The 112,648-nt window shown below is 69.6% G+C and carries 106 protein-coding genes (2 of these 106 cut by a window edge); 51 read left to right on the top strand and 55 right to left on the bottom strand.

Annotated elements, in window-relative coordinates; all coding sequences use genetic code 11:
• A protein-coding gene (locus tag ASF52_RS19450; RefSeq protein WP_056175718.1) for a DUF1236 domain-containing protein crosses the window boundary here: on the top strand, positions 1-312 show its final stretch. Its footprint begins 558 nt before the window's first position; the window shows 312 of its 870 coding nt (coding positions 559-870); the start codon falls outside the window, past its left edge; its stop codon occupies positions 310-312.
• Positions 313-387: 75 nt separating this feature from the next.
• On the opposite strand, the gene hrcA is transcribed toward ASF52_RS19450, so the two are convergent.
• Positions 388-1,446: a heat-inducible transcriptional repressor HrcA gene (gene hrcA, locus ASF52_RS19445; RefSeq protein WP_200918873.1), complete on the bottom strand. Its 1,059-nt coding sequence runs from the start codon at positions 1,444-1,446 to the stop codon at positions 388-390.
• A gap of 290 nt (positions 1,447-1,736) precedes the next feature.
• Between hrcA and ASF52_RS22750 the strand changes: the two genes are divergently transcribed.
• The 3 genes from ASF52_RS22750 (at position 1,737) to rdgB (ending at position 3,556) form a co-directional block, all read left to right on the top strand.
• Positions 1,737-2,057 (top strand): hypothetical protein, encoded by a 321-nt coding sequence (locus ASF52_RS22750; RefSeq protein ID WP_056175610.1) that lies wholly within the window; start codon positions 1,737-1,739, stop codon positions 2,055-2,057.
• Positions 2,058-2,165: 108 nt separating this feature from the next.
• Positions 2,166-2,924, top strand: a complete 759-nt coding sequence (gene rph, locus ASF52_RS19435) for a ribonuclease PH (protein ID WP_056175606.1) — start codon at positions 2,166-2,168, stop codon at positions 2,922-2,924.
• Entirely contained in the window at positions 2,921-3,556 is a 636-nt protein-coding gene (gene rdgB, locus ASF52_RS19430) for an RdgB/HAM1 family non-canonical purine NTP pyrophosphatase (protein WP_056175603.1), read from the top strand. The genes rph and rdgB overlap by 4 nt, the downstream gene beginning before the upstream one ends.
• A gap of 138 nt (positions 3,557-3,694) precedes the next feature.
• On the opposite strand, the gene ASF52_RS19425 is transcribed toward rdgB, so the two are convergent.
• Positions 3,695-4,882, bottom strand: a complete 1,188-nt coding sequence (locus ASF52_RS19425; protein WP_056175601.1) for a DUF2778 domain-containing protein — start codon at positions 4,880-4,882, stop codon at positions 3,695-3,697.
• A gap of 308 nt (positions 4,883-5,190) precedes the next feature.
• Here ASF52_RS19425 and hemW point away from each other — a divergent pair, with 308 nt between their 5' ends.
• A complete protein-coding gene (hemW, locus tag ASF52_RS19420) occupies positions 5,191-6,369 on the top strand; it encodes a radical SAM family heme chaperone HemW (RefSeq protein ID WP_056175598.1) in 1,179 nt (392 codons plus the stop codon).
• A gap of 100 nt (positions 6,370-6,469) precedes the next feature.
• On the opposite strand, the gene ASF52_RS19415 is transcribed toward hemW, so the two are convergent.
• Positions 6,470-7,738, bottom strand: a complete 1,269-nt coding sequence (locus ASF52_RS19415; RefSeq protein ID WP_156630238.1) for a penicillin-binding protein activator — start codon at positions 7,736-7,738, stop codon at positions 6,470-6,472.
• A 120-nt stretch (positions 7,739-7,858) separates the two neighbouring features.
• Between ASF52_RS19415 and rsmI the strand changes: the two genes are divergently transcribed.
• Both rsmI and ASF52_RS19405 read left to right on the top strand, forming a co-directional pair.
• Positions 7,859-8,824: a 16S rRNA (cytidine(1402)-2'-O)-methyltransferase gene (rsmI, locus tag ASF52_RS19410; RefSeq protein ID WP_056175713.1), complete on the top strand. Its 966-nt coding sequence runs from the start codon at positions 7,859-7,861 to the stop codon at positions 8,822-8,824.
• Entirely contained in the window at positions 8,811-9,206 is a 396-nt protein-coding gene (locus ASF52_RS19405; protein WP_056175710.1) for a YraN family protein, read from the top strand. The genes rsmI and ASF52_RS19405 overlap by 14 nt, the downstream gene beginning before the upstream one ends.
• 3 nt (positions 9,207-9,209) lie before the next feature.
• On the opposite strand, the gene ASF52_RS19400 is transcribed toward ASF52_RS19405, so the two are convergent.
• Positions 9,210-9,599, bottom strand: coding sequence for a response regulator (locus ASF52_RS19400; RefSeq protein ID WP_056175593.1), 390 nt, complete (start codon positions 9,597-9,599; stop codon positions 9,210-9,212).
• Between the two features lie 296 nt (positions 9,600-9,895).
• Here ASF52_RS19400 and ASF52_RS19395 point away from each other — a divergent pair, with 296 nt between their 5' ends.
• From ASF52_RS19395 to ASF52_RS19385, 3 genes are read left to right on the top strand one after another with little or no spacing between them, the layout of a single operon-like run.
• Complete coding sequence (locus tag ASF52_RS19395; protein WP_056175590.1) at positions 9,896-10,840, top strand: glycine betaine ABC transporter substrate-binding protein; 945 nt, start codon at positions 9,896-9,898, stop codon at positions 10,838-10,840.
• Complete coding sequence (locus ASF52_RS19390; protein ID WP_056175587.1) at positions 10,837-12,024, top strand: ABC transporter permease subunit; 1,188 nt, start codon at positions 10,837-10,839, stop codon at positions 12,022-12,024. The genes ASF52_RS19395 and ASF52_RS19390 overlap by 4 nt, the downstream gene beginning before the upstream one ends.
• Positions 12,021-12,749 carry an ABC transporter permease subunit gene (locus tag ASF52_RS19385; protein ID WP_056175584.1) on the top strand — a complete coding sequence of 243 codons (729 nt, stop codon included), beginning with the start codon at positions 12,021-12,023 and terminating at the stop codon, positions 12,747-12,749. The genes ASF52_RS19390 and ASF52_RS19385 overlap by 4 nt, the downstream gene beginning before the upstream one ends.
• Here ASF52_RS19385 and ASF52_RS19380 read toward each other — a convergent pair.
• Both ASF52_RS19380 and ASF52_RS19375 read right to left on the bottom strand, forming a co-directional pair.
• Positions 12,736-13,971, bottom strand: coding sequence for a L,D-transpeptidase family protein (locus ASF52_RS19380; protein WP_056175581.1), 1,236 nt, complete (start codon positions 13,969-13,971; stop codon positions 12,736-12,738). The genes ASF52_RS19385 and ASF52_RS19380 overlap by 14 nt on opposite strands.
• Before the next feature lie 87 nt (positions 13,972-14,058).
• Entirely contained in the window at positions 14,059-14,931 is an 873-nt protein-coding gene (locus tag ASF52_RS19375) for an extensin-like domain-containing protein (RefSeq protein WP_056175707.1), read from the bottom strand.
• A 273-nt stretch (positions 14,932-15,204) separates the two neighbouring features.
• Here ASF52_RS19375 and ASF52_RS19370 point away from each other — a divergent pair, with 273 nt between their 5' ends.
• Positions 15,205-17,277, top strand: coding sequence for a M3 family metallopeptidase (locus ASF52_RS19370; protein WP_244473006.1), 2,073 nt, complete (start codon positions 15,205-15,207; stop codon positions 17,275-17,277).
• Between the two features lie 81 nt (positions 17,278-17,358).
• Positions 17,359-18,279 carry a hypothetical protein gene (locus ASF52_RS19365; protein WP_056175576.1) on the top strand — a complete coding sequence of 307 codons (921 nt, stop codon included), beginning with the start codon at positions 17,359-17,361 and terminating at the stop codon, positions 18,277-18,279.
• Between the two features lie 150 nt (positions 18,280-18,429).
• On the opposite strand, the gene ASF52_RS19360 is transcribed toward ASF52_RS19365, so the two are convergent.
• The 8 genes from ASF52_RS19360 to recQ form a co-directional block, all read right to left on the bottom strand.
• Entirely contained in the window at positions 18,430-18,645 is a 216-nt protein-coding gene (locus ASF52_RS19360) for a hypothetical protein (RefSeq protein WP_056175574.1), read from the bottom strand.
• Between the two features lie 303 nt (positions 18,646-18,948).
• Complete coding sequence (locus ASF52_RS19355) at positions 18,949-19,848, bottom strand: NAD(P)/FAD-dependent oxidoreductase (protein WP_056175572.1); 900 nt, start codon at positions 19,846-19,848, stop codon at positions 18,949-18,951.
• Between the two features lie 122 nt (positions 19,849-19,970).
• Positions 19,971-20,315 carry a Grx4 family monothiol glutaredoxin gene (grxD, locus tag ASF52_RS19350; RefSeq protein WP_056175569.1) on the bottom strand — a complete coding sequence of 115 codons (345 nt, stop codon included), beginning with the start codon at positions 20,313-20,315 and terminating at the stop codon, positions 19,971-19,973.
• A 44-nt stretch (positions 20,316-20,359) separates the two neighbouring features.
• Positions 20,360-20,869 (bottom strand): DUF29 domain-containing protein, encoded by a 510-nt coding sequence (locus ASF52_RS19345; protein WP_056175566.1) that lies wholly within the window; start codon positions 20,867-20,869, stop codon positions 20,360-20,362.
• Positions 20,870-20,912: 43 nt separating this feature from the next.
• Positions 20,913-21,149, bottom strand: coding sequence for a BolA family protein (locus ASF52_RS19340; RefSeq protein ID WP_056095688.1), 237 nt, complete (start codon positions 21,147-21,149; stop codon positions 20,913-20,915).
• A 26-nt stretch (positions 21,150-21,175) separates the two neighbouring features.
• A complete protein-coding gene (purL, locus tag ASF52_RS19335; RefSeq protein WP_056175563.1) occupies positions 21,176-23,401 on the bottom strand; it encodes a phosphoribosylformylglycinamidine synthase subunit PurL in 2,226 nt (741 codons plus the stop codon).
• A gap of 131 nt (positions 23,402-23,532) precedes the next feature.
• Entirely contained in the window at positions 23,533-24,693 is a 1,161-nt protein-coding gene (locus tag ASF52_RS19330) for a hypothetical protein (RefSeq protein ID WP_056175705.1), read from the bottom strand.
• A gap of 159 nt (positions 24,694-24,852) precedes the next feature.
• Entirely contained in the window at positions 24,853-26,706 is a 1,854-nt protein-coding gene (recQ, locus tag ASF52_RS19325) for a DNA helicase RecQ (protein ID WP_056175561.1), read from the bottom strand.
• A 104-nt stretch (positions 26,707-26,810) separates the two neighbouring features.
• Between recQ and ASF52_RS19320 the strand changes: the two genes are divergently transcribed.
• Both ASF52_RS19320 and ASF52_RS19315 read left to right on the top strand, forming a co-directional pair.
• A complete protein-coding gene (locus tag ASF52_RS19320; RefSeq protein ID WP_056175559.1) occupies positions 26,811-27,050 on the top strand; it encodes a type II toxin-antitoxin system VapB family antitoxin in 240 nt (79 codons plus the stop codon).
• On the top strand, positions 27,050-27,454 hold the full coding sequence (locus tag ASF52_RS19315) for a type II toxin-antitoxin system VapC family toxin (RefSeq protein WP_056175557.1): 405 nt from the start codon (positions 27,050-27,052) through the stop codon (positions 27,452-27,454). Before ASF52_RS19320 ends, ASF52_RS19315 begins: the two co-directional genes overlap by 1 nt.
• Here the strand turns inward: ASF52_RS19315 and ASF52_RS19310 are convergent.
• The 5 genes from ASF52_RS19310 to rpsT all read right to left on the bottom strand — a co-directional run bounded on the left by ASF52_RS19310 (position 27,405) and on the right by rpsT (position 32,909).
• The gene (locus ASF52_RS19310) at positions 27,405-28,070 is read right to left on the bottom strand and encodes a LysE family translocator (RefSeq protein ID WP_082515399.1); all 666 of its coding nucleotides are present in this window, start codon (positions 28,068-28,070) and stop codon (positions 27,405-27,407) included. The two genes, ASF52_RS19315 and ASF52_RS19310, sit on opposite strands and share 50 nt — an antisense overlap.
• Before the next feature lie 14 nt (positions 28,071-28,084).
• Positions 28,085-29,275 (bottom strand): DNA replication/repair protein RecF, encoded by a 1,191-nt coding sequence (gene recF, locus ASF52_RS19305; protein WP_443136705.1) that lies wholly within the window; start codon positions 29,273-29,275, stop codon positions 28,085-28,087.
• Positions 29,275-30,396, bottom strand: a complete 1,122-nt coding sequence (gene dnaN, locus ASF52_RS19300) for a DNA polymerase III subunit beta (RefSeq protein ID WP_056175554.1) — start codon at positions 30,394-30,396, stop codon at positions 29,275-29,277. The genes recF and dnaN overlap by 1 nt, the downstream gene beginning before the upstream one ends.
• Before the next feature lie 213 nt (positions 30,397-30,609).
• The gene (dnaA, locus tag ASF52_RS19295; protein WP_056175698.1) at positions 30,610-32,112 is read right to left on the bottom strand and encodes a chromosomal replication initiator protein DnaA; all 1,503 of its coding nucleotides are present in this window, start codon (positions 32,110-32,112) and stop codon (positions 30,610-30,612) included.
• A gap of 530 nt (positions 32,113-32,642) precedes the next feature.
• Positions 32,643-32,909 carry a 30S ribosomal protein S20 gene (gene rpsT, locus ASF52_RS19290; protein WP_056095665.1) on the bottom strand — a complete coding sequence of 89 codons (267 nt, stop codon included), beginning with the start codon at positions 32,907-32,909 and terminating at the stop codon, positions 32,643-32,645.
• 275 nt (positions 32,910-33,184) lie between these two features.
• Here rpsT and speB point away from each other — a divergent pair, with 275 nt between their 5' ends.
• The 3 genes from speB to ASF52_RS19275 all read left to right on the top strand — a co-directional run bounded on the left by speB (position 33,185) and on the right by ASF52_RS19275 (position 35,314).
• Entirely contained in the window at positions 33,185-34,174 is a 990-nt protein-coding gene (gene speB, locus ASF52_RS19285) for an agmatinase (RefSeq protein WP_056175551.1), read from the top strand.
• A gap of 69 nt (positions 34,175-34,243) precedes the next feature.
• The gene (locus ASF52_RS19280) at positions 34,244-34,885 is read left to right on the top strand and encodes a glutathione S-transferase family protein (protein WP_056175549.1); all 642 of its coding nucleotides are present in this window, start codon (positions 34,244-34,246) and stop codon (positions 34,883-34,885) included.
• A gap of 27 nt (positions 34,886-34,912) precedes the next feature.
• Entirely contained in the window at positions 34,913-35,314 is a 402-nt protein-coding gene (locus ASF52_RS19275; protein WP_056175546.1) for a VOC family protein, read from the top strand.
• A gap of 5 nt (positions 35,315-35,319) precedes the next feature.
• Here the strand turns inward: ASF52_RS19275 and ASF52_RS19270 are convergent, their stop codons facing one another.
• From ASF52_RS19270 to ASF52_RS19255, 4 genes are all read right to left on the bottom strand, one after another.
• The gene (locus tag ASF52_RS19270) at positions 35,320-35,619 is read right to left on the bottom strand and encodes a hypothetical protein (RefSeq protein WP_056175543.1); all 300 of its coding nucleotides are present in this window, start codon (positions 35,617-35,619) and stop codon (positions 35,320-35,322) included.
• A gap of 263 nt (positions 35,620-35,882) precedes the next feature.
• Positions 35,883-37,169 (bottom strand): bifunctional phosphopantothenoylcysteine decarboxylase/phosphopantothenate--cysteine ligase CoaBC, encoded by a 1,287-nt coding sequence (coaBC, locus tag ASF52_RS19265; protein WP_056175538.1) that lies wholly within the window; start codon positions 37,167-37,169, stop codon positions 35,883-35,885.
• Positions 37,170-37,245: 76 nt separating this feature from the next.
• Complete coding sequence (locus ASF52_RS19260; RefSeq protein ID WP_056175535.1) at positions 37,246-37,779, bottom strand: ankyrin repeat domain-containing protein; 534 nt, start codon at positions 37,777-37,779, stop codon at positions 37,246-37,248.
• A gap of 81 nt (positions 37,780-37,860) precedes the next feature.
• Positions 37,861-38,919, bottom strand: coding sequence for an SDR family oxidoreductase (locus tag ASF52_RS19255; protein WP_056175532.1), 1,059 nt, complete (start codon positions 38,917-38,919; stop codon positions 37,861-37,863).
• Positions 38,920-39,092: 173 nt separating this feature from the next.
• Here ASF52_RS19255 and uvrB point away from each other — a divergent pair, with 173 nt between their 5' ends.
• The 3 genes from uvrB (at position 39,093) to ASF52_RS19240 (ending at position 43,070) form a co-directional block, all read left to right on the top strand.
• Positions 39,093-41,825: an excinuclease ABC subunit UvrB gene (gene uvrB, locus ASF52_RS19250; RefSeq protein ID WP_056175530.1), complete on the top strand. Its 2,733-nt coding sequence runs from the start codon at positions 39,093-39,095 to the stop codon at positions 41,823-41,825.
• Positions 41,826-41,926: 101 nt separating this feature from the next.
• Positions 41,927-42,283, top strand: a complete 357-nt coding sequence (locus tag ASF52_RS19245) for a hypothetical protein (protein ID WP_082502673.1) — start codon at positions 41,927-41,929, stop codon at positions 42,281-42,283.
• A 34-nt stretch (positions 42,284-42,317) separates the two neighbouring features.
• Positions 42,318-43,070 (top strand): YidB family protein, encoded by a 753-nt coding sequence (locus tag ASF52_RS19240; RefSeq protein ID WP_056175527.1) that lies wholly within the window; start codon positions 42,318-42,320, stop codon positions 43,068-43,070.
• A 37-nt stretch (positions 43,071-43,107) separates the two neighbouring features.
• On the opposite strand, the gene ASF52_RS19235 is transcribed toward ASF52_RS19240, so the two are convergent.
• The gene (locus ASF52_RS19235) at positions 43,108-44,532 is read right to left on the bottom strand and encodes a sensor domain-containing diguanylate cyclase (protein WP_082515398.1); all 1,425 of its coding nucleotides are present in this window, start codon (positions 44,530-44,532) and stop codon (positions 43,108-43,110) included.
• 137 nt (positions 44,533-44,669) lie between these two features.
• Positions 44,670-45,614, bottom strand: coding sequence for a bifunctional DNA-formamidopyrimidine glycosylase/DNA-(apurinic or apyrimidinic site) lyase (gene mutM, locus ASF52_RS19230; protein ID WP_056175524.1), 945 nt, complete (start codon positions 45,612-45,614; stop codon positions 44,670-44,672).
• A gap of 106 nt (positions 45,615-45,720) precedes the next feature.
• Between mutM and ubiE the strand changes: the two genes are divergently transcribed.
• From ubiE to ASF52_RS19195, 7 genes are all read left to right on the top strand, one after another.
• Positions 45,721-46,494, top strand: coding sequence for a bifunctional demethylmenaquinone methyltransferase/2-methoxy-6-polyprenyl-1,4-benzoquinol methylase UbiE (gene ubiE, locus ASF52_RS19225; protein WP_056175521.1), 774 nt, complete (start codon positions 45,721-45,723; stop codon positions 46,492-46,494).
• 70 nt (positions 46,495-46,564) lie between these two features.
• Positions 46,565-48,112, top strand: a complete 1,548-nt coding sequence (gene ubiB, locus ASF52_RS19220; protein ID WP_056175518.1) for a 2-polyprenylphenol 6-hydroxylase — start codon at positions 46,565-46,567, stop codon at positions 48,110-48,112.
• 124 nt (positions 48,113-48,236) lie between these two features.
• Positions 48,237-49,142 (top strand): alpha/beta hydrolase, encoded by a 906-nt coding sequence (locus ASF52_RS19215; RefSeq protein WP_056175692.1) that lies wholly within the window; start codon positions 48,237-48,239, stop codon positions 49,140-49,142.
• A 98-nt stretch (positions 49,143-49,240) separates the two neighbouring features.
• Positions 49,241-50,299 (top strand): OpgC domain-containing protein, encoded by a 1,059-nt coding sequence (locus tag ASF52_RS19210; RefSeq protein WP_244473872.1) that lies wholly within the window; start codon positions 49,241-49,243, stop codon positions 50,297-50,299.
• Between the two features lie 77 nt (positions 50,300-50,376).
• Entirely contained in the window at positions 50,377-52,161 is a 1,785-nt protein-coding gene (locus ASF52_RS19205) for a pyrroloquinoline quinone-dependent dehydrogenase (RefSeq protein WP_056175512.1), read from the top strand.
• Positions 52,162-52,222: 61 nt separating this feature from the next.
• Positions 52,223-52,642, top strand: coding sequence for an acyl-CoA thioesterase (locus tag ASF52_RS19200; RefSeq protein ID WP_056175509.1), 420 nt, complete (start codon positions 52,223-52,225; stop codon positions 52,640-52,642).
• On the top strand, positions 52,642-53,769 hold the full coding sequence (locus ASF52_RS19195) for an endo-1,4-beta-xylanase (RefSeq protein WP_056175506.1): 1,128 nt from the start codon (positions 52,642-52,644) through the stop codon (positions 53,767-53,769). The genes ASF52_RS19200 and ASF52_RS19195 overlap by 1 nt, the downstream gene beginning before the upstream one ends.
• A gap of 16 nt (positions 53,770-53,785) precedes the next feature.
• Here ASF52_RS19195 and ASF52_RS19190 read toward each other — a convergent pair whose 3' ends face one another.
• The gene (locus ASF52_RS19190; RefSeq protein WP_056175503.1) at positions 53,786-54,694 is read right to left on the bottom strand and encodes an alpha/beta hydrolase; all 909 of its coding nucleotides are present in this window, start codon (positions 54,692-54,694) and stop codon (positions 53,786-53,788) included.
• A 95-nt stretch (positions 54,695-54,789) separates the two neighbouring features.
• Positions 54,790-55,725, bottom strand: coding sequence for a lytic transglycosylase domain-containing protein (locus ASF52_RS19185; protein WP_443136704.1), 936 nt, complete (start codon positions 55,723-55,725; stop codon positions 54,790-54,792).
• Between the two features lie 131 nt (positions 55,726-55,856).
• Between ASF52_RS19185 and ASF52_RS19180 the strand changes: the two genes are divergently transcribed.
• From ASF52_RS19180 to ASF52_RS19130, 11 genes are all read left to right on the top strand, one after another.
• Positions 55,857-57,485 carry an ABC transporter ATP-binding protein gene (locus tag ASF52_RS19180; RefSeq protein WP_056175496.1) on the top strand — a complete coding sequence of 543 codons (1,629 nt, stop codon included), beginning with the start codon at positions 55,857-55,859 and terminating at the stop codon, positions 57,483-57,485.
• A gap of 8 nt (positions 57,486-57,493) precedes the next feature.
• A complete protein-coding gene (locus ASF52_RS19175; RefSeq protein ID WP_056175492.1) occupies positions 57,494-58,714 on the top strand; it encodes a phosphopentomutase in 1,221 nt (406 codons plus the stop codon).
• An 18-nt stretch (positions 58,715-58,732) separates the two neighbouring features.
• Complete coding sequence (locus ASF52_RS19170) at positions 58,733-58,924, top strand: DUF1192 domain-containing protein (RefSeq protein WP_056175489.1); 192 nt, start codon at positions 58,733-58,735, stop codon at positions 58,922-58,924.
• A 162-nt stretch (positions 58,925-59,086) separates the two neighbouring features.
• Positions 59,087-59,725 carry a TetR/AcrR family transcriptional regulator gene (locus ASF52_RS19165; RefSeq protein WP_056175487.1) on the top strand — a complete coding sequence of 213 codons (639 nt, stop codon included), beginning with the start codon at positions 59,087-59,089 and terminating at the stop codon, positions 59,723-59,725.
• Between the two features lie 283 nt (positions 59,726-60,008).
• Positions 60,009-60,485, top strand: coding sequence for a DUF2852 domain-containing protein (locus ASF52_RS19160; protein ID WP_056175483.1), 477 nt, complete (start codon positions 60,009-60,011; stop codon positions 60,483-60,485).
• Positions 60,486-60,639: 154 nt separating this feature from the next.
• The gene (upp, locus tag ASF52_RS19155) at positions 60,640-61,275 is read left to right on the top strand and encodes a uracil phosphoribosyltransferase (RefSeq protein ID WP_056175480.1); all 636 of its coding nucleotides are present in this window, start codon (positions 60,640-60,642) and stop codon (positions 61,273-61,275) included.
• Positions 61,276-61,765: 490 nt separating this feature from the next.
• Positions 61,766-62,929, top strand: a complete 1,164-nt coding sequence (locus ASF52_RS19150; RefSeq protein WP_056175477.1) for a dsDNA nuclease domain-containing protein — start codon at positions 61,766-61,768, stop codon at positions 62,927-62,929.
• 6 nt (positions 62,930-62,935) lie between these two features.
• Positions 62,936-64,675: a hypothetical protein gene (locus ASF52_RS19145; protein WP_156630236.1), complete on the top strand. Its 1,740-nt coding sequence runs from the start codon at positions 62,936-62,938 to the stop codon at positions 64,673-64,675.
• Positions 64,676-65,080: 405 nt separating this feature from the next.
• Positions 65,081-66,103, top strand: coding sequence for an NAD(P)H-quinone oxidoreductase (locus ASF52_RS19140; protein WP_443136703.1), 1,023 nt, complete (start codon positions 65,081-65,083; stop codon positions 66,101-66,103).
• 93 nt (positions 66,104-66,196) lie between these two features.
• A complete protein-coding gene (locus ASF52_RS19135) occupies positions 66,197-66,481 on the top strand; it encodes a hypothetical protein (protein WP_056175471.1) in 285 nt (94 codons plus the stop codon).
• 85 nt (positions 66,482-66,566) lie between these two features.
• Positions 66,567-67,148 carry a hypothetical protein gene (locus tag ASF52_RS19130; protein WP_056175468.1) on the top strand — a complete coding sequence of 194 codons (582 nt, stop codon included), beginning with the start codon at positions 66,567-66,569 and terminating at the stop codon, positions 67,146-67,148.
• Positions 67,149-67,167: 19 nt separating this feature from the next.
• Here the strand turns inward: ASF52_RS19130 and ASF52_RS19125 are convergent, their stop codons facing one another.
• The 8 genes from ASF52_RS19125 to ASF52_RS19090 form a co-directional block, all read right to left on the bottom strand.
• Positions 67,168-67,548 carry a hypothetical protein gene (locus ASF52_RS19125; RefSeq protein ID WP_056175465.1) on the bottom strand — a complete coding sequence of 127 codons (381 nt, stop codon included), beginning with the start codon at positions 67,546-67,548 and terminating at the stop codon, positions 67,168-67,170.
• Between the two features lie 25 nt (positions 67,549-67,573).
• Positions 67,574-68,455, bottom strand: coding sequence for a 3-hydroxybutyryl-CoA dehydrogenase (locus ASF52_RS19120; protein WP_056175461.1), 882 nt, complete (start codon positions 68,453-68,455; stop codon positions 67,574-67,576).
• 198 nt (positions 68,456-68,653) lie between these two features.
• Entirely contained in the window at positions 68,654-69,607 is a 954-nt protein-coding gene (locus ASF52_RS19115; protein ID WP_056175458.1) for an electron transfer flavoprotein subunit alpha/FixB family protein, read from the bottom strand.
• Positions 69,608-69,703: 96 nt separating this feature from the next.
• On the bottom strand, positions 69,704-70,453 hold the full coding sequence (locus ASF52_RS19110) for an electron transfer flavoprotein subunit beta/FixA family protein (protein WP_056175455.1): 750 nt from the start codon (positions 70,451-70,453) through the stop codon (positions 69,704-69,706).
• 477 nt (positions 70,454-70,930) lie between these two features.
• Positions 70,931-71,503 carry a cob(I)yrinic acid a,c-diamide adenosyltransferase gene (locus ASF52_RS19105; RefSeq protein ID WP_056175453.1) on the bottom strand — a complete coding sequence of 191 codons (573 nt, stop codon included), beginning with the start codon at positions 71,501-71,503 and terminating at the stop codon, positions 70,931-70,933.
• 128 nt (positions 71,504-71,631) lie between these two features.
• Entirely contained in the window at positions 71,632-72,246 is a 615-nt protein-coding gene (locus tag ASF52_RS19100; RefSeq protein WP_056175450.1) for an acyloxyacyl hydrolase, read from the bottom strand.
• Between the two features lie 151 nt (positions 72,247-72,397).
• Positions 72,398-72,583 carry a twin transmembrane helix small protein gene (locus tag ASF52_RS19095; protein ID WP_056175447.1) on the bottom strand — a complete coding sequence of 62 codons (186 nt, stop codon included), beginning with the start codon at positions 72,581-72,583 and terminating at the stop codon, positions 72,398-72,400.
• A gap of 291 nt (positions 72,584-72,874) precedes the next feature.
• Entirely contained in the window at positions 72,875-75,562 is a 2,688-nt protein-coding gene (locus tag ASF52_RS19090; RefSeq protein ID WP_056175444.1) for a TIGR02302 family protein, read from the bottom strand.
• A gap of 178 nt (positions 75,563-75,740) precedes the next feature.
• On the opposite strand from ASF52_RS19090, the gene ASF52_RS19085 reads away from it, so the two are divergent.
• A complete protein-coding gene (locus tag ASF52_RS19085) occupies positions 75,741-76,361 on the top strand; it encodes a tellurite resistance TerB family protein (RefSeq protein ID WP_244473871.1) in 621 nt (206 codons plus the stop codon).
• A gap of 137 nt (positions 76,362-76,498) precedes the next feature.
• Here the strand turns inward: ASF52_RS19085 and lysA are convergent, their stop codons facing one another.
• The 6 genes from lysA to ASF52_RS19055 all read right to left on the bottom strand — a co-directional run bounded on the left by lysA (position 76,499) and on the right by ASF52_RS19055 (position 81,509).
• On the bottom strand, positions 76,499-77,776 hold the full coding sequence (gene lysA / locus ASF52_RS19080; RefSeq protein WP_056175441.1) for a diaminopimelate decarboxylase: 1,278 nt from the start codon (positions 77,774-77,776) through the stop codon (positions 76,499-76,501).
• Between the two features lie 123 nt (positions 77,777-77,899).
• A complete protein-coding gene (locus ASF52_RS19075; RefSeq protein ID WP_056175438.1) occupies positions 77,900-78,268 on the bottom strand; it encodes a lipoprotein in 369 nt (122 codons plus the stop codon).
• Positions 78,269-78,446: 178 nt separating this feature from the next.
• Positions 78,447-78,719, bottom strand: a complete 273-nt coding sequence (locus ASF52_RS19070) for a hypothetical protein (protein ID WP_056175436.1) — start codon at positions 78,717-78,719, stop codon at positions 78,447-78,449.
• A 172-nt stretch (positions 78,720-78,891) separates the two neighbouring features.
• Positions 78,892-79,626 (bottom strand): hypothetical protein, encoded by a 735-nt coding sequence (locus ASF52_RS19065; RefSeq protein WP_056175433.1) that lies wholly within the window; start codon positions 79,624-79,626, stop codon positions 78,892-78,894.
• A 194-nt stretch (positions 79,627-79,820) separates the two neighbouring features.
• Positions 79,821-80,459 carry a DUF1134 domain-containing protein gene (locus ASF52_RS19060; protein ID WP_056175429.1) on the bottom strand — a complete coding sequence of 213 codons (639 nt, stop codon included), beginning with the start codon at positions 80,457-80,459 and terminating at the stop codon, positions 79,821-79,823.
• A 189-nt stretch (positions 80,460-80,648) separates the two neighbouring features.
• Entirely contained in the window at positions 80,649-81,509 is an 861-nt protein-coding gene (locus ASF52_RS19055; protein ID WP_082479211.1) for a 3'(2'),5'-bisphosphate nucleotidase CysQ family protein, read from the bottom strand.
• Between the two features lie 246 nt (positions 81,510-81,755).
• On the opposite strand from ASF52_RS19055, the gene chpT reads away from it, so the two are divergent.
• From chpT to ASF52_RS19025, 6 genes are all read left to right on the top strand, one after another.
• A complete protein-coding gene (gene chpT / locus ASF52_RS19050) occupies positions 81,756-82,496 on the top strand; it encodes a histidine phosphotransferase ChpT (protein ID WP_056175424.1) in 741 nt (246 codons plus the stop codon).
• A 237-nt stretch (positions 82,497-82,733) separates the two neighbouring features.
• A complete protein-coding gene (locus ASF52_RS19045; RefSeq protein WP_056175421.1) occupies positions 82,734-85,538 on the top strand; it encodes a hybrid sensor histidine kinase/response regulator in 2,805 nt (934 codons plus the stop codon).
• Between the two features lie 37 nt (positions 85,539-85,575).
• Complete coding sequence (locus tag ASF52_RS19040; RefSeq protein ID WP_056175682.1) at positions 85,576-86,067, top strand: chemotaxis protein CheW; 492 nt, start codon at positions 85,576-85,578, stop codon at positions 86,065-86,067.
• A 48-nt stretch (positions 86,068-86,115) separates the two neighbouring features.
• The gene (locus ASF52_RS19035) at positions 86,116-86,517 is read left to right on the top strand and encodes a response regulator (RefSeq protein WP_056175413.1); all 402 of its coding nucleotides are present in this window, start codon (positions 86,116-86,118) and stop codon (positions 86,515-86,517) included.
• A 175-nt stretch (positions 86,518-86,692) separates the two neighbouring features.
• Complete coding sequence (locus ASF52_RS19030; protein WP_056175680.1) at positions 86,693-87,787, top strand: protein-glutamate methylesterase/protein-glutamine glutaminase; 1,095 nt, start codon at positions 86,693-86,695, stop codon at positions 87,785-87,787.
• The gene (locus ASF52_RS19025; RefSeq protein ID WP_056175412.1) at positions 87,784-88,683 is read left to right on the top strand and encodes a CheR family methyltransferase; all 900 of its coding nucleotides are present in this window, start codon (positions 87,784-87,786) and stop codon (positions 88,681-88,683) included. The genes ASF52_RS19030 and ASF52_RS19025 overlap by 4 nt, the downstream gene beginning before the upstream one ends.
• 294 nt (positions 88,684-88,977) lie before the next feature.
• On the opposite strand, the gene ctrA is transcribed toward ASF52_RS19025, so the two are convergent.
• The gene (gene ctrA, locus ASF52_RS19020) at positions 88,978-89,679 is read right to left on the bottom strand and encodes a response regulator transcription factor CtrA (RefSeq protein ID WP_056175409.1); all 702 of its coding nucleotides are present in this window, start codon (positions 89,677-89,679) and stop codon (positions 88,978-88,980) included.
• Positions 89,680-90,104: 425 nt separating this feature from the next.
• Between ctrA and fliI the strand changes: the two genes are divergently transcribed.
• The 3 genes from fliI (at position 90,105) to ASF52_RS19005 (ending at position 93,165) form a co-directional block, all read left to right on the top strand.
• Positions 90,105-91,472: a flagellar protein export ATPase FliI gene (gene fliI, locus ASF52_RS19015; RefSeq protein WP_056175406.1), complete on the top strand. Its 1,368-nt coding sequence runs from the start codon at positions 90,105-90,107 to the stop codon at positions 91,470-91,472.
• An 84-nt stretch (positions 91,473-91,556) separates the two neighbouring features.
• Positions 91,557-91,964, top strand: coding sequence for a flagellar export protein FliJ (fliJ, locus tag ASF52_RS19010; protein ID WP_056175403.1), 408 nt, complete (start codon positions 91,557-91,559; stop codon positions 91,962-91,964).
• Between the two features lie 154 nt (positions 91,965-92,118).
• On the top strand, positions 92,119-93,165 hold the full coding sequence (locus tag ASF52_RS19005) for a lysylphosphatidylglycerol synthase domain-containing protein (protein ID WP_056175400.1): 1,047 nt from the start codon (positions 92,119-92,121) through the stop codon (positions 93,163-93,165).
• Positions 93,166-93,370: 205 nt separating this feature from the next.
• Here the strand turns inward: ASF52_RS19005 and ASF52_RS19000 are convergent, their stop codons facing one another.
• Together ASF52_RS19000 and flhA are read right to left on the bottom strand one after the other, a co-directional pair.
• Positions 93,371-93,667, bottom strand: coding sequence for a hypothetical protein (locus ASF52_RS19000; protein ID WP_056175398.1), 297 nt, complete (start codon positions 93,665-93,667; stop codon positions 93,371-93,373).
• Positions 93,668-93,750: 83 nt separating this feature from the next.
• Positions 93,751-95,925: a flagellar biosynthesis protein FlhA gene (gene flhA / locus ASF52_RS18995; protein WP_056175395.1), complete on the bottom strand. Its 2,175-nt coding sequence runs from the start codon at positions 95,923-95,925 to the stop codon at positions 93,751-93,753.
• Between the two features lie 881 nt (positions 95,926-96,806).
• Here flhA and ASF52_RS18990 point away from each other — a divergent pair.
• Both ASF52_RS18990 and ASF52_RS18985 read left to right on the top strand, forming a co-directional pair.
• Positions 96,807-97,340 (top strand): MucR family transcriptional regulator, encoded by a 534-nt coding sequence (locus ASF52_RS18990; RefSeq protein WP_056175392.1) that lies wholly within the window; start codon positions 96,807-96,809, stop codon positions 97,338-97,340.
• Positions 97,341-97,617: 277 nt separating this feature from the next.
• The gene (locus tag ASF52_RS18985) at positions 97,618-98,802 is read left to right on the top strand and encodes an MFS transporter (RefSeq protein WP_056175390.1); all 1,185 of its coding nucleotides are present in this window, start codon (positions 97,618-97,620) and stop codon (positions 98,800-98,802) included.
• An 84-nt stretch (positions 98,803-98,886) separates the two neighbouring features.
• On the opposite strand, the gene ASF52_RS18980 is transcribed toward ASF52_RS18985, so the two are convergent.
• From ASF52_RS18980 to ASF52_RS18960, 5 genes are all read right to left on the bottom strand, one after another.
• On the bottom strand, positions 98,887-100,242 hold the full coding sequence (locus ASF52_RS18980; RefSeq protein WP_056175388.1) for an HlyD family type I secretion periplasmic adaptor subunit: 1,356 nt from the start codon (positions 100,240-100,242) through the stop codon (positions 98,887-98,889).
• 53 nt (positions 100,243-100,295) lie between these two features.
• Complete coding sequence (locus ASF52_RS18975; RefSeq protein WP_082515396.1) at positions 100,296-102,449, bottom strand: type I secretion system permease/ATPase; 2,154 nt, start codon at positions 102,447-102,449, stop codon at positions 100,296-100,298.
• Between the two features lie 95 nt (positions 102,450-102,544).
• Positions 102,545-104,527, bottom strand: coding sequence for a hypothetical protein (locus tag ASF52_RS18970; RefSeq protein WP_056175385.1), 1,983 nt, complete (start codon positions 104,525-104,527; stop codon positions 102,545-102,547).
• A gap of 112 nt (positions 104,528-104,639) precedes the next feature.
• On the bottom strand, positions 104,640-105,491 hold the full coding sequence (locus tag ASF52_RS18965) for a hypothetical protein (RefSeq protein ID WP_156630234.1): 852 nt from the start codon (positions 105,489-105,491) through the stop codon (positions 104,640-104,642).
• Positions 105,492-105,855: 364 nt separating this feature from the next.
• Entirely contained in the window at positions 105,856-106,338 is a 483-nt protein-coding gene (locus tag ASF52_RS18960; protein ID WP_056175379.1) for a hypothetical protein, read from the bottom strand.
• Positions 106,339-106,610: 272 nt separating this feature from the next.
• Here ASF52_RS18960 and ASF52_RS18955 point away from each other — a divergent pair, with 272 nt between their 5' ends.
• Positions 106,611-107,213 (top strand): hypothetical protein, encoded by a 603-nt coding sequence (locus tag ASF52_RS18955; protein WP_056175376.1) that lies wholly within the window; start codon positions 106,611-106,613, stop codon positions 107,211-107,213.
• Here the strand turns inward: ASF52_RS18955 and ASF52_RS18950 are convergent.
• The 6 genes from ASF52_RS18950 to urtE form a co-directional block, all read right to left on the bottom strand.
• Entirely contained in the window at positions 107,189-107,884 is a 696-nt protein-coding gene (locus ASF52_RS18950) for a response regulator transcription factor (RefSeq protein WP_056175373.1), read from the bottom strand. The two genes, ASF52_RS18955 and ASF52_RS18950, sit on opposite strands and share 25 nt — an antisense overlap.
• Positions 107,885-107,891: 7 nt before the next feature.
• On the bottom strand, positions 107,892-108,770 hold the full coding sequence (locus tag ASF52_RS18945) for a sensor histidine kinase (protein WP_056175371.1): 879 nt from the start codon (positions 108,768-108,770) through the stop codon (positions 107,892-107,894).
• 509 nt (positions 108,771-109,279) lie between these two features.
• The gene (locus ASF52_RS18940) at positions 109,280-110,332 is read right to left on the bottom strand and encodes an aliphatic amidase (protein ID WP_056175368.1); all 1,053 of its coding nucleotides are present in this window, start codon (positions 110,330-110,332) and stop codon (positions 109,280-109,282) included.
• Between the two features lie 187 nt (positions 110,333-110,519).
• Complete coding sequence (locus ASF52_RS18935; RefSeq protein ID WP_056175365.1) at positions 110,520-110,837, bottom strand: FmdB family zinc ribbon protein; 318 nt, start codon at positions 110,835-110,837, stop codon at positions 110,520-110,522.
• A 2-nt stretch (positions 110,838-110,839) separates the two neighbouring features.
• Positions 110,840-112,069 carry a formamidase gene (gene fmdA / locus ASF52_RS18930; RefSeq protein ID WP_056175362.1) on the bottom strand — a complete coding sequence of 410 codons (1,230 nt, stop codon included), beginning with the start codon at positions 112,067-112,069 and terminating at the stop codon, positions 110,840-110,842.
• A 137-nt stretch (positions 112,070-112,206) separates the two neighbouring features.
• On the bottom strand, positions 112,207-112,648 hold the 3' portion of the coding sequence (gene urtE / locus ASF52_RS18925; RefSeq protein WP_056175673.1) for an urea ABC transporter ATP-binding subunit UrtE. 248 nt of this gene lie beyond the right edge of the window; the window shows 442 of its 690 coding nt (coding positions 249-690); its start codon lies off the right edge, out of view; its stop codon occupies positions 112,207-112,209.

Below are 112,648 nucleotides of genomic sequence, written 5' to 3'. Positions count from 1 at the left end.
GGCGATCGCGGCGCACGGGGCGATCGCGGGGATCGGGGCGCGGTCCGGGGCGCTTATGGCCGCCTCGGCGCGCCGCAGCGCACGGAGTTCCGCCAGAGCGTGATCCGGCGCGGCATTCCGCGTCTCGCGGCCGGCGCCTTCGCGCTCACCGTCGGCACGGCCATCGCCCGCAGCTACACCCTCTACGACCTGCCGCCGGACATCGTCCGCATCGCGCCGGAATACGAGGATTACCGCTACGTGCTGGTGGACGACGACATCGTCATCGTCGATCCCGACACCTACGAGATCGTCGACGTGATCCGCGGCTGAGCGGCTTCATCTGGAAGACGGGGAGGGCGCGGCCGCGAGGCGGCGCCTTTTCTCGTTGAAGCGCTTGCTCTCGTCTTAGCGCTTGCTGCGGTCGAGCAGCCCCGAGACGACGCGGGCGGTGTAATCCACCATCGGGACGATCCGGGCGTAGTTGAGCCGCGTCGGCCCGATCACCCCCACGACGCCGACGATCTTCTGGGCCCCATCGCGAAAGGGTGCGGCGATCATCGAGGAGCCCGACAGGGAGAACAGCTTGTTCTCCGAGCCGATGAAGATGCGGACCCCCTCGCCGCCTTCGGCCCGGGACAGGAGTTCGATGACGTCCTTCTGGGTCTCGAGGTCGTTGAACAGCAGGCGGATGCGCTCGAGATCCTCGACGGCCCGCAGGTCGTCCAGGAGATTGGCCTGACCGCGCACGATGAGCTGGCGCGCGTCGGACGGGCCGACGGAGACGGCGAGGCCGGCATCGACGAGGCGCTCGGTGATGACGTCGAGTTCGCGCTTCATCGCCTGGCGGCCGGATTCGATCTCGGCCCGCAGGGTCCCGAGGGTGCGCCCCTGGAGGCGGGCGTTGAGGTAGTTCGAGGCCTCCTGCAGGGCGCTCGCGGGCAGGCCGGGCGGCAGGTCGAGGAGGCGGTTCTCCACCGAGCCGTCGTCGGAGACGAGGACCACCAGGGCGCGGGCCGGGTCGAGGCGCACGAACTCGATGTGCTTCAGGTGCACGTTGGTCTTCGTGGTCAGCACCACGCCGGCACCGCGCGAGATGCCCGACAGCAGGGTCGAGGCCTCGGCCAGCGCGCTCTCGAAGGTGTGGCCGGAGGCCGCCGCCCGCATCTGCGCCTCGATCCGCGCCTGCTCGTCCTGGCCGACATCGCCGAGTTCGAGCATGGCATCGACGAAGAAACGCAGGCCCTGCTCCGTCGGCAGCCGCCCGGCCGAGGCGTGGGGCGCGAAGATGAGCCCGGAATGCTCCAGATCCGCCATCACGTTGCGGATGGAGGCCGGCGACAGGGTCATGGGCAGGATGCGCGCGAGGTTGCGCGATCCCATCGGCTCGCCGGTGGTGAGGTAGCTCTCCACGATCTGCCGGAAGATCTCGCGCGCCCGCTCGTTGGGCGCGGCGAGGACATGCATCGGCTGGGATGCGGAGAAGGGGCGGGCGGGCTCGGTCACGACGGTTTTCCTGGGCCACGATTGTGTCCGCGCGGGGGCCCTCGCACAAGGCGGCGGCGCGCGTCCGCATCGGAACGCGGGCTGCGGCGGGACAGGGCACGCTTCATCCGCCCTTCAGGAACGATGGGCCAAAAGAAAAACCGCGCTTCGATGAAGCCGTCCGGGCCCATCGTGCGTTCCACACCGCTCACCTGTCCGGCCAAGCTCGAAGTCCGTGCAAGGCCGGCCCCGCGTGGCGTCAGGAGTCCCATATGCGCAACACATCCCGTTCCGGTCTGATCCGGTCCCTGGCCATCGTGCTGGCCATGATCGGCGCCATGTTCGTCGCCGCGCCCCAAGGCGCCCAGGCGGCCCCAGCCATGGTCTCGACGGAGGTCGCCGGCCCGGCCGCCGCCCTCACGGAGGTCCAGTACGGCGGCTATGGCCGTCATCACCGTCATCACCACCGCCATTACGGCCACCGCCGCCACTTCGGCCATCATTTCGGCCATCATCGGGGTCGCCATTACGGCCGTCACTTCGGTCATCACCGCGGTCACCACCACGGCTACGGCCGTCGTCACTTCTACTGAGAGACGTTCGGAGGGGCGCCCAGTGGGCGCCCTTTTCGGTCGGGGCGTTGCCGCAGCCGCGCCCGGCGCCTAAGAGCCGCGTCCTGACACTCAACCGGGAGAGCGGCGATGCGGCCCTCGAAGCGCGCCAACGACGATCTGCGCACCGTCACCCTCGAGCGCGCCGTGGCCCGCTACGCCGAGGGGTCCTGTCTCGTCACCTTCGGCGAGACCAAGGTGCTGTGCACCGCCTCCCTGGAAGAGCGCGGGCCGCCTTGGCTGCGCGGCTCCGGCAAGGGCTGGATCACGGCCGAGTATTCCATGTTGCCGCGCGCCACCCACGAACGCACCCGGCGCGAAGTGAATTCGGGGAAGCCGTCGGGCCGCACCCAGGAGATCCAGCGCCTCATCGGCCGGAGTCTCAGGGCCGTCACCAACCTGCCGGCCATGGGTGAGCGCCAGATCACCGTCGATTGCGACGTGATCCAGGCCGATGGCGGCACCCGCACGGCAGCCATCACGGGCGCCTGGGTGGCGCTGCACGATTGTTTCGCCTGGATGCGCGCCCGCTCGATCATCTCCGTCGATCCCCTGCGCGATCACGTGGCGGCGGTGTCCTGCGGCATCGTCAAGGGCGTGCCCGTGCTCGACCTCGACTACGCCGAGGATTCGGGGGCGGAGACCGACGCCAACTTCGTGGTCACCGGCTCGGGCGGCCTCGTCGAGGTCCAGGGCACCGCCGAGGGCAAGCCGTTCTCGGAAGAGGAGCTCATGGCGCTCCTGCGCCTGGCCAAGGGCGGCACCGAGCGCCTCGTCGCCCTCCAGAAGGACACCATCGCGCGCGAACCCGCCGACAAGCGCGTCACGGACAAGAAGGCCTCCGCATGAGCCAGCACCGCATCCTCTCGGGCCGGGTCGTCGTCGCGACCCACAATGCCGGCAAGCTCGTGGAGATGCGCGAATTGCTGGCGCCCTTCGGGATCGCGGCGGTCTCGGCCGGCGAGCTCGGCCTGCCCGAACCGGACGAGACCGGCACCATGTTCTCGGAGAATGCCGCCATCAAGGCGCACGCGGCGGCCCAGGCCTCCGGCCTGCCGGCCTTCGCCGACGATTCCGGCCTGTGCGTGAACGCCCTCGACGGGGCGCCGGGCCTGTTCTCCGCCCGCTGGGCCGGGGAGTCGAAGGATTTCGGCGGCGCCATGGCGCGGGTCGCGGCCGAGATGGAGAAGCGCGGCGACACCACGCGGCGGGCGCACTTCGTCTCCGCCCTCGTCGTCGCCTGGCCCGATGGCCACACCGAGACCTTCGAGGGCCGGGTGTTCGGGCAGATCGTGTCCCCGCGCGGCACCAGCGGATTCGGTTACGATCCCCTGTTCCTGCCCGACGGCCACGACCGGACGTTCGGGGAGATTTCTTCGGAAGAAAAGCACGGCGTCGATTGGCAAACGGGCGACGCCCTTTCCCACCGGGCGCGGGCCTTCGTGCTCCTGGCCCGGGCCTGCCTACGGCGGCCAATCTGAGCCCGCCTGAGGGGGCGGCCGGAGCCGCCGGCACCCTAGAGTATTTTCCATGATCCTCGGATCACGGAAAATTCGCTAAGTTATTGTTTGGTCGCATTTTCTTCACGCGAGCCGGTATCCACCTCGCTTGAAAATGCTCTAGCGGCTCGCCAAGCCGTAGCGACGCCCGTTCAGGGGCGGTCCGTCCTGGCCGTTGCCGGCCACCACCACGAGGCGCTGGACCTCGCCGCGGAGATACGCCTGCAGGAAGCGGTTGTAATCGCGAAAGACCACGCAGCCGTTGGACGCGCCGCTCGGTCCGAGCATGTAGGTGTGGGCGAGGAGGCCGACGCGGCCGTGGATCGCGGCGGGGCCGCCCACGGGGTTGAGGCGGATCGCCCGCACCCCGTGGAACAGGGCCTCGCGCTCGCGCAGATCGTAGGTGCCGGGCGGCGTCGCGCCCCGCATGGTGAGGTGCACGTTGCGCGGGTTGTCCTGGCTCGGCCCCAGGCCCGAATGCGCCTCCAGCACCTCGCCGTTGGGCAGGGTCACCCGCCCGGCGGTGATGTCGTAGATCGCGATGCCGCCGCCCGCCACCGGGGCGGGCCCCGGAACCAGGCGCTGGCGCGACGGGACCGCCTCCGACGCACCGTCCACGGAGGCGTAGGCCGTGGGGGCCGGGGCATCGCCGAAGATGCGATCGAACAGGGAGGGTTCCTCGACGCCCGCCGCCCGGAACACGCTCTGGGTCGAGGGCAGGGCGGGACGCCGGGCGAGGCGCGCGGTGACGGCGACGGGCGCGCGCCGGAACTCGGCCGGGCGCGGGACCGGCAACGGTATCGGCAGCGGCACCGACAGGGCGACCTGCTCGGGGCGTGGCAGGGTAGCGGCGACGGGCGTGGAGCGCGCCGGGGTCGCGGCCATCTGCACCGCCGAAGGGGCGGCCTCGGAAGGGACGGCCTCGGGCGGGGCATCGGCGGCGGCAACCCGGACGTCGACGGCCGGCGCCGGCTCGGCCCGTTGGAAGCCCGAAGCCAGGGGCCCCAGGGAGAGGGGACCGGTGAGGAGGGTGGCGCCGATGGCGGGCGTGGGATCGAGCATCCAGGCGTAGTCGGCGGGCAGCGGCCGGGCGGCGGCCGTCTCGGACGCCGCTGCGACGCTCACCGGTACCGCTGCGACGCTCGCCGGTACCGCTGCGACGCTCATCGGCGCCGCGTCGCTCCCGCCGCCGAGGCGGGCTCCGGCGAGGCCGAGGGCCCCCACCGAGACGGCGAGCAGCATGCGGTTGCGGCGGCGGCGACGCTCCTGCCGGGGAGAGCGGTGCGAGCGGAGCGCGACATAGGTCATGGGGACTCGAACTCGATACGCATGTCCCGTTCGGGCAGCCCGCGCCGAGCCCTGTCCGCGCGAGTGCACCGCGCGGACCTGACACGAAATCGGGAGTCACCGTGAAGGGAACGATTTACCGTAAGTGTCCGTGAGTAAGCACGGGCTTGGTTAATCTCGCCTGAAGCGCATCAGCGTATTTGCGCAGAAAAACCGGCCGCGTTGGTTCAGTTCGACACAGGCGGGGGCATCCGGCGGCGGCACGCGGCGGCGCATCCGGAAAAAAGGTCGGGATTGCCAAACGCGCGGCGCGCGCGCACATCGCGGCCATGACCGAACCGACAGGCCCGGACCATCCGACCCGCGACGCGGGCTTCGGGGTCTACGTCCATTGGCCCTTCTGCGCCGCGAAGTGCCCGTACTGCGATTTCAACAGCCACGTGCGCCACGCGCCCGTGGACGAGGTCCGCTACCTCGCGGCCTTCCGGGCCGAGATCGCCCACATGGCCGCGCGGACGCCCGGCCGCACCGTGTCCAGCGTGTTCCTCGGCGGCGGCACGCCCTCCCTGATGCGGCCCGCCACCGTGGCGGGGCTGCTCGATGCCGTCGCGGGCGCGTGGGCCGTCGCGCCTGACGTCGAGATCACCCTGGAGGCCAACCCGACGAGCGTCGAGGCGGAGCGGTTTCGCGGCTACCGGGCGGCGGGCGTCAACCGGGTGTCGCTCGGCGTCCAGGCCATGGACGATGCCGCCCTGAAGGCCCTGGGCCGGCTCCACACCGCGCAGGAAGCCATGGCGGCGGTGCGGGTCGCGGCGACGCATTTCGAGCGCTACTCCTTCGACCTCATCTATGCCCGGCCCGACCAGGGCCTCGCGGCGTGGCGCGCGGAACTCGAGGGGGCCATCGCCCGGGCGGCCGAGCACCTCTCGCTCTACCAGCTCACCATCGAGCCCGGCACGCCGTTCTTCGGCCTCGCCGCCGCCGGCAAGCTGGTGCCGCCCGACGACGAACATGCCCGCGCCCTCTACGACGTGACCCAGGAGGTCTGCGACCGGGCGGGGCTCCCGGCCTACGAGATATCGAACCATGCCCGCCCCGGCGCACAGTCGCGCCACAACCTCCTGTACTGGCGCTACGGCGAGTACGCCGGCATCGGCCCCGGCGCCCACGGGCGCCTCGTGGCCCCTGACGGGCGGCTCGGCACCGTCACCGAGCGGGCACCCGAAGCGTGGCTCGCCCGGGTCGAGCGCGACGGGCACGGCATCATCGAGACGGAGCGGCTGTTGCCGGCCGACCAGGGCGACGAATTCCTGATGATGGGCCTGCGCCTGTCGGAGGGCATCGACCCGGCCCGCTACGCCGCGCTCAAGGGCCGCGTCCTCGACGCCGCCCGGATCGAGACCCTGGTGGCCGACGGGCTCCTCGCCCGGAGCGCCGGCGGCCGCATCGCCGCGACCCCGCGCGGAGCCCCGGTGCTCAACGCCGTCGTGGCGGCGCTGGCCGCCTGAATCACCGGGCCGACCGGGCGTCCGGTTCGCCGGTCCAGGCTCCTCCGCCTGCATCGGCGTCACCGAGAACCGGTTCGCCCTTCGTTGGCCGAGGCTCCGGTCACGTCCCCGAGGGCCCGAGCACACGCGGCGCCGGGCTGACCACCGCGGGGGCGCCGCTGCGGATCTCGTAGACCGCGAGGGTCCGGTCGCTCGGGCCGTCGGGCCGGAACCGGAAGGTGCCGTCGACGCCGGAGAAGCCCGACGGGTTGGTGAGCGTGGTGTCGGCGAAGCGCTGCGAGCCGAATTGCCGGCTGAGCGCCGCCGTGAGCGATACGGCGTCGTACGCGAGGGTCGCCACCCGCGGTGGCACCGCCCCGAACCGTGCCTGATAGCGCTGGGAGAAGTTCGAAAAGCCCGCCGCGTCGGGGGCCGCGAACCAGCCGCCCTGGAGGGATGGCAGGGCGAAGGCGCGGGGATCGTTCCACACGGCGGTGCCGAGGGGCCGGACCCGGGTCGGCGAGAACCCGGCCTTGGCGAGGACCGGGTCGAGGGCGGCTAGGCCGTCCGGCGTGTCGGGGAGGAACAGGGCGTCGGCCTGGGCGCCCCCGCCCGTGATCAGGCCGGAGAGCCGCCCCACCGCCGGACCGGGATTGCCCGGCGCATAGCGCTCGATGCCGACGAGACGGGCGCCTTTGCGCGCCACGGCCTCGCGGAACTGCGCTTCGACGGCGTTGCCGTAGCTGTTCTCCGGAATCAGGGCCGCGAACGAGCGCCGGCCCTTGGCCACGGCCTCGTCGACGATGCGGTCGACCTCGGCCTGGGGCAGGAAGCTCAAGAGGTAGACGCCGCGCGCCGCAACCGCCGCATCGGTGGAGAACGCGATGACGGGCTTGCCCGCCGCGCGGGTGGCCACGGACGCCGCCTGGACGTTGGCGGCGAAGAGCGGACCGAGCACGAGTTCGGCCCCATCCGCCAGGGCCGCCTGGGCAGCCTCGCGGGCGCCATCCGCCGTCCCGCGATCGTCCTTCACCAGGATCTGGAGGTCGGGTTTCTGGAAATCCTCGACGGCGAGTTCGGCGGCGTTGCGGAGCGCCGCCCCCACGGCCGCGCCGGGGCCGGTCAGCGGCACCACGAGGGCGACCTTCACCGCGCCGGTGCCGATCCGGGTCCCGGAGGCGGCCGGTCCCGGGCCGGTCTCGCCCGGGGGCAGGTCAGTCGGGGGGAGATCGGCCGGCGGCGAAGCGGCGACCACGGGCGGCGCGGACCGGCGTCCGGCGCGCGGGCCGCCGTCGGGGCCGCCGATGCAGCCCGCCAGGGTCAGCGCCAAGGCCGACGCCAGGGTACCGACGCCCCAGACGCCCATCTGCCGCCACTTCGCGCGTGTCATCGCGGCCCTCCTGTCGCCGAGCGTCCCGTCACGTTGGGAGTGTCGTTCGCAAAAGTAAATGTGCGTGCTGGGGGATACACGCATTCCGCACGGAGGCGCCGGCATGGCATGGTCCCGCCCATGACACAGCGAAGCGACAAGCCGGGCCGACCGCGCCGGGACGCCCCGGCGGGGCCGGCAAAACCCATCTCCACCTTCACGGCCTTCGGTCTCGCGGCGGAAGCCGAACCCCTCGATCCGGGGCTGCACGTGGTGGCGACGCCCATTGGCAACCTCAGGGACGTCTCGTTCCGGACGCTCGCGACCCTGGCGGCGGCCGACACGGTGCTGGCCGAGGACACCCGCGTCACCCGCACCCTGCTGATGCATTACGGGATCACCACGCCGCTGGTGGCCTATCACGAGCATTCCAACGCCGCCGTGCGCGAGCGGATGATCGCCCGGATGCAGGCCGGCGAGGCCCTGGCCCTGGTCTCGGACGCGGGCACGCCCCTGGTCTCCGACCCCGGGTTCAAGCTCGTCCAGGCGACCATCGAGGCCGGCATCCGGATCACGCCGATCCCCGGCCCCTCGGCGGTGATGACCGCCATCGTCGCCGCCGGCCTGCCCACCGACCGGTTCTTCTTCGAGGGCTTCCTGCCGCAGAAAGCGGGCGCGCGCCGCAACCGCCTGGAGGCCCTGGCGCAGGTCCCCGGCACCCTGGTGTTGTTCGAATCCCCCCACCGCCTGCCCGAGATGCTCGTCGATGCCGCCGAGGTCTTGGGGGCCAATCGCCCGGCGGCAGTCGCCCGTGAACTGACCAAGCTCTACGAGACCATCCGGCGCGGCAGCCTCGGCGGCCTCGCGGCGACCTTCGCGGAGGAGGGGGCGCCGCGGGGCGAGATCGTGGTGATCATCGGCACCGGCACCGAGGAGCCCGATCAGGCCGAGACCGATGCGGGCCTCGATGCCGCCCTGACGGCGGCGCTCGCCCGCCACTCCATCAAGGACGCCGCCGCCCTGGTGGCCGACGAGACCGGCCAGCCGCGCCGGGTGGTCTATGCCCGCGCCCTGGCCCTGTCCCGGCGGACCGATGACGAGGCCTGAGCCCCGCACCAAGGATGCCGCCCGGCGGCGCGCCACCCACGGACGCGGCCTCACGGGCGAGACCCGCGCGCTGCTGGCGCTCCTGCTGAAGGGCTACTGGCCGCTGGCCCGGCGCTACGCGGCCGTGGGCGGCGAGATCGACCTCGTGGTCCGGCGCGGACGCACCATCGCGTTCGTCGAGGTGAAGGCACGGGCGGACCTGGAGACGGCCCTCGACGCCATCGACGGGCGAAAGCGGGCACGGTTCTCGCGCGCGGTACGGGGCTGGATCACGGCGCACCCGGCCCATGCCGGGTTCACCCTGCGGGCGGATGCCGTGCTGGTCGCACCGGGGCGCTGGCCGGCCCACGTGGCCGACGCGTTTCCCCTGGACGGGCGGTGACGGTCAGGCCCGCGCGGCGGCGACGGCGGCGAGCAGGGTGCGCTTGAGGTCGGCCTGGCTGAACGGCTTCTGCACGACGGGACGATCGCGGAACGGCTCGCGGATGCCGGCACCGCCGTAGCCCGTGGAGAACACGATGGGGAGGTTGCGCTTCACGATGGCCTCGGCCACCGGATAGATCGGCTCGCCGGCGACGTTCACGTCGAGGATCGCCACTTCGAAGTTCTCGACCTGCGCCATCTCGAGGGCCGTCGAAAGGCGGGCGGCGGGGCCCACCACCGTGCATCCGAAATCGAGCAGCATGTCCTCGAGCAGCATCGAGATCGCCGCCTCGTCCTCGACGACAAGCACGCGAGCCCCGTTCAGAAGGTCTTCGTCCACTTGAGCACTCACGCCGGGGCTTCTTCCCTTCGATTCGTTCCGGGTTCGGAAACGTCGTCTACAAAGAGGAGTCTTGGATCGACCTCGGCTCAGGTGCTTCCACCCTCGACCGCGAGCGCGACAACATTGCCGAAGATCCGGTACGACGTGGGCCGTTCCGGGACGAAGCGAGCCGTCGCCCGTTCCGCCGAGCGTGTCAAGCGCTTCCCCGGCTCCGGACGACGCCGAAAGACGTTGATGTTACGAAGTGATACATTTGCGTCTCAGCCGGCCGAAATAGGATCCCCGCACCGGGGGTGAAGGGATTTATGTCGGAACGGTTTCCACCTCGCCCACACGTCCTTGACCGGCGAATCTTGCTCGCGGGCCTTGCGGGAGCGGCCGTTGCCCCGTCACGACCGGCGCGGAGCGCTGCCCCCCTCGTCGTCGCCTCCAAAAGCGACACGGAGGGGGCGCTGACGGGGGCGATGATCGCCCTGGCGCTCGAAGCCCTCGGCCTGGCGGTGGTGACGAAGCTCGGCCTCGGCCCGACGTTGATCGTGCGCAACGCCCTGCTGTCGGGCGAGGTCGACCTCTATCCCGAATACACCGGCAACGGGGCGTTCTTCACCGATACGGTGTCCGACCCCGCCTGGAAGACGTCGGACGGCGCGTTCGCCGCCATCGCCCGCGCGGATGCGGGCCGCGGCCTCGTCTGGCTCGATCGGGCGCCGGCCAACAACACCTGGCTCATCGCCGTGAACGGTGCCCTCGCCCGGCGCGAAGGGCTCGCGACCATGGCGGATTTCGCCCGGGCCGTGGGGCGGGGCCTGATCCGGCTCGCCGCCTCGACGGAGTTCGTCGAGAGCCCCGCCGCCCTGCCGTCCTTCGAGGCCGCCTACGGGTTCCGGATGCCGCTGGATCGCATCGTCAGCCTGCCGGGCGGCGACACGGCGGTGACGGCCCGCGCGGCGGCGCAGGGGATCAGCGGCGTCGATGCCGGCATGGTCTACGGCACGGACGGGGCCCTCGATGCCCTGGACCTCGTGGTGATGGAGGACCCGAAGGGCGCGCAGATCGTCTACGAGGTCGCGCCGGTGATCCGGGCCGGAACCCTCTCCCGCCACCCCGAGATCCGCCCAGCCCTCGCCCGCATCTTCACCGGCCTCGACGCCCCGACCCTGCGCGGGCTCAACGCCCGCATCACCGTGGAGGGCGTCGTGGCCGAGACCGTGGCGCGCACCTACCTGACGGAGCGCGGGTTCCTGAGATGAGCGCCCCCGGACAGGCCCACGGACGGGCGGCCGGTGCCGCGCGCGGATTGCCGGCTGTGCTGGCGCTCGCCTGGTTCGTCGGCCTAGGGGCAGCCCTCGTCCACGGGCCGCTGCTCACCATCGCGGCCAATCGCCTGGTTCCCGGCGTTCCGGTGGCCGGCTGGGCCGGTCTCGGGCCCGCCCTGCCGGGGGTGCTCGTCCTGTCCGCCCCCGCGGCGGGCCTCCTGGCATCCGCATCCGGAGGCCGGGCCGGTGCCGTCGCCCTGGCCCTGCTCCTCGCCGCCGCCGGGCTTCTGGCCTGGGGAATCGGACACGGCGCCGCCCTGCGGATGGCGGCCGAGCCTCCGGCGGCGCGGGCCGGTCTCGGCGCCGGGGCGTGGCTCGCCGCCGCCCTGCTCGCCGCGGCCCTTGGGGTCGCCGTCCAACGCGGGCGCCGTCCCGGCCTCGGGCTCGGTATCGTGCTCCTCGTCGGGGTCGGACTGATCGTGGCCGGGCGGGCCGGGACCTTCGCGGCCCTGTCGCTCGCCGTCGAGTATGCGGGCCGGCGCGCGGCCCTGCACGCCGCCTTCGTCGAGCATCTCGTCCTGGCGGGCGGCGCCCTCGCGCTGGCGATCCCCGTGACGATCGGGCTCTCCCTGTGGCGGCGCGGCCAGGATCTCGTCGGGATCGTGGTCGGGGGGCTTCAGGTGGTGCCGGCGGTGGCCCTGCTCGGCGCCCTGGTGGCACTCACCGGCGGCCTCCTGCGGGCGGTGCCGGCGCTGCGCGAACTCGGCCTCTCCGCCCTCGGGCCGGGACCGGCCGTCGTCGGCATCGCCGCCTACCTGCTCCTGCCCCTGTGGCGCGGCCTCGCTTCGGCGTTGCGGGCGCCCGACCCCGACAGCCTCGACGCGGCGCGGGCCTTGGGTCTCACGGACGCACAGATCCTCGTACGCCTGCGCCTGCCGCTGGGTGCGCCGCAACTCGTCGGCGCCCTGCGGGTCGCTGCGGTCCAGGCCATCGGCCTCGCCACCCTCGGCGCCCTGATCGGGGCCGGCGGCCTCGGCCGCATCGTGTTCGACGGCATGGCGCAGTTCGCCCCCGATCTCATCCTCCTCGGCGCCGTGCCGGTGATCGCCCTGTCCCTGGTCGCCGAGCGGGCGTTGAGCGGGGTGGAAGATCGGATGCGCGTCGGAGCGCCCGCATGAGGCTGCGGCGCATGGTGCCCATCGGCCTCATCGGCCTCGTCCTGGCGGCCGTCAGCCATCCGGTGGTCGCGACCGAACTCGCGAAACTCCTCGGCGAGGCACCGCGCCGGGCGCTGGATTTCGACCGCCTCCTCGCCCTCGCCGTGCAGCACCTCGTGCTCGCGGGGACCGGCCTCGGGCTGGTGACGACCCTCGGGCTCGGCCTCGGCATCCTGGCGACCCGCCGGGCCGGGGCCGCCTTCCGTCCAGCCATCGACGGCCTCGCGGCCGGCGCGCAGGCGGTGCCGCCCGTGGTGGTGGTGGCCCTCGCCCTGCCGATCCTCGGGTTCGGCGGACCGCCGACCCTGCTGGCCCTCGTGGCCTACGGGGTGATGCCGGCCCTGCGCGGCACCGTGGGCGCCCTGGAGGCGGTCTCGCGCGACGCCATGGCGGCGGCGGAGGCCATGGGGATGACCCGCCGGCAGATCCTGTTTTCCGTCGAACTCCCCCTCGCCGCGTCAGAGATCGTCGAGACCCTGCGCACGGCCCTGGTGCTAGCGGTGGCCACCGCCGCCGTGGGGGCGCTCGCGGGCGCCTCCACCCTCGGCACCCCCATCGTCGCCGGGTTGCAGAACCAGAACACCGTACCGATGCTCCAGGGGGCCGCCGCCACGGCGGCCCTGGCCTTCCTCGGCGACGCCGCCCTGCTCGGGCTGGCGGCGGCGTTCCGGATCAATCGTCCTTGAACGCCACCTCGGTGCCCGGGGCGACGCGCAGGGCGAGGCTGCGCGCGTCCCAGTTCGTGAGGCGGATGCAGCCGTGCGATTCGGTCTTGCCGACCTTCTCGGGCTCCGGCGTGCCGTGGATGCCGTAGGACGGGATCGCGAGATCGATCCAGACCACGCCCACGGGATTGTTGGGGCCAGGGGGAATCGTGAACTTCTCCTTCGTCTTCACGCCCTTGAACGCGTATTTCGGGTTGTAGGTGTAGGTCGGCGCGAAGGCGACGCCCTTCACCTTGGTGTTGCCCGACGGCGCCGGCTTCTCGGCGCTGCCGATGGAGGCCGGATAGAACGCCAGAAGCTTGCCGGCCTTGTCGAAGGCACGCACGTGCCGGGTGGTCTTGTCGACGGTGATGCGGGCGACGTCCTTCGTCGGCCTGTCCTCGGATTTCGACGTGTCGTCGGCCTTGGATTTATCGTCGGCCTTGGATTTTTCTTCCGGTTTGGATTTCTCGTCCGGTCTGGGCTTGCCCGTCTCCAGGGCCGGTACCGCCGCGACGGTTATCACCGTACCGGCCTTGTCGAGGGGCTTGTCGGGGTTGAGGGCCACGAGCAGGGCGCGGGCCATGTGGAACCGCTCGGCCAGCATCTCGCGTGGGTTGGTGTAGGACAGGGCCTCGAGGTCCGCTTGGCGCTCCATCTTGGGCGGGATCGTGGCCACGTAGGGCCCAGCCACGTCGGCCTCCGTCAGGGTGTACTCGGCCGTCACCGGCTCGGTGCTGGTCGCCGCGAGCTTCTCGAACACCTCCGCGTTCACCGCCTCGGTGGCTGGCAGGCCGTTGGCCGTGGCGAAGGCCGCGAGGGCGCCGCGCATGTTCTCGCCGTCGCGTCCGTCGATGGCGCCGGGGGAGAACCGTGCCCGATCGAGGAGAACCTGCACCTTCACCAGAAGCGGATCGGGCCGCTTGTCGTCGGCCTTGGCGGTCTTCTTAGTCCGGACCTTTTCGTTACGGACTTTTTCGCCGTCGGAGGGCTTTGTGTCGGAAGACTTGCTGGCGGATGCCGGGGCGGCGGCCTCGATGGCGTCGCGGGTGAGGGCCGACGAAGCCGCGTCGACTTTGCCGGGAGCTTCCTTACCGAGGGCTTCCTGGCCGGCGGCTTGTTTGTCCGGAGCCGCCGCCACGCCGCCGGCGAGGCAGGCCAGGGCCAGCAGAGAGACGCCGCCCATCATCGAAAATCTACGCATCGTCCAGCGTCCGCATCCTGCCCGGGGCGCCGTCGCCCACGCGCCGGAACAAGCGTGACCGACCGCAAGCCGTTCCGCCGATGGGAATTATTGGCAGAGGCGGTGGCCGGCGGTACGTTCGCGTTCGTCGAGGTGGAAGTGGTTGGCGTGCGCCGCGTCCGTGCCCGGCCCCAGGACCGTGCGGAAGAAGCCGCACGCCTTGGCACGGGCATGGGCGAGGAAGGCCGCCTCCGGCGTGCCCTCGGGCAGGGGGGCTACGGCAATGACGGCGCGGTTCGCGAAGGTGAAGCCCATGACGTCGATGCCGTTTGCGAAGGCGTGCTCGCTCAGCTTGGCGTCGGGATCGTGGTTCTGGCCCCGGCAAAGGTAGGTGGTGCCGAGGCTCAGGCCCTTGAGCGGCTGCGACAGGTCGCGCTCGGCCAGGGTCTGCGCTTCCGTGGCCCAGCGCGCCAGGGCCTCGGCGGCGCCGCACACGAGGGTGGCGGGCGGGTTCAGGGCGAGGTCGCCCGCGAGCGCCGTGATCTTCAGGGGCCGTGCCGCGCCGCACTGCCCGTCCGAGAGGGCGGGCACGGGTTCGAAGCGGGCGCCGAGGCGCTCGAGGCGCTGACGGCAGGCGGTGTCATCGGCCGCCGCGACCGTCACGGCGAGGGCCGCCTCGCCGGAGAGTTCGGGCGGACGCGCCGGGGGCAGGGGCGTGGGCTCTGCCGGTTTAGTCTCGGCGGGTTTGGTCTCGGAAGCTTTGGTTTCCGCGGGCTTGGTGTCGTCCGGCTTGATCTCGGGCGCCTTCACGGCCGGGGTGGTCAGTTCCGGCGGGCGCTCGGGCGGACGCGGCGCGTCGAGGGACGGGCCGGGCTCGGGCGGACCGGTCACGAGCTCCGCCGGGCGGGCCGGCGGTGCCGGCGGTGGCACCGGGATCGCCGTCTCGGCTTGCGCGCGGGCGCCCCCGCAGAGCGCCAGCATCACGAGGCCGCAGCGGAACAGGGCCGGTGCGGCTTTGGGCGAGGGCGCGGGCATCCGGTTCCAATCCTGTCCGGACCTTGACCCTGCAAGGCGGTCGACGGTGCCCGCACGATCGGCGCATCGGCGCCCCGGGACAAGGGCAGGGCCGCAACAGCCGCGCACCATCGGCCTCGCGCACGCGACCGTCGGACCTCGCGCGCGCCGGACTTGCGCGCGCCGGACTTGGGCCTACCGTGCGGCCGACACGTCCGAGCCCATAGACCCAGGATGACCATGACCGCCGGTACCCCCTCGACGTCCACCGCCTCCCTCGGCCCCTTCGCCGAGCGCGACTGGGCGACGCCCCACGGCCTGCCGCCGTTCGAGCGCATCGCGCCCGCCCATTACCTCCCGGCCTTCGAGGCGGCGCTCGCCGCCCACAATTCCGAGATCGACGCCATCGCCAAGAACCCCGAGGCGCCGCGCTTCGACAACACCGTCGGTGCCCTGGAGCGGGCCGGCCACGCCCTCGACCGGGTCGCGGGCGTGTTCTTCAACCTCAGCGGCAGCCACACCAACCCCGACCTCCAGGCGGTGGAGCGCGCCATCACCCCGCGCCTCGCCCGCCACGGCAGCGCCATCTACCTCAACCCGGATCTCTGGGCCCGCATCTCCGCCGTCGATGCCGACGCCGAGGATCTCGGGCCGGAGGAACGCCGGGTGCTCGACCGCTACCGCACGCGCTTCCGCCGCTCCGGCGCCGACCTCGCCCCCGAGGCCAAGACCCGCATGGCCGAGATCGCCGGCCGCATGGCGGAGCTCGGCACCAGCTTCAGCCAGAACCTGCTCGCCGACGAGGGCGCCTTCGCCCTGCCCCTCGACGGCGCCGACGATCTCGCCGGCCTGCCCGACTTCCTGCGCGATGCCGCTGCCGCCGCCGCGAAGGAGCGCGGGGGCAAGCACGGCCACGTCATCACCCTGTCGCGCTCCCTCATCGAGCCCTTCCTGGTGTTCTCCACCCGCCGGGACCTGCGCGAGCGCGCCTACGAAGCGTGGTCGAAGCGCGGCGAGACCGGGGGCGAGACCGACAACCGCGGCATCATCGCGGAGATCGTGGCGCTCCGCGCCGAGCGCGCCCGCCTCCTCGGTTTCGACAGCTTCGCCCACTTCAAGCTCGCCGACACCATGGCGGGCACCCCGGACAACGCCATGGACCTCCTGCGCAACGTCTGGACGCCGGCCCACCAGCAGGCGGCGGCCGAGCGCGACCGGCTCCAGGGGCTGGTCCAGGCGGAGGGGCACAACTTCAGCCTCGCCCGCCACGATTGGCGCCACTACGCCGAGAAGCTGCGCCGGGCCGAGCACGATCTCGACGAGGGCGAGATCAAGCCTTACCTGCCCCTCGACGGGGTCATCGCGGCCGCCTTCGACACGGCGACGCGCCTGTTCGGGCTGCAGTTCGAGGAACTCGCGGACGTGCCGCGCTACCACCCGGACGTGCGCGCCTGGGCCGTGCGCGACGCCGACGGCTCGGACGTCGGCGTGTTCCTGGGCGACTACTTCGCCCGCGCGTCGAAGCGCAGCGGCGCCTGGATGAGCGCCTTCCGCTCGCAGGAGCGCCTCGCCGGCACGGTCCGGCCGATCATCGTCAACGTGATGAACTTCGCCAAAGCCCCCGAGGGCGAGGCGACGCTGCTGTCCTTCGACGACGCCCGCACCCTGTTCCACGAATTCGGCCACGCCCTGCACGGGCTCCTCTCCGACGTGACCTATCCGCTGCTGGCCGGCACGGCGGTGGCGGGTGATTTCGTCGAGCTGCCGTCGCAGCTCTACGAGCACTGGCTCGAACAGCCCGAGGTCCTGCGCCGGCACGCCCGCCACCACCGCACCGGCGAGCCGATGCCCGAAGACCTGCTGAAGCGCCTGCTGGCGGCCCGCACCTTCAACCAGGGTTTCGCCACCATCGAGTACACGTCGTCGGCCATCGTCGACATGACCCTGCACCTGTCGAATGCCGGCGAGGCCGGCCTCGACGTGCTGGCCTTCGAGGCGGACGCCCTCAAGCGCATCGCCATGCCGGCCGAGATCGCCATGCGGCACCGGACCCCGCACTTCGCCCACATCTTCTCCGGGGACGGCTACGCGGCGGGCTATTACAGCTACCTGTGGTCGGAGGTGCTCGACGCCGACGCCTTCGACGCGTTCCGCGAAGCCGGGGACATCTTCCATCCGGAGACGGCGGCGCGTCTGCGCAAGTTCGTCTACGGCGCCGGCAACCTGCGCGATCCGGGCGAGGCCTACACGGCCTTCCGCGGGCGGCTGCCCAGCATCGACCCGCTCCTGCGCAAGCGGGGGCTGGCCGCCTGATGGACGGGCCCACCTTGGTAACCCTTCCGTAAACAAGCATGCTTAACCAATGCTTCCTGACATCTTCGGGAAGCATTGGTCATGACGGACACGGTCGGAACGGCGTCGGACACCTCACCGGAAGCCCTGCTCAAGCGGGCGGTGATGGGCGCCAGGACGAAGGCTGCGGCCAAGCCCGCCACGGGGGACGCCGCGCTCGGGAACACCTCGCGCTTGGGCGCGGCGGTGCCTGCCTTTCGCCGGATCGATCCGCGTCTCGCCGGCCTCGTCGGGGCGGCCCTGCTCCTCGGGGGGGTCGTCGGCGCCGGCGCGAGCCGCCTCGCGGCGACGGGCGACGACCGTGCGACGGGAGCGATGGCCGACATCCAGCGCCAGCTCGGCGCGGCGCAGGCCGAGACCGAACGGCTGACCACGGCCCTTGGGCAGGTCGGCAAGGCCGTCGCGCACACGCAGGAGACCGTCGACGCGGCCCGCACGGAGGCGCGGACCCGCAGCACCGCCGTGGTCGATCGCGTCGCCCGGACGGAACAGACCCTCGCCGCCAAGTTCGCGACCCTGAGCGAACGCTTCGAACAGACCGAGAAAGACCAGGCCGGGCGCCTCGCGACCCTGACCGCCCAGGTCGAGAAGCGAAGCGCCTCAACGGCACCGGCCGCCGTGAAGCCGGAGCCCACGGTCACCGGATCGCTTCCGGACGCCAAGGTCCAGACCGACAGATTCCAGGCCGACAAGGTCCTGGCCGAAGCCAAGATCCAGGCCGAAGCCAAGGTGCAGGCAGATGCCAAGGCGCAGGCGGCGTCGAAGCCGCCCGCCAGCGACAACTGGGCCGTGCGCGAGGTCTACGACGGCATCGCGGTTCTGGAGGATCGCAAGCGCCGCCTCGTCGAGGTCGGAATCGGCGATACGGTCCCGGGCGTCGGCCGCATCGAGACCATCGAGCGCCGGGGCCGGGCCTGGGCCGTCGTGACCCGCCAGGGCGTGATCACCCCGCAAGCTTGGTAGGCTGCGCCGGATTTGGTCAGCCGTACCGGCCTTCCGAGGCACGGTTCGCAATGAAAAAGCCGCCGTCCCGGTCTGGGGCAGGCGGCTCGAATTCCCCCGGTGGTCGGGCTCGATAGTCGAGGCAGTTCAGCGCCGGCCGAGGACCGAGCCTCAGGTCGCCTGCGCTTCGATCTCCACGTCGCAGGGGCACATGGGATAATGCGGCTCGATGGTCATCGGGTCGGCCATGATCGAGGCGCGCAGGGCACGGTTGCGTCCGTGCGTGAGTGCCCGTGTCTGCGCCTCCTGGGAGGGGTGCAGGATCGCGGCGAGGAAGGCGTGGCCCTCGAACTCCGCATCGAGATTCTTGGCTTCGAACACTGGCATGGCGTTCACCGACCCGGCGCCGTTGAGGTCTCCAAAGGGAGCCGCAACCCGGTTATTGGCAGAAAGCGTGGATAACGCCAATAAGTTCCCGGCGCACGTGTTGATTGATGATTAATTTACATTTGCGTAGTTCGAGCCGTTGATTGGGTGCGGCGGCGCACGCGAATACATCGGATCACTGATGATGCACCGCAGCGCCCTGCCGGCCCGACGGGCGCCGTCGATGGGCTTGCCGCCGTTGTGCCGCAAAGATGCTCGATTCGCTCGGGGGTGATTCGGGCCGCTGCGAATCACGAATGGTGGTCACGCCGCGTCGTCCTTCAGAAGTTCGGTGTTGATCGCGAAGGCCGCCATCGCGCCTTCGGCCGCCGCCACCACGGCGAATTGCACCCGACGGGACGCATCCCCCGCCACGTAGAGGCCGGGCACGTTGGTGCCCTCGTAATCCCCCGTCGGCACGATGCCCTTCGGCGTCAGGTCGCAGCCGAGTTGCGTGATGAGGTCGGACGGGCGGCATCCCCCGGGCGTGAGAAAGACGGCGTGGCACGGCCGCTCGGTCCCGTCCGCGAACACGAGCCGCTCCGCCCGCTCGCCATTCCCCGCCAGGCGCGCCACGGCGCCGTCGGCGACCTCGATCCCGTGGCGGTCGAGGCGGGCGCGGTCCGCCTCCGACAGGCTGTCGGCCCGGTCGTCGGTGCACAGGGTCACGTCCCGGCTCCAGACGGTGAGTTCGAGGGCGAGGCCGACGCCGGCGTGACCGTGTCCGTAGGCGACCAGGGGCTGGTCGCGGCTCTCGTAGCCGTCGCAATACGGGCAGGTGTGGACGCCGCGCGTCCAGTAGGTGTCGAACCCCTCGACCGTGGGCAGGTCCTGATGCAGCCCCGTGGCGAGGACGAGGCGGCGTGCGGTTTCCGTTTGGCCGTCGGCCAGAACCACCGCGAAGGCGTCACCCTCGCGGCGCGCCGCCGTCACCTCCGCGGTGCGGCATTCCACGGTGGGGTAGCGCGCGAGATCGGCCCGCCCCTGCGCCCGCAGGGCGGCGGGTGGCGTCCCGTCGCGGGTGAACAACCCCCAGGTCCGGGGCGTCGCGGCGTTGCGGGGGTCGCCGCAATCGATCAGCAGGACCGATCGGCGACAGCGGCCCAGGATGAGCGCCGCGTTGAGGCCGGCGGGTCCGCCACCGACGATGATGGCATCGTGCATCGGTCGATCGCTCCGGGATGGTGGTGCCGGTACACCAACGACCGGAGGCGCCAACCCGTTGCCGGACACGAAAAAGGGCGCCCGCGGCGCCCCTTTCCATTCGCAGGGTTTCGGGTGCCCGTTCAGGCGGCCGTGGTCGCGGCCTTCACCGGGATGCCCTTCTCGGACAGGAACTGCTGCAATTCGCCCGACTGGAACATCTCGCGGGTGATGTCGCAACCGCCGACGAACTCGCCCTTCACGTAGATCTGCGGGATCGTCGGCCAATTGGAGAAGGCCTTGATGCCGTCGCGGATCGCCATGTCGTCGAGGACGTTCACGCCCTTGAACGGCACTTCGAGGTGGTTGAGGATCTGCACGACCTGGCCCGAGAAGCCGCACATGGGAAATTGCGGCGTGCCCTTCATGAACACGACCACGTCCTGGGATTCGATCTCGGTCTTGATGGCGGTGTTGGCGTCGGTCATGGGAATCCTCGTATGGTCGGGAACGGTGTGCGTCACCGTTGAGGTCAGGATTGATTCGTCGATTTCAAGGCCGTCGCGTCGGCGATGGCGCGGAGAGCGGCATCCAGGTCGAAGGGCGCGACGAGAAGGTCGTCCGGTCCCAAAGGGCATCGGGCGGGCAGATGGGGGAGCAGAGTATCCCCATAGGTGGTCAGGCCTAGTTTGGCCTGCGACTGAGCGACGGACCAGATCTTGTCCCAGTCCAGGCGCTGGCGCATCGACCGCTCGTAGCGGGTGAACGCGGCGACCTGGAATGTACCGGCCTCCTTCCGCCAATGCTCGACGGAGAGGGTATCCGGCGCGGACAAGCGTTTGAGCAAATGCGCCAGAGTCTGTGCCAGCAGGCTTTCCACGGCACCGATTTGCGAACGCCCCACGCTCTCGATCTCCTCGGCGACGTTCTCCCAATCGAGGATGTTCGACAGGTCCGGCCGGCGCGCGAGTTCGCGAAGGGTCGACGCCTGCTGCTCGGCCCAGGTCACGATGTCGTCGTCGTAGAGGCTCGGCTGGTCCATGCGGTCCGCCCCGTGAGGTCCCTCGCTTCGCGAAGGGCGCCCCTCAATCCTGGGGGACGCCCGTGGTGAGCGCAAGGGCATGGAGCACGCCCCCCATGCGCCCCTGAAGCGCGCCGTAGACCATCTGGTGCTGGGCCACCCGGGTCTTGCCCTTGAAGGCGGCGGACAGGACCGTGGCGGCGTAGTGATCGCCGTCCCCGGCCAGATCCTTGATCTCGATCCGGGCGTCGGGCAGCGCCTCACGAATCATCGCCTCGATCTCACGCGCATCCATCGGCATGGGAAGTCCTCCTGAACAGCGGGGATTTATGCGGGAACGCCGGCGGGCTGGCTCGCCATATAGGCGGGCAACCAGCCCTCGTGGGCTTCGCGCAGGTCGGCGACGGCGATGGATTCGCCGCCCGGCAGGGTGATGCGATCGCCCCCCGTCACGCCGACCACGAGGGCGTCGATCCCCTGCGCCGTGGCGCTGTAGAGGAGGTCGGGCGCGGTCTCGGCATCGACGGCGAGGAGATAGCGGGCCTGATCCTCTCCGAAGAGGTAGGCGTGCGTCGCCATGCCGGCCGGCACCTCGGGAAGTGCCGCGCCGATGCCGCCCGCCATGGCCATCTCGGCCACGGCGACGGCGAGGCCGCCATCCGAGAGATCGTGCACGGTGTCGACCTGGCCGGAGACGATGAGGCCGCGCACGAAATCGCCGTTGCGGCGCTCGGCGGCGAGATCGACGGGCGGCGGCGCGCCCGCCTCGCGGCCGGCGATCACCGCGAGGTAGACGGACTGGCCGAGCCAGCCGGCGGTGTCGCCGACGAGCACCAGGAGGTCGCCCTCGCGCTTGAGCGCCAGGGTGGCGTGGCGGGTCACGTCGGCGAGGACGCCGACGCCGCCGATGGTCGGGGTCGGCAGGATGCCCACCCCGTTGGTCTCGTTGTAGAGCGAGACGTTGCCGGACACGACGGGGAAGTCGAGGGCGAGGCAGGCCTCGCCGATGCCCTTGAGGCAGCCGACGAGCTGGCCCATCACCTCGGGCTTCTCGGGGTTGCCGAAATTGAGGTTGTCGGTGATGGCGAGCGGCGTGCCGCCCACCGCCGTGATGTTGCGCCAGGCCTCCGCCACGGCCTGCCGGCCGCCCTCGACGGGATCGGCCTCGCAGTAGCGCGGCGTCACGTCGGCGGTCATGGCGAGGCCCTTGGGGCCGTCCTCGACGCGCACGATGGCCGCATCCCCGCCGGGCTTCTGCACGGTGTTGCCGCCGATGAAATGGTCGTACTGCTCGTAGACCCAGCGCTTCGAGGACAGGTCCGGCGACCCGACGAGGCGCTTCAGGGCCTCCGCGCTGCCCACGGTCTCGGGCACTTCGGACGCCAGGATCACCGGCTGGTGGGTGTTGGCGATATGAGGCCGGTCGTAGAGCGGGGCTTCGTCGCCGAGTTCCTTGATCGGCAGATCGGCCATCACCACGCCGTCGTGCTTGACCACGAAGCGCAGCGTGTCGGTGGTGTGCCCGATGATCGCGAAATCGAGGCCCCACTTCACGAAGATGGCCTCGGCCTCGGCCTCCATGCCGGGCTTGAGGACCATGAGCATGCGCTCCTGGCTCTCCGACAGCATCATCTCGTAGGCGGTCATGCCGGCCTCGCGGGCCGGGACCTTCTCGATGTGGAGCTCGACGCCGAGATCCCCCTTGGCGCCCATCTCGACGGCCGAGCAGGTGAGGCCGGCGGCCCCCATGTCCTGAATGGCGATGACGGCGCCCGACGCCATGAGTTCGAGGCAGGCCTCCAGCAGCAGCTTCTCGGCGAAGGGGTCGCCGACCTGCACGGTGGGGCGCTTCGACTCCGAGGCGTCGTCGAACTCGGCCGACGCCATGGTGGCGCCGTGGATGCCGTCGCGGCCGGTCTTCGAGCCGAGGTAGACGATGGGGTTACCCACGCCGGTGGCCGCCGCGTAGAAGATCGCGTCGGTCTTGGCCAAACCCACCGCCATGGCGTTGACGAGGATGTTGCCGTCGTAGCGCGAATGGAAGCCCATGAGGCCGCCCACCGTCGGCACGCCGAAGGAATTGCCGTAGCCGCCGATGCCCGCGACCACGCCCGAGACGAGGTGGCGGGTGCGCGGATGGTCCGGCGAGCCGAAGCGCAGGGCGTTGAGTGCCGCAATGGGGCGCGCCCCCATGGTGAACACGTCGCGAAGGATGCCGCCCACGCCCGTCGTCGCGCCCTGATAGGGCTCGATGAAGCTCGGGTGGTTGTGGCTCTCCATCTTGAAGACGCAGGCCAGGCCGTCGCCGATGTCGATGACGCCGGCATTCTCGCCCGGACCCTGAATCACCCACGGCGCCTTGGTCGGCAGGCCGCGCAGATGCTTGCGCGAGGACTTGTACGAACAGTGCTCGTTCCACATGGCCGAGACGATGCCGAGCTCGGTCAGAGTCGGGTCGCGCCCGATGAGGCCGCGGAAGCGGTCGTACTCGTCCGGCGTCAGGCCGTGCTGGCGCACCAGTTCGGGGGTGATCGGAACATCGTTGCGGAACATGCGGCCCCTCTCGACACGATCCAGTTCGGCCGTCTCGGTCGAGACGGCTCTAGAGCGTTAGGGCGCGCCCTGGCAACACGCGATCGTCGCGCGACCGTTCCATGCACCTCATGGAACGGCGGATTCCTCCGTCACACGGGCCCTTGCTCCGTCACACGGGCCTTGGGATGTTCCGCGCCGTCGCGCCAGCGCCGGATCGCGGCGTGGACCGGCTCGGGCCCTGCGACGAAGGCGACGTAGTCGAACGCGTGCGGGTCGCGGCTCGACATGAGCAGCTGGAAGTGCATGCGGAACAGGTTCCACTTGCGCCGCTTGAGGATGCGCTTCTCGATGAGATCCTCGATGCGGACGTGGATTTCCACCGGCCGGTGCGCCGTCGGCGCCGGCACCCGCGAGGCGCTCAGGGGATTGCGCTTGTGGATGGAGAGCCAGTCCCATTTCGCCCGGACATCGAGCCAGCCGACGGCATCGCAGGCGGCGACCCGCGCCAGGGACGCCCGCATCGCCACGGCCCGGGGGTCGAGGGTGATCCAGGGAATCACGCTGCCGATGCTGACGAACGAGACCGGGGTACCGCGCCGGCCGAACTCGGGATCGCGGGCGAGCACCCGGTCGAGGACCTCGATGCCGAGGAAGCTCGAAGAGGAATGGCCGATGACCACGATCTCACCGGCCCGGCCGTCCGCCGCCCGGATGAGATCGGCGAAGGCGTCGAGGCGCGCATTCATCCGCGCCTCGCGCCCGTCGGCATGGTCGTGGGTGAAGGCGGTGTCGTCGACGAGATGCGCGACGTAGAACGGCTTTCCCCGCGTCACCGCCATGAGCCCGGAGAGGATCGCGTAGGCGAGCGCCGGCGCCGAGAGCCAGGACCAGGGGCGCGTCCAGTCAGGAAGCAGGCCGACGAGACCCAGCGCGGCCCCGAAGCTGAAGACCACGAGCGCCAGGTAGATGAGGTGGACGCCGACGATCACCCGGGAAAAGCGTCGCGCCTCGCGACGGAAGCGTCGAACGTAGCCCATGCGCCAGAGTCGCCACCACAGGGCCGGCACGGCGAGGAGGCGGCGCGCGTTCCCACGCGGAAACCGGGCGGCGACGATGTCGTCCCAGCGCAGCAGGGTGTAGCGGGTCTCGGTGCCGTCGGCCTCCACGCGCCAGTCGAGGCGCAGGCCGTCGGCCGAGCGCTCAGGATCGCCCACCGTGATCGCCATGCCGCGCCGGGCTGCGGTCAGACGACTCTCGCGACGGAACAGGCCCCAGTAGGTCTCGGGCGCGCGCGGATCGAAGCCCGGCATGTAGAAGATGTGGCGCGGCCTGGTCTCGGCCGAGGGGGCGTCCTGAGCGATGGGGCTGTCCGTCCGATGATGCGATGGAACGCGGGTCTCGGCGGTCGCAGCGGCGACCACGCCCGTCCCTACACGATCAAGATCCCGTCCGACGAGTGCGAAACCGCATCACGAAGACCCGGCTGGGGCGTGCGACAGGAACTCGGCGATGGCCTCGACGAAGCGTGCGCCATAGGCCTCGCGCTTGCGCTCGCCGACGCCGTGGACCGTGCGCAGGGCGTAGAGATCGACGGGTTTGGAGCGCGCCATCTCGATCAGGGTGCGGTCGGGGAACACCATGAAGGCGGCGATGCCCTCGGCGCGCGCGATGGTGGCGCGCAAGCCGCGCAGGTGCTGGAACAGGGCCTCGGTGGCCGGGTCGAGATCGAGGCTGGCATCGTCGCGTGAGGCCGCGCGCTTGCGGTCGCGCGGCTCGGCGACCTTCGGCTCGGGGTCCGGCCGCATCTGGATGGTCTCGCGGCCGAACAGGATCGCCTCGCCCTTGTCGGTGAGTGAGAGCCCGCCGAAGCCGTCGCCGTTCTCGGACACGGCGCCCGCGGCGAAGAGCTGCCGCAGCATGGCGCGCCAAGCCGCGACAGGCTTGTCGGCGCCGACCCCGAAGGTCTTGAGCGACGCGTGGCCGTTGCGGCGGATCGGGTCGGATTCCTTGCCGTGGACCACATCGCAGACATATGCCGCCCCGAAGCGCTGGCCGGTGCGGACGATGGCCGAGAGCAGCTTCTGCGCCGGCACCGTGGCGTCGACGAGGGAGACGCCCGAGCGGCACAGGTCGCAGCGTCCGCACGGCTCGCTCGCCTCGCCGAAATAGCCGAGGAGCGACTGGCGGCGGCAGGTGGCGCCCTCGCACAGCGCGATCATCGCCTCGAGCTTGCGCCGCTCGACGCGGCGACGCTCGTCCGGCACCTCCTTCTCGTCGATCTGCCGCCGGCGGAGCGACATGTCGTCGAGGCCGTAGATGGTGAGGGTGTCGGCGGGCAGGCCGTCGCGGCCGGCGCGGCCGATCTCCTGGTAGTAGCCCTCGACGTTGGACGGCATGTCGGCGTGGCAGACGAAGCGCACGTCGGGCTTGTTGATGCCCATGCCGAAGGCGACGGTCGCCGTCATCACCACGCCGTCCTCCTGCAGGAACGTGTCCTGGTTCTTCATCCGCGTGCCTTGGTCGAGGCCGGCGTGATAAGGCAGGGCGTTGAAGCCGTCCTTGGCAAGGCTTTCGGCGAGCTGCTCCGTACGCTTTCGCGAGGAGCAGTAGATGATTCCGCTCTCGGAGCGGCGGTGCTTGAGGAAACGCTCGATCTGCCGGGTGGGGTTGTCCTTCGGCACGAAGGTCAGGCGGATGTTCGGCCGGTCGAAGGAATGGACGAACGCCTTGAGCTCGCGGCCCGCGGGAAACAGCCGCTCGGTGATGTCGGCCCGCGTCGCCTTGTCGGCGGTGGCGGTGAGTGCCACGGTCTGGACGTTGCCGAGCGCCTCGCGCGCGCGCGACAGATCGCGGTATTCGGGTCGGAAATCGTGGCCCCATTGCGAGACGCAGTGAGCCTCGTCCACGGCGAGGCGCCGAACGCCGGCGCCCCGCAGGGCATCCATCAGCCCTTCCATCATCAGCCGCTCGGGCGAGACGAAGAGGAGGCGCAGATCGCCGGAGCGTATCTGGCGCCAGGTCTCGCGCGAAGTCGCCTCGGGCACGGAGGAGTTGAGGGTGGCGGCGGCGACACCGAAGCCGAGCATCTGCTGAACCTGATCGTGCATCAGGGCGATCAGGGGAGAGACCACCACGGTGAGCGAGGATTCCACCAGGGCGGGCAGCTGGTAGGTCATCGACTTGCCCGAGCCCGTCGGCATCACGGCGAACACGTCGGTCCCGTCGAGCACCGCGCCGATGACCTCGTCCTGGCCGGGGCGGAAATCGTCGTAGCCGAAGGTCGTTTTCAACGCGGCGCGGGCTTCATCGAGGCGAGTGTTCATCGCTACCTTCAGGATTTCAACTTTTGGTTGTTTTTGTGGAATGGGTAGCTTGCGCGAAAGTCGTGTAGGCACCATCGTAAACGCGTCTACACGAGGGGCGTACGATGGCGCTGAATATCCGTAGCGAGGAGGTTAACCAACTCGCTGAAACGCTGGCATCAGCGGCAAGGGTGAGCAAGACCGAGGCCGTGCGAATGGCGCTCGTCAACGAGTTGGCGAGACGGGAGGCGAAGCCGTCGCTTTTGGAACGCATCAAACCGATCCAGGATGCGATTGCCACCTATCCCAGAACGGGCCTGAAGGCCGACAAAGCCTTTTACGACGATCTCAGCGGTGAGCCGTGATGTTCATCGACGCATCTGCGATCGTAGCGATTCTCCAGCGCGAACCCCATTTCGAGGCGCTCGTAGACCGGCTCGAAAACACGAGTTCCGCGATGACATCGGCGATCGCGATCTTCGAATCGACATTGGCGATCAGTCGTCTCGGTACGATTCCAACCACCGAGGCGGAGGAAAAGGTCCGCAGCTTTCTGGCAGCATCCGAAATCGCCATCGTGCCGATCGATGGCCGAGACGCAAGTCATGCGATCTTCGCGCATCACCGCTACGGAAAGGGCAGGGGCCACCCCGCGCGCCTCAACCTCGGCGACTGCTTCGCCTATGCCTGCGCCCAAACTCGTGATGTCCCACTCCTGTTCATCGGCACCGATTTTTCGCAGACCGATATTCCATCCGCCCTCGCGTGAGGCTCACCGCGTGGGCGATGGCGACCGCCGCGCCCGCCATCACCGTGCCGGCGCTGCGGTCGATCGCACGCCGCGCGCGAATCGAGGTGAAGACCCGCCGGGCGCGGTCGGCGGCTCCGGCATAGGCGCACAAGACAGCGCTCAAGACGACGACGATCGTGGCGCCGATCTCGGCGAAGCCGAGGAGGGTCAGGCGATCGAGATCACCCACACCCGGCAGAAGCGCAAGGAAGAACAGGATCACCTTCGGGTTGCCGAGGGTGAGGACGAGGCCGCCGAAGAACAGGCGTATCCGGTCGTCTGCGTCCACGCGCTCGATCTCGATGGGCTCCAAGGGCGCGGTCCAGGCTTTCCAGGCGAGAACCGCGAGATAGACGGCACCGGCGTACTTAAGGACGACGAACGCGACGGCCAGGGACCGTGCGAGGAGGGCCATACCGGCCGCCGCCACGCCGAACCAGACGAGGTCGCCCACGACGAAGCCGGCGATGAAGGCCCCGATGCCGACCGGCCCGCGCGCCAGCACTCGCGCCACCAGGGCGGCGATGCCAGGACCGGGAGAGGCCACCGCAACGGCGTAGATACCGGCGAAGAGGAGGAGATTCGCGATCGACATGGCCCACCGGCGCCTCAAGGCACGGCGACGCGCCCGTCGACGATTCTCACCAGATCCGCCCGTCCGTCGAGTTCGGCGAACAGGGCCGGATCGGCCCCCGTCATCCAGACCTGACCGGACAGGGCTTCGAGGGCGTCGAACAGGCCGGCGCGGCGGCGCGGGTCGAGATGGGCGGCGACCTCGTCCAGCAGGACCAGGGGGGCGATCCCGCACATGGCCTGGACCAGGCGAGCATGGGCCAGAACGAGCCCGATGAGCAGGGCCTTCTGCTCGCCCGTGGAGGCGGTGGCGGCGGGTACGTCCTTGGGACCGTGGCGCACCACGAGATCGCTGGTCTGCGGTCCGCTGAGCGTACGGCCGGCCGCGCGGTCGCGGGCGCGGCCCTGGCGCAGGGCCATGCGGAACCGGTCTTCGGCCTCCAGCGCCGGCCAGACGGCGACGAGATCGTCGAGGTCGCCTTCGAGGCGGAGCGCCGCCCAGGGGAAGGGCTGGGCATCGTCGCGCCCGTCGGCGATGAGCCGGTCGAGGCGCTCCGTGGTCTCGCGCCGGGCGAGCGCCACGGCAACCCCGAGTTCGGCGACCTCGCGCTCGATGGCGTCCAGCCATTGCCCGTCGTTGGGCCGCTCCTCCAAGAGGCGGTTGCGCGAGCGCAACGCCCGCTCCAACGCGTTGACCCGGGCGCCGTGGGTGGCATCGACGGCAAGCACCAGCCGGTCGAGGAAGCGGCGGCGGTCACCCGCCGCCCCTCGGAACAATCCGTCGAAATCCGGGGTAAGCCAGACCACGCGCAGGAACTCGGAGAACGCCACGGGGGAAGGCGCCGTCGCGCCGTCGATCCGGCACAGGCGCGCGGCGCGCCCGTCGAGGCCGGGCGGTTCGTAGCCGGTGCCGACCCGGTGCTCGCCTTCGCCCGCCGCCAGGGTCATCGACACGGCGAAGCCGCCCGGTCCGCCGATGCGGGCCATGCCCGCGAGATCGGCCCGGCGCAGGCCGCGCCCCGGCGAGAACAGGGATACGGCTTCCAACAGGTTGGTCTTGCCGGCCCCGTTCTCGCCGACCAGCGCTACGAAGCGGCGGCTCACCTCGAGATCGACGTCGGCATGATTGCGGAAGTCGCGGCAGATCAGGCGGGTCAGGCGAAGCCCGCGACCCGCCGAGGCATCCTCGGGTGCATGCGCGATGAGATTGGACGAAGCGGTCGCGATCACACCCGCATCGGCATCAGCACGTAAAGCGCGGACGCGCCCTCGCGGTCCTGGATCAGGGTCGGCGAGCCCGGGTCGGCGAGCTTGAACAGGGCGGTGTCGCCCTCGAGCTGAGCCGTGATGTCGAGGAGGTAGCGGGCGTTGAAGCCGATATCGAGGGCGGCGGCCTCGTAATCGACGTCGAGCTCCTCGGTGGCACTGCCGGAATCCGGATTGTTCACGGAAAGTGCGAGACGCCCTTCCTGCACGGCGAGCTTCACCGCGCGGCCGCGCTCCGACGAGATGGTCGAGACACGATCGACCGCCCGGGCGAACTGGTCACGCTCAACGGTAAGGCGCTTGTCGTTTCCGGAGGGGATGACGCGCTGGTAATCCGGGAATGTACCGTCGATGAGCTTGGAGATCAGCACCACGCCACTGGCGAACTTGAATCGGATCTTGGCCGAGGACAGGTCGATCTCCACGCCCTCGCCCCCATCCTCCACGAGCTTGATGATCTCGGCGACCGCCTTGCGGGGCACGATGATGCCCGGCATGTCGCGGCTTCCGTCCGGCGCCTCGATCTCGACCCGAGCGAGTCGGTGTCCGTCGGTGGCGACGGCCCGCATCTTCAGCGAACCCTCGGACTCGATGGTGTGGAGGTAGATGCCGTTGAGATAGTACCGCGTCTCTTCCGTGGAGATGGCGAACTGCGTCTTCTCGATGAGGCGCTTGAGGTCGGCCGCCGCCAGGGTGAAGCGGTTCGGCAGCTCGCCGGCGGCGAGGTCGGGGAAATCGCCTTCCGGCAGGGCGCCGAGCGAGAACCGCGAGCGGCCCGAGCGGATGGTCATCTGCCCCGTCTCGCCGCTGGTCTCCAGGGAGACCTGGGCGCCGTCGGGCAGCTTGCGTACGATGTCGTAGATGACGTGCGCCGGCACGGTGGTGGCGCCCGCATCGGCCACATCGGCCGGGATGGTCTCCGTGACCTCGATGTCGAGGTCCGTGGCGCGCAGCTCCAGGCCCGCAGGGCCGCCGCGCAGGAGCACGTTCGACAGGATCGGGATGGTGTTGCGGCGCTCGACCACGCGGTGCACGTGGCCGAGCGAACGAAGGAGGGCCGCGCGCTCGACAGTGACTCTCATCGACAAAACTCGTGGTCTGAAGGTGGACGTCGCTTGAGCCGGCGCGGCGGCGCGCCTCGGCATTCCGCGTGGAAAGGCACCGTGGAACGGCACCATAACCCGGCACCGTGGCCGATGAACTTGGCGAAGCCCATCGGCGAACGCAAGTGCGAGAGGGCGGCTATCCCGGCTTCGATCCGCGGCGGAGCCGAAAGCTCCGCCGCGCGACGCGCCTCAATCCTGCAGCATGCGCTTCAGGAGTTCGACCTCGTCGTTGAGCACATTGTCCTCGCCGATGAGCTTGTCGATCTTGCGCACGGCGTGGAGCACGGTGGTGTGGTCGCGACCGCCGAAGCGCCGGCCGATCTCGGGGAGGGAGCGCAGGGTCAGCACCTTCGACAGATACATCGCGATCTGGCGCGGCTTGACCACGGCGGCCGTGCGTCGCTCGGACAGGATGTCGGAGCGCGAGACGTTGTAGCGCGAGGCCACCAGCTTCTGGATGTCCTCGATCTTGATGCGCTTGGGCTCGCGGTTCTTCACCAGATCGCGGATCGCGGCCTCGGCGGTCTCCATGGTCACCGCCGCACCCGTGAGGGTGGCATGGGCGAGCAGCCGGTTCACGGCGCCCTCGAGATCGCGCCCGTTGGCGGTGATCGCCCGGGCGACGTAGGTGGCGACCGTGGGCGAGACCTCGAAGCTCGGATGCGAGACCTGCACGGCGGCGAGCCGCGCCGAGAGGATCGAGGTGCGCAGCTGCTCGTCGAGGGTGCCGATCTCGACCACGAGGCCGCCGGCGAGGCGCGAGCGGACCCGCTCTTCCAGGGCTTCGAGTTCGGTGGGCGGCCGGTCGGAGGCGACGACGACCTGGCGGCCGGCATCGATGAGTGCGTTGATGGTGTGGCCGAACTCGGCCTGGATCGACTTGCCCTGGATGAACTGCACGTCGTCGAGGATGAGGAGATCGATGGCGCGCAGGCGCTCCTTGAAGGCTAGGGCGTTCTGGGTCTTCAGGGCGTTGACGAAGCCGTACATGAAGCGGTCGGCGGTGAGGTAGATCACCCGGCGGCCGGAATCGCGGGCGGCGTGGCCGATGGCGTGCAGCAGGTGGGTCTTGCCCAGGCCGACCCCGGCATGGAGGTAGAGCGGGTTGTAGAGCGCGCCCTGGCCGTCATGGCGGGCGACGCGCTCGCCGGCCGCATGGGCGAGGGCGTTGGAGCGGCCGACGACGAAGCTCGCGAAGGTGAGGCGGTTGTCGAGGGGCGCGCCGTTGAGGTCGCCGGAGCCACCCTCGGCGCGGACCGGGGCGGAGACTTCCGAATCGGCTTCGCCCGGGGCGTGCATTCCGGAGCCGGCGGCCTGGAGACGAGCCAGGGGGCTTGGCGCCATCGCGGGCTTCGGAGCACTCGCGGCGGCGACCGGACGGGCGGCGGGACCGCGCACCGAGACGTCGATGCGCGAGACCTCCTCGACCTCGCTGCGGAAGGTGTTCAGGACGCGGTCGATGTAGTGCGACTCGATCCAGCTCTTGAGGAAGCGGGTGGGCACCGTGAGGCGGGCCGTGGCGCCTGAGACTTCGAGCAGTTCGAGTCGGGCGAACCAGCTCGCGAACACGTCCTCGCCCAGTTCCGCCCGCAAGCGGCGCTTCACCCGAGCCCAGGCGGCCACCGGATCGGTCCCACCCACGCCGCTCATGCCCGTCTCGGGGTTGCCGGACACGCTACCGTCGACATGCATCATCGCTCTCCTCGCGCCGAGGACGGAGAGCCGCCGCCGGAACGTACGCACACTTGACTGACGTCGCGTCCCGCAAGCCATTCGCGGGACCCTGATGTTCGCGCCGGTGTCAATGAACCCACGGCACCTTTTGTCGATGAAAACAGCCTATCAACAATAAGCTACGGTTCTCCTAACAACGGGACTAATGGGGATAGCCAAATTTGCGCGAATTGCGACGAGGGCTTGGCGGGGTGAGTCGAGCCGGAGCCCCGACCTTGTGAACGGTTCATCCTCGACTCGGAGATGCACGGCTTTTGTGGCGTCTTCTCAAGCGATCGTTAAGTTACACTTGGCCTGCGCACGCCACAACATGGGAGATTCGGCAATATCGTTAACGAGACACTGCAGGTGGACGCATGTCGCGGTGTCACGACGGGATGGCGCATGGTCCAGGCTCGCCACCGGCGGCGCGAGAAGGGCAGCCGAAAACGAAGAAAGCCCGGCATCGCTGCCGGGCTTTCTTCGCAATGGGTCCTGAGGACGGAGGGTTAGGCGGCGAGCGCCTTGACCCGTGCCGCGAGGCGCGAGACCTTCCGGGACGCGTTGTTCTTGTGCACGATGCCGTGCTGAGCGGCCCGCATGATCTCGGGCTCGGCTTCCCGCAGGGCGGTCAGCGCGCTGGTCTGGTCGCCACCGGCAATGGCCTCTTCGACCTTGCGGACGAAGGTGCGCATACGGCTGCGGCGCGAGCGGTTCACAGCGGTCCGCTTCGCGATCTTGCGGGTCATTTTCTTGGCCGACACGGTGTTGGCCATGGGGCATCCTCATCACGTTTGAGGCGATCCCGACGGGCCCGCAGGCCGGAGTGTCGTATGATCGCGTGCAGGTTGTTCGGGCAATGGCGAAGCCGACGGACGGGGAAGACCGCGACCGTCGGCAATCCGCGCTCTATAGCCACGCACCGCCGATCCGTCAACGCGAGGGTTTTCGCAGCCACGGGGGCCGCGGGGCGATCATGCGCTTGATCGAAGCGCCATCCCGGCGAAAGGATGCGCTAACGATCTCTTTGGCAGACGCACGTGGAGGAACGATGACCGAAGACCCGGATGCGGGACGGATCGCGCACCATCGCCCGCCCTCGGGCATGGCGAGCCCGCGCTTCTCGGGTGTCGCGAGCTTCATGCGCCTTCCGATCCTCGCCCCCGCCGAGGCCCCGGGCCGCATCGATATCGGCCTCGTCGGTATCCCGTTCGACGGGGCCACCACCAACCGGCCGGGTGCACGCCTCGGGCCGCGCGGCATACGCGAGGCTTCCACCGGCACCCGTGCGCGCAATGCGGCCACCGGGATCGCGCCCTACGATCTCGCTGCCTGCGCCGATCTCGGCGACGTCTGCATCAACCCCATCGACGTCGCCGCGACCGCGGCACGGATCGAGGCGTTCTACGCGCCGCTGGCGGCCGCCGGCATCGTTCCCCTGTCCGTCGGCGGCGACCATTTCGTGACCTATCCGGTCCTGCGGGCGCTCGGCCGCGACCGGCCCCTCGGCCTCGTCCATATCGATGCCCACAGCGACACCGACGACGGCCAGTACGACGGCAGCCGGCTCACCCACGGCACGCCGTTCCGCCGGGCCATCGAGGACGGCGTCCTCGATCCTGGGCGCATGATCCAGATCGGCCTGCGCGGCAGCGTCGACGCCGCCGACGAACTCGACTGGGCGCGGGCGCAGGGCGTGCGGATCGTCCCCATGGACGAGGTCGCGATGCGGGGCCTGCCCGCGGTGGCGGCGGAGGCCCGCGCCGTGATCGGTGCCGGGCCGGCCTATCTCAGCTTCGACATCGATGCCCTCGATCCGGCCTACGCCCCCGGCACCGGCACGCCGGAAATGGGGGGCTTCACCAGTCGGGAGGCGCTGTTCCTCGTCCGGGGCTTGAGCGGCCTCGACTTCGTCGGGGCCGATCTCGTCGAGGTCGCCCCGCCCCTCGACCCGTCCGGCATCACGGCGCTGGCCGGCGCCACCCTGGCCTTCGAGATCCTGTGCCTCCTGGCCCAGGCCGTCGCGGCGCGCCGCAACTAGCGCGCTCCGGTTGACGCTGGCCCGCCCGGCGCAGACCCTGCGGTCGACGATTCGCGAAAGGCATTCTGCTTGGCATCCGAGATCACGCTCTACCATGCGCCCAACACCCGCTCGACGGGGGTGCGGATTCTCCTGGAGGAGCTCGGCGCGCCGCATCGGCTTCAGGTGATGAACATGAAGGCCGGCGAGCACCGCGCGGCGGCGTACCTTGCCATCAACCCCATGGGGAAGGTCCCGGCCCTGACCCACGGCGACGCCCTCGTGACCGAGCAGGCGGCGATCTACCTCTACCTCGCCGACCTGTTCCCCGGGGTGGCCCTCGCCCCGGCTCCCGACGATCCCCTGCGCGGGCCGTACCTGCGCTGGATGGTCTATTACGGGTCGAGCTTCGAGCCGGCGGTCATCGACCGGGCGCTCCAGCGCGAAGCGGGTCCGCGCGCCATGTCGGCCTACGGCGACTTCGACACGGTGCTGGCGACCCTGCTGGGGGCTCTCTCCAGGGGACCCTACATCCTCGGCGAGCGCTTCACCGCCGCCGATGTCCTGTGGGGCACGGCGCTTGGCTGGACCACGAGTTTCAAGCTCGTGCCCGAGGAACCGGCGATCATGGCCTACATCGCCCGCGTCAACGGGCGGCCCGCCGCCGTCAAGATCGCGGCGGAGGAGGCCGATCTGGCGGCCCGGCACGAAGCCGCCCAGGCACAGGCCTGATAGCATTCAACCACGGGGAGACGAAACATGCGGATGATTTTCGTGAACCTCCCCGTGAAGGACCTCACGGTCTCACGGGCGTTCTTCGGCACCCTCGGGTTCGGCTTCGACCCGAACTTCTCCAACGACGAGGCCGCCTGCATGATCGTGGCGGAGAACATCTTTGTCATGCTGATGGTGGAGGGCCGGTTCCGGGATTTCATCACCGGGCCGATCAGCGACGCGAACACCGCCACGGAGGTGCTGACCTGCGTCTCGGCGGAGTCCCGCGAGGCGGTGGACACGATGCTGGCCCAGGCCCTGGCCGCCGGAGGCCGGCCGTGGAAGCCCGTGATGGATCACGGCTTCATGTATGCCTGTAGCTTCCAGGACCCGGACGGCCATGTCTGGGAGGCCGTCCACATGGACCCCGCCGCCTCAGACGGCTGAGGTCGTCAACCTGGGGGAAGGGCGGGCACGGTGCGTGACACGACCTCGGCGGCGGGCTTCTGCGTCCCAAGGTCGACCGGCCCAAAGGTGGCAAACAGGTGCATGCCGACCACGGGCGCGAAAACGAGGCTCATCATCACCGCCATGATGAGGGCGACGTTGGCATCGCGCTTTTTCTTCGGGGGCGATTTCGGCGCGGCCTTACGGGTAGACCGCGATGGTACGGCGCGGAGGCGAACGTCGCTCAGGGGAAGGAGGTTCGTACGAAAAGCGGCCGGAAAGGCAGAAAGCTTCAAGACGGTCATGGGCTCACCTCGTTCGACCGGTCACCGGGGGTCGATCGCGGGCGAGCCTGATCAGCGATCAGGCGTGACGCACGCGGACGGCCGAAGGCGGCACGGTCCATCGACTACTGTCGCTGGGCATTGGGTCAGTCAGATCCTATGGAGCCGCACGACCGGCACGAGGCGGAATCGGAGGCGACGCCGAAATGATGCCGGGAGACGGGTTAGTCAAGCGTTAACGCGCCAATACGCGCACGGGGTCCGCAGGTTTTTGCCGCACCGCGTCACGCCGGCAGCAACGCGGCGAAGCGGGCCACGAGGCGGCGCCCGACCTCATCCTTGTCGAGGGTCGGCCAGGTCTCGACGGAGCCGTCGCGTCCAACGAGGTGGACGGTGTTGTTCAGCCCACCCATAACGCCCCCGGCGGCCGAAACGTCGTTGGCGACGAGTAGATCGCAGCCCTTGCGGGCGATCTTCCGCTGCGCGTTGGCGAGCACGTCGTCGGTCTCGGCGGCGAAGCCCACCACGAGAGCCGGGCGCCCGCTCGCCCGGCCCGCGATGGTGGCGAGAATGTCGGGGTTCTCCACGAGGAGGAGGGGCGGCGGCTCGCTCCCGTCCTTCTTGATCTTGCGCGTGCCGGCCTCCGCCGGGCGCCAGTCGCCGACGGCGGCCGTGAACACCGCGATGTCCGCCGGCAAGGCCGCCTCCACGGCGGCCAGCATGGCCCGCGCGGTCTCGACGGGAACCACATGCACGCCATCCGGATCGGGAATCGCGACCGGGCCAGAGATCAGGGTGACGTCGGCTCCCGCCGCCGCAGCCGCGGCCGCAATGGCGTGTCCCTGGCGGCCGGACGAGCGGTTGGCGAGGTAGCGCACGGGATCGATGGGCTCGTGGGTCGGCCCCGAGGTCACGAGGACGCGCCGTCCCGCGAGAGGACCGGCCGGTGCGCGCCCGGACACGGTCCGTCCGGCAAGGAAACCGAACCCGCCGGGTCGCTCGCCCTCGGCCAGCATCGCCTCCACGGCGGCGGCGATCTCCGTCGGTTCGGCGAGGCGCCCGGGCCCGAACTCGGCCTCCGCCATGGCGCCGTCATTGGGCCCGACCACGCGCACGCCGTCGCCCATGAGCGTCGCAAGGTTGCGCCGTGTCGCCGGGTGCTGCCACATCCGCACGTTCATGGCCGGGGCTATGAGGATCGGCAGGGTGGTGGCGAGCAGCACCGTGGCAGCCAGATCCGAGGCTTCGCCCGTGGCCATCCTGGCCATCAGGCTCGCGGTGGCGGGCGCGACCACGATGGCGTCGGCGTCGCGGGCAAGCTTGATGTGGCCGATATCGGCCTCCTCCGCCCGGTCGAACAGGTCCGTATGCGCACGCTCGCCGGCCAGAGCAGCCGCCGCGAGGGGCGTCACGAATTCCTGCGCGCCCTTGGTGAGGAGGGGACGCACCTGGGCCCCACGCTCGCGCAGGCGGCGGATAAGGTCGAGGGACTTGTAGGCCGCGATGCCGCCGCCGATCACGAGGAGGATGCGGCGGTTCTCGAGCGAACGGGGCTTGGAGGCGGTGGTCATGGGACACTCATGGGCCGGGCGCGGGCCGGAGCCCGATGCGCTCCATACACCCGAACCGCCCCGAACGCAGGCTACCTCAGGCCGGGGGCCTGGGCGCCTGCGCGAGACGGGCGGGGGCCTGGGTCGCCCCCATGGACTGGGCCATCTCGGCGGCGGTGAGCCCGGCCCCGTCGCGCCGGTCCGGGTCGGCGCCATGGGCTAAGAGCAGGTCGATGATCGCGACGCGGTCGAACATCGCGGCCGTCATCAGGGCCGTGCGGGTACCGTCGCCGGTGCCGTCCACGAGGGCACCGTGTGCGAGGAGCAATTCGGTCATGGCGATATCGCCTTTGAACGCGGCCCCGGCCAGGGGCGTCTGGCCCCGGTCGTTGGCGAGTTCCGGGTCGCCGCCATGTTCGAGGATCGCCTGCGCAGCCTCGGCCTGGCCGTTATAGGCGGCGAGCATGAGCAGGCTGTCGCCTTTGTCGTTGCGCAGGTTCGCCGGCATGCCCTGACCGAACAACTCGGCGAGTTCCCGGGCATGGCCCAGACGGGCGAACTGAAACACCTTCCCGGCGAAGGCGAGGGTGGCGTCGTCGAGTTCGGGCTTTGCGGGGGTCTGAGGCTGCATCGGGGTCCGTCCGGTCTCGTGTCCAGCGTGATCTGGGTCCCGAGCCCCGGCCTGTCCAGCCGGGGACGGTGTTCCGGTCACCTACGGGATCACCCGCTCGGCCCGGAGCCGCGAGAACAGGTCGAAGAAGGCGTCGTCGCTGGGCTGGTAGTCGAGGAAGCCGAGGCGGCGGCTGCGGCTCATGTCGGTGACGACCTCGATGGGCCGGCCAAGGTCGGCATCCGTGTGCCAGGGCGAGGCGAGGCGGTCGAGATCCGGCTCGACGAGCCCGTGCCGGGCAGCAAGTTCGCGCCACAGGGGGGCCGCACCCGACATCTGCTGCTCAAGGGGCATCGCCTCGCCGGAATAGGGCGCCGGCTGAACGCCGAACCACTCCGCGATGCGGCTCCACATCCACGACCACCGGAAGACATCGCCGTCGACGACGTTGAATGCCGTGTCGGCGGCAGCCCGGGTGGTCGAGGCCCAAGCGAGGTGGCGGGCAAGCAGGCGCGCATCGGTCACGTCGGTGAGCCCGTTCCATTGCTGGGCCGAGCCCGGAAACACGAACGGCCGTCCGGTCTCACGGCACAGGGTGGCGTAGCAGGCCAGCGTCACGCCCATGTTCATGGCGTTGCCCAGCGCATAGCCGATGATGGTGTGCGGCCGGTGCACGCTCCAGGTGAAGCCACGCCGGGCAGCGGCGGCAAAGACTTCGTCTTCCTGCACATAGTAGAAATTCTCGACGGGCAGGCGATCCTGATCCTCGCGGAACGGGGTCTGGGGCAGGGCGCCCTTCCCGTAGGCCTCGAACGGGCCGAGATAGTGCTTCAACCCCGTCACCAGGGCGACGTGCGCCAGGGGTGCGTGGTCGAGGGAGCCGAGAAGGTTGCGGACCATGGCGCCGTTGACCCGACAGTTCTCGGCTTCGGTCTCCTGCCGCATCCAGGTGGTGATGAAGACGTTAGTCGGGCGTATCTCGGCCAGGGCCGCTCTCAAGGCGTCCGGATCGGTGAGGTCGGCCGCGACCGGGGTGACGCCTGAGCTCTGCACGGGCCGGCGGGCAAGGCCGTGAACGTCCCAGCCGGTTTCGACGAGGTGGCGGGCGAGGTTGTTGCCGACGATGCCGCTGACACCGGCGATGAGGGCCGTTCCGGTCATGAACTCACTGCTCCATGGCCGTGAAGGCGGCCCGCCGGATCAACGGTTTCGACGGCGGGCCGTTCGCCCGCGCACGTGAGCCATGTGCGCGTTGCAGGGGCGAACGCTGCGGTGGAGATGCCATCGGGGCGCGAACCCTTCCCGGCCCCCGTCGAAAGGCCCATATCTCATCCATGGCCGCCCCGAACAAACCGCGCTCCTCCACCGTCACGGGTTCCCCCCCCAAAAGCTCACAATCCAGGGGCTCCCCGAAGGCGTCGAAACCCGAGCTTCAGCCCCTCGACGAGCATCTCGCCGCCCTGCTGAGCCCGGCCCTGAACCGTAATCGCCTGCCGGTTGTGGAGAACACCGCGCCGCCCGCCCCCGCCCGGCCTGGCCGCCCGAAGAAAGCGATCGCGAAACCCGCATCCGCGAAGGGGTTCGGCGAGGCGCCCCAGGCGGCCTTCACGCATGACGCGGCCGAGGTCGATCCCCGCCTCGCCCAGGCTCTGGGCCTGACCCCGCCGGAGGACGGCCCGGCTCCGGAGGGACTGGCCGACGATGGCGACACGTCGCTCGCCACCGACGGCGTCTCGGCCACGGTGGACGCCCTGTCGCGCCTCCTCACCGAGGGCAACCCGCTGTTCAAGGACGGCAAGAACTGGGCGCCGCACCGACCGGAACGGCCGAAAAAATCCGAGGGCGGCGTGCCGTTCCGCCTCCAGTCCGAGTTCGAGCCGGCGGGCGACCAACCCCGGGCCATCGCCGAGCTCGTGGACGGGGTCAAGAAGGCGGAGCGCGATCAGGTGCTGCTCGGCGTCACCGGCTCGGGTAAGACCTTCACCATGGCCAAGGTCATCGAGGCGACGCAGCGTCCGGCCCTGATCCTCGCCCCGAACAAGACTCTGGCGGCGCAGCTCTACGGCGAGTTCAAGAGCTTTTTCCCAGACAACGCGGTGGAGTATTTCGTTTCGTACTACGACTACTACCAGCCCGAAGCCTACGTGCCGCGCTCGGACACCTTCATCGAGAAGGAATCGTCGATCAACGAGCAGATCGACCGCATGCGCCACGCCGCCACCCGCGCCCTGCTGGAGCGCGACGACGTGATCCTCGTGGCCTCCGTCTCGTGCATCTACGGCATCGGTTCGGTGGAGACCTACACCGCCATGTCGTTCACGGTGTCGCTGGAGGAGAAGATCGAGCAGCGCCAGCTCGTAGCCGACCTCGTGGCGCTCCAGTACAAGCGCATCCAGTCGGATTTCGCCCGCGGCACATTCCGGGTGCGCGGCGACGTCATCGAGTTGTGGCCCGCCCACCTGGACGATCGCGGCTGGCGCATCGGCCTGTTCGGCGACGAGGTCGAGTCGATCACCGAGTTCGACCCGCTCACGGGCAAGAAGATCAACGACCTCAAATTCGTGAAGGTCTACGCCAACTCCCACTACGTCACGCCGCGCCCGACCCTCCAGCAGGCGGTGAAGGGCATCAAGACCGAGCTGAAGCTGCGGGTGGACGAGTTGACGAAGATGGGCCGCCTCATCGAGGCCCAGCGCATCGAACAGCGCTGCACCTTCGACATCGAGATGATCGAGGCCACGGGCGCCTGCAACGGCATCGAGAACTATTCCCGCTACCTGACGGGACGCAAGCCCGGCGAGCCGCCCCCGACCCTGTTCGAGTACCTGCCCGACAACGCCCTCGTCTTCACCGACGAGAGTCACGTCACGGTTCCGCAGATCGGCGGCATGTACAAGGGCGACTTCCGCCGCAAGGCGACGCTGGCGGAATACGGCTTCCGCCTGCCGTCCTGTCTCGACAACCGCCCGCTGCGGTTCGAGGAATGGGACGCCATGCGGCCGCAATCGATCCACGTCTCGGCGACTCCGGCGAAGTGGGAGATGGAGCAGACCGGCGGCGTCTTCGCCGAGCAGGTCATCCGCCCCACCGGCCTGGTCGATCCGGTCATCGAGATCAGGCCCGCCCGCAGCCAAGTGGACGATCTGCTGGGCGAGGTCCGCGAAGTCGCACAGGCCGGCTACCGGACGCTCGTGACCACGCTGACCAAGCGCATGGCCGAGGATCTCACCGAATATCTGCATGAGAACTCCGTGCGCGTGCGCTACATGCACTCGGACATCGACACGCTGGAGCGTATCGAGATCATTCGCGACCTGCGCCTCGGCGCCTTCGATGTCCTCATCGGCATCAACCTCCTGCGCGAGGGCCTCGACATCCCCGAATGCGCCCTGGTCGCGATCCTCGACGCCGACAAGGAGGGCTTCCTGCGATCGGAGACCTCGCTCGTCCAGACCATCGGACGCGCGGCCCGCAACGCGGAGGCGCGCTGCATCCTCTACGCCGACAACATCACCGGCTCCATGGAGCGGGCGATGGCCGAGACCGAGCGGCGCCGGACGAAGCAGCTCGCCTACAACGTCGAGCACGGCATTACGCCCCAGAGCGTGAAGCGCGGCATCTCCGACATCCTCTCGAGCGTGTTCGAGGGCGACCATGTCCAGGTCGATACGGGGCTCGCCAAGAACGCCGCCACCATCGGCCACAACTTCAAGGCGGTGATGGCCGACCTCGAGAAGCGCATGCGCACGGCTGCCGCCGACCTCGACTTCGAGGAGGCCGCGCGCCTGCGCGACGAGCTCAAGCGCCTCCAGGCGACGGAGCTCCTCGTCTCCGACGATCCGATGGCGCGCCAGGGCGACGTCGAACGCGAGGCGGGACGCTACGGCGCGAAGCAGAGCCGCATCTCGAAGCCGACCCTCGACAACATGGGGCCGGGCACCGACCGCGAACTGCCCGTAGGCACCGCCCCGCCGCAATGGCAGGAGCGTCCCAAGGCTCGCTCGACGCAGGGGCTCGGTGGGCAGAAGCCGAAATACAAGGGTGGGGGCGGGCGCAAGAAGGGCTGAAGCGGGGGAGGGGAACCAGCCCGGCCCGGCCGGGCTTGGTGCAGCAGATGGCGCCCCCGCGCAGGCGCCGAGCCCGTCCTCCCACGGAGATCGTCTTGATCATGACCACCACCTCCGCCCGCCGGCGCCATGCCCTGCGGCCCCGCGCCGGCACCGCGGCGACCGGCCTGTTCGTTGCCGGCCTCGCCGTCTCGGCCGCCTTCGGCATGCTCATCACGCCCCTCGGCGGCCAGCCCGCCGTGGCACAGTCGGTCGCCAACCCCAACGATCAGCCCACTCCCGCTACGCTGCCGTCACGCGATGCCCGCGCGGCGGAGCGGCCCACCGGACAGGTCTCGCCGCCGAAGGCCATCGACCACTCGGCCGCGGTCGTCGGATCGAGCGGAAAGCGGACCAATCCCCTCGATCACTTGCCCGACCGGGACCGCGCCGCCACCGGCGGCAGCCAACAACGGTAGGTCGACACGTCCACGCAGCACGGGAGAAACGATCATGGGCCTCCTCGATCAAGTCATTGGCGGCGTTCTCGGACAGGTTCTGGGCGGCGGCAGACCCGAACAGGGCCGCGGGCAGGGCGGCGGAGCCGGTGGCGGCATGGGCAATCTCTCGCCCATCGTCCAGGCCCTCCTGATGCTCCTGATGTCCAAGGGCGCCGGGGGCCTCGGCGATCTTCTGGGCGGCGGCGGCCGCCCCCACCGTGATGATTCCCAAGGCGGGCATGGGTCGGGCGGGCAGGCCCCCGGCGGCTACGACGAGGGTGATCTCGGCGGCTTCGCGCACGATCGCGGACGAGAGTATGACCGGGGGGGCGGTGCCGAGCCGCGCGGCCGCCAGGAGGGTGATTTCAGCGATCTCTCGGGGATGCTCGATGGACCGGGGGAGCGGGGTACGGCAGATGGCGGCGGTGGAACGACCGAGCGCGATCCGGGTGCCGGCCCCTACGCCCGGCTCGACCGCGAGCCTGGTGACGGTGAGACCGGCCTCGACGGACTGATCGACCGGTTCCAGCGCGGTGGTCTCGGCGACATGATCGAATCCTGGATTGGCCCTGGTGAGAACCGTCCGGTCCAGCCCCGACAACTCGCGGACGCCCTCGGTCCCGACACCGTCGATGCCCTCGAGCAGCGCACCGGCCTGCAACGCGACGATCTCCTGTCGCAGCTGGCGCAAGCTTTGCCGCAGGTGATCGATCGTCTGACGCCGCAGGGCCGGCGCCCAACGGGCGAGGATACCCGAGGGTGGTAGCGGCATCCGGCGCCCATCGGGCGCCGGCAAGACACCCCTATCCGGCCGCGCGGGTCCTGATCGCGCGGTCGAAACGCATCCCCGGCTCGTAGCACCGGAAGGTGTTCCGTCCGGCTGCCTTTGCACGATACAGGGCGAGATCGGCGTGCCGGCACAGGGTGTCGGCGTCTCCGCCATCCTGCGGAGCCCGGGCGATTCCGACGCTGGCCCCCACGATCACTCGTTCGCCGTCGAGGTCGATCGGTTGGCGAATGGCCTCGATGAGCCGCTGAGCGAGTTGCTGCGGATCCTCGGGCCTGTCCGTACCGGCCTGAATCACGGTGAACTCGTCACCGCCGACCCGCGCCACGGTATCCGACTGCCGGACGAGCCCCTTCAGACGATCGGCGACCCGGCACAGGAGCCGGTCCCCGGCTTGGTGGCCGAGACCATCGTTGACCGCCTTGAAGCGGTCGAGGTCCAGATACAGCACGGAAAACCCATCTTTCCCCCGTCGATTCGCTGTGAATGCCTCGATCAGGCGCTCCCGGAACAGGGTCCGATTGGCGAGATCCGTCAGGGCGTCGTGCCGGGCCATGTGACCGATACGGCGGGCCGCTTCCTCGCGTTCGGAGATATCACGTACGGCCGCGACGTATCCGGTCGGGTGCCCATCCGTGGCATCGCGGGTGAGATTGAAGGTCACCTCGACCCAGACCCAGGACCCGTCCTTGCGGCGGTAGCGCTGGCGGGTCACCGCACGGGCGGTCCGTCCCTCCCCGAGGGTGGTCAGGACGCGTGCGTAGCCCTCGGCATCGTCGGGATGGATCTGGTCCATTGGCATCGTTCCGACGAGTTCGTCGGGATCGTAGCCCAGCAGGGTCCGGGACGCCGGGGAGACGTAGTGGCGGCGGGTGTCGAGACCCGAGCGGACGATCATGTCGGACGTGTTCTCGGCAAGCAGCCGGTAATGCGCCTCGCTCTCGCGCAGTCGCGCTTCGGTCCGGTGCAGGGTCAGTTGCGCCGCGACCACAGCGGCGAGATCGGCTAGTTGCGCCTCCTCCACGGCGGAGAACCCGCGCGGAACGGTCCCGAGGACGCAGACGGTACCGATGCGGATGCCGGGCGCCAGAATGATCGGGGCCCCGGCATAGAAACGGATCTGCGGCCCACCGGTGACCAGGGGGCTGCCGGAAAAGCGTGGGTCCCTTGTCGCATCCTCGACCACCAGCACGTCGTCCGTCAGGATCGTGTAGGTGCAAAACGAATCCTGCCGGGGACTACCTTCCCCGCCGACGCCGCACTTCGCCTTGAACCATTGCCGATCCGCTTCGACGAGGGTGACGGTGGCCATCGGCAGGCCGAACAAGGCGCAGGCTGTGCGGCAGACGGCGTCGAAGCGCACCTCGGGCGGCGTGTCGAGAATGGCAAGTTCATGCAAAGCGGCGAGCCGCTCCGCTTCATTGCCGGGACGTGGGTACATGCGTGCTCCGAAGCCCTCGGTGTCTTAGGCGACTGGTCGGATCTGGGTCGACCTCTGATGATGATTAGACACCGGGCCTTAACAGAACCCTCGCCGTCCGCAGACTTGACGAACGAGGGCGGCTAAAAGCCAAGTTCTCAAAGCTCGACCTTGGATTTCACGGGTATTTTCGATGAACCGGACAACCCCTCCGGGTGACGCTGACAAGTCGCACAGTAGAATGTCGACCGGCCCGACTGGGTGATCCGTTCGATGCATCCGCCACATCCAATCGTGCGGCACGCTTCTCCAGCGCGATCATACACGCGAAACGCATGCTGGAACGCGCCGGAACTTCCGTCCGTCTGTGCATAGTCTCGCAAGGTGGATCCCCCGGCGGCCACCGCCTCCGTGAGAACCTGAGGGATGACCTTCGCCAGGAGACGCGCCTTCGAGGACGGGCGTCCATCGGGCCCGGCCAGCCGTCCGGCAGGCATTTCCGGGTGCAGTCCCGCCCGGTGCAAGGCTTCGCAGACGTAGATGTTCCCGAGACCCGCGATGAGGCGCTGATCGAGGAGGGCGGCCTTCAGGGGCGTGATCTTGTGGCGGAACAGCCGTGCCACGGCCTCCGGCGTCAGGGCGTCGCTCAAGGGTTCGAGACCCATGGCGGCGAAGTGCCGGCATGTCGCCAGGTCGGCGCTGGGCACGAGGTCCATGAAGCCGAAGCGGCGGGCGTCGTTGTAGGTCACGGTGGCACCGTTCGACAGGGCCATGACCACATGGTCGTGCTTTGGGGCGCCCTGCGCCCCGTCGAGGTAGAAATCGCCCGGCGAGAGATTGCGGCCGTCCGGCATCGCCACGTCGAAGCGCCCGCTCATGCCGAGGTGAAGAATCAGCGACTCGCCGGAATCGAGGCCGGCCACGAGGTATTTGGCCCGCCGGTCGAGGGCCAGGACCGTCCGTCCCTCCAAACGCTCGACGAAGCTTTCGGGGAAGGGAAAGCGCAGGTTCGGCCGGCGCAGGGTGACGCGGGCGAACCGGGCACCCACCATGGCTGGGGCGAGACCGCGGCGCACGGTCTCGACTTCGGGCAGTTCGGGCATGGCTCTCCGGCGCGTGGCGTCCAAGACTTGGGCGGGATGCGGTGCTGGCGAACATGGCGATCCGCCCCGCCTTTCGCTATGACGCTCAACCCGAGAGGTGAGGTTCATGAGTCACGCCGAGCGTTCCCCCCCCGACGAGAGCACGCATTTCGGTTTCGAGCAGGTGGCGCTCGGCGAGAAGCAGGCGCGCGTCGACGATGTGTTCCGGTCCGTCGCGAAGCGCTACGACCTCATGAACGACCTCATGTCGGGCGGCCTGCACCGGGCCTGGAAGTCGCAGCTCATCTCGATGCTGCGCCCGCCGCGCAACCGCCCGTTCCATCACCTCGACGTGGCCGGCGGCACCGCCGACATCGCCTTCCGGGCCCTGGAGGCCGGCGGCCCTGCGACGCACGTCACCGTGCTCGACATCAACGAGGCCATGCTGCGCGTCGGGGCAGAGAGGGCGGGAAACCGCTTCACCGGGCGCATCGACTTCGTCACCGCCAATGCGGAAGCCCTGCCGCTGCCGTCGGAGCGGTTCGATGCCTACACCATCGCGTTCGGCATCCGGAACGTGCCGCGTATCGATGTCGCCCTGGCGGAAGCCCACCGGGTCCTCAAGCCCGGCGGGCGCTTCCTGTGCCTCGAATTCTCGAAGGTGGACCTGCCTGTCCTCGACCGGATCTACGACGCTTATTCGTTCCACGTCATCCCACGCCTCGGCTCGAAGGTGGCGGGCGATGCCGAATCCTACCGCTACCTCGTGGAATCCATCCGCAAGTTCCCGAGCCCGGGACGCTTTTCCGGCATGATCGAGGCCGCCGGTTTCCGCCATGTGAGCCACCGGCCCCTGTCGGGCGGCATCGTGGCGATCCATTCGGGCTGGAAGGTCTCGTGAGCGCAGCGGGCCGGGCGGCGTTCGGCCCCCAGGAAACGACGATGCGAGACAGAGATCGGCGGATGGCCTGATGCTCCGCTCCCTCGTCCGCGGCGCCCATGTGGGTTTCGTCCTCGCCCGCGAGGGCGGCCTGTCCCTCGTCGATTCCCGCGACCTGCCGCCTCACCTGCGCTTCGCCCTCCGGGTCGGACGAATGCTGGAGCGCCGCGGCCTCGGAACCGGGGCCGCCCCTCTGCAGCGGGCGCTGACCCGGCTCGGGCCGTCCTACGTCAAGTTCGGGCAGTTCCTCGCCACCCGGCCCGACATCGTCGGCATGCATGCCGCGCGCGATCTCGAGACCCTGCAGGACCGGGTGCCGCCCTTCCCGCAGGAAGTGGCTCTCCAGGTCGTCGAGGCGGCGTTCGGCAAGCCGGTTTCCTCCCTGTTCGTCTCGTTCAGCCCGCCCATCGCGGCGGCCTCCATCGCCCAGGTCCACAAAGCGCACGTCATCGACCCGGACGGCGCCGAGCGGGTGCTCGCCGTCAAGATCATGCGGCCGGGGGTGCGCGAGCGCTTCCAGCGCGATCTGGAAGTCATGCGGTTCCTCGCCCGCATCGTCCACGCCCTGTCGCCGGAAGCCGAGCGCCTGCGCCCGCGCGAGGTGGTGGAGATCCTGGCCCGCTCCGTCACCATGGAGATGGATTTCCGCCTCGAGGCGGCGGCCATGTCGGAGCTCGCCCACAACACGAAGGACGATGCCGATTTCCGGGTGCCTCGGCCCGATTGGGAACTCACCGCCCGCGACGTCCTGTCGAGCGAGTGGATCGAGGGCATCCGCCTCAACGACCGGGCCGCCATCGTGGCCGCCGGACACGACCCGCGGGCGCTCGGACGCGCGGTGATCCAGTCGTTCCTGCGCCACGCCATCCGGGACGGCTTCTTCCACGCCGACATGCATCCCGGGAACCTGTTCGTCGATCCGACCGGCACCCTGGTAGCGGTGGATTTCGGCATCATGGGCCGCCTCGGGCATCCTGAGCGGCGCTTCCTCGCCGAGATCCTGCTCGGCTTCATCCTGCGCGACTACAAGCGCGTGGCGCAGGTGCATTTCGAGGCCGGCTACGTGCCCGCGCACCATTCCGTGGACGATTTCGCCCAAGCCATCCGCGCCATCGGCGAGCCGATCCATCAGCGCCGGGCCGACGAGATCTCCATGGCCAAGGTGCTGACCCTGCTGTTCGACATCACCGCCCTGTTCGACATGCGGACCCGCACGGAGCTGGTGATGCTCCAGAAAACCATGGTGGTGGTGGAGGGCGTCGCCCGCTCGCTGGATCCTCAGCTCGACATGTGGACCGGGGCCGAGCCCGTGGTACGCAGCTGGATCGCCCGCAATCTCGGCCCACTGGGCCGCATCGAGGGTGTGGGGCGCGCAGCCCTGACGCTGACCGACGTCATCTCGGACCTGCCCGATCTGGCCCAGCGCCTGCGCCGCATCCTCGTACGCCTCGACGAATCGGGAACCGGGAATGCCGACCGCCTCGACGCCTTCGCGCGTGCCACAAGACGGCGCGCCATCTGGTCGACACTGGCCCTATGGGGCATCGCCGTCGGCGCACTGGTGATGGCCTTCCGCTGACGTGTCGGCCCGGTTCGCCGGGCCGATGGAACGGAATCCGGGCGCCACCCCTTTGCTTGTGCGCAAGGGCGTCCGGAGGGGCTGCGTGGCGAACGAACTGTCCCGGCCCGGCCGCCGTGCCGTGATGATGGGTCTTGGCGCGGCGGCGGCGCTGATTCCGGGGGCTTATGCGGCCGGAGGCCTCGCCCGCCTCACCCTCTGGCCGGATCTACCGCCGGGCGGCGGCGGACCGTCGGGGCCCCAGGTCGAGGATGGCAGCGGCGCGGTATCGAACGTTTCCACCCCGGTCCTCGAAGTCTTCCTTCCGCAGAAGCCCAGCGGCGCGGCGGTGCTCGTCGCGGGCGGCGGCGGGTACCGCCGCATCGGCCTCGTGAAGGAGGCCTATCCGGCGGCCTACCTTTTGGCGTCGCAGGGCATCACGGCCTTCGTGCTGACGTACCGGCTCCCGAGCGAGAACTGGGCCGACGGTCCCGTCGTCGCGATGCAGGACGGACAGCGCGCCCTGCGGGTGATTCGCGCCAATGCCGAGCGGTTCGGCCTCGATCCCGGCCGCATCGGCGTGATGGGCTTCTCGGCCGGTGGCCACCTCTGCGGCATGGTCGCGGCCCGCTCCACCTTCCGCGCCTACACACCCGTCGACGCCGTCGACGAACTCTCGGCGCGGCCTGATTTCGCGGCGCTGATCTATCCCGTCGTGAGCCTGCAGCCCCCCTTCGACACCACGAACACCCGCCGGTCCCTCGTCGGAGAGACGCCGACGCAGGAGGCGCGCGCGGCCTGGTCGCTTCACACCCATGTCGGCCCCGATTGCCCATCGATCTTTCTCGTGCAGGCGGACGACGATCGGGTGGTCAATCCCCAGCAAAGCCGTATCCTCGACGAGGCGTGCCGGGGGGCCAAGGTCATGGTGGAATATCATCGGTTCGCCGTCGGCGGGCACGGCTTCGGCATCGGCAGCGCCGAGGCGTCCGTCGCCCTCTGGCCCCGGCTCTACCGGCTCTGGCTCACGAGCCTGTCGGTGATGCGCTGACCGGTCTCGGTCCCGCTACGGTGGACGCTCCACCGCGCCGGGCCCCGAACGTCGTCCTCTCGCCCTCACCGCCGCGAAGCCGCGACGCACGCATCGACGTGATCCGCGGCCTCGCCCTGCTGACGATCTTCATCGATCACATTCCGCGCAACGCGCCGGCCCTGCTCACCCTCCACAATTTCGGATTCTCCGATGCGGCCGAGATCTTCGTGCTGCTGGCTGGCTACTCCGCGATGGTGGCCTATGGCGGCCTGTTCCGGCGCGCGGGCACCAGAGCCACGCTCACGCGCATCGGGTGGCGCTGCCTGAAGATCTACCTGTTCCAGGCGGGGCTGCTCCTGGCGACGCTGCTCATCGTGCGGGTCTGGATGGACCTCACCGGCCTCGTCCCGCGCTTCGGGGTGCGGGCGCTCCTCGACATGGGCCTGCTGCCGGGGGCCGTGCGCGGGCTGATGCTCAACGCTCTGCCGAACTACCTCGACATCCTGCCGCTCTACATCCTACTGCTGGGGTTGTTTCCGCTGATCTATGCGGGCCTGCGACGCACTCTGTGGGGCACCCTCGGCCTCTCGGGCCTGATCTGGCTCGCCGCGAACGTCGACCACACGCTCAACCTCCCCAACGCGGCCGCCGTGGACGACGGATGGTACTTCAACCCGTTCGCGTGGCAGTTCCTGTTCGTGATCGGCGCCGCCCTCAGCGTCGCGGTCCAGGCGCGCGACGGACTCCTGCCTCGGCATTCGCTTCTCACCGCCGCGGCTTGGATCTACCTGCTGTGCGCCCTGCTGCAGGCGTTTCCCTGGGGGGATTGGGGCCTGCCCGACCTGCGGCCCCTCGCCATGAGCCCGCCGGACAAGAGCCGCGTCGCGCCCCTGCGCCTCCTCCACATCCTGGTCCTGACGAGCCTTGTCTTCGCCTCGCCGGCCGTCATGCGGCTCTCCGGGCTACGCTGGCTTCGACCGTTCGATGCCTGCGGCCGGAACTCCCTGGAAATCTTCGCGGCCGGCTGCATGGCGGCCCTCATCGGCCGGATCCTGTACCGGACCTTCGAACCGGTCTGGCCCCTTCAGATCGCAGTCAACCTCGGCGGTCTCGCGCTGATGCTCGGCCTCGGCCTTGCCCTCGACGCGAGGGCGCGCCGCCGTACATTGCGATAGGGATCGGACCGTTGCATCCGTGACGGGGCACGCGGGTGACGCAGTCGCCCCCAGGAATATGGGACGAGGAGAACGCCATGGTCCGCCGCACCACTCGCCGGCTGCTCGCCGTCCCGTTCGTCCTCGCGAGCCCCCTGATCGTCGCGGGCCTCGCCCCGTGTGTGGCCGAGGATTGGCCGATGTTCGGCAGCGACCACACCAACCGCCACTTCTCGGGCCTCACCGCCATCGACACCGGCAACGTCGGGCGCCTGCGCCCGGCCTGGATCTTCCAGACCGGCATCACCGGCTATTTCCAGGCCGAGCCCGTGATGGTGGACGGCACCCTCTACGTCTCGACGACGCAGAACCACGTCGCGGCCCTGGACGCGAAGACCGGTGCCGTGCGCTGGACCTACGTCCACAAGGCCCGCACGGAGAAGATTTTCGGGCCACCCTCGAACCGCGGAGTCGCGGTCGCGGACGGCCTCGTGTTCGAGGCCACCATGGACGGGCGCGTGATCGCGCTGGATGCCAAGACCGGCAAAGTGGTGTGGGACCACGAGGCCGTGCGCCCGGAGGAGGGCGAGTCCGAGACCGCATCGGCCCTGGCGGGCACCCTGGGGGCCGGCACCGTCCAGGGATCGAGCCGGCTCGGCTTCAAGATGCCGCCCCTGGTGGCGAACGGCCTCGTCATCGTCGGCGTGGCCGGGGCCGGCTACGGCCTCCATGTCGAGGACGAGAAGGGCGGCCTCGACGGCGGCGCCGTCGTGGGCATCGAGGGCGGCTACGGCCGGCGCGGATGGCTCGCCGCCTACGACGCGAAGACCGGGGCGGAGCGCTGGCGCTGGTACGTCACCAAGGCCGACGACTGGGAGGGCGGGTTCGTCGACAGGACCCCCGACGGGGTGCCGCTCCACCGCGACATCGCCGCCGAAAAAGCAGCGGCCCCGAACCACCGGGATGCCTGGAAGGTCGGCGGCGGATCGCTGTGGATGACCCCGGCCTACGATGCCGACCTCGGCCTGATCTACGTCGGCACCGGCAACCCGGCGCCGCAGAATTTCGGACTCTCGCGACCGGGCGACAACCTCTACACCATGAGCCTCGTCGCCCTCGACGCGGCCACCGGCCAGCTGCGCTGGTACTACCAGCAGGTGCCCCACGACGAGTGGGGCTACGATGTGGCGAGCCCGCCCTTCCTCCTCGACCACACCACCCCGACGGGCCCGGTGAAGGCCGTGGCGCAGGCGAGCAAGACCGGCTGGCTCTACGTCCACGACCGGACGGACGGAAAGCTGCTGACCCGCTCAGCGCCCCTCGTCACCCAGAAGAATCTCTACGCCCCACCGACGCCCGCCGGTACGGTGGTGAGCCCGGGGCCGTTGGGCGCCATCTCCTGGCACCCCGTCGCCTACGACCCCTTGGCCGCCACCGCCTACGCCCAGGTCCGGCACGGGGCGACGACCTACGTGGTCCGGACGGTGCCGGCCTCGGGGAACCGCCCGGCGATCCGCTACACCGAGACCACGGAGGCCCAGGGCGAGCCCTCGTTCAGCACCCTCACGGCCGTGGATCTGGCCCGCGAAGGTGCGATCAAATGGTCGGTGAAAGCGGGGAGCCGCCTCTCCGGGGGGACCCTGGCCACCGCCGGCGGCCTCGTCTTCTCGGGCGAGGAGGACGGCCACCTCGACGCTCACGATGCGAAGACGGGGGCGATCCTGTGGCGCTTCCAGTGCGGCGCCGGCATCGGCGGCCCGCCGATTACCTACGCGTTGGACGGCCGGCAATACGTTGCCGTGGCGGCGGGGGGCGCGTCGTTCACCAAGGGGTCGGGTTTCGGCACCGGCGACGCCCTGGTGGTGTTCACCCTGCCGGAGTGATCGTACGGTCCGCGGCGCGCGGCTTGCGACGGGCTGCCTCCTTCGCCACCGGATCGACACCATGTCCCGCCGCGACCCCGCCCCCCATCCGACCCATCAGCCGACGGATCGGGGGCCACCGGTGATCCGAACCATCGCCATGCCGGCCGATACCAATCCGGCCGGCGACATCTTCGGCGGCTGGCTCATGGGCCAGATGGATCTCGCCGCCGGCAACGTCGCGGCCCGGCGCTCGCGGGGCCGTTGCGCCACCATCTCGGCCGAGGCGATGACCTTCCACAGCCCGGTCTTCGTCGGCGACGAAGTCAGCATCTACGCCTGGATCGTGAAGGTCGGGCGCACCTCCATGCGCATCCAGGCCGAGGTCTGGCGCCGCGAGCGCGAGGGCGAGGTGACCATGAAGGTCACCGAGGGGCTGTTCACCTTCGTGGCCATCGGACCAGACCGGCGCCCGCGCCCGATTCCACCGGAAGAGAACTGATGCCGAGCCGTCGCGATCTGCTGAGGGTCGGCGCCCTCGCTTTGGCGGCCGGGCCGGTCTCGGCGGCGGCCCGGGGGGCGTGGTCGGCCGATGGCCTCAACGCGGCGGCGGCACGCAAGGGCATCGCCTACGGTTCCGCCGTGAACATCACACCCCTGCGCCAGAATCCCGCCTACGGACGGGCGCTCGCCCGGGAATGCGGGGTCCTGGTGCCGGAGAACGCCATGAAGCTCGCCTATGCGTGGCGGGCGCCCGGCCCCATCGACTTCTCGTTCGCCGACGAGACCGTCGCGTTCGCACAGGGCAACGGTCAGTGCCTGCGCGGCCATACCCTCGTCTGGCACGAAGGCATCCCCGCCTGGGCGCAGGAGCGCATCGCCCGGGACGCGGAAGGCTTCCTGCGCGAATGGATCGGCGCCATGGCGGGGCGCTATCGCTGCCGGATCGAGGCCTGGGACGTGGTCAACGAGATCTGCGGGCCCGATTCCGGACGCGCCGACGGGCTGCGGGCGAGCCCCTGGCTCGCAGCCCTCGGCTCGGGCTATGTCGACCGCGCCTTCACGATCCTGCACGAGGCCGACCCCGGTGCGGCCGGGGTCTGGAACGAGAACGACCTCGAACTCGACGCCGATTGGATCGCGCCGCGCCGCGCCATGGTGCTGAGGACCTTGGAAGGAATGGTTCGGCGCGGCGTGCCGATCCGGCGCCTCGGCCTGCAGGGCCACCTCTACGCCAGGCATCCCCTCGACCAGGACAAACTCCGCCGTTTCCTGCGCGACGTGGCCGGGCTCGGCCTCGCCATCGAGGTGACGGAGTTCGACGTCAACGACCGGGATTTCCCCGCCGATCTGCCGGCCCGGGACCGGGCCGTCTCGGACCTCGCCCGGCGCTTCCTCGACGTTGTGCTGGACGAGCCCGCGACCCTCAACGTACTGACCTGGGACATCACCAACGCCAACACTTGGCTCAACACCAACCCGCAGCGCCGCCGGGCCGACGGATTGACGCAGCGGGCCCTGCCCCTCGACGAGGCGTTCGCCCGTACGCCCCTGTGGTGGGCGATGCATCGGGCCTTCTCCGACGCGCCGGACCACAAGGCGGCGCGGGACAAACTGCGGCGGGGGTGATCCTCCGGCCGTGCCGTCAGCGGTTCACCGTCCGAGACGGGACGCGCTCGCCGCCGGCATGTTGGCGGAGGAAGGCGGCCATCTCGGCGAGCGCCGGGGCCTTGGAGCGGAACGTCACCGAGAGCGCCAGCAGGGTGTCGGAGTGATCGAGGCCGGCATAGACTCGCTCCTGCACGGGCACCCGGGCCTCGCGCAGGCGGGCAGCCAGGTTGCGGGTGTTGCTCGGGCGCACGGTGGTGTCGCCGTCACCGGTGGCGAGGTAGGCCGGGGGCGAGTGCGGCCCGGCGAAGGTCACCGGCTGGGTCGCCGCCTTGTCGCGGGCCTCGCCGAAGACCTCGGTGGCGGTGCCGGCATCGAGGGGAAGGAAATCGTAGGGACCGGACAGGCCGGCCACCGCCCGCACGATCTTCGGATCGACGCCGGCCCGACGCAGGTAGCGCGGATCGAGCCCCAGCATCACCGCGTTGTAGGCGCCCGCCGAATGGCCGGCCAGCACGATCCGGCGCGGATCGCCGCCATACTGGGCGATGTTGTCGCGCACCCAGGCGATGGCGGCGGCCCCGTCGTCGAGGAAGTCGGGGAAGCGCACCTCCGGGTAGAGCCGATAATCGGGCAGCACCGTCACGAAGCCCTGAGCCGCGAGCGCCTGACCGACGAAGGCGTAATCCTCCTTCGTGCCGTTCTTCCAGGAGCCGCCATAGAAGAACACCAGCACGGGGGCGCCGCCGGTGCCGGCCACGGGAGTGAACACATCGAGGCGCTGGCGCGGGTTGGGGCCGAAGGACGCGTTGCGGACGGTGAGGCGCCCGCCGTCGTCACGCGGGCCGATGGCGTCGAACAGCGCGAGGGGCGAACAGGCCGTCACCCCTACGGCGAGCAGAGCGAGACCGATGAAGCCGGCAAGGACGGTGAATACCCGGGTCATGCATCTCTCTGAAGGCGGCGTTGCCTTCCTGTGACAGGGCGCACACGGCGGTTTCATGGCACCCATGCTGACAATCGGCATCGTGATCGCCGGAGTTACGTGCGCAGGACGAGGCAGGCGCCACCGACCCCACGAATCCGTCCGCATAATTTGTCTGCGGCCTCGCGGCTCTGGGCGGGAATTCGGATGCGGTAGAAGGCCCGAGTGCCGCGATTGCGCAGGCGTGTGCCGATGATCATCGGCCGAACCTCGCCGATCACACCTGTGTAGAGCTGGCGTGTCCGGGCGAAACTCTGGAGAGCCAAGGCCTTCGAGAAGTTGCCCGCGAGCTGGATGCCCCAGGGCGCCGCCGGCCCCTCGTTGCCGCCCAACGCGAAGCGATCGCCGCGCGACGGGACGCGCAGGGCCGCCGTCACCTGGAGGCAGCTCTTCTCGGCCTCGGGTTTCTTGGCCGCGTCGGCCTTCTCATCCTTGTTCTCGCTCGGCGGCATCTCGATGCCGGCGCCCGCGCGCCAATCCTCCGCCGGCGCCCCGGTGATCGCCAGAACGTAGTTGCGCGTCTCCGCAGGCAGGCCACCGGTGCCGGCGAGCCACGCCGAGACCCGGCCCGGGCCGCCGTTATAGGCCGCTGCCGCGAGGCCGAGATTGCCGAACTGCCGGTTGAGGTCGGCCAGCAGATGGGCCGCGTGCGGGATCGCCTGCTCGGGATCGAACGGATCGGCGAGGCCGCGCTCGCGCGCCGTGCCGGGCATGAACTGCGCGATGCCCTGCGCGCCGACGGGGCTGACAGCGCCCACGCGAAAAGCGCTCTCGCGCCAGATCAGGCGGGTCAGGAACGGGACGGGGAGGGCGCGCGTCTTCGCGGAGGATTCGATGAGGCGGCACAGGGCCTGCTCCACGGTCTCGCCTCCCTCCGATGGGGCCGCCGAGGCGGAGGCCGCGCCGGCGAGGAGGAGCGCGAGGGCGGGGAGGGCGGAGCGCAGGGAGATCACCGGTGGTGTTGTAGCGTGCGCGGCGGTCCGATCAATCACGCATCGGCGTTCGCCCATCGCCATCGTGCGCGCTATAACCGCTTCGAGACCTCCCCAGCCCGGCTCGCTCCCATGACCTTTCCCCGGATCACCTCCCGCTGGATCACCTCCCCCCGGATCACCTGCGCCCGATGACCGACACGCTGCTCGAGGTTCAGGACCTGTCCGTGGCCTTCCGCTCCCGCGAGCGCGAGACCCGGGCGGTGGACGGCGTGAGCTTCGCCATCGCGCCCGGCGAGACCCTGGCGCTGGTGGGCGAATCCGGCTCCGGCAAGTCGGTCACCGCCCTGTCGATCCTGCGCCTCCTCGACGGCAGCGCCCACCACCCGGGCGGACGCATCCTGTTCCGGGGGCGGGACCTCCTGACGTTGCCCGAGCGTGAGTTGCGCAAGGTGCGCGGCGCGGACATCACCATGGTGTTCCAAGAGCCGATGACTTCCCTCAACCCGCTCCACAGCATCGAGCGGCAGATCGGCGAGGTGCTGGAGGTGCATCGCGGGCTCTCGGGTCGGAAAGCGCGGGCGCGAATCCTCGAACTCCTCGACCTCGTCGGCCTGCGTGACGCCGAACGGCGCCTCGCCGCCTATCCGCACGAGCTCTCCGGCGGCCAGCGCCAGCGGGTGATGATCGCCATGGCGCTCGCTTGCGAGCCCGACCTGCTGGTGGCCGACGAGCCGACGACGGCTCTCGACGTCACCGTGCAGGCACAGATCCTCACGCTGCTGGCCGACCTGCAGAAGCGCCTCGGCATGGCGATGCTGTTCATCACCCACGATCTCGGCATCGTGCAGCGCATCGCCACCTCCGTCTGCGTGATGCTGGAAGGGCGCATCGTCGAGGCGGGGGAAACGGCCGAGATTTTCGCCCGGCCGCAGCACCCCTACACGCAGCGGCTGCTGGCCGCCGAGCCGACGGGCCGCGCCAACCCGGTCGCGGAGGGCGCATCCGAGCTCCTCGCCGCCGGGCCCTTGAAGGTGTGGTTTCCCATCCGCCAGGGGCTTCTCCGGCGCACCACGAGCCACGTGAAGGCCGTGGATGGCGTGTCCCTCCGGGTCCGGGCCGGCGAGACCGTGGGGGTGGTCGGCGAATCGGGTTCCGGCAAGACCACCCTGGGCCTCGCGCTCCTCAGGCTGACGGGCTGCGAGGGGCCCATCGTCTTCCTCGGCCAGTCCATCGCCGGCCTGTCCCCGGCGGCCATGCGCCCGTTCCGCCACGACATGCAGGTGGTGTTCCAGGACCCCTACGGCTCCCTCTCCCCGCGCATGACCGTCGGCGACATCATCGCCGAGGGCCTGGTGGTACAGGGCGCCGCGAAGAGCCGGGCCGAACGCCAGGCGGTGGTGGCGGGCGCGCTCACCGATGTCGGCCTCGATCCGGCGACCATGGACCGCTATCCGCACGAATTCTCCGGCGGTCAGCGCCAGCGCATCGCCATCGCGCGCGCCATCGTGCTCAAGCCGAAATTCGTCGTCCTCGACGAGCCGACCTCGGCCCTCGACCGTTCGGTCCAGGCGCAGATCGTCACCCTTCTGCGCGACCTCCAGCGCGAGCGCGGCCTCGCCTACCTGTTCATCAGCCACGATCTCAAGGTGGTCCGCGCCTTGGCGAACCACGTTCTCGTCATGCAGAACGGCCGCGTGGTCGAAGAGGGGGCCGCCGAGGCGATCTTCTCCCATCCGCGCCACCCCTACACCCAGGCCCTGTTCGCCGCCGCCTTCGACCTGCGCAGCGAAATGGTCGCCGATCCGGTCCCGGCCTGAGACGCCCCATGCCGCGCGCCCTCCTCGTCGTCCTCGATTCCGTCGGCATCGGCGGCGCGCCCGACGCGGCCTCCTATGGGGATGCCGGCTCGGACACCCTCGGCCACATCGCGGAGGCCTGCGCCGCCGGGCACGGCGACCGGACCGGCCTGCGCGCCGGCCCCTTGCGCCTGCCGAACCTCACGGCGCTGGGCCTCGGCCTCGCGGCGGAAGGCGCCACAGGGCGCATCCCACCGAACCTCGCCCCCACCGACCCGGTCACGGGCGCCTACGGCCACGCCGCCGAGACGGCCGCCGGCAAGGACACGCCCTCGGGCCATTGGGAGATCGCGGGCGTGCCCGTCCTCGATCCGTGGGGCCACTTCCCCGACACGATTCCGGCCTTCCCCCGGGCCCTCGTAGAGGCCCTCGTCGCGCGGGCGAATCTGCCCGGCATCCTCGGCGATTGCCACGCCGCCGGCACGGCGATCCTCGAGCGCTACGGCGCCGAGCACATCCGGACCGGCAAGCCGATCTGCTACACCTCGGCCGACAGCGTGTTCCAGATCGCCGCCCACGAGACCCATTTCGGCCTGGAGCGCCTCGACGCCACCTGCGGCATCGCCCGCGACCTGTGCGACACGTACCGGGTCGCTCGCGTCATCGCCCGGCCCTTCGTGGGGTCGCCGGAGGCGGGGTTCCGCCGGACGGCCAACCGCAAGGATTACGCCGTCGAGCCGCCGGGCGAGACCCTGCTCGACCGTCTGTCCGCGGCGGGTCGCAGCGTCGTCAGCGTCGGCAAGATCGGCGATATCTTCGCCCACTGCGCGACGGGCCGCGAGATCAAGCCCGCCGGCAACGCCGCCTGCCTGGATGCCGCCCTCCGGGCTTTTCGCGATCTGCCGGACGGCGGCCTCGTGTTCCTCAACCTCGTGGATTTCGATACGGAGCACGGCCACCGCCGCGACGTGCCGGGCTACGCCGCCGAGCTTGAGGCCTTCGACGCGCGGGTGCCGGAGATCCACGCGGTCCTGGGCGCCGGGGATCTCTGCATCGTCACCGCCGACCACGGCAACGACCCGACCTGGGCGGGCACCGAGCACACCCGCGAGCAGGTGCCGATCCTGGCTTTCGGCCCCGGGATCGCGCCCGGCCCCCTCGGGGAACGCGCGACCTTCGCCGATATCGGCGCCACGGTGGCGCGCCACCTCGGTCTCGCGCCCCTCGGGGCGGGGCAGCCGTGGCGATGAAACGGAGAGGGACAGACCATGCGCGATGACGACGAGACCCGTCCGGAATCGAGCCCGGCCCACCGGGTGGGCGAGCCCCTCGACACCCTGTCGGTCGCCGATCTCGCCGAGCGCATCGCCCTCCTGCAGCGCGAGATCGCGCGCCTCGAAGCGGCCCGCGACGCCAAGCATGCGGCGCGCGAGGCGGCGGGGTCCATCTTCCGGATCTAGGATCGCGCCCTGTTGCGCCCCTGCGTCGATGGCGTACGGTCTGTCTACTAATCGACAGAGATGGCTTAAAAATTCACGGTCGCGTGCTAGGGGAGGGCTCCGGTCTGCAACCACGGGGGCTCTCGCCCGTCATGATGGGGCGGACCCGATGAGGACAACAGCGTGCGACCCTGGCGCGAAGGCCCCGACGACCGGCGCAGCTACCACCACGGGAACCTCAAGGAGGCCCTGATCGAGGCGGCGCGCCGGTTCATCGCCGAGCGCGGCGTCGGCGGGTTCACCCTGGTGGACGCGGCCCGCCTGGTGGGGGTGACGCCGGCCGCCCTCTACCGCCATTTCCGCGGGCGCGAGGCCCTGCTGGAGGAGGTGGCGGGGCGCGGCTTCACCGACCTCGCAGAGCGCCTGGCGCGGTCCCTGGCGGCGAAGGGCACACCGCTCGAGCGGTTCACCCGGATGGGGGAGGCGTACCTCGCCTTCGCCGAGGAGGAGCCGGGCTACTACGCGGCGATCTTCGAGACCCGCGGTCTGCCGGCGGGGGCGCCGAACCCGGAGGCCGGGCCCCGGCCGAGCCCGTTCGACCTGCTGGTGGACGCCCTGCAATCGACCTTTCCCGAGGGCTTCGGCGGGGTGGCGCCGCGCTTCGTCGCCCTCGAAGTCTGGGCCCTGTCCCACGGTCTGGCGACGCTCGCCGCCTCCGGCCACCTGCCGAAGGGGCCGGGCGTGCCGGACAAGTACGAGCTCCTGCGCGCCGGCGTCCTCGCCCTCGTGCACGGCGCCGGACCCGCGCGCGCCCGCGACTGACGCACGACCGCCGCGCAACCGAAACACAACCTTTACGTGAACACCCCCGGCGCATGCGTGGCACGGTGCGCCGGTCCACGCCCCCATGGAACGGCGCGCCCCCCAGGATGGAACGGCGCAAGCCCCCGGATGGAACGGCGCAGCCGACCCGCGGAACGGCGTTCGCCTGGATGAGGCGAATGTCGGGCGCGAACCGCGCACGAATCCGCGCCACGCCCCCTTGAAAGCGCGCCGCCGCATCCGCAAGTAAATGTCGTTCACATTAACATCGGAGACGTGAGCCGTGAGTCAATCCTCGACCTCCCCCTGGGCCTCCGGCAAAGCCTGCCGCAGCGGCCCGTTTCCCAAGAAGTCCTTCGAGATCGGCGCCATCGTGGTGGGCTTCATTTACTGGTGGCCGCTCGCCGCCGCCTACGTGGCCTGGAAAGTCGCGGGCTATCCGGCCTTGAGCGAGTTGCGGGGGCTCGCCAACCGCGGCAGCGCCTGGGGCTCGGCCTGGCAGTCGGGCGGCACGCCGGGGCGCTCGCGCTTCGCCGCCGCCTACGAGGCGGCCAACGGCGTCGGCACCACGGGCAACCGCGCCTTCGACGATTACCGCAAGGCCGAGCTCGACCGGCTCGACGCCCAGCGCAAGGCCCTGGCCGAGGAGAGCCGCGCTTTCTCCGAGTACGTCGAGGGCCTGAAGCGCGCCAAGGACCGCGAAGAATTCGACGCCTACATGGCCCAGAAGCGCGCCGCCGATTCGACCCGCTCGGTCTGAACGACCCGAGACCGTCCCATCCGACAAGGGGCTTCCGGCATCACGCCGGGAGCCCTTTTTGGTGCGGGGCCGGATGCGGACGCGGCGCCGATCCGCTAAGGCTCGTCGCCTGGGGTCCGCGTTGCGCCGATCCGACCGGGGACGAGGGCGGGCGATGCCAAACGCGGCGGTTCGGGTGGTCGACCACCCCCTCGTCCAGCACAAGCTGACGCTCCTGCGCGACAAGGCGCGCTCCACCAAGGGGTTCCGCCAGATCCTCAACGAGATCGGCATGCTGCTGGCCTACGAGGTCACCCGCGACCTGCCGCTGGAATCCGTCACCATCGAGACGCCGATCCAGACCATGCAGGCGCCGCAGATCGCCGGCAAGAAGCTCGTCCTCGCGCCGATCCTGCGGGCGGGCACGGGCTTCCTCGACGGGATGCTGTCGCTGATGCCCTCGGCCCGGGTCGCCCATGTGGGGCTCTACCGCGATCCCGAGAGCCTGGAGGCGGTGGAATACTACTTCAAGGCCCCCTCCGACCTCGCCGACCGCACGGTCCTGGTCCTCGATCCGATGCTCGCCACGGGCAATTCGGCGGTGGCGGCCATCACCCTCCTGAAGGCGCGCGGCGCCCACGACCTCCGCTTCGTCTGCCTGCTCGCCGCCCCGGAGGGGATCGCCCATCTCCAGGCGAGCCACCCCGACGTCCCGATCTGGACCGCCGCCATCGACAGCCACCTCAACGACCACGGCTACATCGTGCCGGGGCTGGGGGATGCGGGGGATCGGATGTACGGCACGCGGTAGGGTTTTTTGGGGGTTGGGGTTTGCGCTTAACAGTCGTGACAAGCTCACAGTAGAACGGCCCGCCTCCCCACAAGCAACTTGAAATAATCGTATACTAACCGCAAAGGCAACGATAGACTGTTTGCTCTGCAAACGGACCTTAGGTCCGGACCGCAAAGTGGACACTCAGCTCTATGCCTATGCATCAAGCTAAAAGTATTCGTATACATCCATTGGTTCCGATATCGTCCTTCGCGTAACCGCGGACCAAGAAGCTCAGTGACGGCGTGCCCACGAACGAGATTGCAGCCCCGCGGCCGATCGAGAGCGTAGAGCAGCTCTGGTCCGTCGGTGTGCACGCCAACGGCGGCGGTCGATGTTTTGGCGCCGCAAGCCCAAGCACCGCGTTGAGATCACCGCCATGATCAGGCTTGGCTTCAATGTCGATATTGAGCAGAATATGCCGAGCGACGATGCTTGAGACGCAAATCTCAGCCGCTGAGAGGGATTGATGGCGGCCGACGCTCTGATCGAACTGATCGACGTGTTCAGCGACCCCGACTTGATAGAAACCGGCGGCGGGCACGGGCAGAAAGGCGTCGAGTATCAGAGAAACTGGGCTGTCGTTCAGATGTTCGTCCTCGAAGAGGGCAGTGCGCCTGATTTTCTCTTCCTGTTCGAAGCGATTCAAGACATCGCTGTCCTGGACTCGCCTAACGCCCCAACGAGAATTGACCTCTATCAGATCAAGAAGAAGGACCGCGGCGAGTGGTCTTGGGCGGGCCTAACGAAGCTGCACCAACCGCCCGACCCGGCAAAGCCTGCCAAGACAAAGGGCAAGCCGACGTCGAAGCCGCTCGCTGATGTAGGGGACAGCCCGATCGGCAAACTGCATGCGGCCGTCCACGCCTTCAGTCAGCTCGCAAGCGCCGGTCGCTTCATTTCCAATGCCGGCTGCGACATCGACATGGCGGACGGCTCGAACGCTGCCACCTCACTACCCGTCGCGCTCGAAGCTCTTCCGGCGCACTTCAGTAACCTGCTGACATCAGCGCTGGCCTCGCTGCACAAGCCAGGCACCGCGCCCCCTGATCTATCCAGACTTGTTCTGGAAAAGGCGGACCTTCCCGTCGACAGCACGGCTGTCTTCACCGTTGGAAAGGCGCACTCCTTTCTCGTACGAAGAAGTCCCAAACATGCGGGGCAGGCCCAGTCGTTTGTGGACAGCCTTTTAGCGAAAATCGGCCCTCTCGGCGCTAAGACTGCGACGTGTTCAACTTTCGAAGGCATGAAATCGCAGCATGGATACTCTCGAGACGATTTTATCGCTGCCCTAGGGACGCTCGAAGAGGTTGTCGACGTCGATTTCTTTCTCAATGCCTGGCTGACCCAGCTGCAGCAGGAGGGCATGGGTATCATCGAAATGACCAGCATTCGCGCTGCCGTCGCTGCGATCTACCGAAGGCAAGTTATGGGCAAAATGCTGCCGGAGGAAATACAAATTGCTGCTGCGTGCGACGAGTGGCTAATGGATCATAACGATTCATCGAAGCTTATGCCGTTCTTCAAAGATGCCCTCGCGCATTTGTCCGGTATATTCCCATTGAAAAAATCGGCGGAACTACAAGCCCATTTTGCTATAAGAGCGATAAACAAATGCGTGGCCCTGAACTGAGGCGTCTTGTACGAAGCCTTCGGACAAAATCATATGAAAACCTTAAAATTCGAAAGCATCTATCTGCTCTCGCAGGACGAGCGGCGGGCTCGGAAGATAACGTTCAGTCCGCGACGAAATCTAGTGGTGGGGCGAAATCACACGGGCAAATCAAGTCTGATTAAGTCGCTGTTTACGGCGCTTGGCGCGAGACCCGAGGGCAGCCTTGATCGTTGGGACAAGAATGCGGTCGCGCTCGTCCGTTTTTCCGTGAATGGCGAGAGCTATCATGCCCTTCAGCAGCAATCCTACCGGGCCCTCTTCACGGCGGACGGTCGATGTCTGCTCGCGACCGCTGCCGCCTCGGAGTGGGGTGCGGCATTCGCCGATCTGATCGGCTTCAACCTTGTGCTGACCGGCAGAAATCAGGAAGCCGTTGGCGCCGATGCCCGCGCGTTTTTCCTGCCGTTCTACATCAATCAAGACGGTAGTTGGCATGCTAATTGGTCCACCTTTCCCAGCATCAAGCAATACAAGGCGCCCGTTCAGCCTATTCTTGAATATTTCACGGGGGTAAAGCCGCCGAAATATTATGAGACGAGCGCTCTGAGAGATATTGCCCAAGCTGCACTCCGCGAGTTGCAACGCGAACAGAAGCTCGTGTTGCATGTGCGGGAGCGCTTCGGGAAGACACTTCCTTTAAGCGGTCCTAAGACAGTTCCCGACATATTCGAGCAGGATGTCTCCCGGCTTACGGAAGAGGTGACGCGCCTCAATCGGCAACAGGAGGAGCTGCGCAACGTCCAGGTCCGAGATCAGGAAGTTTTCGACAGCCTGCAGCTACAGGTCCAGATGGCCCGGGAGGCGCTTCGAACCTACGATGGCGACGCCTCGTTCCTGCGCACCGAACCGCACGACACGCTCACCTGTCCGACATGCGGCGCGGAGCACAATAGAACTTTTTTGGACATACTGCACTACGCGGAAGATGCACGAGTCCTTCGAGAGCTAGTTATCCGTCTTCAGGCTGATTCCGGCAAAGTTGGTAAAGAGCTTGAGAGAACACGAAGGCGCTTGCATGAGTTAGACCGAAGCTACTGGGACATATCACAAGTGCTGGAAGTCCGGCGCGGCGACCTAAAATTCGATGATGTGGTCAAGAGTATGGGTGCGGAAGTCGCCTTTGTGGCGTTCGAAAATGAACTACGAGGCTTGAAAGCGCAAATTGACGAGAAGCTTAGCGCCATCGAAATTTATGAAGCCAAACTGAAGGAGCTGACAAGCCGCAAACGTTCGAAGGATATACTGGGTCTTTTTAGATCTTCGTACGCTCAGGCACGGGTCGCTTTGAACCTACCGATCGTGGACACCAAGAAGCTGCGTCTGACCAGTCGACCTGACGTGTCGGGTAGTGGCGGTCCCAGGTCGATCCTTGCGTATTATGCTGCATTGTGGGCAACGTCGTTTGGCGAATACGGGTCTTTCGTGGTGCCCCTAGTGATCGACTCCCCTCAGCAGCAGGGACAGGATGAGACTAACCTACCGAAGATGATCGAATACGTATCCCGAAACTTGCCAGAACATTCGCAAATCATCCTTGGCATCGAAGCTGCCACATCGGAAAAATTCGATCACGTTATAGATCTGAGCGAGCCCTATCAACTTCTTAAGGAGGGCGAATACGCTTCCGTTAACGCTGTTGTTGCCCCTTATATCGAACAAATGTACGCAAGTCTCTTCAGCGGAAGCGAAGAACAGGCGAGATGAAACTCTTTCGACGCGCGGCCCACTCGCTCTCGCTGCTCAGCGTCCCAATGTCTTATAAATCCTGCAACTCACAGTTTAATTAATCCTAGTCCAACGCTCTGCTTGTTTGCTGTTTTCGCCTGAGGCCTTTTCTAGCCTGAGGCCTTTTCTAGTTTGAATTCACGTGCGAGTATCTGGCGATACGGGTGGGGCACTAGCTCAACTTGCTTGCTCGTCTGCCTCGTTCCAAGGCTTCCGGCCAGGAACCGCCAAAAGCAGCAAATTAGCATGCCCGAAAAGCGGACCTTCTGGCCTTGTGAAGAGGGTTAGACCCAGCCGGAACCAATCCCCCATCCAAAAACCCCCATCCCTTGCCAAAACCCCACCCCACCGCACATGACGGGCAACGCCAAAGGGAACCCCGCCATGACCGCCAGCTTGCCCGAAAACCTGCCCCAATCCATGCGCCAGATCCGGTTCACCGCCGCCGGCGGGCCGGAGGTGTTGGCCGTCGAGACGGTGGGGCTGCCCGAGGCCGGGCCGGGGCAGGTGCTCATCGAGGTGGTGGCCGCGGGGGTGAACCGGCCGGACATCCAGCAGCGCGAGGGCAAGTATCCGCCGCCGAAGGGCGCGACGGAGATTCCCGGCCTCGAAGTCGCCGGCCGGATCGTGGCCCTGGGGGAGGGCGTCACGGGGCTCGGCCTCGGGGACGAGGTCTGCGCGCTCACCCTCAGCGGCGGCTACGCCGAGTTCGCCGTGGCGGAGGCCGGGCAGTGCCTGCCGCGCCCCGCGCCCCTGTCCCTGGTCGAGGCCGCGGGCATCCCCGAGACCTATTTTACCGTCTATTCCACCGTGATCGAGCGCGGCCGGCTCCAGCCCGGCGAGGCCTTCCTGGTCCATGGCGGATCGAGCGGCATCGGCTCCACGGCGATCCAGATCGCCCGGCACCACGGCGCCCGGGTGTTCGCCACGGCGGGCTCGGCGGAGAAATGCGCCTTCTGCGTCGATCTCGGCGCCGAGGCGGCCATCAACTATCGCGACGAGGATTTCGTCGAGCGGGTGAAGGCCCTGACCGACGGCAACGGCGTCGACGTGATCCTCGACATGGTGGGGGCGCCGTATCTGGCCAAGAACCTGTCGGCGCTCGCCATCGAGGGGCGCCTCGTCCAGATCGCCTTCATGCAGGGCTACAAGGTCGATGCCTTCAGCATGACGCCGATCATGATGAAGCGCCTCACCGTCACGGGCGCCACCCTGCGGGCCCGGCCGAAATCCGAAAAGGCCGCCATCGCCCGGGGGCTCGCCCGGGATGTCTGGCCCCTCCTCGACGCCGGGACGATCCGGCCGGTCATCCACGCGACCTTCCCCCTCGAAGACGCGGCCCGCGCCCACGAACTCATGGAATCCAGCGCGCATCTCGGCAAGATCCTGCTGGTGACGGGGCGCTGAGCGCAGGAACTCCCGATCCGACCCGGCGTTTGACCTCCGAACACAGTCACGCGTCCGGGCGATTCGCCCTGGGCGCCATCCACGAGAGGTCACATGGCAGAGCAGCTTCACGGACAGGATTCCCGCCAGGGCAAGAAGGGCAAGCCGGTCCTCGCCGTCCTGCTGGGGAGCCTTGCGCTCCTGGCGGTGGCCATCGTCGGCCTGATGACCTGGCAGGGCTCGCAGTCCCCGCCGGACTACGCGTCGCAGACCCGGGCCGGCGCCCAGAACCCGGCCGCCCCCGGCCAGGCGAACAACGGCCTGAAGTCGGACATGCCCGCCAGCACCGGCAGCACCGTCCCGGCCAACACCCAGCCGTCCACGAACTCCGCGCGCTGATCGCTCGGACCGAACCAGAGGCCGGCCCCGCACCCGTGGGCCGGCCTTTTTCGTTGGGATCGACGGCAGGCGGGATGCGTCCGGCATGACCAACCACGTCACGACGCGCTGCACGGTCCGCGGCCCCGCGGAAGCGGTGGCGGCGTTCCGGGCGCTGATGGTGGTGGCGGTGGATCCGCCCCGGCGTCCCGCCCTGGCCTCGCCCGTCCCGGGCTTGCTGGCGCGCCTGCGCGGCCTCTTCCGAGGGTGTGAACCGGGCGCGTCGCCGCCCGTCGAGCCGCCGCTCCTGGCGATGGACTTCAACCGCATCCTGCCGATGCCGGCCTCGCTCACCGCCTATCCCGAACAAACCGCCTGGCTCTTGGAGCACTGGGGCACCCAGCGCAACGCGGAGGCCTACACGGAGACGGCGTGGCACCGGGACGGCACCGCCGTGCTGGAGTTCTGTATCGCCACGGCCTGGAGCTTTCCCGCACCGGTGTTCACGGCACTGCACGGCCGCTTCCCGACCCTGTCGTTCGACATCGTCGGGTTCGAGGAGGCCTGGCAGTTCGCCGTCGCGGGCATCTACGGCCCGGGGGAAACTGGCGCCGTCGAGATCGAGCCGACCGCCGACCTCTACGCGCGGGTGTACGGCGTGCCGCCTGAGCCGGGCGAGGAGGCCTGACGCCGAAGGCCCATCCGCATCACCCCTGCCGCCGCTCGAACCGGATCGGCCGGTGCCCGTCCACGCCGACGCGCATGTCGACGGTCCAGAGGCCGCCCTCGTCGCCCGCGAGGGTGAAGTGCAGGGCGTAGACGAGGGGGTCCGACGCCGGATGGTCGCGGAACTCGACTTCGTCCAGCCACCATGCCGCCGCGTCGTCGCCGCAGGCCTTGTGCCGGTCCACGAACAGATCGAGATAGGCCGCCGCCGTCGCGCGTAGCTCAGGCAGTGAACCCGCCATGGCGTCCGCCACGGCGGCCTGGGCGGGGTGCACCGCCCCGTTCCGGTCGTCGAGGTGGAGGCGGATCGGGCCGATCGCCGCGACCCAGCCCGACCCCGCGCGGGTGTAGCTCAGCGTCACCGCACCACCGACGCGAGGCGCCGCCTCAGCGGGTGGGGACCGGCGTCTCGCCGCGGTAATCGTAGAAGCCGCGCTTCACCTTGCGGCCGAGCCAGCCGGCCTCGACGTACTTCACCAGAAGCGGGCAGGGGCGGTACTTCGAATCGGCCAGCCCCTCGTAGAGCACCTGCATCACCGACAGGCAGGTGTCGAGGCCGATGAAGTCGGCGAGCTGGAGCGGCCCCATGGGGTGGTTCGCGCCGAGCTTCATCGCCGTGTCGATGGATTCCACCGAGCCGACGCCCTCGTAGAGGGTGTAGATCGCCTCGTTGATCATCGGCAGCAGGATGCGGTTGACGATGAAGGCCGGAAAATCCTCCGACATGGTCGAGGTCTTGCCGAGCTTGGCGATGAACGCCTTGGCGGATTCGTAGGTCGGGTCTTCCGTGGCGATGCCGCGGATGAGCTCCACGAGCTGCATCACCGGCACGGGGTTCATGAAGTGGATGCCGATGAACCGCTCGGGCCGGTCCGTGGACGCGGCGAGCCGGGTGATCGAGATGGACGAGGTGTTGGTGGCGACCAGGGCCTCGGGGCGCAGGGAGGCGCACAAGGTGCTGAAGATCTGGCGCTTGGTGGTCTCGTCCTCCGTCGCCGCCTCGATGACGAGGTCGCACGGCGCGAGGTCGTCGAAGCTTTCCGCCCCGACGATGCGGCCGACGGCGCTGCGGCGCTGCTCCTCGGGGATCGTGCCCTTGGCGACCTGACGGGCGAGGTTGCCGTCGATGGTGGCCAGCCCGCTACGGATGCGGGCGGGATCGCGGTCGTTCAACCGGACGTCGAGACCCGCCATGGCGCAGACATGGGCGATGCCGCTGCCCATCTGCCCGGCGCCGACGATCCCGACGGTCCTGATATCGATGCCCATTGCGGTGAATCCAAACCCCCGAGGCGCTTCACGCCCACCGCCGGAGCGACCCGGCGGCAGGTAGGTCTGCGGCTATGAAAACGCGCGTCGCACCAGAATCTTAGACCATTTCCAACCCGAGGGCAGCCCGGCGGAGACCGTTATTCTCGCGCCGGACCCTTGCCGGACCCTTGGGCGCGGCCGCCCTCGTCGGCGGTCCTACTGCCCCTTGGCCTTGACCAGCTCGGCCTGGAAGTCGGGCACCACCTGGAACAGGTCGCCGACGAGGCCGTAATCCGCCACCTGGAAGATCGGCGCGTCCTCGTCCTTGTTGATGGCGACGATGACCTTCGAGTCCTTCATGCCGGCGAGGTGCTGGATCGCGCCCGAGATGCCCACCGCCACGTAGAGGTCGGGGGCCACCACCTTGCCGGTCTGACCGACCTGCCAGTCGTTGGGGGCGTAGCCCGCATCGACCGCCGCGCGCGAGGCGCCGACCGCCGCGCCCAGGGCGTCGGCCAGGGGCTCGATGAGCTCCTTGAACTTGTCGGCCGAGCCCAGCGACCGGCCGCCCGAGACGATGATGCGCGCGGCGGCGAGTTCCGGACGGTCGGATTTCGCGATCTCCTCGCCCTTGAAGGTCGATCCGCCGGCGGCCGGCGCGGCCCCCGAGACGGCCTCGACGGCGGCGGCGGCCCCACCCTCGACGGCGGCCTTGAACGCGGCCGTGCGGACGGTGATGACCTTCTTGGGCTCCTTCGCCTGCACGGTCTGGATGGCGTTGCCGGCGTAGATCGGCCGCTCGAACGTGTCTGGCGAGACCACCGTGATGATGTCGGAGATCTGGGCCACGTCGAGGAGGGCGGCGACCCGCGGCAGCACGTTCTTGCCCGTGGTCGAGGCGGCGGCGATGACCACGTCGTAGGCGCCCGCGAGGGCGGCGATCCCGGCGGCGGTGGGCTCGGCCAGCGCGTGGTCGTAGACGGCGTCCTCGGAGAGCAGCACCTTTTCGACGCCCTCCAGCTTGGCGGCGGCCTCGGCGGCCGTGCGGCCGCCGGAGCCCAGCACCAGGACGTGGACGGGCGCGCCGAGTTGGGCGGCGGCGGTGAGGGCCTTCAGGCTCGCATCGCGAACCGCACCGTTGTCGTGCTCGATGTAGAGGAGGGTGGCCATTCGGGGGACCTCGGGAAGTGTCGGGGCCGGGGGCCCGTCGCCGTCGCGGCGCCGGGCCTCACACGGGGGAGGGCGAGGAGAGGTTAGGAGGCGGGGTCAGATGACCCCGGCTTCGACCTTGAGCTTTTCGACCAGGGCCTTGGCCGACTCGACCTTGACGCCCGCCTTGCGGCCAGCGGGCTCGACGGTCTTCAGCACCGTGATCCGGGGGGTGACGTCGATGCCCAGCGCATCGGGAGTCAGCTCCTCCAGGGGCTTCTTCTTCGCCTTCATGATGTTGGGCAAGCTCGCGTAGCGCGGCTCGTTGAGGCGCAGGTCCGTGGTGACGATGGCCGGCAGCTTGAGGCTCACGGTCTGCAGGCCGCCGTCGACCTCGCGGGTCACGTCGATGGCGCCGTCGCCGAACTCGACCCGGAAGGCGAAGGTACCCTGCGGCCAGTCGAGGAGGGCGGCCAGCATCTGGCCGGTCTGGTTGGAATCGTCGTCGATGGCCTGCTTGCCGAGGATGACGAGCTCCGGGCCCTCCTTGTCCACCAGGGCCTTGAGGATCTTGGCCACGGCGAGGGGCTCCACGAGCCCGTCGGTCTTCACCAGGATGGCACGGTCGGCGCCCATGGCGAGGGCCGTGCGCAGGGTCTCCTGCGCCTGCTGCGGGCCGATGGACACCGCCACGATCTCCGTGACCTTGCCCTTCTCCTTCAGCCGGATGGCCTCCTCGACGGCGATCTCGTCGAAGGGGTTCATGGACATCTTGACGTTGGCCAGATCCACGCCCGAGCCGTCCGCCTTGACCCGGATCTTCACGTTGTAATCGACGACCCGCTTGACGGGCACCAGAACCTTCATGGCGGTCACTATCCTCCGCGCGGATGTTTTTGGGGAGGGCCGGCGCGGCGCGCGGAGGACCCCCGGCACGTCCGGCGATCCAGAACCCTCTCATTTGAGGCGGCGGACCGTAACGACGAGGTTTCGGCCTTGTCAACGCACGTGCGGGGACGCACCCCGCGCCGGGGGACCCGATGAATTCACCGAGCCGCGCTTCCGGGGGCGGACCGAGTCGCCGTCCAGGCATCGCGAGACGGCCCTCCACCCGTGGCGACGGCCTTCGTACCTCCCGCGGGACGCGCCGGTCTCACCTCCCGAAAGGCGATGGCCTTCACGCATCGCGCGGGATGCGCGGGCCCCCTCTCCTGAAAGGAGAGCGGGCCTGTCGTGCTCCACGCCGGCTCAGTGCGGATTTCGAAAAGAGGCAGTCAGCGGATGTGAGAATCCGGCACGGACCGGGACGGCGTGCCGCCCGCGATCGGATCAGCGATGATCCGATCAGCGGTTCTTGCCCGGCACCCACAGCACGTCGTCGGCGCCGTTGGCGTTGGCCGTGCGGCTCGCCACGAACAGGAAGTCCGACAGGCGGTTGAGGTATTGCAGGGCCGGCGCCGAGACAACCTCGCCCTCCGTCGCCGCGAGGGCCACGGCCAGCCGCTCGGCCCGGCGGCAGACGGTGCGGGCGAGGTGCAGGGCGGCGGAGGCCGCCGAGCCGCCGGGCAGCACAAAGGATTTCAGGGGCGACAGGTGCGCGTTCAAGGTGTCGATGTCGGCTTCCAGGCGCTTCACCTGGGCGTCGACCATGCGCAGGGGCTCGTAGGGCAGGGGCGTGCCGGTCTCGGGCGTGGCGAGGTCGGCGCCGAGGTCGAACAGGTCGTTCTGGATCAGGCCCAGCATCGTATCCAAAGCCGGTTCGGCATGGAGCCGGACGAGGCCGATGCAGGCATTGGTCTCGTCCACCGTGCCGTAGGTCTCGATGCGCAGATCCGCCTTCGAGCGGCGCTCGCCGCTGGCCAGGGCCGTCGAGCCCTTGTCGCCCGTGCGGGTGTAGATGCGGTTGAGCGTGACCACGGGCTGTCCGATCGTCGGAGGGGCAGGCATGCCCCGGGGAACAGAGAGATCCCGGGAAACGCCCGAGCCCGGCCGGTCGATCCTTCGGGCACCGGAATCCGGCGGACGTGTCCCTGGATCCGCTCAGGTCAGAACGTGTAACCGATCTTGCCGCCGTAATTGGTCAGGCCGCGGTTGTTGCTGCACAGGCCTGCGTTCGACATGTGCTCGACGGTGGCCATGATGCTCCAACGCTCGCTGAGGCGGAAGCCGAGGGCGGCGGCCTCGCGGAACAGCGGACTGCAGCCGAGGGAATTGAAGCCGGGCGGCGTGGTGGCCTTCAGGCCGGTGTGGCCGTTATGGGCGGCGGCGCCGAAGAAGCCTTCGAGGAAGACGATGTTGTTGAAGGTCTGCGGGAACAGGTCCACGGTCCAGGTCGCGCCGAGATAGGCGTAGCTGGTGCGGCCGCCGAAATTGTAGCTGCCGCCCGCGGTGGGACGCGGCACGAAGGCCTGCCAGAACGGATCGAGGCTCACCAGCGGCTTGGCGAACAGGATCTCGCCGTTGATGTTGTTGGTGTCGCGCTCGGCGCTGCCGGGGTCCTGCACGGCGCCGCCGATGCGGACCTCCGAGACGAAGCTCATGGGCTTGACCGGGGCCGCGTAGGCGGCCGGCATCGATCCGCCGCGCAGATCGGCGGCCTGGACCGGGACGGCGGCCAGGGCGAGGGCGCCGGCGAGCAGACGGGACGAGTTGGAAAGCATCGGGACCGATCCGGTTGTAGTGGGCCTGTCTAGCACGGGGCCACGGAGCCGCGTCAGGCCACGGACCGCTTAATCCGCCCCATCCTCCCCGATAGACCGGCGGTGAGACCTCCCCGCCACACCCCGGGGGATCCCGCCGGGACCGGAACGATCAGGTCGAGCGCCACCACACCACGCCCATGATCAGGACGATGGCCACGAATTGCAGCAGGACGCGCAGGCGCATGAGCCTCTGCGAGACGTTGGCGCTGCCGCCCCGCATCATGTTGACGAGGCCGAGCAGCAGCACGACGGCCACCGCCGCGCAGGCGAGGAGAACGAGGGTGTTGGAGGACATCACGGGGTCAGGATCTCGCGGCTGGGGCGTCGGCGCGCCGATCGGAACAGGGGGCCGAGCGCCGACACGACGGCACGCTCCCCATATGGACTTCGGCTCCGTCGCCGCCCAGGGGCCGGGATTTCGGCATCGGTCGCGAGGGCGAAATTGCGCGGATCAATGTCCGACAACGCGTCGCGGTCGGCGTGGAGCGCGACGGGCCCCCTCTGCGAAACGGCGATCATTTCCTGACGAGGCGGCGTTGTCCGCGCCTCACCACACCGCGCTGGCCCGGAAAGAGCGGGGGACCGCTCAGTTCCGGCGCAGCAGGCGCTCGAAATAGTCGAGCTCCTCGCGCGGGCGGCTCGGGTCGCCGAGCTTGCGCCGCAGCTCCTCGAGGATCCGGCGGGTGCGCTGGACGGCGGATTCGTCGGCGGTGGGCACCCGGGCGTTGCCGCTCGTCATGTTGCGCCCCTTGTTGGGACGCCCAAGGGGGTCGTTCTCGCTGTTGCCCGCCTGGCCCTGCTGACTCGGGTTCTGCCCCCCCTCCTGCTGGCCGTCCCCCTCGCCTTCGCCCTCCGCCATCTCCTGCATCTGCTTCTGCATGCCCTCGGCGCCGCGCTTGAGCCCGTCGAGGGCACGCCCCTGTGCATCGACGGCCTCGCCCTCGCGGCCCTGGCCCAGCGCCCCTTCGGCCTCGCGCATGGCCTCTTCGGCTTCGGACAGGCCGTCCTCGCCCTCCATGCCGAGGTCCTTCATCTTGCGCTGCAGATCCTGGAGGCGCTCCCGCAGTGCCTGCTGGCGCTCGCCCTGTCCTTGACCCTTCTGGCCCTTCTGACCCTGGCCCTGCTGGCCTTCGCCGTTCTGGCCCTGACCCGGCTGGCCCTGTCCCGGCTGGCCCTTCTGGCCGGGCTGCTGCTGACCGCGCGGCGGGCGCTGACCGGGCCGGGGCTGGCCGGACCCGCCTTCCTTGTCCTGGCCCTCCTTGAAGGTCTGGTCGCGCAGCTCCTGCTGCTCGCGGGAGAGCTTGTCGAGTTCGTCGGCCTGCTTCGCCATCTCGCGCGAACTCGGATCGGCCTTGCCGCCGGGCTCGGCGGTCTGGAGGTTCTCGAGGATCTCGCGCAGCTGCTCAAGGAGCCGCTGGGCCTCCGCCGTGTCGCCGCGCTTCATCGCGTCGGCCATGTCCTTCAGCATCTTGTTGAGGTCGTCGGGGGTCACGGTCTTGCCCCCTTGGGCCGGCGGCTGGCCGTCGGCCTTGGGCTTCTGGCCCTTCTCCTTCTGGCGCTCGGCCATGTTCTTCATGAACGTGTCGAGGGCCTTCTTCAGATCCTCCGTGAGCTTCTGGATCTCCTCGTCGGGGGCGTTGCGCTCGATGGCCTGCTTGAGGTTGTCCTGGGCCGCGCGCAGGCTCTTCTCGGCGTCCGAGAGGTCGCCGTCCTCGATCTTGAGGGCCATCTCCCACAGGAGGTCGGCGACCTCCATCAGGGCCGCGTCGTTGCGGGCGGCGCGCAGGCGGCGCGATGCGGTCTTGAGACCGAGGAACACGCTCGGCTGCGGGGTGAAGCGGTCAGGCGCGATGAGGAGGGCGTCGAGGGCGGTGAGGACCCGGCCCCGGCTCTCGTCGGGGGCGGTGATGAGGCGGCGGCGCTCCTCCGCCAGGGACCGCGCCAGGGGTTGGGTGAACACGCGGGCCGGCAGGGTGATCTCCGCCGTCTCCGTGCGGCCCTCCTGGCCGGCCTCGTCCTTCGCCACCAGGGTGAGGCGCACCCGGGCGCCCGACCACGGATTGTCGGTGAGATCGACCAGGGTCTTGGTGTCGGCCTCGCCGGCGGCGTCGGCCGGTAGCGCGAGCGCGATGCGCGGCGGCGGCACCAGGGCGCGGGTGCCGGCCAGGGGCTCGACGATCCCCTCGGCCGACGCGATGCCGTAATCGTCTTTGGCCCGGTAGGTCAGGTTGAAGGTGCCGCGGGTGTTGACCTCGAGGGCGCCGATGCGGCGGATCTCGGGCGGCAGGTCGGGAATCGTCTCGACGACGAGGTGCTGGAGCGGCGCCCCGCCGGCCGCGATGGTGAGTTCGGCGGTGCCGCCCGTGAGCCGGAACCGGTCCTCGCGCAGGTCCGCGTGCGGCGGCTTGTTCGCCTGCGGGGCTTTGTCCCCCTGCGGGGCTTGGGCCGGCAACGCCGTCAGGCCGGATTTCGCGTCGAGGGTCGCCGCGCCGTGGCCGGCGATGCGGATGATCAGGGTGGAATTGACCGGCGCGCGCAGGCGCTGCTCGGTGCCGTTCATGGTCACCACCAGGGGCGGCAGGCGGGTGTAGAGGGGCGGGTCGATCCAGCCGTCGACCCGGAAGCTCGGGGCGGGCGGGGGCGGCAGGGTCCAGTCGAAGGCGCCCGCGAGGCGCTGGCGCCACTCGGCCCCGGCGACGAACAGGCTGGCGACGGCGGCCACCAGGAGGGCGGCGCGCAGCGCGAAGGGATCGCGGCGGGGCATGTCGGGCCGGGGCGGGGCGGCCTTCAGGCGGGCCACCGCCTCGGCCGACCGGCGCTGGTGCAGGGCCCACAGGGCCCGGGTCGCGGGGTCCGCGGTGCCGAGCGCTAGGGTATCCTCAATGGCCGAGGCCGGACCGTGGACGAGGGCACCGTCGCGGCCGGCGGCCTCGCGGTCGATGCGGGCCAGGGCAGCGCGCCGGCTCGGGCGCCGCAGGGTCGCCAGCGGCAGGAGGGCGGCCACGAGGGCGAGGCCGAAGGCGGCGAGCCCCACCATGCGCCACGTCGGCGAGAGGTCGAGCCACAGGCCGAGCCAGGACAGGGTGAGGAAGGCGAGGGCGAGTCCGAGCCCGCGCCACAGGATCGGCCAGGCGCCTTCCCACAGCGCGGCCGTCTGCGACCAGGAGACGAGGCGGTCGAGGCGCCCGCGAAGGGCGGCGCCGCCGACGGTGGTGGCACCACCCGGGCTGGAAGCGCGTGTCGCGCCGGACGTCGCCGGGTCGGCCTCGGCCATCGTGTCGGGTTCCTCTGGCGCCGTGGTCCTCTGACGCCGGACGCGCAAGCTAGCATGGTGGCCGCCGGGGGCGATCGGGTCAAATCAGCCCATGGCGCGCCGGGGCGGAGCGTCGATCTGAACCGAGGCGCCCCGGCCGGGGTTGGGGATCGATTGCACATGACGAAGGGGGCATCCGATGTCCGAGGTACAGCAGGCCGGGCCGGGCGATTCGGCCGCACGCAGCATGGTCGATGCGCTGGTGCGCACCCGCCGCACGGGACTCGCGGCGACGGCGGCCCTCGGCGGCCTCGCCCTGGTGGCGGCCCTCGCCACAAAGGCCCTGCGGGGCGCGCCCGCCATGCAGTACGGCGATCCCAAGGCCTCCGATCCAAAGGCCTCCGATCCAAAGAGCACCGACACGAAAGCGCCCGCACCCCCCGGCGCCACACCGTTCGACCACATCACCGTCGGCGAGGACGAGGCCCGGACCATGCTGCGCGCCATGGTGGCAGCGACCCTGGCGGACGGTCTGGTCGATGCGGGCGAGCGCAAGCGCCTCGACGACGCCCTGTCGGCGGCGGGCATCGAGGCCGACGGTCGGCGCTGGCTCGAGGCGGAACTCGCCGACCCGGCAGACGTGGACGCCATCGCCGAGCGGGCGACCAACCCCGAGCAGGCGGCCCGCATCTACGCGGCGGCGCGCCTCGCCATCGACCCCGACACCCTGCAGGAACGCAAGTTCCTCCAGGACCTGGCCGAGGCGCTGGATCTCCCCGTCGAGGCGACCGAGCGGCTGGAGGCGGAATTGGCGGCGTGAGTCCGGGATCGTTTCCCCGGCCGGGATCGACCGAACCACTCGAAGCGCATCCCCTCGCCCCGCTTGCGGGGAGAGGCGATGCACTCAGGCGTTCAGTAAACTTTTGACGATCTGCGCCGGAGGGTTACCCCAAACTCTCAAGCCGTCTCCGCCAGCCACTCCGGCACGCGGTCGAGGCCGATGAGTTCCTCGTAGGTCTGGCGCGGGCGCACCACGGCCCAGTCGGCGCCGCGCACCAGCACCTCGGGCACGAGGCGGCGGGTGTTGTAGGTGCCGGCCTGGACGGCGCCGTAGGCGCCGGCACTCATCACCGCCATGAGGTCGCCGGGGGCCACCTCGGGGATGTCGCGGGCGAGCGCGATGTAGTCGCCGCTCTCGCAGACGGGGCCGACCACGTCGGCGACGAGCCGGGGCGTCTCGGGACCGGCCTCGAGGACCGGGCGCAGGCCGTGATAGGCGTCGTAGAGGGTCGGGCGGATGAGGTCGTTCATGGCCGCGTCGACGATGACGAAGGTCCGGCCTTCAGCGCGCTTCACGTAGAGCACGCGGGTGACGAGGATGCCGGCGTTCCCGGCGATCATCCGGCCGATCTCGAACACCGGGCGCAGGCCCAGACTCGTGAAGTGCGGGCGCAGGATCGCCGCCAGGGCCGAAGGGTCCGGCGGGGGCGCGTTGTCGTCGCGGTAGGGAATGCCGAGGCCGCCGCCGAAATCGATGTGGTGCAGGGCGTGGCCGTCGGCGAGCAGGTCGCGGGCGAGGCCAGCGAGCAGACGGGCGGCGTGGTCGAAGGGCGCCAGATCGGTGATCTGGCTGCCGATGTGCATGTCGACGCCGGAGACCGCGAGGCCCGGCAGGGTGGCGGCATGGGCGTAGACCGCGCGTGCGCGCGCGATCGGAATGCCGAACTTGTTCTCGGATTTACCCGTGGAGATCTTCGCGTGGGTTCCGGCGTCGACGTCGGGGTTCACCCGGATCGAGACGGGGGCCGTGAGGCCGAGGCCGGCGGCGACCCCCGACAGCACGGCGAGTTCGGGCTCGCTCTCGACGTTGAAGCAATAGATGCCGGCCTTGAGGGCGGCGGCCATCTCGTCGGGGGTCTTGCCGACGCCGGAGAACACGATCCGCTGCGGATCGACTCCGGCAGCCAGCGCCCGGCGGAGTTCGCCTTCTGACACGATGTCCATGCCCGCCCCCTGGCGGGCGAGGGTCGTGAGCACCGCCTGGTTGGAATTCGCCTTCATGGCGTAGCACACCAGGGCGTCGTCGCCCGCGAACGCCTCGGCGAACACCCGGTAATGCCGCTCCAGGGTGGCGGTGGCGTAGCAGTAGAACGGCGTCCCGACCGCGTCGGCGAGGCCCGTCAGATCGACGTCCTCGGCCGCGAGGCGACCGTCGCGGTAATGGAAGTGATGCATCGCGTGGCCTTGGACGCAGGGCTTTTCGGAAGGGCTTTTGGACGACGGGCTTCCGGACGACGGGTCTTGGGCACCCAAGAGGACGAAGATCCCGGAGGGCGAAAACCCCGGAGGAGGCCGGCCCTAGAGGAGCGGGTCGAGGAAGAACGGCTGCTTCGGAACGACGTAGCCGCGCTTGGCGCCGCGCCCGGTCAGGATCGGCGCCTCGCTGCCCGACCCCGGCACCACGGCGGCGTCGAGCTCGTCGCCGGCCCGCACCGCATCGGGATCCAGCGTGGCGGCACCGCCGCCGAGGCCGACGCTTTGGGGGAGGGCGCGGGGGCTCGCGGGCGCCGTGCCGGAGAGGCGCGCGGTGGGCGGATTCGGCGCGGCGGAGCCCGGCGGCGGTTCGAGGCCGCCGCGCCGGCCGCAGCCGGCGGTCGCCAAGGCGACGAGGCCGAAGGCCGCGAGGATCGTGAGGGAGCGCGACGGGGCGCCGTGGGATCTGGGCATCGGGGCTTTGGGGGTCCGGCACGCGAATGGCCGCCACCATAGCGGCTGCAGGCCCGCGACGCGAGGGAAACGGCCGCGCTTATCCCGTGGCGCGCATGGGTCCACTGGAAAACCGGTCCACTGGAAAACCGGGCCGCACCCTGCGGTGCGGCCCGGCCGAGACCACGGGGCGGTCCGGCTACTTCTTGTTGGCGGGGTTCTTCTCGTAGGCGTCGATGGCCCGGCGGCAATTCTCCGACAGCTTGGTCCAGTTGGTCTGGAAGCACTTGTCCATGGCCGGATCGTCGGGGGAGATGTTGCCGCAATAGGTCAGGTAGTCGCCGGTGCAGTACTTCTTCAGGGTCTCATTGCCGCGCTTGGTCTGCGGCGCCGGCTGCGCCAGGGCCGGAGCCGCGGCGAGGGACGCCGTGGCGGCCAGGGCGAGGACGATCGAAGCTAGTTTCTTGGCCATAGGGGGCGCAGTCCGTCTCGAAGTCAGGAGGGAATGGGCGACCGGATGCTGTGCTCGCGTGGTCGAAACAAGGCACATGCATGGTCGACGCATGGAAAGTTTGCTTATCTACGCCGCAGCCTGAACGAGACGCAACGGCGCGTCGGTAGACCCGTTCAGCGGGGGAACCCGTTCAGGAGCGCGCCATCGGATAGGCATCGACGGCGGGCAGGCGGTCGCGGCGCATGAGACTGTCGGCCACGTCCGTGATCCGGGCCCGCAGGGCGGCGGTGTCGGCGTCCTGGGGCGCCGTGCGTGCCACGGAGCGCGCCAGGGCCTCCTCGGCGGCGGCGAGGCTCGCCCGCAGGGTCTCGCGTTCCGCCGTCAGGGTCGCGCACCGGGCGGCGAGGTCGATCCGCGCCGGGTCGCCGTCCGCGACGGGCGCGGCATGATGGCGCCGCACGAGATCGTCGAGCAGGTCGCGATGCGCGTCCTCGAGGACCCGCAGGGTGGCGAGCCCGACCGCGCCGTCGGCCCGCGCGACGGTGAGGTCGCGTTCCACGCCGTCGAGGGTGGCCCGGGTCTCGGCGATTTCCGCCTGCCGCTCGCGCAGGGCCGCCTCCCGCGCCTCGACGGCCCGGGAGAGGGCGGCGGCCTCGAGGGTGCGGGCGCCGATGGCGGCCATGTCGGCGTGGCGGGCGGCCTGCACGGTCTCGACCCGGCGCTCCAGGCGGCGACGCGCCACGGCGAACTCGGCCCGCAGGTGATCCTTCTCGGCCGCGACCTCGGCCACGGACAGGGGCAGCCGGGCCTCGATCCGGCGGCGGGACAGGCGGATGGCGCGCGCGTTCACCGCCGGCAGCAGCAACAGGGCGCACAGGGCGGCGGCGAGGAAGCCGAGCGCGAAGATCATCACGGTTTCGATCACGCGGGCACCCTCATCCCTCACACCGGAACAAGCCGATCGCGGCCGTCGTCACGGCCGCGTCAGGTGCTTTAACCCGAGTCGATGAGGCAGGGCGAGGGTGGGCGTGCCACACCCCGCCCCGGAGTGGTGTGCGGAACGCCCCGGGCGCGGCCCATGCCCGCACCGGGCGGGGAGGGGCTTCGGGCGAGCGTTCCTCAGAACGGGTTCCAGGTCGGCTTGTCGGTGAACTTGAGGTAGCCGATGTTGATGCCGAGACGCGCGCCGACGCCCGTGCGGATCGGCACCACCACGACATCGTCGGCGGTCACCGCCGTCATGCCGAAGCCGCCGATGAAGTAGGCCGAGCCGTCGACGCCGACGAAGCGGCGGTAGAGCCCCTGCACCGACGGCAGGTTGTAGACGAGCATCATCGTCCGGTCGCCGTCGCCGCCGACGTCGAACCCGATGGACGGGCCCTGCCAGTAGATGCGGCGCTTGCCGGCGTTGCGGGTGTAGAACGTGCCCTCGCCGTAGCGCACGCCGCCCACGATGGCGCCGGACGCTTCCTGGCCGAGGATGTAGCCGTTGGGCTCGCCCCAGCGTCGGGTCGCCTCCTCGACGGTGAGGGCGAGGCCGCGCGACATCGAGCCGAAGAAGCGGTGGCCGTTGTCGACGATCTCGGCGGGCCGGAAGGTGCCGGACCCGGCTTCGTCCGGGGCGGCCGGCGCCGTGCGGGCCGGACCGGCCAGGACGGGTGTGCCGTGGACGAACGCCGGGGCGAGCAGCGCGGCGGCCAGGGCGAGGCGGGCGCCGAACCGGGCCGGGGCGGGGCGGGGGGAGGGACAGTTCAGCATCGTGCCTCGTCGCGTGCGGTGCCGGATGGCGTCCCGGCGAAAGATCCCGAGCGAGAGGTCCCCAGCGGGAGACCCCCAGCAACAGACTCCGGGCCACGCTCCCGCGCCCGGATCACCCCGATCATGACGCGAGACAAGGTCAACATCGGGTTAACGCGAACGCATGAGGTCAACGCGAACGGATGGCGCTCAGACGTGATGCCCGGCGGTGGCGCCGACCGACCGGCGCGGCGCCGGGCTGGACGCCGGCAGGGCGAGGCGGGTGGCATAGGTCCGGTCGCCCAGGGCCGCGAAGGGGCCGTTGCGGTAGTGGCGCCCGTAATGCCCGTAGGTGATGGCTTCGCCCGACGGCACCACGACGCAACCGCCCGCGCTGGTGAGCACGTGGTCGCCGGCCGCCGTGTCCCATTCCATGGTGGGTCCGCAGCGCACGTAGATGTCGGCCTCGCCCGAGGCGATGAGGCAGAACTTGAGGGCGGAGGCCGCGCCCCGCCGCCCGCCCACGGGCAGGTGGGAGAGACAGGCCTCCGTCTCGGCGTCGCCGTGCCGGCTGCTCACAAGGGCGACGAGGCCGTCGGCCGGCACCGGGCGCACGCCAATGGCCCGGTGCGGCCCCGGCCGGCCGGCGACGATGGTCGCCTCGAAGGCCGTGGCGCCAGCGCCCCAGACCCGGCCGAGACCGGGGGCGGCGAGCGCCGCCGCCACGGGGCGGTCACCCTGAACGAGGCCGATGTTGACGCTGTATTCCGTGTTGCCGGCGAGGAAGTCCTTCGTTCCGTCGAGGGGATCGACGAGGAAGAACAGGTCGGCCGGCGGACGGTCGTAGGAGGATTCTTCGGCCACCACCGGGATGTCCGGCCAGTGCCGCCCGAGGGCTTCGAGGATCAGGGCCTCGGAGGCCGTGTCGGCGAGGCTCGCGGGGGAGCCGTCGCCCTTCAGCACGTGCGGACAGTCGCCGCCGTGGTAGCCCCGGAGGATCTCGCCCGCCTCGCAGGCGATCTCCGTCAATGTTGCGGCGATCCGGTCGCGCGTCGGGGCGTCGAGATGCATGATCCCTAACCTCATGCCCCGGCGCGGACGGGTTGTCGAGCCGGCACATGGCCGCGCGGGACGCTTTTCCGGTCCGGCATCGGCGCTTTTCCGGTCCGCCGTCGGCGCTTTTCCGGTCTGCCGTCGGCGCTTCCCAAAGTATCCGGCGCCGTCTATCGGTGCCCTTGGCGATCGGCCGCGACGGTGCGCAGGACAGTCCGGCGATATCGCCGGCGGCCCCTTACAGTGCCTCGCGCGGAGCGCAAGATGACCCTCGTCCAACTCGATGCCCTCGACCTCTCTGCACTGCTGTGCTCCCGGGTCTGCCACGACGTGATCAGCCCGGTGGGCGCCATCGTGAACGGCCTCGAGGTGCTGGAGGACGAGTCCGACGCCTCCATGCGCGAATTCGCCCTCGAACTCATCGCTAAGAGCGCCCGCCAGGCCTCCGCCCGGCTCCAGTTCGCCCGCATCGCCTTCGGGGCGGCGGGCTCGGCCGGGGCCTCCATCGACCTCGCCGACGCCGAGAAGGTGTCGCGCGGCATGTTCACCGACGACAAGACCCAGCTCGCCTGGAGCGCGCCCCAGGCCCTGTACCCGAAGAACAAGGTCAAGCTGATCCTCAACCTCGTGGTGATCGCCCAGAGCGCGATCCCGCGCGGCGGCCTCATCGACGTGACCGTAAAGGGCGACGGCGAGGCGCCGACCATCGTCATCACCGCCAAGGGCTCGCACGCGCGCATTCCGCCTCATGTCGAGGCGCTCATGGCCGGCACCCCCGAGGGCGGCACCGTGGACGCCCACGCGATCCTGCCGTTCTATGCCGGCCTCGTGGCGCGCGCCGCGCAGATGGACGTGAGCTTCGCGATCACCGGCGACAGGGTGACCATCGGGGCGGTGCCGACGCCGGAGCCCGACGCGGTCGAGGCGAGCCCGGCACCACACGGAGCGCTCGGCGACGCGCCCCACCCGTCCGACGACGAGCCGCCGGAAACCGCCCTCGCCTGATCCGGCGGACCCGAGGATCGGGTGGGGTGCGGGGCCGGCCGGCATCGCGTCATCCGGGGACCGGGCTCGCAGACGCGTGGCGAACTCCATTAACCATAGTCCGACACGAAGCGGCGCAATAACAAATATTGCTCCGTTCCGTTCCATCGTCTCGTCAAAGGAAACCGTTCACTAACCCATGCCGGCACAATGTCCGTCTGCACAGACCGTAGTGCGTATCTGGACCGAGTGCCTCTCATGGACGACTTGTTGCGTGAGTTCCTGACCGAGAGCGCCGAGCATCTCGACACCGTCGATGCCGAGCTCGTGCGTTTCGAGCAGGACCCGAACAACCAGACGATCCTCCGGAACATCTTCCGCCTCGTCCACACCATCAAGGGCACCTGCGGGTTCCTCGGCCTGCCACGCCTGGAAGCCCTGGCGCACGCCGCCGAGACCCTGATGGGCCAGTTCCGCGACGGGATGCCGGTGACCGGCCCCGCCGTGAGCCTGATCCTCGTCACCCTCGACCGCCTCAAGTCGATCCTGGGCGACCTCGAGAAGACCGGCACCGAGCCGACGGGCAGCGACGACGACCTCATCGACGCCCTGGACGTGATGTCGGCCGGGCCGATGGAAGCCGCGGCCCCGGTGGCCGCGCCGGTCCCGGCGCCGGAGATCAGGCTCCCCGAGCCGGTCTCGCGCGAACTGAAGCCCGGCGAGGTCACCCTCGACGATCTCGAGCGCGCCTTCCTCGAGGCGGAAGGCCCGGATCCGTTCGACGCCCCCCTGCCCGTGATCGCCGCGGCGCCCGCGCCGGTGGCCGCCCCCTCGGCAGCCCCCTCGGCCGCCAAGGCACCCGCCCCGGTCTCCGCGCCCGCCCCCGTGGCCGAGGCGCCCGCCCACGACGAGCCGGCCGCCAAGGCCCCGGCCAAGGACGGCCCCTCCGAGGGCACCGAAGGCGGCATCGCCAAGGTCCAGACCATCCGGGTGAACGTCGACACCCTCGAACACCTCATGACGATGGTGTCCGAGCTGGTGCTGACCCGCAACCAGCTCCTCGAGATCGCCCGCCGCCACGACGATTCCACCTACAAGGTGCCCCTGCAGCGCCTCAGCCACGTGACGGCCGAGCTGCAGGAAGGCGTCATGAAGACGCGCATGCAGCCCATCGGCAACGCCTGGCAGAAGCTGCCCCGCGTGGTCCGCGACCTGTCGTCGGAACTCGGCAAGCACATCGAGCTCGTCATGAGCGGCGCCGAGACCGAACTCGACCGCCAGGTCCTGGAGGTGATCAAGGATCCCCTCACCCACATGGTGCGCAACTCCGCCGACCACGGCATCGAGTCGGCCACCGACCGCAAGGCCGCCGGCAAGCCGGCGCGGGGCACCATCCGCCTGTCCGCCTATCACGAGGGCGGCACCATCACGATCGAGATCGCCGACGACGGCAAGGGCCTCGACCTCGCCGCCATCCGCCGCAAGGCCGTGGAGCGCAAGGTCGCGTCCCAGGCCGAAGTCGAGCGCATGACCGACGCCCAGGTGGCGAAGTTCATCTTCCACCCCGGCTTCTCGACGGCCGCCGCCATCACCTCGGTCTCGGGCCGCGGCGTCGGCATGGACGTGGTCAAGACGAACATCGAGCTCATCGGCGGCGTCATCGACATCAACACCCAGCTCGGGCGCGGCACCACCTTCACCATCAAGATCCCCCTGACCCTGGCGATCATCGCCGCCCTCATCGTCAAGGCCGGCGCCCAGCGCTTCGCGGTGCCGCAGGTGGCGGTGCTGGAGCTCGTGCGCGTCGACAAGTCGACGGCCCAGCAGGTCGAGCGCATCAACGGCTCGCCGGTGCTGCGCCTGCGCGAGCGGCTCCTGCCCATCGTCACCCTGACGGGCGTGCTCGGCCAGGCGGCCTCCGCGGCGCCCATCGATTCCGGCTTCGTGGTGGTGGCCCAGGTCGGGCGCCAGCGCTTCGGCATCCTCGTGGACGAGGTCTTCCACACGGAGGAGATCGTCGTGAAGCCGATGTCCTCGAAGCTGCGCCACCTGCCGCTGTTCGCCGGCAACACCATCCTGGGCGACGGCGCCGTGGTGCTCATCGTCGATCCCAACGGCATCGCCCAGCAGGTCAGCCAGAGCGCCCAGTCCGGCGCGATCCCCGTCGAGGCCGAGGCCGAGGAGACCGAGGCCGCCGACGCCAAGGCGACCCTCCTGGTCTTCAAGGGCGGAGCCGGCAGCTACAAGGCCGTGCCCCTCTCCCTCGTCACCCGCCTCGAAGAGATCGACGCGGCGAAGGTCGAGTGGGTCGGCGGACGTCCGCTCATCCAGTATCGCGGCCGCCTGATGCCCCTGGTGCCGGCCGATTCCTCCATCACCATCCGGGATTCCGGCACCCAGGCCCTGGTGGTGTTCTCCGACGGCGAGCGGGCCATGGGCCTCGTGGTCGACGAGATCGTCGACATCGTCGAGGAGCGCCTCGACGTCGAGATCTCGGCCGACCGCTCCGACCTCATCGGCTCGGCGGTCCTGCGCGGCCGCGCCACGGAGATCATCAACATCGCCCACTTCCTGCCGCTCGCCTACGACGACTGGGCGCGCGGCCCGAAGAAGGCGGCCAAGCGCTCCTCGACCCTGCTGCTCGTCGACGACTCGGCCTTCTTCCGGGACATGCTGTCCCCGGTCCTCAAGGCGGCCGGCTACAACGTGATCACGGCGGCCAGCGCCGACGAAGCGGTGGCGACCCTGCTTTCCAACGGCCGCGTCGACGTGGTGGTCTGCGACCTCGAAATGCCGGGCCGCAACGGCTTCGACCTCGTCGGCGCCATGCGCAAGGTCGAGGGCCGCGTCGCCGGCCTGCCGGTGATCGGCCTCTCGGGCACCATCGGTCCCGACGCCATCGCGCGCGCCCGGACCCTCTCCATCCTCGACCTCGTCGCAAAGTTCGACCGCAGCGGTCTCATCGCGGCCCTCGCCGAGATCGATGTCGCCCCCGCCGCCCAAGCCAACGCTACCCAAGCCAACGCTACCCAAGCCAACGCCACCCAAGCCAACGCCGCCTGATGCCGGCCCTCGTGCACGTTCGGAGCTCCAGTCCATGATGCAGGCCGCAAACAGCAACGCCGCGCGGGCGGATGCCGCCACCACCAACGACTTCGTCACGGTGTTCGTCGGCGAGACCATGTTCGGTCTCGCCATCGACCGGGTCCACGACGTCTTCATCCCCGCCGGCGTGACGCCGGTGCCGCTGTCGCCGCCGGAGATCGTCGGCCTGCTCAACCTGCGCGGCCGGGTGGTCACCGCCCTGTGCCTGCGGCGCCGGCTCAGCCTGCCCGACCGGGACGGCGAGGCCAACCGCATGGCCATCGGCCTGGAGCAGGGCGGCGAGACCTTCGCCCTCATCGTCGACGGCGTCGGCGAGGTCCTGAAGCTCGGGCCCGACACCCACGAGCCGGTGCCGATCAACCTCGACGCACGCTGGCGCGACCTGTCGCTCGGCGTCCACCGCCTCCAGGGCCACCTCCTCGTGATCCTCGACGTCGATGCGCTCCTGGCCTTCGGCACCCCCCGCCTCGCCGCTGGCGCGGCCTGATCCCATGCGCCGCCTGCCGATCCCGCCGCTTTCCACGGGGACACACCGATGAAGACCTGCCTCGTCGTCGACGATTCCGCCGTGATCCGGAAGGTGGCCCGCCGGATCTTCGAGACCATGAACTTCCAGGTCGGGGAGGCCGAGGACGGCCAGATGGCGCTCGCCGCCTGCGGCGAGGCCATGCCGGACGCGATCCTGCTCGACTGGAACATGCCGACCATGGACGGCTACGACTTCCTCAAGGCCCTGCGCCAGACGCCGGGCGGCGAGAAGCCGAAGGTGCTGTTCTGCACCACCGAGAACGATGTCGGCGCCATCGCCCGCGCCCTGCACGCGGGCGCCGACGAGTACATCATGAAGCCGTTCGATCGCGAGATCGTGACCGCCAAGCTCGCTCAGGTCGGTTTCGTCAACGAGACAGCCTTCGCCAGCGAGGCCGGCGCCCTCTGAGACCATCCGCCGGGCGTCCCGCCCGGCTGGACGCGACCCGCCCCCGTCCGCTCAGCCGAAGCGTCAAGGACCCATGCTGGCACTCAACCCACTCTCCGCCGCTCCCTACACGGGACCGGCCGCCTCGGGACTAGGCACGACGGGACCGGCCACGACGGGACCGCGCATCCGCGTCATGATCGCCGACGATTCGGCCGTGGTGCGTGGCCTCGTCGCCCGCTGGATCGCCGAGGCCGGCTACGACGTGGTCGCCACGGCCGCCAACGGTCGCATCGCCGTGGAGGCCATGGCCCGCCACGACCCCGACGTGATCCTCCTCGACATCGACATGCCGGAGCTCGACGGCACCCAGGCCCTGCCCCTGCTGCTCGCCAAGAGCCCGGGCGTGCAGATCGTGATGATGTCGACCCTGACGACGCGCAACGCCGACATCTCTCTGCGCTGCCTGGCGCTCGGGGCCGTGGACTACCTCGCCAAGCCCGAGAGCAACCGCGGCGTCACCACCTCGGACGCCTTCCGCACGGACCTCATCGAGCGGGTGCGCCTGTTCGGCTCGTCGCGGGCCCGCAAGCGCGGACCGGGCCTCAGCCTCGCCGGTTCGGCGACCCCGGCGCCCGTGCCGCCGCCGAAGCCCACCGCCCCCATCGTCCTGCGGCCCAAGGCCCGCTCGGGCGTCAGTCCGCGCGTCCTTCTCATCGGCGCCTCGACGGGCGGACCGCGGGCCGTCGGCGAGGTGCTGGAGAAGATCGGCAGCGCGACCCTGCGCCAGTTTCCCGTCCTCATCGTGCAGCACATGCCGCCGGTGTTCACGGCGGTGTTCGCCGAGCACCTCGGCGCCCGCACCGGCCTGCCGGCCGCCGAGGGCAAGGCCGACGAGCGGCTCCAGCCCGGCCGGATCTACGTCGCCCCGGGCGGGCGCCACATGGGCCTGACGGGGGCGGCCGGACGCTCGGACGTGTCGATCCGCCTCCATGACGGTCCCGTGGTCAACTTCTGCCGCCCGGCCGTCGACGTCCTGTTCCAGGACGCGGCCGCGATCTTCGGGGCCTCGGCGCTCGCCGTGGTTCTCACCGGCATGGGCTCGGACGGCACCGGCGGGGCGCGCGCGCTCACGGAAGCGGGGGCCGCGGTGCTGGCCCAGGACGAGGCCTCCAGCACGGTCTGGGGCATGCCCGGCAGCATCGCCAAGGCCGGTCTCGCCCAGGCGATCCTGCCGCTGTCCGAAATCGGCGGCGCGCTACGCAACCTCCTCACGGGGCAGGGCTCATGACCGACGTCGAGTTCGATTTCCTGCGCAGCTACCTCAAGACGCGCTCGGGCTTGGCGCTCAGCGGCGAGAAGCGCTACCTCGTCGAGAGCCGCCTCGGGCCGGTCTGCCGGCGTTTCAACCTCGCCACCCTCCACGACCTCGTGAATGCCCTCAAGGGCGGGCGCGAGGCCGCCATGGAGAAGGCGGTGGTGGAGGCGATGACCACCAACGAGACGTTCTTCTTCCGCGACCGGGCGCCCTTCGACCTGTTCCGCGACGTGCTGCTGCCCGAGGCCATGGCCCGGCGGGCGGCCCAGCGCCGCCTGCGGATCTGGTGCGCCGCCGCCTCCACCGGCCAGGAGCCGTACTCCCTGGCGATGATGCTCCAGGAGGCCGCGCCGCGGCTCGCCGGATGGACCGTCGACCTCGTCGCCACCGACCTGTCGACGGAGGTCCTGGAGAAAGCGCGCGCCGGGCTCTACAGCCATTTCGAGGTGCAGCGCGGCCTGCCGGTGCAGCTGCTCATCAAGCACTTCGAGCAGGTCGGCGAGCAATGGCGCATCGCCGCCCCCTTACGTCAGATGGTCGATTTCCGGCCTCTCAACCTGCTCCACGCCTTCGACGGCCTCGGCACCTTCGACATCGTGTATTGCCGCAACGTGCTGATCTACTTCGACGCCGCCACGAAGGGCGACGTGCTCGCCCGGATCAGCGCCTGCCTGTCCCCGGACGGCGCGGTCCTGCTCGGCGCCGCCGAGACGGTGATCGGGCTCACCGACCGCCTCGCCCCCAACCCCCGGCATCGCGGCCTGTACAATCCGGCCCCGGCCCAAGCCCGGGCGCCGGCCGGCCTGCCCCCGGCCGCCATGGCCTCCACCCTGACCCCGCCGCCCCTGCGTCGGGCGGTCGGCCTCTAAGCGGGTTTCGCAAAAGCGGTCACCGGTTTTGCGTCGAAAACCCGCGGCGGATCAAGAAGCTAAGCAGGCTCCGTCGCGAGACGGCCGGGCGTCTCACCGCGTCCGTCATTCCGGGTCGCGCGCTGAGCGAACCCGGACTCCAGAAACACAGGACAGGCCAAGTCGAGCACGCGTCGTGGATCTGGATTCCGGGTTCCGCGACGCGGTCCCGGAACGACGACGAGGTGTCTTTCGCGACGGCAACAAAAAAGCCCCGCGCGAGCGGGGCCTTTTTCGTTGCGCGGTTCGGATCGCCTAGACGGCGATGCGCTCCTCGACCTCGTTCGGCTCGCGCAGGACGTAGCCGCGGCCCCACACCGTCTCGATGTAGTTCTTGCCCGAGGAGGCGTTGGCGAGCTTCTTGCGCAGCTTGCAGATGAACACGTCGATGATCTTCAGCTCGGGCTCGTCCATGCCGCCGTAGAGATGGTTGAGGAACATCTCCTTCGTGAGCGTCGTGCCCTTCCGGAGCGAGAGGAGTTCCAGCATCTGGTACTCCTTGCCGGTGAGGTGGACGCGGGAGCCCGAGACCTCGACGGTCTTCTGGTCGAGGTTCACGATGAGGTCGCCGGTGGTGATCACCGACTGGGCATGGCCCTTCGAGCGGCGCACGATGGCGTGGATGCGGGCGACGAGCTCGTCCTTGTGGAAGGGCTTCGTCAGATAGTCGTCAGCGCCGAAGCCGAGGCCCTTCACCTTGTCCTCGATGCCGGCCATGCCGGAGAGGATGAGAATCGGGGTCTTCACCTTGGCGACGCGGAGGTTCCGCAGCACCTCGTAGCCCGACATGTCGGGCAGGTTCAGGTCGAGGAGGATGATGTCGTAGTCGTAGAGCTTGCCGAGATCGATCCCTTCCTCACCGAGATCGGTGGTGTAGGTGTTGAAGCTCTCGGACTTGAGCATCAATTCGATGCTCTGCGCGGTTGCGCTGTCGTCCTCGATCAGAAGTACCCGCATCGTCGGTCCCCAGCCCAGCCGGCCGTGTGCAAGCGTACGGGCACACCCCCGCCTTCGTCCGCCACCGGCCCGCGGCGGACGCTCCCTCGTCATTGACGTGAAACGCTATTGGTTAATCGTTAACAAAACCTGATTCACGGGCGCAAGCGGCGATTTGGGCAACGTGTCCGGTGACGCTTGCAACCGTTGGCGGTCTGTTCTCCACAGAACCGTCTTCCGCTTCATGCATCACCTGAAGAACCATCCCCAAGCACCGTACCGACCGTACCGGGCCGCAGCCTGTCTCCCGGGGGACACGTCTTCGCGAGGAAGCCGAGGCCCACCGGGAAAAACGGCGCCCCGGCTCCGAAGCCGGGGGCCTTGCTACCTGCCCGATGACCGCAGTGTTAAGGAGGGAGGTAAACGAATGGTTGAGAGAATCGCCGATGACCGAGCCGCACCCTAGCGCCGGGCGCTTGCGCCTGGCTGGCGCGCGCGCCGCCCTCGAGGGCATCGAGGCCCTGGAGGTCTACGGCCGGGTCGTGGCGATCCGCGGGCTCCTCGTCGAGGTGGCCGGTCCCGTCTCGGCCATGCGGCTCGGCGGGCGCCTCGACATCGCCGTGGAGAACGGGCCGAATACCCCACCGGGCGCGGTGCCGTGCGAGATCATCGGCTTCCAGGGCGACCGGGCGCTGGCCATGCCGTTCGGCTCCCTGGAAGGGGTGCGCCGGGGCTGCCCGGCCTATGTCCGCGACGCGGCCGCGGGCGCCATCCGCCCGTCGCCCGCCTGGCTCGGGCGCACCATCGACGCCCTCGGGCGGCCCATCGACGGCCTCGGCCCCCTGGAATCCGGACCGGTGATCTACCCCCTGCGGGCCGATCCGCCGCCGGCGCACGCCCGCCGCCGCGTCGGACCGCCGCTGGATCTCGGCATTCGCTGCATCAACACCTTCCTGACCATGTGCGCCGGCCAGCGCATGGGCATCTTCGCGGGCTCCGGCGTGGGCAAGTCGGTGCTGCTGTCGATGCTCGCCCGCTACACCGCCGCCGACGTCGCGGTGATCGGCCTCGTCGGCGAGCGCGGCCGCGAGGTGCAGGAGTTCCTGCAGGACGACCTCGGCCCGGCCGGCCTCGCCCGGTCCGTGGTGGTGGTGGCGACCTCCGACGAGCCGGCCCTCATGCGCCGCAACGCCGCCTACGTGACCCTGGCGGTGGCGGAGTACTTTCGCGATCAGGGCGCGCAGGTGCTGTGCATGATCGATTCGATCACCCGCTTCGCCATGGCCCAGCGCGACATCGGCCTCGCCGCCGGCGAACCGCCCACCGCCAAGGGCTACACCCCCACGGTGTTCTCCGAATTGCCGCGCCTGCTGGAGCGCGCCGGGCCCGGCACGGGACAGGGGGCGATCTCGGGGCTGTTCACCGTGCTGGTGGAGGGCGACGACCACAACGAGCCCGTGGCGGATGCCGTGCGGGGCATCCTCGACGGCCACATCGTCATGGAGCGCGGCATCGCCGAGCGCGGGCGCTACCCCGCCATCAACGTCCTGCGCTCGGTCTCGCGCACCATGCCCAAGGCCTGCGACCCGGCGCACCTGCCGACCGTCCGGCGGGCGCGGCGCCTGCTCTCGACCTACGCCGACATGGAGGAACTCATCCGGCTCGGGGCCTACCGGGCCGGTGCGTCGCCGGAAGTGGACGAAGCGGTGGCTTTGATGCCCGATCTGGAGGCTTTTCTGGGTCAGGGTAAGGAAGAAGCAACTTCGATCGGCGAGGGTTACTCACGCCTCGCCGGGATCGTCGGCGGCCCCTGATCCGCCGCACCGCCCATGGGCCGGTGTCGCTTCGGGTCGCCGGCGACGAAGCCGGGCGTGCGTTGCGTGGAGTGGACCCATCAGATGAAATCGCGTGACACGCTGATCCGGCTGCGACGTTTCCAGGTCGACGAGAAGCGTCGGCGCGTGACGCAGATCGAGATGATGATGGCCGACTTCACCCGCATGGCCCTCGAGCTCGACCGCGAGGTCGCCCACGAGGAGGGCCGCGCCGGCATCACCGACACGGCGCACTTCGCCTATCCGACCTATGCCCGCGCGGCCGCCGCCCGCCGGGACAACATGCGCCAGTCCGCTGCCGCCCTTGAAGGCCAGCTCGCCGAGGCCAAGGCCGAGCTCGGCGAAGCCTTCGAGGACCTGAAGAAGATCGAGATCCTCGACGACCGCGAGCGCACCGCCGAGCGCGCGGCCGAAGCCGCCCGCGACCAGGCCGCCATGGACGGCATCGGCCTGTCGCGCGTCCGCGCCTGAGGCCTCCCCGCGGGGTACCGGCACGAAACCGTCATGATCGGGTGCCATCAGCCCAGCGTGCCGGCTTCCTCCCGGGCTAGCGCACGACCTTGCTTGCGATGACGGGCATGGTCGTGCAGGGAGAGCCCGCGTGAGGGGGCTCGACCTGTCGATCATGAAGAAGATCAGCGATTTCATCTGGCCGATCGTCGGCCTCGCCGCCGTCATCGTCTCCGGCTACCTGCTCTATCGCGAGCTCGCCGGCATCTCGGTGGCGGAGATCAAGAGCAGCTTTGCCGAGATCCCGGTCCACCGCTTCCTGCTCGCGGGCCTCGCCACCCTCGTGGCCTACGCGGCGCTCGCCTGGTACGACCGAATCGCCCTCCTGCATCTCGGGGTGCGCCACATCTCGTGGTTCTTCGTCTCGGTCTGCTCGTTCACCACCTACGCCTTGTCGCACAACATCGGCGCCTCGGTGTTCTCCGGCGCCGTAGTGCGCTACCGCGCCTACACCGCCAAGGGCCTGTCGGCGGCCCAGGTCGCCGTGCTCGTCGCCCTGTGCTCCTTCACCTTCGGCCTCGGCACGATCCTGCTCGGCGGCTTCGTCCTCGTGGCCCTGCCCGACACCCTGACCCGCCTCAACGGCTACCTGCCGTCGGTGCTCACCGATCCGGCCACCGCCCGCATCCTCGGCGCCGGCCTCCTCGGCTTCGTCGCCCTCTACGTCATCGGCTCGCTCATGCGGCTGAAGCCCATGACCATTCGGTCGTTCAAGCTCGAGTACCCGCGCCCGCAGATCATGGTCCGGCAGATCGTCGCCGCGCCCCTGGAGCTTCTTGGGGCCGCCGGGATCATCTACTTCGCCCTGCCAGAGGCCGGGAACCCGGGCTTCCTCGTGGTGCTCGCCGTGTTCCTCGCCTCGTTCTCGGCGGCCCTGGTGTCGAACGCGCCGGGAGGGCTCGGCGTGTTCGAGCTCGTCTTCGTTGTGGCGATGCCGGACGTGGCGCGGCCGTCGATCATCGCGGCGTTGCTGGTGTTCCGGCTGTTCTATTTCTGGCTGCCGTTCCTCATCTCCGTCGTCGTCGTGCTGCTCTACGAGCGCAACCGCCTCGCCAGCGCCATCAAGGGCGAACCCGCCGAGGTCGCCCCCGGTGCGCCGCTCACCGCCCCGGGCCTCGACCCGAAGGCCATCGACCGCCGCGTCCGCAAGAACCCGGCCTGACCGTTCCGGAGATCGACGCCCTGCCCGGGACGGGCGGGGCGTCGCGGGCCGTACGAGCGCCCCGCGAAGGCCCTTGAAGAGTCCGCGCGACGGGGCGCCGCCGAGCGCATCGTCGAGGCCGGGATCGGCGACAGGATCGAACGGATGCCGGATGGTGGCCATCGGCCAGGCGGCCGGGGGAGAAACCTCGCCGGCCCCGATCGGCTCACACGCCGTCGACCCTCGCCCGTTGCCAGGGCTGCTCCGGGCTCCCGCGCCAGGCACACCACCCCTCCGGGAGATCGGCCAACGCGCGTAGGGATGCGTCCCGGAGCACCAGATCGCGCAGCGACGTCACGACGGCATCCGCCTCGTGCCGAGCGCCGGGTGTGCCGTCGTGGAACTGCCATCCACCATCGTCGGCATCATGGACGACGCGGGCGATCCATGCCGCATCCCGAACGATGCTCCGGGTCGTCAGCACCGCGACGTTCGGTGGGTCGCTGAAAGGCCAATCCGTCATGTCACGCTCCAGGCAAGGCGCCCCATCATCTTTCCCTGACGGCACGGGACCTGGCCGTCAGGCGGCGGCATCGCGAATCCGCCTCACACCGACCCCACCGTCCGCAGCCTTGCGCGGGGATGGATCTCCGCCTGGCTCATCACCGGGGTCTCGCGGCGGAAGCGCTCGATGATCGAGCGTACGAACGGCCGGGCATGGACCGAGGTGACGAGCACCGGCATCTCGCCCATGCGGGCAGCGGTCTCGAAGCGGTCGCGCACGGTGCTGACGAATTCCGACAGCTTGGAGGGCTGCATGGCGAGGTAGCGCTCGTCGCGCTCGCCGGCGATGGATTCGAGGAAGGCCTGCTCCCAGGCCGGCGACAGGGTGATGATCGGGAGCATGCCGTCCGGCCCCTGGTACTGGGCGCAGATCTGGCGCCCGAGGCGGGCACGCACGTGCTCGACGATGTCGCGCGGGTTCTTCACGTGGCCGGCCACCTCCGCCACGCCCTCGATGATGGCGCCGAGATCGCGGATCGAGACCCGCTCGGCCAGGAGGAACTGCAGCACGCGCTGGATGCCCGTGGAGGCGATCTGGCTCGGCATCACCTCCTTGAGGAGGTCGGAATGGTCCTTTGAGGCCTCGCGCAGGAGTTTCTGCACCTCGACATGGCTGAGAAGCTCCGAGACGTGGGCCTTGATGATCTCGGTGAGATGGGTCGAGACCACGGTGGCGGCGTCCACCACCGTGTAGCCCTTGAGCTGGGCCTGATCGCGCAGGGACGCGTCGATCCAGGTGGCGGGCAGGCCGAAGGTCGGCTCCAGCATGTGCTGGCCGGGCAGCTGCACCTGCCCGCCCATGGGGTCCATGGCCATGAACTGGCCGGGGAAGATCTGCCCCGTGCCGGCCTCGATCTCCTTGACCCGCACCACGTAGGCGTTGGCGTCGAGCTGGACGTTGTCGAGGATGCGGACCGACGGCATCACGAAGCCGAGTTCGGCGGCGAGCTGGCGGCGCAGGGCCTTGATCTGGTCGGTGAGCCGGTCCTGCCCGTCGGGGCCGTTGACGAGGGCGAGGAGCGCGTAGCCCATCTCGAGCTTGAGATCGTCGAGCTTGAGGAGGTCGGTGACGGTCTCCTCCTTGGCGGCCTGGGCGGCGGCCACCGCCGTGGCGTCCATGGGTGCGCCGTCGGAATCCAGCGGCGGGGCCTCGCGGGCGACCTTGGCGAAATGCCACGCGGCGTAGCCGGAGGCGCCGGCCAGCGCGAGGAAGGGCAGCATCGGCATGCCGGGCAGGAGCGAGATCAGCACCATGACGCCCGACGACATGCCGAGCGCCTTGGGGTAGTTGGCGAGCTGCTTGCCGAGCGCCTTGTCGGCCGAGCCCTTCACGCCCGCCTTCGAGACGAGGATGCCGGCCGCCGCCGAGACGATGAGGGCGGGCACCTGGGAGGCGAGACCGTCGCCGATGGTCAGCAGCGTGTAGGTCTTGGCCGCCGCGCCGAAGGGCATGCCCTGTTGGGCGACGCCGATGATGATGCCGCCGATGACGTTGATGAAGGTGATGAGCAGCGCCGCGATGGCGTCGCCGCGCACGAACTTCGAGGCGCCGTCCATGGCGCCGAAGAACGAGGATTCCTCCTCCAGGGCGGCGCGGCGGGCTTTCGCCACCTTCTCGTCGATGAGGCCGGCCGAGAGGTCGGCGTCGATGGCCATCTGCTTGCCCGGCATGGCATCGAGGGTGAAGCGCGCCGCGACTTCGGCGATACGGCCCGAACCTTTCGTGATCACCACGAAGTTCACGATGATTAGGATCGCGAAGACGATGATCCCGATGACGAAGTTGCCGCCCATGACGAAGTTGCCGAACGCCTCGATGACGTGACCGGCCGCCGCCGTGCCCTCGTGGCCGTGGCCGAGGATGAGGCGGGTGGAGGCGAGGTTGAGGGCGAGCCTGAGCAGGGTCGCCACGAGGAGCAGCGTCGGAAAGACCGTGAATTCGAGCGGGTTGTCGATGAACAGACCCGTCATCATGATCAGCACCGAGATGATGATCGAGACGGCCAGAAGCAGGTCGAGGAGGAACGCCGGCAGCGGGAAGATGAGCACCGTGAGGATGCCCATCACGGCGGTGGCGAAGAACAGATCCGTGCGCTTCGACAGGGCGTGGAGATTGGCCCGGTTGGGAATCGCATAGCTCGCGAACTGGCCGACACTCATGCCGGTCCCTTGTCCGGCCCCGTTTCCCCGTACCGGCGCGGCGGCCGTCTCGCTCATGGTCTTCCTCGCCGCCCCGAAGAGGGGACCCGGCAAGATTTGCCGCCCGCATGGTTAGCGGACCGTTAACGATTCGCCCGCGGCGGCGCCGGAACGGGGTCCGGCCGACCCCACAACCCCACACCTCCGCCCGTATCCGGTGTCGCGGCGTCGTCCTGGGCTTCGAGAACGCATGCTTGGTGTCGCGGACGCATGCTTGGTGTCGCGGACGCATGCTTGGTGTCGCGGACGCATGCTTGGTGTCGCGGACGCATGCTTGGCTTCGAGGAATGATGGATCGACCGCGATGGCCCGCGCAGGCAACGCGTGTGACGTCACAGCACAGACGCCGCGGCGATCTTCGGCTTCTCTGGGAATCGCATGGGTTCCGCCACGTGCGCACGACGATCAACGAAAATTTCCCGTCGATAATCTTCGACCCTGCGCAGCGTTTGCACCGGAACGGCATTGCCAATGCGTTTTCATCGTGGCAATGCCAGTATTGAAACTTTCGCGAGGCACGATCGTTCAAGGGTGGTGCTCGCAGCGAAGGGTTCGCGGACGATCACGGATCGAGACTGGGACGAGACAGTATCGCGTCCGTCCGGATCAGCACCCGTACCCGGCTCCATCATCGAATCCGTCGCGCGCGACGGTGATCGACAGGACCGCCCCCGTGGCAATACCCACCACGCCAGAGCAGGGCAGGTGCACATTGCCCGGCAGAGCAACCCCTACGGGATAAGGGCGCGAACTTCCTGCACCGCACGAGGAAATGATCGGTCAATCCACAACTAGACGTGAAAAACTCTCGGATCACCGCGGCGGAACATTGCTTGCGGAAAGAACTGAGCTTACGCTCGAAACGACTTATGACTTAAATCAAGAATGGTGCCGACAACATGAATGAAACAGAATCCGATGCAGCCCGCCTGATCACGCTGGCCGCCGATATCGTCTCCGCCTATGTCAGCAACAACCATGTCCAGAGCGCCGAGCTGCCGAAACTGCTCAGTGATGTCCACGAGGCGATCCGTGGCGTGACGGCGAACGGCGCACCGGCCGTCGAGACCGGCCCGCCCAAGGCGACGCCGCAGGAGATCCGCCGCTCCATCACGGCGGATTACTTGATCAGCTTCGAGGACGGCAAGCAGTACAAGACCCTGCGCCGGCACCTCACCCTGCGCGGCCTGACCCCCGAGCAGTACCGCGCCAAGTGGGGCCTGGCGCCCGATTACCCGATGACCTCGGCCAGCTATTCCGAGCAGCGGTCCGAACTCGCCCGCGCCCTCGGCCTCGGCCAGCAGCGCCGCAAGGGTCTGGCCAAGGCCGCCCCGGAGGAGACCGTCAGCGCCGAGCCGGAGCCGCAGGAGGAGGAGGCCCCCGCCGCCCCCGAGAAGAAGCGCCGCGGTCCCCGCAAGAAGGTCGACGCCTGATCCGACCGGGCTCGCTCTCCCGGACCGCGAACCGATCACGATCCTGGTAGGGCCGACGCCCTCACGAGCCATCCCCGCGCCGCGGGGATGGCTTTTTGCTTGGACGAGCGATGGGCTGCCCCCGGCCGCCCGCGGTTCCATGTGCCACGCGCAGGCGACCCGCGAAGCCGGGGGCATCGGTGGCGGCGGGCACGCATGGTAGCGCACGGCCGATGCTGCAACGCAGCGTGACCGCCTTGCGCCGGATGGGCCTGGGCCCCCGAGCGTGAGCGACCCCATGCTGTCCCGTCCGATCCTGGCCCTGGCCGCCGCCTCCTTCGGCATCGGCACCACCGAATTCGTCATCATGGGCCTGCTGCCCGAGGTGGCCGAGAGCCTCCGGGTCAGCGTGCCCCGGGCAGGACTTCTGGTCTCGGGCTACGCCCTCGGCGTCGCCGTCGGCGCGCCCCTGGTGGCCATCGCCACGGCCCGGCTGCCGCGCAAGACGGCGCTTCTCGTGCTGATGGGGGTGTTCCTTCTCGGCAACCTCGGCTGCGCCCTCGCGCCGACCTACGGGTTTCTGATGCTGGCCCGCATCCTGACGGCCTTTGCCCATGGGGCGTTCTTCGGCATCGGCGCCGTGGTGGCGAGCGGCCTCGTCCCCCGCGCGCAGCGGGCGCAGGCGGTGGCGCTGATGTTCACCGGCCTCACCCTCGCCAACGTGCTGGGGGTTCCGTTCGGCACGGCGCTCGGCCAGGTCGCGGGCTGGCGCGCGACGTTCTGGGCGGTGCTCGGCCTCGGACTGGTCGCCGCCGCCGCCATCGCGGCCTACGTGCCGAACGGCCTGCCGGGCTCGCGCGGCGGGCTCGCCGGGGAGTTCCGCTCCCTGCGGCGCTGGGCGGTGCTGCTGCCGATGCTGGTGAGCACCCTGTCCTCCGTCAGCCTGTTCACGGTGTTCACCTACATCGCGCCGCTCCTGACGGAGGTGAGCGGCCTGACCCCGCACGCGGTGACGGGCGCCCTGCTGCTGTTCGGCATCGGCCTCACCTTCGGCAACCTCGCGGGCGGGCGGCTGGCCGACCGGCGCCTGATGGCGACGGTGATCGGGAGTTTTTCCGCCCTCGTCGCCGTGCTGGTGCTGTTCGCCTTCACCAGCCGGTCGGCGATCCCCGCCGTGCTGACCCTGCCGGTCTGGGGCGCCCTCGTCTTCGCCCTGGTCTCGCCGCTCCAGGTCTGGGTGGTGGAGGCGGCGAGCGACGCGCCCAACCTCGCCTCCACCCTCAACCAGGGCGCGTTCAACCTCGGCAACGCCACGGGCGCGGCGCTGGGCGGCGGCGTGCTCACCCTGGGGATGGGCTACGGCAGCCTGCCCTGGTTCGGCGCCGGCATGGCCGCCCTGGCCCTGGGGCTCGTGCTGACCGCCCGCCGGACGGACGGGGCGCCGGCACCGATGCCGGGCCAGGCCGCGCCACGACTTGGATAGAGGCGCGCCACGACTTGGATAGAGTCGCGCCACGACTGGGATGAAGACGCGACCCGCCTCGGCTGAGCGCGGACGGACGCGGCGTCAGATCTCCCGGAACGCCCGCACCATGCTGTCCTTCAGGGGTTTGAAGACGTACTCGAAGAACGTCCGGTCCGTGGTCCGCATGTAGACCTCGGCCGGCATGCCGGGGGTCGGCGCGAAGTTGTGGACCTCCGCCAGACTCTTCGGATCGAGGCGGATGCGGGCGACGTAGAGGTCGCCGCCGGCGGCCTGGTTGCGGCGGTCGTCCGGCAGGGCGTCGGCCGAGAGGTAGATCACCTCGCCCGACACCATGGGCACGATGCGCTGGCTGAGCGCCGTGAGGCGGATCGCGGCCGACTGGCCCCGCCGCACGTGGTCGATGTCCTGCGGCTTGATCCGCGCCTCGATGACGAGTTCGTCGTGGAGCGGCACCAGTTCCATGATGCTTTTCCCCGGTTCCACCACGCCCCCGTCCGTGTGGTAGCGCAGCTTCACCACGATGCCGCGCACGGGGGCGGCGATGACGATGCGGTCGAGCAGGCTGCGCGCCGCCCGCATGCGCTCGCGGACGTCGTTCTGGTCGGCCAGGGTCTCGTGCAGCTGCTCCACCGCCGTCTTGATCGCGGTGTTGCGCGCGCCCGTGATCTGCTCGCGGATGCGGGCGATGCGCTCGCGGGCGTCGCCGATATCGCCGTCGAGGCGGCCGATCTCGCCCTGCGCGCTCGCCTGGGAGCGCTGCAGGGCGAGGATCTCGGAGATCCGGATCATGCCGCCCTTCAGCAGCACGGATTTCGACGCGATCTCCTGCTCGAACAGCTCGAGCTGGCGCCGCACCGCCTTGAGCTGGATCTGGCTGCCGCGGATCTTCTCCTCCAGGGCGTCGATCCCGTTGGTGAGGACGGACAGGTCGCTGGCCAGACTCGTCATCCGTGCCTTGAACGCCAGGAGCTGGTTGCCCACGATGGCGTCGATGTCGGGGTCGCCCGCCTTGGCGAGGAGGGGCGCCGGGAAGGTGACGGCGGCGGCCTGGCGCGCCTCGGCCTGGAGCCGCGCCTCGATGGCGGTGAGGCGGTCGTGCCGGAGCGCCAGGCGGCGCAGCTCCGCCTTGGGGCCGGTCTCGTCGAGCTGGAGCAGGGGCTGGCCGGGCTCGACGATGTCGCCTTCCTTGACCAGGATGGTGCGGATCACCCCGCCTTCGAGATGCTGGATCGTCTTGTTCTGCCCCGTCGCCACGAACGCGCCCGTGGCCACGATGGCGCCCGCGATGAGGGCGGTGTTGGCCCAGATTCCGAAGCCCGCGATGATCCCGACGAGGAAGGCGAAGCCGAAGCCCGTGTGGTAGCGGGTGTCCTGCGGGATGTCGTCGTACCATTCGCGCCGAGGCGGGGTGGGCTTGATCGTGACGATCCGGGTCATGGCGCGGGGTTCCTGAAGGGGCTCGTTCGGGGCGGGGGCTCGTCAGGGGCGGATCAGGCGGTACCGGTCCCGCCCCGGCCCGTGAGGGGACGATCGTCGTTGGCGCTGCGGCCGACGATCATCGGGATCACCTCGTCGCGGGGCCCGAACACCTGGATGGCGCCGTCCTTGAGGATCATGATCTTGTCGACGCTCTTCAGCAGCGTCGGGCGCTGGGTGATGGCCACCACCGTGGTGCCGCGCGCCTTGGCCCGCAGGAGGGCGCGGGCCAGGGCGATCTCGCCGGGGGTGTCGAGGTTCGAGTTCGGCTCGTCCAGCACCACGAGGCGCGGGTCGCCGAAGAAGGCCCGGGCGAGGCCGATGCGCTGGCGCTGGCCGCCCGAGAGGGGGCTGCCGTCCATGCCCACCACGGTCTCGTAGCCTTGGGCGAATTGCGAGATGAGCTCGTGGACGTCGGCGATCTCGGCGGCGTCGAACACGTCGGCGTCGGAGGCGTCGTCCTGCATGCGGGCGATGTTGGCCTTGATGCTGGCGGGGAAGAGCTGGACCTCCTGGGGCAGGTAGCCGACGCTCTGGCCGAACTGGCGCGGGTCCCAGTTGCGTAGGTCCATCATGTCGAGGCGCACGGCCCCGGCGGTGGGCGAGATCGAGCCGACGAGCATGCGCGCGAGGGTGGATTTGCCCGTCCCCGAGGCGCCCACGATGGCGAGCGATTCGCCCGGTTCGAGCTGGAAGGTGAGGCCGTTGAGAACCACCTTCTTGTTCGGCGGCGGCACGTAGAGCACCCGCTCCACCGTGAGGCGCCCGATCGGGCGGGGCAGGCGCAGGCGATCGAAGTTGAGGGGCGAGTTCAGCAGCAGGGACTTGACCCGCGCGTAGGCGATGCGGGCGCCGACGAAGCTGCGCCAGCCGTCGATGACGCCCTCGATGGGGGCGAGCGCCCGGCCGCCGACGATGGAGGCGGCGATCATGGTGCCGCCCGTGAGCTTGCCGTCCAGCGCCAGGATCGCGCCCCAGCCGAGCATGCCGATCTGCGTCGAGAGCCGGATGCACTTCGACAGGCCGGCGATGACGATGTTGCGGTCCTGGGCGATCACCTGGGCTTTGAGGGATTCGGCGGTCTCGCGGCCCCAGATGGTGACGCATTCGGGCGTCATGCCCATGGCGTTGATCACCTGGCTGTTGCGCGCCATGGCGTCGGCCTGGAGGTTGGCCCGGGTCGAGTAGGCGCTGGCCTGGGCGAACGGCACCGCCGTCAGCTTCTGGTTGATGAGGGCGAGGCCGAGGAGGAGCACGCCCGTCGCCATGACGATCCAGCCGAGATCCGGATGGATGAGGAACACGGCCAGCAGGTAGATCGGCGCCACGGGGGCGTCGAACATGACGAGCAGCACCGGACCGGTGATGAAGTTGCGCAATTGCTGCAGGTCGGCGAGCGTCTGGAACTCGCGGCTCGAGCCCGCCTGCGAGGCTTTCGCCGCCGCGGCCAGGACCGGCGCGCCGAGGCGCACCTCCACCTCCACGGCGATCCGCATGAGGATGAACCGCCGCACCACGTCGAGGACCACGTGGGCCACGATGGCACCGACGATGACGAGGGTCAGCATGATCAGGGTGTCGAGGCTGCGGCTCGTCAGCACCCGGTCGGAGATGTTGAACAGGTAGATCGGGATGCCGAGGACGAGGAGGTTCACCCAGAACGAGAAGATGGCGACGACGACGAGCTTGCGCCGACAGCCGGCGAGCCCCTTGGTCAGCACCTCGCGAAAGTCGCGGTCGCCGGAGCGGCGCTGCAGCGGGGCGCCGGCGTCACCGCCGGCCCCGCCACCGCCGCCGCCGGAACCACTGCCCTTGCCCGAACCGCCGCCCTCGCCCGTCGCGCGCGGTGGCGCGGCCGAGGGGGTGGCCGCCACCGCCGCCGGAGCCGCTGCGGCCGCCTCCGCCCGACTCTCGACCGGGGCCGTCTCGACTGGGATCGTCTCGACCGGGATCGTCCTGGCCGGCGATACGACTGGCGGAGCCCCCTGCGCCGGCACCGCGCCGGCCTCCTCCGTCGGGGCCGGCGCCGCGGTCGGGCCGATGTAGTGGCCGCCGGCCGCCTCGCGGAACCGCGCCTCCAGGGCGGCGAGGCCGGGCCCGAGATCGGGTCCGGCCGCGCCGGCGGCATCGCGGCCCGCGGCCGTACCGCGGCGGCTGAGATCGTCCATGTCGCGTCCCCCTTGTCGGTCGGTATCCCGACCGAATCCGTCGGCCGGTATCCCGACCGAGTGCGTCGACCGGTGATCCCGGCCGTTTGTCCGGTTCAGGCCATCATTCCGTGGAGCAGGTCGTGGGTCAGGCTGGAGCCACCGCCGTGGAAGGCGGGTCCGAGCAGGTCCTGCGTGCCCGTTTCGGGAAGGGCGATGTCGTGCAGGCCGGTGAAGGCCGCGACCTCCGAGGCGAGGCTCTGGGTGTCGCCGATGGTGACGCGGGCGCTGTGGCTGACGTAGTTGGCCTGGACGAGGATCGCGTCGTCGTAATGCTCGCCGCCGACGAACTGCGCCGCCGTGGTCGTCCCCACGGTGGAGATGGCCGCGACGTTGGCGAGGTGATTGGCGCCCGTCGTCACCGTCTGGGTCGATTGGGTCGCGGCGCCCGTCGGCCCCGTCGCGGTGCCGGGATCGGGCAGGTGCTGGATCACCGTGTCGACGTTCGCGACGATGTTGGTCTGGGTGATGGCGTTGATGTTGAAGAAGTCGCCCGCGACGTAGAGCACGTGCAGGGTCGATGATTCGGCCTGGGGCAGGAGCGCGGCCAGGGCCGGGTCGAGGTGATTCGCCTCCAGGCCGGAGAGCGCCGCGTGCTGGTCCGCCGACAGGGTCTTGAATGCGGTGCTGCCGTACTGATCGACGGAAGCGACGTTCTCGAGGACGTTGTCGCCGGTGACGATGTTCTGGCCGATCGTATCCGCCCGCCCCGTATAGGCCTTCACGATGCTGTCGTTGAGCAGCACGTTGGTCTGATGGACCATGTTGACGGTGTGATAGTCGCCCCGCACCACGATGAGGTCGTAGCGTGAGCCGAGTTCCTCCAGGGAGAACAGGTTGACCTGCGTGTTGGCCCCGGCGACCGCGGTGTAGAAGGTGCTGAACGTGCCCTGCACCACGACGTCGTTGTCGAAGAGCCGGTTGATCTGGGTGATGCTCTTCACGTCGTAGAAGTCGCCCGCGATCACGTCGACCTGGGTGTGCGCCCCGACGGAGAGATGGGTCACCAGACCCTGATCGGTGTCGTGTTGGGTGAACCGGGCCGCGTTGCGGGTGAGGTCGCCGCCGGTGTCGAGATCGAGGATTCCGCTGCGGCCGCCCACGGTGATGTCGACATCGCTCGCGAGGACGTTGACCTGGACGATGGCCTGGGTGGTGAAGGCGTCGCCGCCGACGAAGAGGGCGTGGTGCTGGGTGTGGTTGTCGAGGATGCCGGCGACGTTGAAGCTCTGGTTGGCCCCCGTCGTCGCCGCGAGGCCCGGGTCGAGGAGGCCGTTGCGCGGAGCGGCCTCGGGCGTGGGGGCGGGGGAGGACACCGTCGGCAGCGCCGTGCCGGCGGGCTGGCGCACCCCGTCGACGGTGAGGCCCTGAAGGTCCGCCGATCCGTCGTCGACCCCGTCCTGCGGCATCCCGCCCGCGGCCAGGTGGGCATCGCGCCCTTGCACGAAGGCGATCCAGTCGCCGGTGCCGGTGCCGTGGGCGACGAGGTCGGCCGGCACGCCGCCGCGCGCCTCGGCCAGCATCCGGTCGAGGGCGACGATGGGATCGACGAAGCCCGGGTCGAGGCGGTGCAGGTGCTCGACGCCCGTGCCCTCGACCATCAGCAGGAGGTCGTTGTCGTGCAGTTCGTTGACCTGGAGGACCTGGATCAGCTCCTGGTCGGGCGTGACGTCGCGGTCGGCCTCGGCCCGGCCGGCGCTCCCGCCGCCGCCGCCGCCGGCCGGGGCGGCGGTGCGCGGGACGCCGACGGGCACGGACCCAGGTGCGAGCTTGGCCGGCATCACCGGGCCGGCCGGCATGAGGACATCGTGGCCGAACCGGAGCGCGTCGGGCGGCGGAAGGGTCGCCGGGTAGGGCCGACTCGGCATCTCGTCGAGGTCGAAATTCGGTGCCGCCTCGCGGTGCGGCGTCCCGGGCGCGGGGGCGGGCAGCCGCCCCGGCTCGCCGTCGTAGACCTCGCGGTGGAGCACCACCGTGTCGAGCAGGCGCATGTGCCCGGCGAAGTGGGCGATGATCTCGGTCGGGCCGCCAGCGATCATGACCGTCCCCATCAGGATGACCCGCGCGCGACGGCCGGAAGCGGCCGGCGCGCGGGGATCGGTGGGTGTGGAACGGCCCGCGCCGGGTGAGGGCGCGGGCCGGGATCATGGTTCAGACGTTGTGGCTGCTATCGGCCGTGCCGCTGATCTCGCTGAAGGAATCGCCGCCGACGACGGAGACCGGCATGGAGTTGTACTGGATGTTGGCACCCTGCGTGATGTGCTGGGTGAAGGCTTCGCCCGAAACCGCGTTCGCCGACGAGACGTTGCCGTTGCTGGCGAAATCGCTCACGCCGCCGTTGCTGCTGGCGTTGCCGCCATCGCCCGAGACGTTCTGAGTGAAGTTGAAGTTCGGCAGCGTCCCTTCGGGACCGCAGTAGGAATCCAGACCACCGATCCCGAGGCTGACGCTCGGGCTGGACAGGGAGTCGTTGTCGACCAGGCTGCTGATCTGGTCGAGGTTGAAGATGTTCCCGTCCCCGTTGAGGGTCTGGGTCGAGAAGTCCGGCATCACGAACATGCCGCCTTCGAGACCCTCGATGGTCAGGCCTTCGAGGTTGATGAGGCTGGACTCCGATGGAGGCGCCATGACGCCGGTCATGTCGACATCGACGTCGACCGTGGTGGATACGACGGTGGTGGTGGAGTTGAAGTTTTCGTTCAAGTTCCCATTGGCATTCAGGTTGCCGTTGAGATTGCCGTTGCCGTTCAGGTTCCCGTTTCCGTTCAGGTTCCCGTTGCCATTGCCGTTCTCGTTCGAGTTATCGGACTCCTGGTAGGCGAACTGAGCCTGCCCCTGGCCCTGGGCCTGCAGTTCGGCCTGCCCCTGGATCTGGCCCTCCGCTTGCCCCTGGACCTGGCCCTCGGTCTGGTCCTGGCTCTGATCGCCGTTGCCGTTGCTACCGCCGCCGCCGTGGCCGCCGCCGCCGCCGCCATTGCTGAAGCGAGAGGCGCCGTCGCTCACCGCGTTCGAGTAATCGTTCGCCATGATCATTCTCCCATTGGATGGATGATGCACGGGACCGGCAGCTCGCTGATCTTCTGCGTCGGCGAGACGGCGTGATCCATTTCGTGCGGGACAGTGTTCCCGAAGCTTGCGCCGTCTCCGGCGGGGCCGGTTCGGTGCGGTCCACTTGGGAACGGGCCGAACTTTGCAGAATGGCCGCGGTTCGTAAGTGTTAAAAAAACGTAAACTTTTCGTCAGGAAAACCGGAACGCGCGTAGAGTTGGATTCCTGCCCGGGGAATACTTGGACGATCCCTTCGCACTGCAATAAAATCGCTCGGCTCCTCGCGTTTGCACTGCGGGCGCCGACGCGTATCCAGGGCTTACGGAGCGGTCGCGCGGACCGGCCCGGCCTCGATGCGGACGCCGATGAGGCTGTCCCACAGATCGAGGACCGCCTGCGCGCCGGTCTGCTCGGAGAGCCCGTCCGGCGTCCCGCCCTGATGGCTGCCCCGATGGGCTGAATGGAACAGGAGGGCGTCGCCCATCCCGAGGGTGAAGTCCGGGTCCTGTGCCAGGCTGAGGGTGAGGACGCGCTCGCCGACGGGCCCCGCCGGCAGGCCGGTCAGCGCCGCCCACGCCTCGGCCTGGACGAGCCCCAGCACTTCGCCGGGCGCACCGCCCATGACCGGGCGGGCCACGAGGGTGACGAGGCAGGTGAGGAAGCCCAGGGCGTAGGGTTCCATCCACGCCTCGCCCGGATCGGAGCCGCGCCGCCAGCGCGTGCGCTCCACGTAGGGGCGGACGATCCGCAGGGCGGCCCGGCGCCCGCGCCGGGCGAGCCACAGGTCGGTGAGATGCGCCATGTCGGGACTCTACGAAGGCGGCGTCCGCCGACCGATCGAGGCCGGTCGCGCGCGATGGTCCGCCCAGCCACGCCGGAATTCAAGCCACCTCCTTCGTGTCGGACCATCGACGCCGGACGACGTGATTCGACGCATCATTCACCGATGAATTCTTGCGGATGACGGGCCGGGGCCCGCGCGAGCCTTGCGGGTTCGGCGTATCGTTGCGGCCGAAGACCGGTCCCGAAAAAGACTGGCCTCGAAGAAGACTGGCCCCGAACAGGAGCGGCCCCATGCGAACGGACCTCCCGGCCGCCCCGGACTTCGAGGCGCTCCAGGCTCCGAAGGGCGACGCCGCCCTGAGGCAGACGCAGATCCTCAGCCTCATCGGCAATCTCGGCCTGAGCTGGTCCAACACCGAGAGCGTGTTCGTCTACGTCCTGATGCTGCTCCTGCGCACGGACGAGATCACGGCGGCCATCGTCTTCACCACCCTCAACACCAGCCGGGCGCGCCTCGACCTGATCCGCCGGCTCGCCTCGGTGAAGCTCGCCGATCCGGCCACGGCGCAGACGCTGGAACGCCTGATCCGGCGCTTCAACGCCGCCACCAGGGTCCGCAACGACCTCACCCACGCCATGTCGGTGGTCAACGCGCACGGCGAGATCACCCACACCAACACCATGCGGATCGTCGAGCATGGCGGCCGCCTCAGCTTCGGCGCCCAGCGGGCCATGGACGACGCGCGGGTGCGCGAACTCACGGACGTCAACCGCCAGCTCGCCCGGCTCAACCGCGACCTCTGGCAGTTCCTGCCCGTGCTCGCCGCCAGCCTGGACGCGCCCGCCCCAGACGTCCCCGCCGATCCGCCTCAGGGCTCGGCGAGCCAGCCCTGAAGCCGGGCGTAGCGCACGATCTGCGCCCGGGTGCGGATGCCGAGCTTGTCGCAGGCGCGCATCTTGTAGGTCTCGATGGACTTGGTGGTGACGTTGATCTGGCCGGAAATCTCCTTGTTGGTGTGGCCGAGCGCCACGAGGCGGATCACCTCGCTCTCGCGCTGGGTCAGGGCGGGCTGGATGGCCCCGTCCTCCGTCGGCGCGCGGCGGCGCCCTTGCGCGGCGCGCGGATCGAACAGCTGCCCGGCGATGGTCGGATCGAGGTAGAAGCCCTCCGTCGTCACCGCCCGGATCGCGTGGAGCAGGTGGTCGATGGGGGAACCCTTGAGTACGTAGCCGCGCACGCCCGCCTCGAACGCGGTCTGCACCAGGGTGCGGTCGTTGTGGGCCGTGAGGGCGATGAGGCGCGTCGGCAGGGCCAGGGCGGCCACCTTGCGGGCCAGGACCACGCCGGTCATGTCCGGCATGGCGATGTCGATCACCGCCACGCTCGGCCCGAACTCCTGCATCAAGCGTAAGGCCTGAGACCCGGTGCTCGCCACCGCCACCACGCGCATGCCGTCGGTGCCGTCGATGACCGACCGCAGGCCGGCCAGGATGGCGGGGTGGTCGTCGGCGAGAACGATCCGGATGCCGGTCTCCGCGCTCGTCCCGGATGCCGTCTCGTCCACCGCCGCGTCAGACCGGGTGCGGCAGACGCAGGCGGGCCTGGATCCGCGTGCCCCGCCCACACCCCGTGTCGACCACGAGGCTTCCTCCGATCCGGGCCATCCGGGCGGCCATGCCGGGCAATCCCATCCCGGACGCCGCGGGATCGTCGGCACCGGACGCCCGGACGGGGACGGGATCGAACCCGCAGCCGTCGTCGCCGATGGTCAGGGTGAGGACGCCGCGCCGCACGGTCAGGTCCACGGAAACCCGGCTCGCCGTGCGGGCATGCTTCAGGATGTTGGTCAGGGATTCCTGGAGAATCCGCAGCAGGGGCTGCTCGAGGGCGATGGGCAGGCGCAGGCGGGGCCGGTTGCAGCGAAACGCCACCGGCAGGCCTGAGGCCAGGGACCACGCGTCCAGGGTCTCGGTGAGGAACGCGTCGAGGTCGCGACACTCCGCACCGGATCGGACATCGCCGCGCGGCGCGCGATCCGGTCGGCTCCGGGGGGCGGAGGGCTGCGCGGCCGCGATGGACCCGAGGTCGGCGGCGAAGCGCGCGAGCTGGGTCTTCGTGCGGTCGAGATGCGCCCGCGCCCGCCCTTCCGGAACGAACGCTTCGAGGAGCTTGAGGGAGATCTGGAGCAGGGCGAGGTGGTAACCGCCGCAATCGTGGAGATCCTGGGACAAACCGCCGGCGTCGTTCGCGCCGGCCGGGGACCGCGTTCCGCGCGCGATGGCCTTTCGGTGCTCCGCCAGGAGCGCGGCCATGTCGTCGGCCTTGTCGTCGGCTACGGTCTCGTTCCGCACACGCCCCTCGCGCCGGGCGGACGACACGAAACCCGGTCTGGGCCGACCGTCGATGTCCTCGGGGATTGCTTGTTCGGGGCGCACGAATATCTGCGTCATGGCAATACGTCCAATCCCTAGGTGATTTTTATCACGGTAAAAACCGCCCTTGTCTTCAACCTCGACCGTTGAACGCCTTGGGGTGAAAAATCGGAACCTTGCCGCAACTGCAATTGTTTTGCGGTCAGTGTATCACATCTTGGATCGATTACCTTTCCAACGGCGCCACCATTCCACCCAATGCCCTTTGAAAAGCTGAGCCGCGAACCGAGAAAAGCGTAATCCGATTATTTGAGAGCCGCCACAAAAATATCCTACGCCTTAAACGGTAACCTTCGTCGGGAAAAACCTTACGCGCGAAATCTTCCCCGCGGCGGGACGGAACCCGCTCAAGGGCAGAGGGACAACCGAGAACCGCTCCTCGCAACGGCCGAGCCGGAAAACACCGATGGCCGCGCTGTCGGGCGCGGCCATCGGGGAAAACCGTTCGAGGCTCGTGGCGCGCAGCCCCGGGGGCCTGGATCAGGCCCGTCCGCGCTCCGGTGCAGCGGGCGTTCCGGCCGTGACGCTCAGTGGGGATCCGGCGGGCCCTCGCCCTTGCCGACGAACGGAATGCCCTCGATGGGGCATTCCTCCGTCCCGACGCCCGGGCGGGTGATGGCCCGCACGGCGTCGCGGGTGCCGTCCGGGTCCTCGATCCAGCGGCGGTAGAAGTCGTAGGGGCACTCCGACAGCCCGTGGCGGTTCTCCTTGGAGGCGATCATGCCCGTGTAGCCGCGGTGGAGCAGCTTGAAGAGGTGGTTCTCCGACTGCCCGTGGGCGCGGGCATCGCGGATCAGGAACTTCGACAGGGCGGCGTACTGAATGCCCATCTCCTCCTCGCCGCACTCGCCGAGCGTGCGCCCGTCGAAGCCGATGATCGCCGAGTGACCGAAATAGCTGTAGACCCCGTCGAAGCCGGCGGCGTTGGCCACGGCCACGTAGGTGTTGTTGGCGAACGCCATCGCCTTCGACATCAGGACCTGCTGCTCTTTCGCCGGATACATGTAGCCCTGGCAGCGGACGATGAGCTCGGCGCCCCGCATGGCGCAGTCGCGCCAGATCTCCGGGTAATTGCCGTCGTCGCAGATGATGAGGCTGATCTTCAGGCCCTTGGGACCGTCGGAGACGTAGGTCCGGTCGCCCGGATACCAGCCCTCGATGGGCGTCCAGGGCATGATCTTGCGGTACTTCTGCACGATCTCGCCCTGATCGTTCATCAGGATGAGGGTGTTGTAGGGCGCCTTGTTCGGGTGCTCCTCGTGGCGCTCGCCGGTGAGCGAGAACACGCCCCAGACCTTCGCCTTCCGGCAGGCGGCGGCGAAGATCTCGGTCTCGGGCCCCGGGATGGAGGTCGCGGTCTCGTACATCTCGGCCGCGTCGTACATGATCCCGTGGGTCGAGTATTCGGGGAAGATCACGAGGTCCATGCCGGGCAGGCCGGACTTCATGCCCACCAGCATGTCGGCGATCTTGCTTGCGTTCTCCAGCACCTCCATCTTGGTGTGTAGGCGGGGCATCTTGTAGTTCACCACCGCGACGCCGACGCTGTCGGCGCTGGACGAGATGTCTCCGTGCATCATGGCGTGATGTGCTCCTCAGGGGGGACGAACCCTCCCCCCTCCGCGGGGAGGGTGCCTGCGGAGCAGGCGGGAGAGGGGTCGGCACAGGTGTTTCCGGAAGGGGCGGCGCTGCCCCTCTTGCGGGACTTCGTCCCGCCCCGTCGCTGCGCGACCACCCTCTCCCGCAGAGGGGAGAGGGTGCTTCGCGTCAGTGGCTGATCATCCAAGGCCGCGCGTTCGGAAAACTCTTGGCGGCCGTGGGGTTGGATGTTGGCTTGGCACTCCCGCAGCACCCGCAGCCGGGTCCGTGGCCGGAGGACTTGCGGGGCGCGTGCTGGCTCCGCTCGTTCGTGGCGAAGGCCTTGCGCCGGCCCGCATCCATGGAGGCGAGGTTCGGCGCGTTGAGGAAGGCGCGGCCGCATTCCGAGCCGCAATCCGGGCAATCGTGCGGATCCTGAAACTGCGCCATCGGGCGCAGCACAGTGAACGGACCGCAGGCGGCGCAACTGTAATCGTAGACCGGCATGCTCAAAGATCCAGCGAGAGCGGCATCTGGATCGAGCCGTCGAGGAACTTCGTCGGCCCGTCGGCGCCCGGATTGATGTCGAACTCGAAGATCTTCGTCGGAATCCACAGGGTCGCGCAGGCGTTGGGGATGTCGACGACGCCGGAGATATGGCCCTGGACCGGCGCCGTGCCGAGGATCGAGTAGGCCTGGGCGCCCGAATAGCCGAACTTCTTCAGGTACTCGATGGCGTTGAGGCAGGCCTGGCGGTAGGCGACGGTTACGTCGAGGTAGTGCTGCTTGCCGTGCTCGTCGACGGAAATGCCCTCGAAGATCAGGTGATCGTCGAACTTCGGCGTGACCGGCGACGGCTTGAAGATCGGGTTCTTGATCCCGTACTTGGCCATCCCATCCTTGATCAGGCTCACCTTGAGATGGACCCAGCCGGCCATCTCGATGGCGCCGCAGAAGGTGATCTCGCCGTCGCCCTGGCTGAAATGCAGGTCGCCCATGGAGAGGCCGGCACCCGGCACGTAGACGGGGAAGTAGATCTTCGAGCCCCGCGACAGGTCCTTGATGTCGCAATTGCCGCCATGCTCGCGCCCCGGCACCGTGCGGGCGCCCTCGGCGGCCGCCTTGTCCTTCGCCTCGCCCTTCAGCCGGCCCATATGGGCGGTCGGCGCGAAGGGCAGGGTGGCCAAAGCCGGTACCCGGTTGGGGTCGGTGTCGAACAGGGCCTTCTCGCGAGTGTTCCAGGTCTCCAACATCTTGGGATCGGGCAGGCAGCCGATCAGGCCCGGATGGATCAGGCCGGGGAAGCGCACGCCGGGGATGTGGCGGGATTTCGTGAACATGCCCTCGAAGTCCCAGATCGATTTCTGGGCCTGGGGGAAGTGCTCGTCGAGGAAGCCGCCGCCGTTCTTCTTGGAGAAGAACCCGTTGAAGCCCCACTGGCTCTCGGGCTTGGCGCCGATGTCGAGGAGGTCGACCACGAGGAGGTCGCCGGGCTCGGCGCCCTCGACGCCGATGGGCCCGGACAGGAAGTGCACGATGGAGAGGTCGATGTCGCGCACGTCGTCGGCGGAATCGTTGTTCTTGATGAAGCCGCCGGTCCAGTCGTAGGTCTCGACGATGAAGTCGTCGCCGGGCTTGACCATCGCCACCATGGGGATGTCGGGGTGCCAGCGATTGTGCACCATGCTGTTGTCGTAGGCCGACTGCGTGAGATCGACCTTGATCAGGGTCTCTGCCATCGTCTCGTGCTCCCTTCCCTAACTTCGGGACTTGCCCTGGACGTGAGGACATGCGTCCCCGTTCGCGCGCGCCGGTCATCCGGCGCCGCGCAAGAGGTGATTTTGGAGTCGGAGGGCCCGGTGGGGCCCCGAAACACTCAGACCGAGAGGAAGCGGGCGACCTGGGCCTCGTCGATGTCGGCGCGCAGGGACTCGTGGACGATGTGGCCGTTCTCGATGACCAGGACCCGGTCGGCGACATCGAGGGCGAAGCTCAGCACCTGCTCGGAGACCACGATGGAGAGGCCGCGCGCGTCGCGGATCTTCTTCAGCGTCCGGCCCATCTCGCGGATGATGGAGGGCTGGATGCCTTCCGTCGGCTCGTCCAGCAGCAGGACCTTGGGGCGACTGGCCAATGCGCGCGCGATGGCGAGCTGCTGCTGCTGGCCGCCGGACAGGTTGCCGCCGCGCCGGCCCTTCATCTCCAGCAGCACCGGAAACATCTCGTAGAGTTCGCCAGGCACCCGGCGCTCGTTCGTCACCGTCAGGCCCGTCTCGATGTTCTCCTGCACGGTCATGGCGGAGAAGATCATGCGGCCC

The sequence above is a fragment of the Methylobacterium sp. Leaf112 genome (assembly GCF_001423295.1).
Lineage (GTDB): Bacteria > Pseudomonadota > Alphaproteobacteria > Rhizobiales > Beijerinckiaceae > Methylobacterium.
This window is presented reverse-complemented; position numbering and strand designations above follow the sequence as displayed.

Excerpts from the sequence above, each read along its gene's own strand:
- ASF52_RS18990 (WP_056175392.1), top strand. The coding sequence starts at position 96,807 with ATGAATGAAACAGAATCCGATGCAGCCCGCCTGATCACGCTGGCCGCC.
- ASF52_RS19390 (WP_056175587.1), top strand. The coding sequence starts at position 10,837 with ATGAGCGCCCCCGGACAGGCCCACGGACGGGCGGCCGGTGCCGCGCGC.
- ASF52_RS19195 (WP_056175506.1), top strand. The coding sequence starts at position 52,642 with ATGCCGAGCCGTCGCGATCTGCTGAGGGTCGGCGCCCTCGCTTTGGCG.
- ASF52_RS19215 (WP_056175692.1), top strand. The coding sequence starts at position 48,237 with ATGATGGGTCTTGGCGCGGCGGCGGCGCTGATTCCGGGGGCTTATGCG.
- ASF52_RS19395 (WP_056175590.1), top strand. The coding sequence starts at position 9,896 with ATGTCGGAACGGTTTCCACCTCGCCCACACGTCCTTGACCGGCGAATC.
- uvrB (WP_056175530.1), top strand. The coding sequence starts at position 39,093 with ATGGCCGCCCCGAACAAACCGCGCTCCTCCACCGTCACGGGTTCCCCC.
- ASF52_RS19330 (WP_056175705.1), bottom strand. The coding sequence starts at position 24,693 with ATGCCGGGCTTCGATCCGCGCGCGCCCGAGACCTACTGGGGCCTGTTC.
- ASF52_RS19085 (WP_244473871.1), top strand. The coding sequence starts at position 75,741 with ATGTCCGAGGTACAGCAGGCCGGGCCGGGCGATTCGGCCGCACGCAGC.
- ASF52_RS19035 (WP_056175413.1), top strand. The coding sequence starts at position 86,116 with ATGAAGACCTGCCTCGTCGTCGACGATTCCGCCGTGATCCGGAAGGTG.
- ASF52_RS19110 (WP_056175455.1), bottom strand. The coding sequence starts at position 70,453 with ATGAAGGTTCTGGTGCCCGTCAAGCGGGTCGTCGATTACAACGTGAAG.
- ASF52_RS19405 (WP_056175710.1), top strand. The coding sequence starts at position 8,811 with ATGACGAGGCCTGAGCCCCGCACCAAGGATGCCGCCCGGCGGCGCGCC.
- ASF52_RS19315 (WP_056175557.1), top strand. The coding sequence starts at position 27,050 with ATGTTCATCGACGCATCTGCGATCGTAGCGATTCTCCAGCGCGAACCC.
- ASF52_RS19095 (WP_056175447.1), bottom strand. The coding sequence starts at position 72,583 with ATGTCCTCCAACACCCTCGTTCTCCTCGCCTGCGCGGCGGTGGCCGTC.
- ASF52_RS19150 (WP_056175477.1), top strand. The coding sequence starts at position 61,766 with ATGGCGGCCGACGCTCTGATCGAACTGATCGACGTGTTCAGCGACCCC.
- grxD (WP_056175569.1), bottom strand. The coding sequence starts at position 20,315 with ATGACCGACGCCAACACCGCCATCAAGACCGAGATCGAATCCCAGGAC.
- ASF52_RS19345 (WP_056175566.1), bottom strand. The coding sequence starts at position 20,869 with ATGGACCAGCCGAGCCTCTACGACGACGACATCGTGACCTGGGCCGAG.
- ASF52_RS19205 (WP_056175512.1), top strand. The coding sequence starts at position 50,377 with ATGGTCCGCCGCACCACTCGCCGGCTGCTCGCCGTCCCGTTCGTCCTC.
- speB (WP_056175551.1), top strand. The coding sequence starts at position 33,185 with ATGACCGAAGACCCGGATGCGGGACGGATCGCGCACCATCGCCCGCCC.
- ASF52_RS22750 (WP_056175610.1), top strand. The coding sequence starts at position 1,737 with ATGCGCAACACATCCCGTTCCGGTCTGATCCGGTCCCTGGCCATCGTG.
- rpsT (WP_056095665.1), bottom strand. The coding sequence starts at position 32,909 with ATGGCCAACACCGTGTCGGCCAAGAAAATGACCCGCAAGATCGCGAAG.
- ASF52_RS19270 (WP_056175543.1), bottom strand. The coding sequence starts at position 35,619 with ATGACCGTCTTGAAGCTTTCTGCCTTTCCGGCCGCTTTTCGTACGAAC.
- purL (WP_056175563.1), bottom strand. The coding sequence starts at position 23,401 with ATGTTCCGCAACGATGTTCCGATCACCCCCGAACTGGTGCGCCAGCAC.
- ASF52_RS19260 (WP_056175535.1), bottom strand. The coding sequence starts at position 37,779 with ATGCAGCCTCAGACCCCCGCAAAGCCCGAACTCGACGACGCCACCCTC.
- ASF52_RS19075 (WP_056175438.1), bottom strand. The coding sequence starts at position 78,268 with ATGCCCAGATCCCACGGCGCCCCGTCGCGCTCCCTCACGATCCTCGCG.
- ASF52_RS19055 (WP_082479211.1), bottom strand. The coding sequence starts at position 81,509 with ATGCATCTCGACGCCCCGACGCGCGACCGGATCGCCGCAACATTGACG.
- rdgB (WP_056175603.1), top strand. The coding sequence starts at position 2,921 with ATGAGCCAGCACCGCATCCTCTCGGGCCGGGTCGTCGTCGCGACCCAC.
- ASF52_RS18935 (WP_056175365.1), bottom strand. The coding sequence starts at position 110,837 with ATGCCGGTCTACGATTACAGTTGCGCCGCCTGCGGTCCGTTCACTGTG.
- ASF52_RS18945 (WP_056175371.1), bottom strand. The coding sequence starts at position 108,770 with ATGACGCAGATATTCGTGCGCCCCGAACAAGCAATCCCCGAGGACATC.
- ASF52_RS19365 (WP_056175576.1), top strand. The coding sequence starts at position 17,359 with ATGACGGACACGGTCGGAACGGCGTCGGACACCTCACCGGAAGCCCTG.
- ASF52_RS18970 (WP_056175385.1), bottom strand. The coding sequence starts at position 104,527 with ATGATCGCTGGCGGCCCGACCGAGATCATCGCCCACTTCGCCGGGCAC.
- ASF52_RS19170 (WP_056175489.1), top strand. The coding sequence starts at position 58,733 with ATGCGCGATGACGACGAGACCCGTCCGGAATCGAGCCCGGCCCACCGG.
- ASF52_RS18960 (WP_056175379.1), bottom strand. The coding sequence starts at position 106,338 with ATGGCGCATCTCACCGACCTGTGGCTCGCCCGGCGCGGGCGCCGGGCC.
- ASF52_RS19025 (WP_056175412.1), top strand. The coding sequence starts at position 87,784 with ATGACCGACGTCGAGTTCGATTTCCTGCGCAGCTACCTCAAGACGCGC.
- ASF52_RS19175 (WP_056175492.1), top strand. The coding sequence starts at position 57,494 with ATGCCGCGCGCCCTCCTCGTCGTCCTCGATTCCGTCGGCATCGGCGGC.
- ASF52_RS19355 (WP_056175572.1), bottom strand. The coding sequence starts at position 19,848 with ATGCACGATGCCATCATCGTCGGTGGCGGACCCGCCGGCCTCAACGCG.
- ASF52_RS19140 (WP_443136703.1), top strand. The coding sequence starts at position 65,081 with ATGACCGCCAGCTTGCCCGAAAACCTGCCCCAATCCATGCGCCAGATC.
- lysA (WP_056175441.1), bottom strand. The coding sequence starts at position 77,776 with ATGCATCACTTCCATTACCGCGACGGTCGCCTCGCGGCCGAGGACGTC.
- mutM (WP_056175524.1), bottom strand. The coding sequence starts at position 45,614 with ATGCCCGAACTGCCCGAAGTCGAGACCGTGCGCCGCGGTCTCGCCCCA.
- ASF52_RS19060 (WP_056175429.1), bottom strand. The coding sequence starts at position 80,459 with ATGCTGAACTGTCCCTCCCCCCGCCCCGCCCCGGCCCGGTTCGGCGCC.
- ASF52_RS18985 (WP_056175390.1), top strand. The coding sequence starts at position 97,618 with ATGCTGTCCCGTCCGATCCTGGCCCTGGCCGCCGCCTCCTTCGGCATC.
- ASF52_RS19375 (WP_056175707.1), bottom strand. The coding sequence starts at position 14,931 with ATGCTGGCGCTCTGCGGGGGCGCCCGCGCGCAAGCCGAGACGGCGATC.
- coaBC (WP_056175538.1), bottom strand. The coding sequence starts at position 37,169 with ATGACCACCGCCTCCAAGCCCCGTTCGCTCGAGAACCGCCGCATCCTC.
- ASF52_RS19070 (WP_056175436.1), bottom strand. The coding sequence starts at position 78,719 with ATGGCCAAGAAACTAGCTTCGATCGTCCTCGCCCTGGCCGCCACGGCG.
- ASF52_RS19180 (WP_056175496.1), top strand. The coding sequence starts at position 55,857 with ATGACCGACACGCTGCTCGAGGTTCAGGACCTGTCCGTGGCCTTCCGC.
- ASF52_RS19045 (WP_056175421.1), top strand. The coding sequence starts at position 82,734 with ATGGACGACTTGTTGCGTGAGTTCCTGACCGAGAGCGCCGAGCATCTC.
- ASF52_RS19100 (WP_056175450.1), bottom strand. The coding sequence starts at position 72,246 with ATGCTTTCCAACTCGTCCCGTCTGCTCGCCGGCGCCCTCGCCCTGGCC.
- ASF52_RS19005 (WP_056175400.1), top strand. The coding sequence starts at position 92,119 with ATGAAGAAGATCAGCGATTTCATCTGGCCGATCGTCGGCCTCGCCGCC.
- ASF52_RS19090 (WP_056175444.1), bottom strand. The coding sequence starts at position 75,562 with ATGGCCGAGGCCGACCCGGCGACGTCCGGCGCGACACGCGCTTCCAGC.
- hrcA (WP_200918873.1), bottom strand. The coding sequence starts at position 1,446 with ATGCATGTCCTCGCCGCGCCCAACGAGCGGGCGCGCGAGATCTTCCGG.
- ASF52_RS19120 (WP_056175461.1), bottom strand. The coding sequence starts at position 68,455 with ATGGGCATCGATATCAGGACCGTCGGGATCGTCGGCGCCGGGCAGATG.
- ASF52_RS19415 (WP_156630238.1), bottom strand. The coding sequence starts at position 7,738 with ATGACACGCGCGAAGTGGCGGCAGATGGGCGTCTGGGGCGTCGGTACC.
- ASF52_RS19000 (WP_056175398.1), bottom strand. The coding sequence starts at position 93,667 with ATGACGGATTGGCCTTTCAGCGACCCACCGAACGTCGCGGTGCTGACG.
- ASF52_RS19360 (WP_056175574.1), bottom strand. The coding sequence starts at position 18,645 with ATGCCAGTGTTCGAAGCCAAGAATCTCGATGCGGAGTTCGAGGGCCAC.
- ASF52_RS19240 (WP_056175527.1), top strand. The coding sequence starts at position 42,318 with ATGGGCCTCCTCGATCAAGTCATTGGCGGCGTTCTCGGACAGGTTCTG.
- ASF52_RS19115 (WP_056175458.1), bottom strand. The coding sequence starts at position 69,607 with ATGGCCACCCTCCTCTACATCGAGCACGACAACGGTGCGGTTCGCGAT.
- hemW (WP_056175598.1), top strand. The coding sequence starts at position 5,191 with ATGACCGAACCGACAGGCCCGGACCATCCGACCCGCGACGCGGGCTTC.
- recQ (WP_056175561.1), bottom strand. The coding sequence starts at position 26,706 with ATGAACACTCGCCTCGATGAAGCCCGCGCCGCGTTGAAAACGACCTTC.
- ASF52_RS19245 (WP_082502673.1), top strand. The coding sequence starts at position 41,927 with ATGACCACCACCTCCGCCCGCCGGCGCCATGCCCTGCGGCCCCGCGCC.
- ASF52_RS19370 (WP_244473006.1), top strand. The coding sequence starts at position 15,205 with ATGACCGCCGGTACCCCCTCGACGTCCACCGCCTCCCTCGGCCCCTTC.
- ASF52_RS19040 (WP_056175682.1), top strand. The coding sequence starts at position 85,576 with ATGCAGGCCGCAAACAGCAACGCCGCGCGGGCGGATGCCGCCACCACC.
- ASF52_RS19030 (WP_056175680.1), top strand. The coding sequence starts at position 86,693 with ATGATCGCCGACGATTCGGCCGTGGTGCGTGGCCTCGTCGCCCGCTGG.
- ASF52_RS18955 (WP_056175376.1), top strand. The coding sequence starts at position 106,611 with ATGCGAACGGACCTCCCGGCCGCCCCGGACTTCGAGGCGCTCCAGGCT.
- ASF52_RS19275 (WP_056175546.1), top strand. The coding sequence starts at position 34,913 with ATGCGGATGATTTTCGTGAACCTCCCCGTGAAGGACCTCACGGTCTCA.
- ASF52_RS19135 (WP_056175471.1), top strand. The coding sequence starts at position 66,197 with ATGGCAGAGCAGCTTCACGGACAGGATTCCCGCCAGGGCAAGAAGGGC.
- ubiE (WP_056175521.1), top strand. The coding sequence starts at position 45,721 with ATGAGTCACGCCGAGCGTTCCCCCCCCGACGAGAGCACGCATTTCGGT.
- ASF52_RS19340 (WP_056095688.1), bottom strand. The coding sequence starts at position 21,149 with ATGCCGATGGATGCGCGTGAGATCGAGGCGATGATTCGTGAGGCGCTG.
- ASF52_RS19385 (WP_056175584.1), top strand. The coding sequence starts at position 12,021 with ATGAGGCTGCGGCGCATGGTGCCCATCGGCCTCATCGGCCTCGTCCTG.
- rph (WP_056175606.1), top strand. The coding sequence starts at position 2,166 with ATGCGGCCCTCGAAGCGCGCCAACGACGATCTGCGCACCGTCACCCTC.
- ASF52_RS19425 (WP_056175601.1), bottom strand. The coding sequence starts at position 4,882 with ATGACCTATGTCGCGCTCCGCTCGCACCGCTCTCCCCGGCAGGAGCGT.
- ASF52_RS18980 (WP_056175388.1), bottom strand. The coding sequence starts at position 100,242 with ATGACCCGGATCGTCACGATCAAGCCCACCCCGCCTCGGCGCGAATGG.
- ubiB (WP_056175518.1), top strand. The coding sequence starts at position 46,565 with ATGCTCCGCTCCCTCGTCCGCGGCGCCCATGTGGGTTTCGTCCTCGCC.
- fliI (WP_056175406.1), top strand. The coding sequence starts at position 90,105 with ATGACCGAGCCGCACCCTAGCGCCGGGCGCTTGCGCCTGGCTGGCGCG.
- dnaA (WP_056175698.1), bottom strand. The coding sequence starts at position 32,112 with ATGCATGTCGACGGTAGCGTGTCCGGCAACCCCGAGACGGGCATGAGC.
- fmdA (WP_056175362.1), bottom strand. The coding sequence starts at position 112,069 with ATGGCAGAGACCCTGATCAAGGTCGATCTCACGCAGTCGGCCTACGAC.
- ASF52_RS19310 (WP_082515399.1), bottom strand. The coding sequence starts at position 28,070 with ATGTCGATCGCGAATCTCCTCCTCTTCGCCGGTATCTACGCCGTTGCG.
- ASF52_RS19130 (WP_056175468.1), top strand. The coding sequence starts at position 66,567 with ATGACCAACCACGTCACGACGCGCTGCACGGTCCGCGGCCCCGCGGAA.
- fliJ (WP_056175403.1), top strand. The coding sequence starts at position 91,557 with ATGAAATCGCGTGACACGCTGATCCGGCTGCGACGTTTCCAGGTCGAC.
- dnaN (WP_056175554.1), bottom strand. The coding sequence starts at position 30,396 with ATGAGAGTCACTGTCGAGCGCGCGGCCCTCCTTCGTTCGCTCGGCCAC.
- ASF52_RS19380 (WP_056175581.1), bottom strand. The coding sequence starts at position 13,971 with ATGCGTAGATTTTCGATGATGGGCGGCGTCTCTCTGCTGGCCCTGGCC.
- ctrA (WP_056175409.1), bottom strand. The coding sequence starts at position 89,679 with ATGCGGGTACTTCTGATCGAGGACGACAGCGCAACCGCGCAGAGCATC.
- chpT (WP_056175424.1), top strand. The coding sequence starts at position 81,756 with ATGACCCTCGTCCAACTCGATGCCCTCGACCTCTCTGCACTGCTGTGC.
- ASF52_RS18940 (WP_056175368.1), bottom strand. The coding sequence starts at position 110,332 with ATGATGCACGGAGACATCTCGTCCAGCGCCGACAGCGTCGGCGTCGCG.
- ASF52_RS18975 (WP_082515396.1), bottom strand. The coding sequence starts at position 102,449 with ATGGACGATCTCAGCCGCCGCGGTACGGCCGCGGGCCGCGATGCCGCC.
- ASF52_RS19200 (WP_056175509.1), top strand. The coding sequence starts at position 52,223 with ATGTCCCGCCGCGACCCCGCCCCCCATCCGACCCATCAGCCGACGGAT.
- ASF52_RS19320 (WP_056175559.1), top strand. The coding sequence starts at position 26,811 with ATGGCGCTGAATATCCGTAGCGAGGAGGTTAACCAACTCGCTGAAACG.
- upp (WP_056175480.1), top strand. The coding sequence starts at position 60,640 with ATGCCAAACGCGGCGGTTCGGGTGGTCGACCACCCCCTCGTCCAGCAC.
- ASF52_RS19235 (WP_082515398.1), bottom strand. The coding sequence starts at position 44,532 with ATGTACCCACGTCCCGGCAATGAAGCGGAGCGGCTCGCCGCTTTGCAT.
- ASF52_RS19255 (WP_056175532.1), bottom strand. The coding sequence starts at position 38,919 with ATGACCGGAACGGCCCTCATCGCCGGTGTCAGCGGCATCGTCGGCAAC.
- rsmI (WP_056175713.1), top strand. The coding sequence starts at position 7,859 with ATGACACAGCGAAGCGACAAGCCGGGCCGACCGCGCCGGGACGCCCCG.
- flhA (WP_056175395.1), bottom strand. The coding sequence starts at position 95,925 with ATGAGCGAGACGGCCGCCGCGCCGGTACGGGGAAACGGGGCCGGACAA.
- ASF52_RS19190 (WP_056175503.1), bottom strand. The coding sequence starts at position 54,694 with ATGACCCGGGTATTCACCGTCCTTGCCGGCTTCATCGGTCTCGCTCTG.